Origin of the sequence: Enterobacter sp. 198 (genome assembly GCF_009025585.1) — a bacterium.
GTDB classification, from domain to species: domain Bacteria; phylum Pseudomonadota; class Gammaproteobacteria; order Enterobacterales; family Enterobacteriaceae; genus Enterobacter; species Enterobacter ludwigii.
In genome coordinates this window covers 403700-519042 of the sequence record NZ_WCIM01000030.1, presented here as the reverse complement: position 1 = coordinate 519042, position 115343 = coordinate 403700, and the positions used below count along the sequence as shown (strand labels likewise).

Here is a 115343-nt window from a genome sequence, read left to right as displayed (position 1 = left end):
TCAATTATTCAACGCAAAATCTCGGTCTGCCCCGCGAGCTGTTCCTGAACATTGGCCTGCTGGTCGGCGGGATCAGCTGCCTGACTATCCCCAGCTTCGCCTGGCTGGCGGACAGGTTTGGTCGCCGTCGCGTCTATATCACCGGGGCGCTGATTGGCACCCTCAGCGCCTGGCCGTTCTTCATGGCGCTGGAGGCACAGTCGATCTTCTGGATTGTCTTCTTTGCCATCATGCTCGCTAACATCGCCCACGATATGGTGGTCTGCGTGCAGCAGCCCATGTTTACCGAACTGTTCGGGGCGAGCTATCGCTACAGCGGCGCGGGCGTAGGCTATCAGGTGGCAAGCGTGGTCGGCGGCGGGTTTACGCCATTTATTGCCGCCGCGCTGGTGACCTTCTCCGGCGGCAACTGGCATAGTGTGGCACTTTATCTGCTGGCCGGTTGCCTGCTGTCAGCGGCGACGGCGCTCTTGATGAAAGAGACGAGCCACACCTGATCTCACTTTTGTTTCACAGGCGTGTGACATACTATCGGGTAGAGTCGCACACCTGTGGAACAAGGAGACAGAGATGAATAATAAGGGCTCCAGCCTGACCCCGGCTCAGGTACTGGAAAAACTCGATGCACTGTATGAACAGTCCGTCAACGCGCTGCGCAGCGCCATCAGTGAGTATATCGAAACAGGGAAACTCCCCGACGAAAAGGCCAGAAGTAAGGGCCTTTTTGTTTATCCATCGCTTTCCGTCACCTGGGACGGCAGCGCGACTAACACGCCGAAAACGCGCGCCTACGCACGCTTTACCCACTCCGGCTGCTACAGCACCACCGTCACCCGCCCTGCACTGTTCCGTCCTTATCTTGAAGAGCAACTCACGCTGTTGTATCAGGATTACGGTGCGCACATTGCCGTTGAACCTTCACAGCATGAGATCCCGTATCCGTATGTGATTGACGGTTCGGCATTAACCCTTGACCGCTCCATGAGCGCGGGACTGACGCGCCATTTCCCGACCACCGAGCTGTCGCAGATTGGCGATGAGACGGCGGATGGTATCTACCACCCGGCAGAATTTTCACCGCTGTCGCACTTTGATGCCCGCCGCGTGGATTTCTCTCTGGCGCGCCTGCGTCACTACACCGGGACGCCCGTCGACCATTTCCAGCCCTTTGTACTGTTTACCAACTACACCCGCTATGTCGACGAGTTTGTCCGTTGGGGCTGTAGCCAGATCCTCGACCCGGATAGCCCTTACATCGCGCTGTCCTGCGCCGGCGGGATCTGGATCACCGCGGAAACCGAGGCACCCGAGCAGGCCATCTCCGACCTGGCGTGGAAAAAACACCAGATGCCTGCCTGGCACCTGATCACCGCTGACGGCCAGGGGATCACCTTAATTAACATCGGGGTTGGTCCGTCAAATGCCAAAACCATCTGCGACCATCTGGCGGTATTGCGCCCGGACGTGTGGCTGATGATTGGACACTGCGGCGGCCTGCGTGAAAGCCAGCTGATTGGCGACTACGTGCTGGCCCACGCCTATCTGCGTGATGACCATGTGCTTGACGCTGTGCTTCCACCGGATATTCCTATCCCGAGCATCGCCGAAGTGCAGCGTGCGCTGTATGACGCCACCAAAGAGGTGAGCGGTATGCCGGGTGAAGAGGTTAAACAGCGTCTGCGTACCGGTACGGTAGTGACGACGGATGACCGCAACTGGGAGCTGCGCTACTCCGCCTCCGCGCTGCGTTTCAACCTCAGCCGTGCCGTCGCGATTGATATGGAAAGCGCCACCATCGCCGCACAGGGATATCGCTTCCGCGTCCCTTACGGCACGCTGCTGTGCGTCTCCGACAAACCGCTGCACGGCGAAATTAAGCTTCCGGGTCAGGCCAACCGTTTCTATGAAGGGGCAATCTCCGAACATCTGCAAATCGGCATTCGCGCCATTGATTTGCTGCGTGCGGAAGGTGACAGGCTGCATTCCCGTAAATTACGTACCTTCAACGAGCCGCCATTCCGCTAACCAGAACAAGGAATAACCATGCACACCCCATCACGCTTATCGGCCCTGCGCCGGTGGCTACAGGAAAACAATCTTGATGGCATGATCGTGCCGCGCGCGGATGCCTGGCAGAGTGAGTATTGCGCGCCGTACGATGAAAAGCTGGCTTGGCTGACGGGCTTTGATGGCTCCGCAGGTCTGGCGCTGATTCTGAAAAACACAGCCCTGCTGTTTGTCGATGGCCGCTATCAGGTTCAGGCTCGCCTTCAGGTCAATATGGATGAAATTGAAATCCACCATTTGCACAATGAACCGCTGGCCGAATGGCTCACAGCCAACGCCGGGGCCGGCATGCGTATTGGGTTTGAAGCACTGCTGATGACCAATACGGAGTTCGGGCAACTGTCTGCAACACCCTGTGAACTGGTTCCGCTCAGTCAGTCGCCGTTTGATACCTTATGGCACGATCGCCCTGCCGCGCCGGCGGGACGTATTCGAGAAATGCCGGTGGAGGTCAGTGGCGAAAGCAGCCTCGCCAAACGCCAGCGCGTTGCCGCCGTGCTGGCCGCACACGATGCCGATTATCTGGCCGTGACTCTGCCAGATAACATCGCCTGGCTGTTGAACGTGCGTGGCGCTGACATTCCATCCAGTCCTGTTCCCCTCTCCTTTGCCCTTCTTGATCGTGACGGTAGCGTGGAGTGGTTTGTTAACGACAATAAGCTCAGCGAGCTACCCGAGAGCGTGAGAAACGCGTTCAGGATTGCGCCACAGGATGCCTTTATCGAACGCTGCCAGCGCCTGTCACAAGGCAAGCGGGTGATGGTTGATGCCGATTCCGCACCGGTCGCCCTGCGCTTTGCCATTGAGCCAGAGGGCGAAATAGTCTGGCGAACCGATCCCATCACTCTGATGAAAGCCACTAAAAACCTGGTCGAACTTGCCGGGTATCGCGAGTGTCATCACCAGGACGGTGCTGCCTGGGTGAATTTCCTGGCCTGGCTAAGCCGTGAAGTCCCCCTGCGTGAGGCGGCGGGAAAACCGCTGACGGAGCTGGAAGCGCAGGCGCAGCAGCTCGCGTTCCGTAAACAGCAGCCTGGATTTATTGAGCAAAGTTTTGCCACCATCTCCGCCTCCTCCAGTAATGCGGCGATGTGCCACTATCACTCAAGCGAAGCCAGCAATAAGCCCATCGGTCATCATCATTTTTACCTTAATGATTCCGGCGGTCAGTACCATAACGGCACCACTGACGCCACGCGTACGCTGGCATGGGGTAGCGTGCCGCCACAGCAGAAGTTGCACTACACCGCCGTACTGAGAGGGTTCCTGTCGTTGATAACCTTACAGTTCCCCTCCGGCAGCCAGGGCCATCAGCTTGATGCCTTCGCGCGTCGCCCGCTGTGGGAAATGGGGCTGGATTACGATCACGGGACAGGGCATGGCGTAGGACATCAGTTGCTTATCCATGAGAACCCGCATCGTCTCGCCAAAAAGGTTAACCCGTGGCCCCTGGTGGCCGGCACCATCATGACTATTGAGCCTGGATATTATCTGGCGGACAGCCATGGGATCCGCATTGAAAACCAGGTGGAGATTGTCGAAAGCCGTCCGGGATTCTGCACGTTTTCCTCACTGACGCTGATCCCGATCGACCTGAGCCAGGTCGAGTTACAGCTGTTGAACGAACAGGAAAAACAGTGGCTGGATGAGTATCATCAGCAGGTGCGTGAGGCCCTGTTACCGTTGGTCGACAGCGACGCGCGGCAATGGTTGCTTGAGGCGACGATGCCGGTTCGGGTTAACCATTAGAAATAGCAGTGGATGCCGGGCGGCGGTTTCGCCTGACCCGGCTGTAAGCCCGTGGCATCGGACCTTTTCAGAACGCAGAAAAGCAAAAAGCCTGCTATAAAAGCAGGCTTTTTAAATTTGGCTCCTCTGACTGGACTCGAACCAGTGACATACGGATTAACAGTCCGCCGTTCTACCGACTGAACTACAGAGGAATCGTGTGAACGGGGCGCATATTATCGATGCTCCCCGATGATGTCAAAGGCAGAATGCATATTTCTGACTGTTTGCCGAATTATTCTCCACTTCGCGCATTTGTCAGGCATTCTGTTGATTCTGTGGTCGTCGGTTCCTGTTTTATTCGCGGGTATTTCCAGAGCCAGCGCCCACTGACCATACGCCAGTAGAACAACGCCCCACGCACCGCCCAGTCAAGGAACATCCCCAGCCAGACGCCGACTACCCCCATGCCAAGCATGACCCCGAGCGTGTAACCCACCACCACACGGCAACCCCACATGCCGAGCATCGACACCCACATCGCGAAGCGTGCATCGCGTGCCCCTTTCAGCCCGGCAGGCAGAACCCATGAAGCCGCCCAGATGGGCATAAAGGCCGCATTCAGCCAGATCAGGATCTTAACGACCTCTTTGACATCATCTTCGTGGGTATAAAAAGAGGCCATAAGCCCGGCAAAGGGGGCGCTTCCCCAGGCGATCAGCGTCAGGCCAATGGTTGACAGCCAGAAGACGTGCCGCAACTGCCGTTCCGCCTGCCCTATCTGCCCTTTTCCCAGCCGTTTACCGGTGATGATGGTCGACGCCGAACCGAGGGCGTTGCCCGGCAGGTTTATCAGGGAGGCAATGGAGAAGGCGATAAAGTTACCGGCGATAACGTCAGTCCCCATCCCGGCGACAAACATTTGCGTCAGCAGCTTGCCCCCGTTAAACAACACGGATTCAATACTGGCGGGAATACCAATTCCCATCACTTCCCAGATAATGGCGAAGTTAAAGGGGCGGAAATAGCTCTTCAGCGTAAGGCGCAGTGACGGCGTGATCCCCGCCATCAGCACCCCGAGAATGGCAGCAGCACCGATATAACGTGAAATCGTTAACCCCAGCCCGGCACCCACGAACCCAAGCCCGTCCCAGGAGAAGACGCCGTAGATCAGCACGCTGCTGATAATAATATTCAGGATGTTCATCCCGCCGTTTATCAGCAACGGAATTTTGGTGTTGCCCGCCCCGCGCAGCGCGCCGCTGCCAATCAGCGCGATGGCTGCAGCCGGATAACTCAGAACCGTCATTTCCAGGTAGGTCAGCGCCAGGTCTTTAACTTCATTTGTGGCCTCACCGGCGACAAAATCGATAATTTCCCTGCCGAAATAGTGGATCACCGCCGCCAGCACGATCGAGAAAATGGTCATGATCATCAGCGACTGTCGGGCAGCCTCGCGCGCACGTTTAGGATCGAGCTTGCCGAGGCTAAAGGCGACGACAACTGTCGTCCCGAGGTCAATGGCGGCAAAAAAAGAAATAACCACCATGTTAAAGCTGTCCGCCAGCCCGACACCGGCCATCGCCTCTTTACCCAGCCAGCTGACCAGGAAGGTACTCAGCACCCCCATCAACAGAACGCAGGTGTTTTCCAGGAAAATAGGCACGGCAAGGGGGGTGATTTCACGCCAGAACAGAACACGATAGCTTTTACGCTTTGCATACCATGGCGTGCGCATAATCGCCTGGCGTAGGGGGGCAGTGACGTTCAAAATGGACCTTAACGAGAAAGTTGAAACTCCATTTCAAATGATGGGGGAGAAATGCTAAACCTGCAAAGTATTTTCCATAAAAAGATGTGTGGATTTACAACAAACTGTCGACAGAATCATCAATCGATCGCTAATCGCTAAGATCAGGTTTGACAAAACTTTTTTCGCCGCTAAGATAAGCCTCCACAACGATTCCTCTGTAGTTCAGTCGGTAGAACGGCGGACTGTTAATCCGTATGTCACTGGTTCGAGTCCAGTCAGAGGAGCCAAATTTAAAAAGCCTGCTTTTATAGCAGGCTTTTTGCTTTGCTGGTGAGGGAAAATGAACGCTCTGTTTGTCTACGGCACGCTACGCCCGGGTCACGCGAATGCACATATTCTTGAAAACATCGGTGGCGAATGGCAGGCCGGTTTTGTCACCGGGACGTTTTACGAACGTGGCTGGGGCGCGGCGGCAGATTTTCCGGGAATAGTGCTGCACCCGGACGGCCCACGCGTGGAGGGCTTTCTGTTTATCTCTGATAGCCTGAGTGCACACTGGCCAATGCTGGACGAATTTGAAGACGGCTACGATCGGGTTGAGGTCAATGTGACCACGCCGGATGGAAAACAGGTCAACGCCTGGATTTATCAGCTACAGCCGCGTACTGCGTAATAAAAAAGGCTCTCTGTCACCAGAGAGCCTTTTTTGTATTCATCGGCGATTACTCGCTTTTGGCTTCACCGTTTTTGATTTCGCCCATTACTTTCAGTTTCTTGGAGATATCACGGCGTTCTTTAGACAGCTCAGCGTTTTTGATGATGTAGTCATCAACGCGGTCTTCGTAGTCACTCTTCATGCTGGCGATGATGCCCTGAATAGCCTCAACGCTCATGCCTGGCTTGATGTAGTCGCTCAGGTTATCGAGCAGCAGGACACGTTTTTGGTTGTCACGGATCTTCTTCTCAACGTCCTGGATTTCACGCTGCAGTTTGTTTTTGCGGCGGAACAGGCGGACGAATTCCAGAACATCCTGGAACGAAGGCTTGGTAGTTTCCATTTTTACACCCCTGATAATGTGAGATTCGGATTCGTTAAAGCAACCGTTGTAACAATAACCTTACTGACAGCGGCTGCGAATGACAATGAGTATATCGTTTAAAGCTATCATAACCCCAATTGATGCTGAATCGAAGCAGCAGGCGTCACATATGGAGATAGCTGCTCTTTATTTGCGCAGCGCCCGGCAAATGAGATGCGACAGTAGCTCCAGCTGCCGCGCCAGCTCCATGCTCAGCCAGACATAACCATGAATAGGCGTTTCCGCGACGTTATCGCTCTGACGCTCATTCATTAACTGCTTCAGCTCCGCAACGATCTCATTCAGACGTTCACTGTTCGCCAGGATGGGCTGCGGGTTACCTTCATAAAGCGCGTGGGCGATGGTCAACAGCGTTTGCTGCGTCATCTGCTGCGTCTCTTTTAAGGTATGGGCGTTGAGCATTAAAAGGTGGCTGGGACGAGAAGCCCAGTGCGCGTTGATTTGCAACTCAAGCATGCATACCAGATTGCGGCTTACCGTCTGAATGGCTTCGAAAATGGATTTCTGGATATGGGTTTCTTTGCTGGCCGGGGTAATCAGCCCGCGCATCCTGACCACATCGTTGAGGATCGTTTGCAGGTGTTTTTCCAGCCGGGGGCGCTCAACCAGGTTAGGGGAAAATCCGGCCTGATAGACGCGGTTGAACGCGGTGACATAGTTAGCCATCTGAATACGCCAGTGCAGAAAAGCACGCTGTGGCCAGATGCCGGTAAAAAGCATAGCCAGCAATGAGCCGAGGATCACGTCCCCGCTTCGCCACAGGGCGGTCGTCATATCCCCTGCCGGTGCACCGACCACCACCGACAGCGTGATACCAATCAGCAGCGCCTGATAGGGCCTTTTGCCTAATGCCAGCCAGCCGCAAAGGAACATCGCGACACCGCACCAGATCAACATAACCGGAAACGAGATAAGCTCAAGCTTCAGCGCGATAAGCCCCAGGGCAGAGCCTAAAACGGTACCGCCAATGCGCTCGAAGGCGCGTGGAACAACGTTCCCCCAGAACGAAATAGGCCCCATCACGACCACCAGCGTGATAAGCGGCCATGTTCCCTCAGGAACATCCAGCAAACGAACCAGCACAAACGTCAACACAAAGGCCAGCGCGATACGGCACCCATGTACCACGCGGTAGTGTTTGTACAGACGAATTTCAAAAGGGGTTAATGATTTGTCGGGACGCACACCCGCTCTCCAGCTACACGGCAAATCACAATTGTACTGTGTTTTCAGCCGGGCGGATCACACCCGGCTGAAAAACCCTGTAATAACCAGGCTTAACCGGCTTTGTGCTCTACACCAATATACATTTCGATGTCCCAGTAACCGTCCGCGTTACCATCATTAAGGTAGCGCTCGAAGCAGGGTTTAGGGGCCATCTGGTAGCTGTTGTCCTGCAAGAGGGAATTAAAGAACTGGTTCCAAGGGGTCGCGAAGTCATGGTTTTCAACGCGTGCCGTCGCCACCGCATACCCTCCAGCGGCGATTTCCGTCATCATGACGCCTTCGCTGTTTTCAGGAATGACAAAATCGTCCGGGACCGTTACGGCCGTGTCACAGCGCAATTTTTCTGCCGGGACCTCGTCCGGATTATCGTAATAAACCGCAACCCACTCCAGCGGCTGAATGTGACGTCCATCCACCCACATGACTAACTGTTCGAAGCCCTGTTTAACCGTTTTGTCCCACGGCCCGACCAGATGAAAGCCGGCGATTTTACGTTTCTGTTGCTGCTTGATGCTGTAGTCCATGCTGCCTCCTTTTATTACTGTATATTTATACACTATAAAGCAGGTTTTAACTGTTCAGCAAACGAGGAGTGTTTATTATGTGAGCAGACTCGCAACCGCGCCAGTCTGCTCATGTGCTTTAACGCAGGCCGTTACAGCGTGTGATGCAGATAATCGCTCAGACGGGAGAAGAGGCCGCCTTTATTTACCGCTTCGAGCGTCACCAGCGGCCAGTGCGCCACGACTTTGTCACGGTCGTAAAGCTGGATCTCCCCTACCCGCTGATGAGCCGCAATCGGCGCTTCCAGCTCTTTTTTATCCAGCACGTACTTGGCTTTGATGTTAGGAACTTCTGTTTTAGGCAAGGCCAGCCAGAAATCCTGGTCGGTGCCCAATTCCACCTGCTCTTTATCGCCGTACCAGATACGCTCTGTTCCCACTTTTTTGCCGTTATGCAGGATCTGCACCGTATCAAAGTTCTGCTGCCCCCAGTGCAGCAGCTTCCGGGCCTGTTCCTCACGCCCTTTCGGGCTGTCAGCGCCCATCACCACCGCGATTAAACGACGCTGACCGTCAACCGCTGACGCAATCAGGTTAAAGCCCGCTCCCGACGTGTGCCCTGTTTTCAGGCCATCAACGTTCATGGTTTTATCCCACAGCAGGCCGTTACGGTTTTGCTGGGTGATCCCGTTCCAGGTAAGGCTCTTTTCGCTGTACATGTGGTAGAACTCTGGCTCGCCGTGAATGATAGCCCGGGAGAGCACGGCCAGGTCATAGGCAGAGCTGTGCTGGCCCGGCGCGTCCAGACCGTGGACGGTTTCAAAGTGGGTATCGCGCAGGTTCAGCTTTTGTACATAGTCGTTCATCATCTTCACAAACTGCGGCTGACCACCCGCTACGTGATCCGCCAGCGCCACGCAGGCGTCGTTACCGGAATCCACAATCAGACCACGGCTCAGGTCGCGCACCGAGACACGATCGCCCTCTTTCAGGAACATCAGCGACGATCCTTCAAACACCGGGTTCCCTTTTGCCCACGCGTCGCGGCCAACGGTAACGATGTCATCCGGGGTAATGCGGTGGCTGTCGATGGCCCGATCGACAACGTAGCCCGTCATCAGCTTGGTCAGGCTCGCCGGATTACGTTGTTGATGTTCGTTGCCCGCCGTTAAGATCTGACCAGTCGTGTAATCCATTAGCACCCAGGAGCCCGCCTGAATGGCCGGAGGCTGCGGCGAAAAATCCAGCGGATCGGCCGCGAAGGCAGAAGAGACACTCGAAGCGAGTAAAGAAACAGCAATAAACAGACGGCGTTTCAACGGTATATCCTCAGGTCATTAAAAATCGATGACCTTTTTACGGGAGTTCTGTTGTCGTTACCTGGCTTAATTGCAAAAAAATGTGACAGAAAGCAGATTTTACGCTGAAGCGGCCTCGCAAATTTGCACGGTGATGGCGCTTTTTATTCGGACTGACCTGCACGATCGTTTACCATAGAGACGTCATTTTTTAACAGGATGGTATTACTGGTGTTTGATTCAGCCGCGCGCCCTACATTTTTGTTCCACGACTACGAAACCTTTGGCACCCACCCGGCGCTGGACAGACCAGCACAGTTTGCTGCCATCCGTACCGACGACGAATTCAACATCATTGGCGAGCCTGAGGTCTTTTACTGTAAGCCGGCCGATGACTACCTGCCCCAGCCCGGCGCGGTAATGGTCACCGGGATCACCCCACAGGAAGCCCGGGACAAAGGCGTGAACGAGGCCGCATTCGCCCGACGCATTCACGACCTCTTCACCGTCCCGAATACCTGCGTGGTCGGTTACAACAACATCCGTTTCGATGACGAAGTGACGCGCAATATCTTCTACCGCAACTTCTACGATCCTTATGCCTGGAGCTGGCAGAACCGCAACTCGCGCTGGGATTTGCTCGACATTATGCGTGCCTGCTATGCACTGCGCCCGGAAGGCATCAACTGGCCTGAGAATGATGAAGGGCTGCCGAGCTTCAGACTGGAACACCTGACGCGTACAAACGGTATTGAGCACAGCAATGCCCACGATGCGATGGCCGATGTCTACGCCACCATTGCTATGGCAAAGCGGGTGAAAACCGCTCAGCCACGGCTATTTGACTATCTGCTGAGCCACCGCGGCAAGCAGAAACTCACCACGCTGATTGATGTGCCGCAGATGAAACCGCTGGTACATATCTCCGGTATGTTTGGCGCCTGGCGTGGCAATACCAGTTGGGTCGCTCCGCTGGCCTGGCACCCGGATAACCGTAATGCCGTGATTATGGTGGATTTAGCCGGTGATATTACACCGCTGCTCGATCTCGACAGCGATACGCTGCGCGAACGCCTCTATACCCCGAAAGATGAACTCGGCGATCTGCCCGCGGTGCCGGTCAAACTGGTCCATATCAATAAATGTCCGGTCCTGGCCCAGGCCAATACTCTGCGCGCGGAGGATGCAGACAGGCTGGGGATTAACCGTCAGCGTTGCCTGGATAACCTCAAGGTGCTGCGTGAAAACCCGCAGGTACGTGAGAAAGTGGTGGCGATCTTTGCCGAAGCCGAACCCTTTGTTCCGTCAGACAACGTCGATGCACAATTGTACAACGGCTTTTTCAGCGACGCAGACCGTGCGGCAATGAATATTGTTCTGCAAACCGAACCGCGTAACTTACCCGCGCTGGATATTACCTTCGCGGACGCACGTATCGAAAAACTGATGTTTAATTACCGCGCGCGCAACTATCCGGGCACGCTGGATGAAACCGAACAGGCGCGCTGGCTTCAGCATCGTCGTCATGTGTTTACACCGGAGTTTCTGCAGAGCTACGCGCAGGAGCTGGAGATGCTGTATAGCCAGTATGAAGGAAATGCTGAAAAGCAGGCGCTGTTAAAAGCGCTGTATCAGTATGCACAGGAAATCGTCTGACAGATTTTGGGCGAAAAAAAAACCGGAGGCGATGGTCTCCGGTTTTTTTTACTTAGCTCTTACGCAACGTCTTCGTACTGAGGAACCGGGTTACGGAAGCTCTTCGTGACGCACGCCAGGTAAACCAGGCCGATACCCGCCCAAATCAGGCCAAGCACCATGGAACTCTCTTCCAGGTTAACCCACAGCGCACCCACGGTCAGCGCACCACACATCGGCAGGAACAGATACTGGAAGTGATCTTTCAGCGTTTTATTACGCTTTTCACGGATCCAGAACTGAGAAATAACCGACAGGTTAACAAAGGTGAACGCCACCAGCGCACCGAAGTTAATCAGCGCAGTTGCCATCACCAGGTCAAAGTTAATCGCCAGCAGAGCAATAGCGCCGACCAGGATGATGTTCATTGCCGGCGTACGCCAGGTTGGGTGAACGTAGCCGAAGAAGCTTTTCGGGAATACGCCGTCACGACCCATTACGTACATCAGACGTGCAACGCCTGCGTGCGCGGCCATGCCGGATGCCAGTACCGTGATGGTGGAGAAGATCAACGCGCCAACCTGGAACGCTTTACCCGCCACGTAGAGCATAATTTCTGGCTGAGAGGCATCCGGATCCTTAAAGCGAGAGATATCCGGGAAGTACAGCTGCAGGAAGTAGGTCGCAAAGATAAAGATCAGACCACCAATCAGCGCCGTCAGGAAGATAGCACGCGGGATAACACGCTCTGCGTCCTTGGTCTCTTCAGACAGGTTGCTGATGCCGTCAAAACCGGTAAAGGAGAAGCACAGAATGGTTGCCCCGGTAATCATCGGGATCACATGCGCATCACCAGACCAGAACGGCTTGCTGCTCGCCAGGGTACCTGCACCTTCACCGTGGAAGACACCAAAGATAACCATGCCCAGAATCACGGCAATCAGGATGACCTGAAGCACAACAATAACGGAGTTAAAGTTCGCAACGGACTTGATGCTGCGCAGGTTGAACGCCGTCATAAAGGCCACCAGCGCCACGACGAACATCCACGAAGGGATCGACGGCACCAGTGCTTCAAAATAAATTTTAGCCAGCAGAATGTTGATCATCGGCGCGAACAGATAGTCGAGCAGCGAAGACCAGCCCACCATAAAGCCAACGGTCGGGCTGATGGATTTCTGGGCATAGGTGTAGGCGGAACCGGCAGACGGATAGCGACGGACCAGTTTACCGTAGCTCAGCGCGGTAAAGAGGATCGCAATCAGTGCGAAGGCGTAAGCCGTCGGCACATGACCGTCTGTGAGGCCTGATACGATACCGAATGTATCGAACAGCGTCATTGGCTGCATATAGGCAAGGCCCATCATAACAACCGGAACTAACGTAAGGGTTTTACGTAATTCCACGCGAGAGGTGTTTGGAGTTGCGTTATGCGACATAGTTATTCTCCTTTACGGTGATAACCGCCACGTAAGCGAAAAATTGCCCCATTTCTGTATTCCTCAGCGACAACAACTGTCGGATTTTAGTAAATATCTATCCGGTACGAAGCCCGGCCTCTTGGTTTTTAGTTTCGTTTCATACGTGCAAAAAAAAATAACCGACGCCTTTTATATCGTCGATTATTCATTTGGTTGCAGCGGCGCATTTTGCCCCACATCGGATACAAAAGGCAATACTTTGCAACGCCCGGGGCGATTTTCTTTTTTCTAACTGGCTGATTTCTCGACGCTGCTTTGCGAGTAAACGGCAGCAATAGCACTATTTGCTAAAATTTCGTCCCGCCACCAGGCGCTTGCCAGCCCCGCAGTTTGTTCATTCCAGCCGACCCACACCGATTCATTGCTGCTTTGTGCAAGCACCTGTTTTTCAACAAGCGCACCGCTGTCTAAAAACCGCTGTGCCAGATAGCGGGGTAAATAGCCGCACCCCAGGCCACTGATTTGCAGCTCCAGCTTGGTTTTATAGTCGAACACCGTGATCGCCTCCTGCTCATAAAGCAACTGCGTGGAGGCCGCACAGTCGGGACGCGAGCTGTCACCGACCACAATGGCGCGGTAGCCTTTAATCGTGCGCCGGTTAAGGGGTTCCGGCTCCTGCGCGAGCGGATGGTGTGGCGCGACGGCGAAAACCTGCTCCAGCACACCCAGCCGGGCGAAACCGAAATCGCTTAACTGGGGCGGTTCATGCAGCGCACCGACAAAAATATCTGCCCTGCCCTGAGTTAAGGCATCCCATGAATCGCCCAGCACGCCATTAATGAAGATTAATCGGGTTACGCTGTGGTGCTGATAGAACGCCTCAATCAGCGGCGTCAGAAGAGAAAACGGAAAAGTATCATCAACGCCGATGACCAGTTCGTTCTCCCATCCCTGGTGCAGTTTGACGGCCTGTTTTTCCAGTTCGCGAACGGTATGCAGGACGTCGCGCCCCTTCTCCAGCAGCATCTGCCCGGTACGGGTAAAACGGGCGCGGTGACCAGAGCGATCGAGGATCTGGATATTAAGATCGCTTTCCAGTTTATGAACGGTATAGCTCAGCGCCGACGGGGTTTTGAAGAGCTTTGCCGAAGCAGCGGCAAAGCTCCCCTCTTTTTCCAGTGCATCCAGAATAATAAGAACATCCAGCAGCGGTTTCATGTTCGCCCCCTTCCGGTGTGCGATCGTTTCCGCTGAGAAACTTATTCCATCGGCATCACCAGCGGATCGGGATATTGATACTCAAACCCCAGCTCATGACAAATGCGATTGCCATCAACAATTTTGCCTTTACTTTCGTCCTTTGCTTCACCAAAAACAGGCGGAACCAGACCCAGCTGGCGTGCCATCAGCGGGTAAAACGTGCTACGCGCTGGATGAGAAGGCGCACATATATTATAGATGTGCCCACCTTTTGGAGCCTGTAAGAGTAGTTCTATTGCGGCAATTACGTCATCAAGATGCACAAGATTGACGCCATGTTGTCCGTCTGGCGCGGATTTTCCCGCGAAGAAGCGCCCTGGATGTCGTCCGGGGCCAACCAGACCTGCCAGCCGTACGATATCGACCTGGGTGCCGGGAAGATGATGCAGCCAGTCTTCCAGCTCTTTCAGCACTTTACCGCTCGCGGTAACGGGATGACGCTCAGAGGTCTCTTTCACCACGCCGTCAACATCGCCGTAGACCGAGGTTGAGCTGGTAAAAATAATGCGTGGGACGTGATGCGCCAGCGCGCTGTCGACAATCTCCTGCATCGCCTGCAGATAAAATGATTCGCCCGGGCCACTGCGCCGTGCCGGTAACGTAATCACCAGCGCATCAACGTTCATCAGCGTGTCCAGATCGTCAGCATCACACACCAGTTCGGGTTCCAGACGCAGCTCGACGCCGTCAATACCGCACATGCGCGCCGCTTCTACCCCATCCGCCGTGGTTTTGCTTCCGGTCACCTGCCAGCCTTTTGCGGCCAATGACATCGCCAGCGGCATTCCCAGCCAACCTAAACCGACAATCGCGACCTTTTTCATGCGAATTCTCCTGACTTTTACTCGTCTTTCTTAAGGCTACGCCAGCCCGACAGAACACACAATTCATAGCGTCAATATGAAATGAATTAATGATCAAAAAAAGCCCTTGCAATCAGTCATACAACTGGTTTAGGTTAAAAGACATCAAATGAATAAGCATTCATCGAGAATTTTATGACACGCGTTCAATTTAAACACCACCATCATCACCATCATCCTGACTAGTCTTTCAGGCGATGTGTGCTGGAAGACGTTTGGATCTTCCAGTGGTGCATGAACGCATGAAAAAGCCCCCGGAAGATCTTCTTCCGGGGGCTTTTTTTTGGACCAAATTCAGACAGGTTAAAACAGGTTAACGAGGAAAACAGAATGTTAGATAACTCACGTTTACGCATAGCTATTCAAAAATCAGGCCGTTTGAGTGATGATTCACGCGAACTGCTCGCCCGCTGCGGGATTAAAATCAACCTGCACACCCAGCGCCTGATTGCCCTGGCTGAAAATATGCCCATCGACATTCTGCGCGTGCGTGATGACGATATTCCCGGCCTCGTGATGGATGGCGTTGTTGACCTCGGCATCATCGGTGAAAACGTGCTGGAAGAAGAGCTCCTGACCCGCCGTGCCCAGGGTGAAGATCCACGCTATTTTACCCTGCGTCGTCTGGACTTCGGCGGCTGCCGCCTGTCGCTGGCCACGCCTGTCGATGAAGCCTGGGACGGCCCGGCCGCGCTGAACGGCAAGCGTATCGCCACCTCCTACCCTCACCTGTTAAAACGTTACCTGGATCAGAAAGGCGTGCAGTTTAAATCCTGCCTGCTGAACGGCTCTGTTGAGGTGGCGCCGCGCGCGGGTCTGGCTGACGCCATCTGTGACCTCGTCTCTACGGGCGCCACGCTGGAAGCGAACGGTCTGCGCGAAGTGGAAGTGATTTACCGCTCCAAAGCGTGCCTTATCCAGCGCGACGGCGAAATGGCCGATGCGAAACAGCAGCTGATCGACAAACTGCTGACCCGTATTCAGGGCGTGATTCAGGCCCGTGAATCGAAATACATCATGATGCACGCGCCAACCGAACGTCTTGATGAGGTCATTGCCCTGCTGCCAGGCGCAGAGCGCCCGACCATCCTGCCTCTGGCCGGTGACCAGCAGCGCGTCGCCATGCACATGGTCAGTAGCGAAACCCTGTTCTGGGAGACCATGGAAAAACTGAAGGCGCTGGGCGCAAGCTCAATTCTGGTGCTGCCAATTGAGAAGATGATGGAGTGATGGCCATGAGCTTTAACACAATCATCAACTGGAACGATTGTTCGCAAGAACAACAGCGCGCGCTGCTGATGCGTCCGGCGATTTCTGCCTCAGAAAGCATTACCCGCACCGTGGCCGAGATCCTTGATAACGTCAAAGCCCGTGGCGACGATGCGCTGCGGGAATACAGCGCAAAGTTTGATAAAACCGAGGTTGGCGCTTTAAAGGTAACCGAACAGGAAATCACGGACGCGGAAAGCCGCCTCGGTGACGAGATCAAACAGGCGATGGCCGTCGCAGTGAAAAACATTGATACCTTCCACACCGCGCAGATATTGCAGGCGGTCGATGTGGAAACCGTGCCCGGCGTACGCTGCCAGCAGGTCACGCGTCCGGTTGCGTCGGTGGGGCTTTACATCCCCGGCGGTTCCGCCCCGCTGTTCTCTACCGTATTAATGCTGGCAACCCCGGCACGCATCGCCGGTTGTCAGAAAGTTGTACTGTGCTCGCCGCCTCCGATTGCCGATGAAATTCTCTATGCGGCAAAACTGTGTGGCGTACAGGCGGTGTATAAAGTGGGTGGTGCACAGGCAATTTCCGCGCTGGCGTTTGGTACCGAATCCATTCCTAAAGTGGACAAAATTTTTGGCCCGGGCAACGCGTATGTGACCGAAGCAAAGCGTCAGGTCAGCCAGCGCCTGGACGGTGCCGCAATTGATATGCCTGCCGGTCCTTCTGAGGTGCTGGTGATTGCCGACAGCGGTGCAACGCCGGACTTCGTCGCCTCCGATCTGTTATCCCAGGCAGAACATGGCCCGGACTCACAGGTTATTTTGCTGACGCCGGATGCGGATATGGCAAAACGCGTGGGTGAAGCCGTTGAACGTCAGCTTGCCGACCTGCCGCGCGCCGACACGGCACGCCAGGCACTCTCAGCAAGCCGCCTGATTGTGGCGCGCGATCTGGCGCAGTGCATTGCCATCTCCAACCAGTACGGCCCGGAACACCTGATTATCCAGACCCGCAATGCGCGCGATCTGGTTGACAGCATTACCAGCGCAGGTTCGGTCTTCCTTGGCGACTGGTCACCGGAATCCGCCGGCGATTACGCTTCCGGCACCAACCACGTTTTGCCAACCTACGGCTATACATCAACCTGTTCGAGCCTCGGGCTGGCGGATTTCCAGAAACGCATGACCGTACAGGAGCTGTCCCGCGAGGGGTTTGCCTCTCTGGCCTCCACCATTGAGACCCTGGCCGCCGCCGAACGTCTGACCGCCCACAAAAACGCCGTTACGCTGCGCGTTGCAGCCCTGAAGGAGCAAGCATGAGCATTGAAGAATTAGCCCGCGAAAATGTCCGTCGCCTGACGCCTTATCAGTCTGCTCGTCGTCTGGGTGGCAACGGTGATGTCTGGCTGAACGCTAACGAATACCCGACGGCCGTACAGTTCGAGCTATCGCAGCAAACGCTGAACCGCTATCCGGAATGCCAGCCGAAAGCGGTTATCGAAAATTACGCCCGGTACGCAGGCGTAAAGCCTGAGCAGGTGCTGGTCAGCCGGGGTGCAGATGAAGGCATTGAACTGCTGATCCGAGCCTTCTGCGAACCGGGTAAAGACGCGGTGATGTACTGCCAGCCAACCTACGGAATGTACAGCGTCAGCGCAGAAACTTTTGGCGTGGCGTGCCGTAACGTGCTTTCGCTGGAAGACTGGCAGCTCGATCTGCAGGGGATTGCCGACAATCTTGACGGCGTGAAAGTGGTGTTCGTCTGCAGTCCAAATAACCCGACCGGGCAGATTATCAACCCGCAGGACATTCGAACCCTGCTGGAGATGACGCGCGGTAAAGCGCTGGTGGTGGCTGACGAAGCCTATATTGAGTTCTGCCCGCAGGCGACGCTGACAGGCTGGCTCGAGGAGTACCCGCACCTGGTTGTACTGCGTACGCTGTCAAAAGCTTTCGCTCTCGCTGGCCTGCGCTGCGGCTTTACGCTGGCCAATAAAGAAGTCATCGACCTGCTGATGAAAGTGATTGCGCCATATCCACTCTCTACGCCGGTTGCCGACATTGCGGCGCAGGCTTTGGCCCCTCAGGGGATCAAGGCGATGCGCGAACGCGTGGCACAAATCCTTGAAGAACGGCAGTATCTGGTCACTACCCTGAAAGATATTCCCTGCGTGGAGCAGGTATTCGACTCTGAAACCAACTACATCCTGGTACGCTTTACCGCGTCGAGTGCCGTATTTAAATCTTTATGGGATCAGGGCATTATCTTACGAGACCAAAATAAACAACCATCCTTAAGCGGCTGTTTGCGTATTACCGTAGGCACCCGTGCAGAGAGTCAGCGCGTGATTGACGCCCTGAAAGCGGAGAAAGTATGAGCCAGAAGACCCTCTTTATCGATCGTGACGGTACCCTTATTTCGGAGCCGCCAACCGATTTTCAGGTCGATCGTTTCGACAAACTGGCTTTTGAACCCGATGTAATCCCGGTGCTGCTCAAGCTGCAGAAAGCCGGCTATAAGCTGGTGATGATCACTAACCAGGACGGGCTAGGTACCGACAGTTTCCCGCAGGCGGATTTTGACGGCCCGCATAACCTGATGATGCAGGTGCTGACGTCTCAGGGCGTTGAATTTGATGAGGTGCTGATCTGCCCACACCTGCCTGCCGATGAATGTGACTGCCGCAAGCCGAAGGTAAAGCTGGTCGAACGCTACCTGACGGATGACGTGCTGGATAAAGCCAATAGCTATGTCATTGGCGATCGCATGACCGATATTACGCTGGCGGAGAACATGGGTATCTCCGGGCTGCGCTATGACCGTTCCACCCTTAACTGGGCAAAAATTGGTGAGCAGTTGACCCAGCGTGACCGCTACTCGCACGTTGAGCGCAACACCAAAGAGACGCAAATCGACGTTAAGGTCTGGTTGGATCGTGAAGGCGGCAGCAAGATCCACACCGGTGTGGGTTTCTTTGACCATATGCTGGACCAGATCGCGACCCACGGTGGTTTCCGCATGGAGATCGCCGTGAAAGGCGATTTGTATATCGACGATCACCACACCGTGGAAGATACCGGCCTGGCGCTGGGTGAAGCGCTGAAGCTGGCGCTCGGCGATAAGCGCGGTATTAACCGTTTTGGCTTCGTTTTGCCGATGGACGAATGTCTGGCGCGCTGCGCCATGGATATCTCCGGACGCCCGCACCTGGAATACAAAGCGGATTTCACCTACCAGCGCGTGGGCGATCTGAGCACCGAAATGGTGGAGCACTTCTTCCGCTCATTGTCCTACACCATGGGCCTGACGCTGCACCTGAAGACCAAGGGCAAGAACGACCACCACCGCGTGGAAAGCCTGTTCAAAGCCTTTGGCCGTACCCTTCGCCAGGCGATTCGTGTGGAAGGTGACGCCCTGCCCTCATCGAAAGGAGTGCTGTAATGAATGTGGTGATTCTGGATACCGGATGCGCCAACCTGAACTCCGTAAAATCGGCGATTGCCCGCCACGGTTATGCACCGGACGTGAGTCGCGACCCGGACGTTGTACTGCGCGCCGATAAGCTTTTTCTGCCCGGCGTAGGGACAGCGCAGGCGGCGATGGACCAGATCCACGCGCGTGAGCTGGTGAGTCTCATCAAAGCCTGTACTCAACCGGTGCTGGGAATTTGTCTCGGCATGCAGCTCTTGGGCCGACGCAGTGAAGAGAGTAACGGCGTTGATCTGCTCGGGATTATCGACGAAGACGTGCCGAAAATGACCGATCACGGTCTGCCTCTGCCGCACATGGGCTGGAACCGTGTTTATGCCAAAGCCGGTGACAGACTGTTTCGCGGCATTGAAGACGGGGCCTATTTTTACTTCGTGCACAGCTACGCCATGCCGATAAATCCGTACACCATTGCCCAGTGCAATTACGGCGAAGCATTTACCGCGGCGGTGCAGAAAGATAACTTCTTCGGCGTGCAGTTTCACCCGGAACGTTCGGGTGCCGCAGGCGCACAGTTGCTGAAAAACTTCCTGGAGATGTAATGATTATTCCCGCTTTAGATTTAATCGACGGCACGGTTGTCCGTCTCCATCAGGGCGATTACGGGCAGCAACGCGACTACGGTAACGACCCCTTGCCACGTCTGCAGGATTACGCCGCCCAGGGCGCGCAGGTGCTGCACCTGGTGGATTTGACTGGCGCAAAAGATCCGACAAAACGTCAAATCCAACTTCTTAAAAAACTGGTGGCCGGCGTGGATGTGCCCGTCCAGGTAGGCGGTGGCGTACGTACGGAAGATGACGTTGCGGCGCTGCTGGACGCTGGCGTGGCGCGTGTGGTCGTCGGCTCGACTGCCGTTAACGATCCTGAAAAGGTTAAAGCCTGGTTCCGCCGCTTTGGCGCTGACGCGCTGGTGCTGGCGCTGGATGTTCGTATCGACGAACAGGGTAACAAGCAGGTTGCAGTCAGCGGCTGGCAGGAAAATTCCGGGGTGACGCTGGAAGAGCTGGTCGAGAGGTATCTGCCCGTTGGCCTGAAGCACGTGCTGTGCACCGATATCTCCCGCGACGGCACGCTGGCAGGCTCTAACGTTTCTTTATACCAAGAAGTCTGTGCGCGTTATCCGCAGGTGGCCTTCCAGTCATCGGGGGGTATTGGTGATATCGCTGATATTGCCGCGCTGCGCGGAACGGGTGTACAGGGCGTGATTGTGGGCCGAGCCCTGCTGGAAGGTAAATTTACTGTGACGGAGGCGATTCAATGCTGGCAAAACGGATAATCCCTTGCCTGGACGTACGTGACGGCCAGGTAGTGAAAGGCGTGCAGTTCCGCAATCACGAAATCATTGGCGATATCGTCCCGCTGGCAAAACGCTACGCTGAAGAAGGCGCAGATGAACTGGTATTTTACGATATCACCGCCTCCAGCGATGGCCGCGTCGTGGATAAAAGCTGGGTGGCGCGCGTGGCAGAAGTGATTGATATTCCCTTCTGCGTGGCAGGTGGGATTAAATCTGCGGAAGACGCGGCAAAAATTCTCTCCTTTGGTGCCGATAAGATTTCCATTAACTCCCCTGCTTTGGCAGACCCGGAGCTGATTACCCGTCTGGCCGATCGCTTTGGCGTACAGTGTATTGTCGTGGGGATCGACACCTGGTATGACGCCGCAACGGGTAAATACCATGTCAACCAGTACACCGGCGATGAAAACCGGACCCGCGTCACCCAATGGGAGACGCTGGACTGGGTGCAGGAAGTCCAGAAACGTGGCGCTGGCGAAATTGTGCTGAACATGATGAACCAGGACGGCGTGCGTAACGGCTATGACCTGGAGCAGCTGAAAAAAGTCCGCGCGGTCTGCCACGTACCGCTGATTGCTTCCGGCGGTGCAGGCACCATGGAACACTTTCTGGAAGCCTTCCGCGATGCAAACGTTGACGGCGCGCTGGCGGCCTCCGTGTTCCACAAACAGATTATCAATATTGGTGAGTTAAAAACGTACCTGGCCGACCAGGGCGTGGAGATCAGGGTATGTTAACAGAGCAACAACAGGCACAGCTGGACTGGGAAAAAACTGACGGATTACTGCCGGTGGTTGTACAGCATGCCGTCTCAGGTGAAGTGCTGATGCTGGGATATATGAACCAGGACGCGCTGGCAAAAACGCTCCACAGCGGTAAGGTCACCTTTTTCTCGCGCACCAAACAGCGCCTGTGGACCAAAGGGGAAACCTCTGGCCATTTCCTGAATGTGGTCAGCATTACGCCGGACTGCGATAACGATACGCTTCTGGTACTGGCGAATCCGATCGGCCCAACCTGCCACAAGGGCACCAGCAGCTGCTTCGGCGACGCAAGCCACCAGTGGCTGTTCCTGTATCAGCTGGAACAGTTACTCGCTGAGCGTAAAACGGCGGATCCTGAAAGTTCGTATACGGCGAAACTCTACGCCAGCGGAACCAAACGTATCGCGCAAAAGGTGGGGGAAGAAGGCGTTGAGACAGCGCTGGCCGCGACCGTGCATGACCGCGAGGAGCTGACGAACGAGGCGTCGGATTTGATGTATCACCTGCTGGTACTGCTGCAGGATCAGGAGCTTGATTTAACGGCGGTGATTGAGAATTTACGTAAGAGACATAAATAAAAAAACCGGGGAATGTCCCCGGTTTTTTTATCTGATGAGAATTACGCTTTTGGTTTGTAGTTCCGCAATGCGTTGCGGCCCAGCACCACACCCGAACCGATAATCCCGCCAAGCAGGACAGCAAGGATCAGAGTGATGGCCTTTTTCGGACTGTCACGTTTGATCGGTAAATCTGGCTTCATCACATAACGGTAGACGTGGATAGTGTCAGGGTTAACGTTCAGCTTTTCGATATCCAGCAAGTTCTGCTTGGTCTGGTAGTACGCTCCTGAGAACACCAGCGGACGAGACGCTTCGTTTTCAATCATCGATTTTAACGCTTCGCTGCCCAGCAGGAACATAGTTTCCTGCGTCACGTCCTGAGTTTGCTGAATCTGTGGAGAAGTGATTTTAGCCGCTTCAGCGTTCTTCAGCGCTTCCGTAATCTGTTTAATGCGCAGATCTTTTTGCTCCTGAGAGACTTTCTCCTGGTTTTCCAGAGAGTCGTTAAGGGTTGTAATCTGTTGCTTGATGTTATCTCTGAGGTCAAGAGCCAGCTCTTTTGCTGTCTGCTCGTCGACCTGCTGGATGTATTGAGCTAATTGCTTTTGAGCAGCTTCAGCCGATTCACCTTGGTAGGTTACGGTTAATGGCAACGCCTGACCTTTAACAGTGGCATCGATGGTTAACTTCTCTGGCTCTTCTTGATTTTCAAGAGCTTGAGCTAAAGCAGAGAAAGATGAGTTGAAACGACCAATGGCTCGGCTCTGGATGTCCAGCATTGAGGGTGCAGCACCACCGTAAAGAATGTTCAACGCATTAGAATAGGTTGCAATTTGAGCGGCATCAGGCTGGGATATGATGGCAGATGAAGTCCATTTTTCTTTTGCAACAGAAATATAGACTATGGCGAGAACAATAAAAGCGGCGATAAAAGCTCCAATCACCCATTTACCACGCCACAGCTGTAGAACTAAACCAAGTAAATCAATTTGCTCCGGGTCATTGCTGCGATTGACCAGGTTATTGTTGTTTTGCGTCATACAATCCCTAACAGATGAAAAAGGGCAAAAATAAACATGTTCACATAGTGTATCTGTTGCTACGGATTTTTCTATAAGAATCCGATGAGTTAAATCGGAAAGATGGGTTATGTAACTGGCATCCGCCGCGCTATGATAGACGCAATGTGATGCGTTATGGCATCAGTAAGAACACATTTTTATGAGGGAAGGTATGAAATTTCTGGTAACGGGTGCAGCAGGCTTTATCGGCGCAAATGTCAGCAAACGACTCCTGGATGCCGGTCATCAGGTCGTCGGTATTGATAACCTGAATGACTACTATGATGTCAATCTTAAGCTGGCACGTCTGGATCTGCTGACATCTGATAATTTCGCCTTCCACAAGCTTGACCTGGCCGACCGTGAAGGCATGGCCGCACTGTTCGCCCGTGAGAAATTTGATCGCGCCATCCACCTGGCCGCTCAGGCAGGTGTACGCTACTCGCTTGAAAATCCTCATGCCTATGCAGATGCCAATCTGGTAGGGCACCTCAACGTGCTGGAAGGCTGTCGCCATCACAAGGTACAGCATCTTCTGTATGCGTCTTCCAGCTCCGTTTACGGTCTGAATCGTAAGATGCCTTTTTCGACTGACGATTCGGTCGATCACCCTGTCTCACTTTATGCCGCGACCAAAAAAGCCAATGAACTGATGTCGCATACCTATTCCCACCTGTACAACCTGCCCACGACGGGCCTGCGTTTCTTTACCGTGTACGGTCCGTGGGGTCGTCCGGATATGGCGCTGTTTAAGTTCACCAAAGCGATGATTGAAGGCAAAAGCATTGATGTCTACAACTACGGTAAGATGAAGCGTGACTTCACCTATATTGATGACATCGCCGAAGCCATTATCCGTCTGCAGGATGTTATTCCTCAGGCCGATGCAAACTGGACCGTTGAAACCGGTTCACCGGCAACCAGCTCTGCGCCTTATCGCGTCTATAACATCGGAAACAGCTCTCCGGTTGAACTGATGGATTACATTACGGCTCTTGAAGAGGCGCTCGGGAAAAAGGCAGAGAAGAATATGATGCCAATCCAGCCGGGTGACGTACTGGAAACCAGCGCAGATACTAAAGCGCTGTATGACGTTATTGGCTTCAAACCGCAGACTTCCGTTAAAGAAGGCGTGAAGAATTTCGTTGACTGGTATCGCGACTTCTACAAAGTATAAAAACATAAAAAAAACCGGCACTTGGCCGGTTTTTTATGCCCCTTAAGCAGCGACTCAGTCGCTACCAAACAGATCGCGGGTATACACTTTATCCGCCACGTCGGCCAGTTCTTCCGCCATACGGTTAGAGATAATCACATCCGCTTCCTGCTTGAACGCATCCAGGTCACGAATCACACGGGAATGGAAGAATTCATCCTCCTGCATCGCTGGCTCATAAATAATTACCTGAACGCCTTTGGCCTTAATACGCTTCATGATCCCCTGAATGGAAGAGGCGCGGAAGTTATCAGAACCGCTCTTCATGATCAGACGATAGACACCCACCACTTTTGGCTGACGCGCCAGAATGGAATCAGAAATGAAGTCTTTACGCGTGCGGTTGGCATCCACAATCGCGGAAATCAAATTGTTTGGCACAGCCTGATAGTTCGCCAGCAGCTGCTTGGTATCTTTTGGCAGGCAGTAACCACCGTAGCCAAACGACGGGTTGTTGTAATGGTTACCAATACGCGGGTCGAGGCACACGCCTTCGATGATCTGGCGGGTGTTCAGGCCCAGACTCTCTGCATAGCTGTCCAGCTCGTTGAAGTAGGCCACGCGCATTGCCAGATAGGTATTGGCGAAGAGCTTGATTGCCTCGGCTTCGGTGGAGTCAGTGAACAGGACCGGAATATCTTTCTTGATTGCTCCTTCCTGCAGCAGTGCGGCGAAGCGCTCCGCACGCTCAGAGCGCTCACCGATCACGATACGGGATGGATGCAGGTTATCGTATAACGCCCTGCCCTCGCGCAGAAACTCTGGCGAGAAGAAGACATTATCAATACCCAACTCTTCTTTAATCGATTTGGTGAAGCCTACTGGAATGGTCGATTTGATGATCATCACCGCTTTTGGGTTGATTGCGATAACATCTTTGATCACCGCTTCCACGGTTGAAGTGTTGAAGTAGTTGGTTTTAGGGTCGTAATCCGTTGGTGTGGCGATGATGACGAAATCTGCGTCGCGGTAGGCGTCTTCTTTGTCCGTCGTTGCACGGAAATTCAGCGGTTTGTTGGCGAGGTATTCCTGGATTTCTTTATCGACAATCGGGGATTGCTTTTGATTAAGCATATCCACTTTAGACTGAACGATATCCAACGCCACCACTTCATGGTTTTGTGCGATCAGAATGCCGTTTGATAGGCCTACATAGCCTGTTCCGGAGATAGTTATTTTCATTCGTTCAACTTCTTCAAGTTTAAGTTTCAGGAGGCGTAAGTACACCACCGCAATAAACAACTGTTGAGGTTTTTACCTCTTAAGTTGAGCGGCTGTCAAGGCGAATGCCTGGCTGCGAAAATGTGAAAATGCAGTGGTTTATACGGCGTTGAAAGACGCTCGCTGGACAAAGCAAGTCCAGATGGGCTTATTCGTGATAAAAAAAGCCCGGTGAGCATCACCGGGCTTAATTATCAGGCTGAGTTAAATCAGATTAATCCAGCCATTCGGTATGGAACACACCTTCTTTATCGGTACGTTTATAGGTATGCGCACCGAAGTAATCACGCTGCGCCTGAATCAGGTTCGCTGGCAGCACGGCAGCACGGTAGCTGTCATAGTACGCCACCGCAGCGGAGAAGGTCGGTACAGGGATACCGTTCTGCACAGCGTAAGCAACCACGTCACGCAGCGCCTGCTGGTATTCGTCCGCGATTTTCTTGAAGTACGGTGCCAGCAGCAGATTCGCGATACCGGCATTTTCAGCGTACGCATCAGTAATTTTCTGCAGGAACTGAGCGCGAATAATGCAACCCGCACGGAAGATCTTCGCGATTTCGCCGTAGTTCAGATCCCAGTTGTTTTCGTCTGAAGCGGCACGAAGCTGAGAGAAGCCCTGCGCGTAGGAGACAATTTTACCCAGGTACAGAGCACGGCGAACTTTCTCGACGAATTCAGCTTTGTCACCGGCTGGTTTAGCCTGTGGGCCAGACAGCACTTTGGATGCCGCTACACGCTGCTCTTTCAGAGAAGAGATATAACGTGCAAATACGGATTCGGTGATCAGAGACAGCGGTTCACCCAGATCCAGAGAGCTCTGGCTGGTCCATTTACCGGTACCTTTGTTCGCAGCTTCGTCCAGAATCACATCAACCAGGTATTTACCCTCTTCATCTTTCTTGGTGAAGATATCTTTGGTGATGTCAATCAGGTAGCTGTTCAGCTCACCTTTGTTCCACTCGGTGAAGGTCTCGGCGAGTTCTTCGTTAGAGAGGTTCAGGCCTCCTTTCAGCAGGGAATACGCTTCTGCAATCAGCTGCATATCGCCGTATTCGATGCCGTTATGAACCATTTTAACGTAGTGGCCAGCACCGTCAGGACCGATATAGGTAACGCACGGCTCACCATCTTCAGCAACGGCTGCAATTTTGGTCAGGATAGGCGCAACCAGTTCGTACGCTTCTTTCTGACCGCCAGGCATGATAGATGGACCTTTTAGTGCACCTTCTTCACCGCCGGATACGCCGGTACCGATAAAGTTAAAGCCTTCTTCAGAAAGTTCACGGTTACGACGAATGGTATCGTGGAAGAAGGTGTTACCGCCATCAATGATGATGTCGCCTTTGTCCAGGTAAGGTTTCAGGGAATCGATGGCTGCATCGGTACCTGCGCCCGCTTTCACCATTAACAGGATACGACGAGGCGTTTCCAGGGACTCAACAAACTCTTTAACCGTATAGAAAGGAACCAGTTTCTTACCTGGGTTCTCAGCGATGACTTCTTCGGTCTTATCACGGGAGCGGTTGAAAACGGAGACGGTATAACCACGGCTTTCGATGTTGAGCGCCAGGTTGCGCCCCATCACTGCCATACCGACAACGCCGATCTGTTGCTTGGACATTACTTACTCCTGTCAGGTGTGGTCACCGCGGCTAATGCGCGGCTTGATATGTTTAGTTGATATTAACCTAAAGTGTTCTTATTTTGGTAGTTACAAATTTATCATTTTGGGCTGAATTAAGGACAAATCTTGGCCACAATGCATAGTGATTTTTAGTAACAAGCCGTAAGCTAAAAAAGCTGAGAAAAGATTATTTGCGGAATACAGCACGCCAAGCATAAAAGCTAAAACAATAAGCACTGTGTACCAAGGACAACTTTTCAATTTTTCTGTATATACTCCATTGCCTTTGACTTTTTTTAATCTTATTGCGTGATATTGAGTTTGGCAAAATACGATAGCGAGTTAATATTTCATTTAGCAAGTAAGCTTTTTTGCCAGACTTCAATAACTTTAACCAAAGTGCATAATCTTGGCCAGTTCTAATTAATGGCATAAAGAAATCTGAAAAAGCTGCTCTTTTGAACATTACTGTCGAACATCCCAAAGTAGCCTTTTTTTTAAGCATATCGGAATAATCAACGCTAAAGTTGTCGCCTTGTAAATCCACCACCTTACCCAAAGGATTTCCATGAGCATCGACAAGGTCATATGCAGTGAATGTAAAATCTAAATCATTGGCAAACATAAAATTAAGTTGTTTTTCAAGTTTTGAAGTAAACCATAGGTCATCACTATCAATGAAAGATATATAATCCCCTGATGCGTTTGCCAGTGAGTTATTTCTTGTAACAGCTGCACCTGAGTTCACTGCATTTTTAAACAACTTAACCCTTGAGTCTTTTTCGCATATGGCATTCATGATACTGATTGTATTATCGCTTGAACAATCATCTGTAACAAGCCATTCCCAATTATGATGGGTTTGTTCCGAAATAGAATTATAAGTTTGTAATATTGTCGAGGCTGAGTTAAAGGTTGGAGTGATAATACTTATTTTAATATCATTAGTATTCATTAAAGTTCATGATCCTTGTGAAATAACATTTTCAACTTGTTTTCCATGCAATCGCTTAGATCACCTGAAAGCTCATGAGCTCCTATTGAATAATTCACTATTTCTTCAACGCTATTATAATATATATTTTGATCTGTCATATTGTTAGAGGTAATTTCCATTAATGATGAAAACCTACCAGCTTGTATAAAAATTGGTAAATTTTGAAGCAACGCCAAGGCATATCTTGTTGGATAGGTCAAATGCTCTCTAAGTTTCGACATAGGACCATATGCTACTAACACACCATCAAATTCCGAACAGAAATTAGATAATTTTCCTTCAATGATTTCTTCGAAGCTAAAAGGTTCAAACGTTTTGACGTTCGGATGTTCAATATTTGAATTGCGACTATTTTGTATATATACTTCAATGCCACAGTTTGCCAACTGCAAAACGTCAGAAGTTATATTATTGATAGATGATGCACCATCTAATGTACCAAGAAATATAATTTTTCTTGGATTAGTATTTTCTTTATATTCTTTTTTATTATAATAAGATGACTTAGGAAAAGAACAAATAAACCTTTGTATAATTCTCTCCTTAACAGACAATTCATTTACTAAAAATCGATCCATTATTTTTGAATGAGATAAGACTCTGTCAAAGGAATTGAAATAAAGCGAATCAAACCATAAAAGAAACTTAGGTGTTTTTTTCATGGCGTAATCTCTAATAGGATAAGTTGCCACATCTAAAATAAACTCTGGCAACTTATTTTTTTTATTGTATATTTTCTTTATATTGTAAAACTCTTTTCTTATAGATGTACCCCAGAAAAAGATAAAATGATCCAAATCTTTTCCTTCTAAAAAGGTTTCAATTCTTTTGTTTGAGGTAAATAAAGCATTAAAGAAAAGATAAAGTTCGTAAAAGTAACAAAAAAACTTATTGTCTTTTAGTTTTGATTTAGAATGCATACTTAATTTCGAACTTTCAGCTTTTTTCAGATTTAATACATCACAATTTTTATAATTATCATAATTAATTTTATTGGATGTATTTATAATTACAACATTAAAACCACTTGAAATAAGAGAGCAAATATAGCTATGTGTGAAAATACTGCTAAGTGAACCAACAATGCAAATATTTTTCATTTTAAAACCTAATTAGAGAGCTACATTGGAATAAATATCTACCATTTTACGAACACAAAAGTCCCATTCATATTTTGTTAATACATTTTCACGCCCAGCTTCCCCCATTTCGTGACGTAAAGCAGGGTTGATGAGTAATTTTTCAATTGCTTCACATAACAATTCAACATTATCAGGCTCAACAACGATTCCAGTTACCTCATTGATTACCACTTCTGGTAACCCACCGACGTTGGTCACGATTACAGGTAAATTACATGCTGATGCTTCAACGATTGCTACCCCAAAACTTTCGCTATCTAACGTACTTGGCGCCACATAAATATCAAAAGTATTTAACAAGGCTGGTACTTCGTTATTTTCAACCCATCCCAAGAACTGAACATTATCAGCAACTCCAAGCTCTGTCGTTAAAGCTTGCAAATTCTCAAGAAGATAGCCTTTACCTGCAATTTTTAATTCAATATTGTTATGCCCTTTATGGACCAGAATACTAAAGGCTCGAATTAGATTATCAATGCCATATTTAGGTCTTAAAGTCTTAACTGTTCCAATTGTAAGAGTATCAGTTTTGGATATTTGCTCATTTTTCCTAAACTTTGATACATCAACTCCAAAAGGTGTAATTTCTATCGATATATTTGGGCTAATATTAAAGTTATCTTTAACAAAACGCCCCATCACTTCACTAGTCGAACAAATTACGTTAGCTCTATTGAGATTATAATTAACTAATTTATAATGCAATTTTGATTTAAAAGGGAAATCATAGACATCAGAGCCCCACACTGAAAGAATAAAGTTCTTTAAGCCTGAAATAGCTGCTAATGTTCCATAACCAGAGGCATAATGCACGTTGATAACATCCGGATTGATATTTTTTATAGTTTTAATAAGTGCCCATCTGTTGAATATATACCCCTTTAACCCTGAATATGGTAATTTGTGAAAGACCACATTCTGGTTATAGCCGTCCATTGGTTCTTGCTGTGATACCAAGTGAACGTCTATACCTTTTTCAGCGAGACCATTACACCATTTTCTGGTATGGATGCAGCAAGCTGAAGATAGTAATAATGCTTTCATATTGATTGCCTACAATTATTCAAAAACCGTTTTTAAGAATTTGTTCAAATTTATTTTTGCCAACACTATTACATTTCAATGCATCTATAAAAATAGAGTATACAAAGGAAATGAATTCAGAGAACGATACCTTGTTCAATCTTATAATGTTCACCATGATTTTTAACATAGATGGAATCATCCATATCCACCATTTTAACCCTAAAAATGTTTTCATATTAACGAGACGGTTTAAATAGTGTATATATGCTTTGCGAAGAATTTTGACACGATCCCCTTTAATACTGGCACCTACTTTATGATATATCAGAGAATTTAGATCGCATTTAATAACTTTGTTCATCTTTAGTAATCGTAGTGACAATTCGATATCTTCTTCACCGAAGAAAAATCTTTCTGTAAACATGCCGATATCAATAAATTCTTTTGTTCTAAACAGAATGCAACATCCAGTTGCAAAACTAATTTCAAATAAATTTTCTTTATTTTTTATTTCTTGGGAGATTGAGTTTGCGTAATAGTACTTTCTATTACCATACTTAGATATTGTGCCGCCGCAATTCCATATGATATCTTTATTATAAAAATATCTTATTTGAGGAATCACTGTTAACAATATTGCATCTTTCTCTAGATCATTAATGAGTATATTCAAGAAGTCAGGCTCGACTTCTGTATCGTTATTTAAAAAAAGAACATATTTATATTTGAATAGGGCAGCCAAATACGCACCTGCATTGCAGCTTTTTGAAAAACCATAGTTAGTTTCAGCGCAAATTAGATAAATAACTTTATCATCTTTTTGGAATTTTTTTATGGACGTGAAAACAACATCATTTTCCATTGTCATGGCTGGAATTTCAGCACATAAATCATAATTTTCAAAATAATTCGAAAGGACATTAAACTGTTCTGGAGTAGAATCATTATCAATAACTACCAAATCAGTTGTTGTTCCTTCCAGGTTATTCATACTTTCAATACATGCTATAGTATCACTTGAACCATTCCAATTAAGAATAATTGTTGCGCAATTGTTTTCCACTTTTAGATCCTGAAAAGAGAACTGATAAAATAAATACGTATATTGGCGCTTCATAGGAGGCCAAATGGAAATAGTAATATTCAAACCATGAAAACATACCGAAACTTGTTATAAGCCAAAAAACATTGCACAGTATATAATTGCTACGATTTAAATATAAAAAAGCCTGCAAAAAAACTATAATCCCATAAAAGAAGAAGGATAAATAATTCAAATATATCCATAGGGTGCCAAACATTGTAAAAACATTGGATCCATTTGTAATATCATAATTTATGACAAAGTTTAATGGATTTATCGCTGACTCCATTGGATCGCCCGCGATGAAATTAATGATATTAACTAACGGGAGAATCAGAACATACCAATGAGAAGTATCAGTGCTAACATTCGAATTGAGATACTCAGAAAATGCCCCAACACCGCTAAAAAGGTAGAATAGGAAATGCTGATATATTTGACCAAGCAACTCTATACTGTTTGCATCAGGGTTAACAATTGTAGTTTTGAAAAAATACACAAGAAAGAAAAAAGTAAATAATAAGAATGAAGCGAGTGAAGCGTAAAATATAAACTTCTTCTTATTTACATTATTATAATAGAGATAAGTCAAGAATAAGAATACTGTAGGAATCATTATCCAAGATTTAACTTGCTTAAGAAACAAACAAGAGAAGACTAAAATCAAACAAAACATGAATGTCCATTTATTAATTTTTTTATTTGCATATGATAAATAAATAAACGGAGGTGTGATCATCAAAAACACTAGGGCATGCCCTACAAAACCTGAGGCCATTTTGGCCTCGAACTCTTCACTAATTATTCCATACTGTTTTGAATATAATGATGCAAAAAACAATATCGCCGAACTCAGAATGATCACAAAAAAACTAAAAATACCCGGCACAACTGGTGCTGAACGTTGAGGTAAAGAGTTGTTATAAATATTTCTCAAGCCAAAAACAGTAAATATTTCAATAAGCGAACCGAAAATCACAAAAATTGATAAGTATAAATAAACGTCGCCATTCAGTTCTTTAAATTTGAATGACGAACCAAATAGTTGATACAAAGAAATTATAATGAATATAGGAATATTTATAAGCGTATTGTATGTTAATCTTTTCCAAAAACGATACGTTATAGACGTAGAAAGAATAAAAGCCAAAGTATAAATGAAAAAAAACATGATTTACCTTACTTTGTTATTTAGCCATACTAATAACAAACAGTCAATGGTAGTTCTTATGGACCATGCTAATGCAGCGCCTATAATCCCATAGAAGTTGACGAGCATGAATAGAAGAGCAAAGTATGGCACAACTTCAGATAGGTGTAGAAATGCCGTAGTCTTAGATTTTCCTGCCGCTTGTATATCCGCAAATGGTATCTGCGCTATGCAGTTAAAAAAATAACCGACAATAAGAATTTTCAAAATCAATGATGGTGTACCAGAGAATTCAGAACCCATCCAAGTAACCATTATTTGTTCAGAAAAAATAAAACCCACCAAACAAAGAGGAAAGATAGCAGCAGCCATCAACGCATACGCTAATTTTTTTTGTTTATTTTTTTCTTTTTTTTCACTCAAACTGCTTAATTTTGGGAAAACAGCTCTCGATAGAGCTCCGGGAAATATAGATAACCGTTGGACGCCCTCAGATGGTGCAGTGTAGAAGGCAACATGAGCAGCACCGAGCACATTCGATATGAAGAAACGATCTAAATAAGCCATTAAAGGGCTAATTATATTACTTACAGTAATCCAACCACCATATTTCAATAACCTTGTAGATGTGTTACGGTCTAATTTTAATCCTGATGTTATTATATGATGCTTGCATGCTACAAATGTAATTATTATCGATAACAAACGAGCACCTAGCAAACCAATTACAGCATAAATTAATGAATTATTAAAAAAAACAAAAAATGCCGGCAACCCTACAATAAATGAGCTATTAAATGTCTTAATAAAATTAATCTTCTTAAACTGTTCATAGCCCTCCAATATTCCTAACCAAACTTGATTAAGTAAGAACAATGGTAGAGTTATACCAAGTATCTCAATTGCGTTTTTTGTTTCAACACGTAAACCATCCTTGATATTAAGGAAATTTACTATATTACCTGCTCCAAAGTAGATACATCCGCCCCCCAACAAACCAAGAACAGTAAGAATCAAGGTTGAATTAGATACTATTTTTTTCACTTCTTCCAAATTATCTCTATAAAACGAGATTTCTCTGATAACAGCTCTGGTAAGTCCTGCATCGAAAATACTCGCATACCCTACCAGAGCCGTAGCCAAAGTAAAAAGTCCAAATTTCTCTGGACCTAAATGTCTAGCAAGATAACCTAAAGATGGAATAGCTATCAAAGAAGGTATGATATAACCACTAAGATTCCAAAATGTGTTTTTTATTAAACTCACAAGAATTCTCTTAATTAAAGATTAGTTATCTTTTTTGCGTTTTTATCTTTTTCTGATAAGATTGGATACTCTTCAATTGGCCAATTTATTGAAAGCGTCTCATCATTCCATAACAATCCGCGGTCACTTTCTGGATGATAATAGTTTGTTGTTTTATAAACAAACTCAGCCATATCACTGATCACTAAAAAGCCATGAGCAAACCCTTCAGGGATCCACAACTGTCGTTTATTCTCAGCAGACAGATTCACACCGACCCATTTCCCAAAAGTAGGCGAAGATTTGCGAATATCAACCGCGACATCAAATACTTCCCCTGCAACACAGCGCACCAGTTTGCCCTGTGCATAGGGTTCCAGTTGATAATGCAAACCACGCAGAACTCCTTTGCAGGATTTTGAATGATTATCCTGCACAAACTCAACTTTACGACCTACCGCCTCATCAAAAATTTTCTGACTGAAACTTTCAAAGAAAAAACCACGATCGTCACCAAATACTTTTGGTTCAAAAATTAATACATCTGGTATATCAGTTTTAATTACGTTCATGTCTTAGTAACCTTTAATCATCTTCAACAGGTATTGGCCATATGCATTTTTCTTCAACGGCTCAGCCAGCTTCTTTACCTGCTCCGCATCAATAAACCCTTTGCGATACGCAATCTCTTCCGGACAGGAGACCTTCAGGCCCTGACGCTCTTCAATTGTTGCGATGAAGTTACTTGCTTCAATTAGGCTCTGGTGCGTACCGGTATCCAACCACGCATAACCACGTCCCATCATGGCAACAGACAGACGCCCCTGCTCAAGGTAAATACGGTTGATGTCCGTAATCTCCAGTTCACCGCGATCAGAAGGTTTCAGATTTTTTGCCATTTCTACAACATCATTATCGTAGAAGTAAAGCCCTGTTACGGCATAGTTGCTCTTCGGCTCCAGTGGCTTCTCTTCCAGGCTGATAGCAGTGCCATCTTTGTCAAATTCCACCACACCATAACGCTCAGGGTCATTAACATGATAAGCAAATACCGTAGCACCTTCGCCTTTATCAACTGCGGCTTCCAGCTGTTTTGGCAGGTCATGACCATAGAAAATATTATCGCCCAGCACCAGCGCACAGCTGTCGTCACCAATGAACTCTTCGCCAATAATAAAGGCCTGTGCCAGTCCATCAGGACTTGGCTGAACTTTATACTGAAGGTTTAATCCCCACTGGCTGCCGTCGCCCAGAAGTTGTTCAAAGCGCGGAGTATCCTGCGGCGTACTGATGATGAGAATATCTTTGATCCCCGCCAGCATCAGCGTTGACAGCGGATAGTAAATCATTGGTTTGTCATAAATTGGCAGCAATTGCTTGCTCACAGCCATAGTAACTGGGTAGAGACGAGTGCCAGATCCACCAGCAAGAATAATACCTTTACGCGTAGCCATTGTAATTTCTCTATAAATGCAAATTGCCCGAAGCTAGGCAATTATTTAATATTAGATTGATTCAGCGGAAAAAAGCTCGGCGAGCATTCGCTTAACGCCAACATCCCATGCTGGTAAAACCAGGCCAAAGTTGCGCTGGAATTTCTCTGTATTTAAACGCGAATTCTGAGGACGACGCGCAGGCGTAGGATACGCGGTGGTAGGAACGGCATTGAGCTTTTCAATTTCCAGTTCAATCCCCGCCTTTCTGGCTTCATCGAAGACTAACGCGGCATAGTCATACCAGGTGGTCGTGTCTGATGCAACGAGATGATAGAGGCCAGCCACTTCAGGTTTTACCATGGCCACACGGATAGCATGCGCGGTACAGTCAGCCAGTAACTCAGCGCCTGTTGGCGCACCAACCTGATCATTGATTACGGAGAGTTCTTTACGCGCTTTCGCCAGGCGAAGCATTGTTTTTGCAAAGTTATTGCCTTTGCCGGCGTAAACCCAACTTGTGCGGAAAATCAGGTGTTTAGCGCAATGTGCCTGGAGCGCTTTTTCACCGTCGAGCTTGGTCTGTCCATACACATTAAGAGGTGCGGTCGCATCCGTTTCGCGCCATGGCGTTTCGCCATCGCCTGGAAAGACGTAATCAGTAGAATAGTGGACAACCCAGGCACCGATTTTAGCCGCTTCTTTCGCAATTGCCTCGACGCTGGTTGCATTGAGCAGCTGTGCGAATTCCTGCTCTGATTCAGCTTTATCGACTGCGGTATGCGCCGCTGCGTTGACGATGACGTCAGGCTTAATTGCACGGACGGTTTCAGCGATGCCTTCAGGGTTGCTAAAATCACCACAGTACTCTTTGGACTTCAAATCCAGTGCAATCACGTTTCCTAACGGTGCGAGTGCGCGCTGTAGCTCCCAGCCCACTTGTCCTGTCTTGCCGAACAGAAGAATGTTCATTATTGACGTTCTCCGTAATTCTGTTCGATCCAGGTCTTGTAAGCACCGCTTTTAACGTTGTTAACCCAGTCCTGGTTGCTCAGATACCATTCCACGGTCTTACGGATACCGCTTTCGAACGTCTCTTCAGGCTTCCATCCCAGCTCAACGCCAATTTTATGCGCATCAATCGCGTAGCGGCGGTCATGCCCGGGGCGGTCAGCGACGTAAGTAATTTGATCGCGATAGGAACCTTCTTTCGGCACGATTTCATCCAGCAGATCGCAAATGGTGTGGACCACGTCCAGATTTTGCTTTTCGTTATGCCCGCCGATGTTGTATGTCTCACCCGGTTTACCCTGGGTTACGACGGTGTAGAGCGCACGTGCATGATCTTCAACATACAGCCAGTCACGGATCTGGTCGCCTTTACCGTAAATAGGCAGCGCTTTACCGTCCAGAGCATTCAAAATCACCAGCGGGATCAGCTTCTCAGGAAAGTGATACGGCCCATAGTTATTGGAGCAGTTGGTCACGATTGTTGGGAAACCGTAGGTACGCAGCCATGCGCGAACCAGATGGTCGCTGGAAGCTTTTGAGGCAGAATAAGGGCTACTTGGCGCATAGGCGGTGGTTTCAGTGAACATCGGCAAATCGATTGAGGCTGGATGCTCGTCAGGGTGCGGTAAATCACCGTACACTTCGTCCGTAGATATATGATGGAAACGGAACGCTTTCTTCGCGGTATCATCCAGTGTTGACCAATACGCGCGAGCCGCCTCGAGCAAGACATAAGTGCCAACGATATTGGTTTCAATAAATGCAGCCGGACCTGTGATGGAGCGATCAACGTGGCTTTCTGCCGCCAAGTGCATTACGGCATCCGGTTTATGCTCAGCGAAGATACGGTCCATAGCAGCTTTGTCACAAATGTCCGCATGCTCAAAGACATATCGACCGCTATCGCTAACGTCAGTAAGCGACTCAAGGTTACCAGCATAGGTGAGCTTATCCACATTGACGACGTCGTCCTGGGTATTTTTGATAATATGTCGTACCACCGCTGAGCCGATAAAACCTGCTCCACCCGTCACAAGAATTTTCACGTTATCTGTTCCGTCTATTGAATATGTCGAGATATTGATGCCCTGAAACCAGCCATATAACCGTGGATTCAGAAATTTTGCACGCTACCGCCCCTGGCTTAACAGCTACCAGTGCACTGAGCGAAAGTTAGATAAAGGATTTTGGGTCTGATTACAGACAAAAACTGGCGTTAATTGTCATCCTAAATGGTCTTAGAAACAAGCACAAATCGTTACAAATCAGTCCACATTTGAATCAGATAACCCCATGTTATCATTATAATTAATAACAAAAAACGGCAGTCACCATTTTGGTTATGTTTTACATAGCCAAATGATAACTGCCGCTTATTCAAAAGACAGAGAGGAATCAGTCGTTAGCCAGCAACTTCTCAATCCGGCTTCTGAACTTCTGACCTTCCTTCAGGTTACGCAGGCCATACTTCACAAATGCCTGCATATAGCCCAGTTTCTTACCGCAGTCGTAGCTGTCACCGGTCATCAGCATCGCATCAACAGACTGCTTCTTAGCCAGTTCAGCAATCGCATCGGTCAACTGGATACGGTCCCAGGCACCCGGCTCGGTTTTTTCCAGCTCGGCCCAGATATCCGCGTTGAGAACATAACGGCCGACGGCCATCAGGTCAGAATCCAGCGTCTGCGGCTGATCCGGTTTCTCGATAAACTCAACGATGCGGCTCACCTGTCCTTCCGTCTCCAGCGCTTCTTTAGTCTGGATAACAGAGTACTCGGAGAGATCGCCTTTCATGCGCTTAGCAAGTACCTGGCTACGGCCCGTTTCGTTGAAGCGCGCCACCATTGCCGCCAGGTTGTAACGCAGCGGATCGGCAGATGCGCTGTCGATAATGATATCCGGCAGAACAACGATGAACGGGTTGTCACCCACGACCGGGCGCGCGCAAAGAATGGAGTGGCCCAGACCCAGCGGCTGCGCCTGACGCACGTTCATGATGGTTACGCCAGGAGGGCAGATAGACTGCACTTCAGCCAGCAGCTGGCGTTTTACGCGCTGCTCAAGCAACGCTTCGAGTTCGTAAGAGGTGTCGAAGTGGTTTTCTACCGCATTCTTGGAGGAGTGCGTAACCAGGACGATTTCTTTGATCCCTGCAGCAACAATTTCATCGACAATGTATTGAATCATCGGTTTGTCGACAATCGGCAGCATCTCTTTAGGAATGGCTTTTGTGGCTGGCAACATATGCATGCCCAGGCCTGCTACCGGAATGACTGCTTTCAAATTAATCATTATTTCTTCCACCTTAAAATGGTTGACGAATTATAGCTCTTTAACCTGTTTTCGCCAGCATGATTTGCCGTGATTCTTATATGATGTTAGGGGACCACATCACAAAAAACAGTAGTTGTAATCTGAATAGATCGCGTTTCTGTGCCAGGAATAGTCGCAAAAAAAGACAATTGTCGATTATCTGTGCGGGAGCGCAAAATTCAGCCGCTCCGTATTCACCACCTGCTGGTCCACGCGGTCAATATCCACGGAGCTCTGCCCTTTCTCATTCACAGCCTTGATGTTCGCCAGCGACAGTAAGGTCTCATCTTTAGCCATAAACTTGCCTCGCACATCCTTACGCAGGTCGAAATTCATCTTCAGCGCCGGGCCGACGGCGGCTTCCTGCATCACGTTGATATTACGCAAGAAGAGGTGTTGCGGTTTGTTGTGCAACTCAAGCGTAGCCCGCTGCATCTCAACGTTGGTGATGGCCACAAAGGAGGTGGCGTTGCCGGAGGAAATTTGTATTCCGCGCAGTTTGTACGCAAGTTGGCGATTATCCAGGCGAATGTCGTTCAGCTTAAAGTTCTGAGGTATCGAGAGATAGTCGCCTTTTATTACACCGTAGCCGATCAGCATGCCGGCACTATTGACCATATCGACATTATCAATAATGAAATTATCACAGCCATAAATGGCTACCGTGGCGTTGTCTATTCCCGCCTTCTTGCTGAAGTCAGGAGTGATATTCTTGGCCTTAATATTGCGAATAATAAAGTGCTTACCGTTTTCGACGTGGACTAACTGACGACAGTTGCTGCCGGTGATATTTGCCACCACGAAGTTCTTCACGGTTTGCTTTTCCGGATAATCGTTGTCGTAGGTGCTGCCGGCGAGACCAATGCCGATGCCCCAGTTGATCTTGCCGTTCGTACAGTTAATGTTGTCAATCACATGATCGGAGATCAAGATGTTACGGTCATTAATGGCGACGTTCCACTCAATCGCGTCGCCCTGGAGATGGCTGAATTTACTGTTGGTGATGCGCGCGCCATCTATCTGATTATGGAATCCCTGGCGCAGGATGGCGTAGTTCGCCTGGCTTACGCTGATGTTATCAATCAGCAGGTTGCGCATGACGCGCGGCTTTTTGCCGCCAATGTAGATCTGCGTTACCGGTCCAAAGCCGCTCATTGCCAGCCCTTTGATCACACAGTCTGAACCGCGAATGTCCAGCGTAATGTTCTCCGTGCGGCCGTCACCTTCACCAATCACTTTACTGCCTTCCTGCAGTACAAAGCGTCCGCGACCATTTCCCGTTAACGCACCGCGGATCAACAGCGTTTTACCGTCAGGAATGAAAATGCCCGTATTGATGTTTTTACAGGTGAGCCCGGCAGGGACAACAACGGTGTCGCCTTCGTTAAACGCCTGCTTAAAGGCGGCGATCCAGTCGTTGTTATTGTACTGGTTAACAGAGACCGTCTTTCCGGTTGCCGCCCGCGCAATGCGGGACGACAGCAGCGGCGTAGCCGCCAGGACGGATAAAGAAGAGACAAAGGTGCGTCGGGTAATCTTTTTCAGCATACAACCTCGGCGTTACAACGTTTGCAGCAGGCTCGCTAACTGGCGATTAATCACCTGCTGGTTAAAATCTGCTTCAACTTTTTGTCGGGCGTTGTGGATAACGGGCTCCAGCGCCTGTTGGTCGATGCCGCTAAATTCGGCTAAACGATCCGCAAGGGCCATCGCATTATTCTCCGGTACCAGCCAGCCGGAGTAATCAGACTTGATTAACTCCGGGATCCCGCTGTGCAGGGTCGACACCACCGGAATACCGACGGCCATCGCCTCCATTAACGCAACCGGGATCCCCTCCATATCGCCATCGGCGCCGGTCACGGAAGGCAGCAGGAATACATCCGCCTCATCCAGCATGGCCTTCACCTCGTGGCTTGGCTTAAAACCTGGCATCTCCACGTAATCTTCCAGCTGATACTGTTCGATAAGCGTGCGAAGACGACGCTCCCACGGGCCAATACCGAGAATGCGATAGCGGAAATCCACGCCGCGCGCTCGCAGCTGGCGGCAGGCTTCGATGGCGACGTGCAGACCTTTTTTCTCCGTCAGACGCGCAACAGAGATTATCTGCAGCGGTTTTCCCGGCACCTTGACCGGGCGGCGGGTAAAGCGCTCTAAATCCACGCCCATACGCGAAACGGTGATTTTTTCCTGCGGACAGCCCATGTTTTTCAGACGCCCGGCCCACAGGTCGCTGATGGGCAGCATCATGTCGCCACGGCGGAAAAGCTGCTGATACTCCGGCGTGTAGTGGTTCAATACCTCGCGGCTGGAGATGTCGATACCGTGGAAGATGGTCGCAATCTTACCGTCAATCACCCCCAGCTCACGCAGTTTGGCGGCGGTCACGCCCGCCGGGCCAAAGTGAGCAATAAACACATCGGCGCGGTACGGCTGCGCCGTTTGACCACAAATGGCAGAAAGGATCAGGTTGCGCGATTCCGCGCCATAGCGGGAAACATTCAGCGCGCGCCAGGTCGACGCACGATGGATCCCGCGTAAGGTCTGGCTGGCCCGGTGGCGCAGCTTATTTACTCTTCCAGAGGGCTCGTCCTGCAGCCAGCGGGTTTTCGCCTCCAGTCCATACTGCGTATACGCCGCATGGGTATTTTGTGTATCGCCCTTTTGCAGGGCGATGATCTCCACGTCGTATCCCATATCGATAAACGCGGTGATTTGGTTCAGCACAAAGGTTTCAGACGACAGCGGAAATTTCAGTAAGAAGAAACCAACCTTCATTTCCCCTCCCGGACGCGGTCGAGCACCGATTTCACCATCCCAATTCCCTTCTCGCGCTCGGCTTTCACCGCGACGGCCAGGCGTTCATTGATGGCAGGCAATTGCCCCAGGGTATCGCCCACCATCGCGCCAAGCGAACCATCCAGTAGATGACGAATATCAACGGCCATTTCAGGCATGCCAAGCTGCTGCATAATACCGGCTGACTTGTGCTCGTAGTTAATCGCAATGGCCGGCGTGCCAAAGTTCATCGAAATGATCGCCGAGTGCAGACGCGTGCCCACGGTGAGGTCACAGGCTGAGAGCAATTTGCCCATCTCGAGGTCGTTCAGTTCGTCCATTACTACGTGATAACGGGACGGATCGTTTACCAGGTTGCGCAGGTTCAGCGCCACCATGCGGTCATCTTTGTTATAGCTGTCGATGCCGGTACAGGTTGAAAGCGCCAGCACCTGGTATCCGCTGTCCAGCACGCGGTTAACCACGTCAGCAAACGCTTTCTCATACGCCGCCTGGGTGGTGCCTAAACGTTTATCAAACGGTGCAAGTTCGCGCAGGGTGATGGCGACCGTTTTCTGTTTCGCCGCCACGTCCAGCCAGTGCTGCACTGCGTAGCTCGCCTGGAAACTGTCGTCCTGATGATCCACCAGCCAGGCGGTGTCCACCCCGTGTTCCACTTTCGAAGTGTCAATCTCGCTGCGTTTCATCATATCGAGGCTTACCGACTCACGCAGGATCAGGGCATCGCAGTGGCCGAAGACATAGTTTGCCAGCTGGTTAAACTGCGGATCCTGGAACGGCCCGACGCTGTGACCAATCATAAACAGCGGTTTTTTCGCCATGAATGTGCAAAGTGCGTGCTCAAACTGCGGCACACCGTAAAGATCGACGAAGAACGATCCGCCGACCTGAATAATGGCGTCGTAGCCCGACAGCAGTCGAACGAAATCCGTGAAGCCCTGAGCAATGGCGATGTTACGCAGCTTGCCGGTATCAGTTACACGGGACAGCAACACCTGGTGCTGATAGCGACGGCGCAGAACTTTCTTCACGCGTCCCATCACGCCGGCAGCGTTGTTGTGCTGCTTCATCTGGCTGTAGAGCGGGTCGCCCATTACCGGGCGGTTCAATAACCAGGAAGAGCTGACCGGATAACGGCTCATCACGTCCACTTCAGTCTCAGGCTTAAGGGTGTTAATCGCATCCAATAAACCGCGCAGAATGGCGCTGTCGCCACGGTTGCCGCAGGTATGGTTGCCAAGAATAAGTAATTTCATAATGGCCTCTTAAATAACTAGCCTGCGCGAAGCAGCGTTTTCATTTTTTCGTTACGGCAAAACTGGCGCTTCATCTCCACCACCAGCGCATTACGTGACAGCACAATCATCACGCCAAACGCCAGTGCACCTGCTGCGACCTGTATTGCCAGCATGGCCGCGAGCGGCAGATGGCCAGTGAGCACGATGCCCAGGCCATAGCTCACCGCAAGGGTAGGCAGTGACAGATAAAACGGCAGCCACAGGCTCAGAATGTACTGCCGGTAGCTGGAGCCCAGCACCGGCTTGATCATCACGAAGTAGCTCAGAACGGTGTTGATGATCTGCACCAGCAGAAAACCAAGCGTGACCCCAATGGCGCCGGCCATATGTCCACCGACGATAATCGCCGGAATAAACAGGAACGTTTTAAACACGTTGAATTTGAAGCTGATATCAACCCGCGCTTTAGCCATCAGCAATGAGCCAATCGGGTTGCCAACGGATCGCAGCAGCCCCACCACGCACAGCAGCTGCAGGACCGGGATAATGCTGTTCCACTTCTCGCCAAACACCAGCGGCACGAAGTTGCTCGAGACAACCATCAGCCCCAGCAAAACCGGGAAATTGATAATGCCCACCACAGAGAGCAGCTTGTAAAAATTGACGCGCAGCTTCTCGGTGTCGTCCTGAATTTTGGCGAACGCCGGGAACAGTACGCGGGTGATAATCGGGTTGAGCTTCATTGGTGGTACTACCGCGACGTTGTACGCCAGGTTGTACCCGCCCGCGACGCTCGCCCCGAGGATGCGTGCCAGCACCAGCGTGGAGAGGTTAGTGTTGACATAGTTGATGATGCTGTCGGCGGTGAGCCACGCGCCAAAACGCAGGTTGGATGACACCGAAGCGAGAGAGAAATGCAGCCCAGGACGGTAAATCTTGCGGCCAAAGTAGCCGAACAGCAGCGTACGCACGGCAGAGTTAACCAGATATCCGAGGATAGCGGTCATGGCCAGCGGCCAGAAATGGGCGCTGACCACGGTAAAGGTAAACCCTGCGAGAACGGCGCTGGTCTCGATCATCCCAATCTTGTTGAATTCCAGCTCTTTCTGCATCAACGCGCGGAACTGTTGCCCGTGCGGGATCACCACAAAAGCAAACGAGAGCGTACGCATCAGCGGTGCCAGATCGGGGTTGTGCAGCACGCTGGCGATGGTATCGCTCAACAGAAACACCAGCACGAAAACGAACACCCCCAGCCCAACGTTCAGCCAGTAGAGCGTGGTCAGTTCCAGAGGGCTGATCTCTTTGCGCTGGATAATCGAGTTAGCAATGCCGAAGTCAGACAACGTATCGGCCAGCGCGATAATCACCAGCGAGACGGTCAGCAGACCGAACTGGTGGTTATCGATAATGCGCGCCAGCACCGTCATCTGCACCAGACCGAGGCCAATGATGACAATGGTCGCCATCGCTGACCATTTGGCGCCGCTGATGGTTTTTTCACGTAAGCTCATCTTAGTACGCCGCTTTGTTCACGAAACCTTTGAAGATGGTCAGAAAGACGATCTTGATATCGAACCAGAGGCTCCATTCACGGATGTACTCCAGGTCGAATTCGATGCGTTTTTCCATTTTTTCCAGCGTGTCGGTCTCGCCGCGCCAGCCGTTGATCTGCGCCCAGCCAGTAATGCCTGGCTTCACTTTATGGCGCAACATGTAGCCTTCAATCAGCGAGCGGTACTGTTCGTTGTGAGCCACGGCATGGGGACGGGGTCCGACAATCGACATGCCACCGGTAAAGACGTTGATAAACTGCGGCAGCTCATCCAGCGAGGTACGGCGCAGGAAGTTCCCCACCCGCGTAACACGTGGATCGTTCTGCGTCGCCTGGGTTACGACCTTGTCGTTCTCCATCACCTTCATTGAGCGGAATTTCCACACCATGATAGGCTTACCGTCCATGCCGTAGCGGGTCTGACGGAAGATAACCGGGCCCGGGGAGCTCAGCTTCACCGCCAGGGCAATGCAGCACAGCACCGGGGAGATCAGCAGTAAGATCAGTGAAGAGAGCACGATATCTTCCAGGCGCTTGAGCACACGATTGATACCCGACAGCGGGGTGTCATACAGCGGTACGACCGGCACGCCGTTCACTTCTTCAATACGGGAGTGGAGGATGTTAAAGGTAAAGACGTCCGGGATCAGGATCACCGAACAGGTGGTATCGGCCAGTTCACGCATCAATTTCTTGATGCGGGATTCATCTTTCATCTGCATCGCGATGTAGACGTTATGAATTTTGCCGGCTTTCGCGTCCTCAATAAGCTGTTCGTAATTACCAGCCCAGTCTGAAGGCACGCCGCCAGGCTTCGCGTCGTGATAAATCCCGACCACTTCAAAACCTAACCATGGCTCTTTGCGGAAGCTATCGAGAAGCACCTTCCCTACCGGCAAATCCCCCGCCACGGCGACAAAGCGACGGTTATAACCGCGGTTACGCAGCCAGCCGGCACCAAAACGGATCAGGGTGCGGCATACCACCATGCCGACGCTGGTAATCAGGTACCAGCACAGATACGTCACCAGGCGATTATCAAAATCATGGCTGAATGCCACCAGCCCTGCGCTGAAGATCAGGCTTAATGTCCAGTTCTGCAGCAACAGCATCAGTTCGGTGGTCATTTTCACACCACGCCACGAACGGTAGAAGTCGGTCATCCCCCCGATCATCTGGAACACAACCAGCGCAATCAGCGCCATGAGCAGATGCATGTAGAAGAAGGATTGCCCGCTTACCCAACTCACCACCCATAATCCGCCGACCATGATGGTGATATCAGAAAAACGCTGCACCATGGAGATTAACGATGCATTCGTTCTCGCTCGTTCGCGTTTTTTTAGATTCGTCATCGTTGTTCCTTTAGTTCAACACCTGCCCCCTCACCCCACATCAGGGTGAGGGGGAAAGCTATTTACTGATTCAACAGCGCCAGAATGTCCTTCGTTCGCGCTTCCATCAGCGCGGTATCCGCGCGGGATTCCACGTTCAGGCGCACCACCGGCTCGGTATTTGAAGAGCGCAGGTTAAAACGCCACTGCGGGAACGCCATGCTGATGCCGTCGGTACGGTCAATTTCCAGCGCATGGAGGGCAAAATGCTGCTCCACGCGGGCAATGGCCTCGGCCGGCTGCGCCAGTTTGCTGTTGATTTCGCCACTTGCCGGGAAGGCCGCCATGCGGTCGCGTACCAGCTCGCCAAGGGTCTGCCCTTTCAGACACAGCAGCTCGGTCACCAGCAGCCACGGGATCATCCCGCTGTCGCAGTAGGCAAAATCACGGAAATAGTGGTGGGCGCTCATCTCGCCGCCATAAATGGCGTCTTCTTCGCGCATACGCTCTTTGATGAAGGCATGACCGGTTTTGGACATCACCGGCTGGCCGCCCGCGGCGTTCACCACATCCACGGTGTTCCAGGACAGACGCGGATCGTGAATGATCTTCGCGCCCGGGTTCTTCTCGAGGAACGCTTCCGCCAGCAGACCGACAATGTAGTAGCCTTCGATGAACTGGCCTTTTTCGTCGAACAGGAAACAGCGGTCGAAATCGCCGTCAAAGGCGATACCCATATCGGCACCGTGTTCGATGACCGCGTTACGGGTGTCGTCGCGGCACTCCGGCAGCAGCGGGTTCGGGATACCGTTCGGGAAGTTGCCGTCCGGGGTGTTATGGACCTTAACGAAGGTTACCGGCACGTTCAGGGCCTTAAAGCGGGCTTCGAGCGCATCCACCACCGGGCCGGCCGCGCCGTTACCGGAGTTGATCACCAGCTTCAGCGGTTTCAGGTTTGCAACGTTGATGTAGCCCAGCAGGTGGTCGATGTACGCTTTACGCAGGTCGATCTGCTTATAGCTGCCGCGTTTCGCTTCATTCACCGGCGGGAAATCGTTAGCTTCGGCGAGACGCTGCACGTCACGCAGACCGGTATCGCCGCTGATAGGACGCGCGCCCTTGCGCACCAGCTTCATACCGTTGTAGTCCATTGGGTTATGGCTGGCCGTCACTTCGATACCGCCATCCACGCCGAGGTGGAAGGTGGCAAAGTAAATCTCTTCGGTGCCGGACAAGCCGATATCCAGCACGTCCACGCCCGCATCCTGTAGCCCTTTTGCCAGCGCCAGCTTCAGGGACTCACTGGTCAGGCGCACATCGCCGCCCAGGACAATCGTTTGTGGCTTAAGATATTCGCCGTATGCGCGGCCAATGCGCCACGCAATGTCTTCATTCAGCTCTTCGCCCAGCTTGCCGCGAATATCGTAGGCTTTAAAACAGGTTAATTTTTCCATGATGACCCCTTTTTCAGGCAACAGTTGGCCCGCCCGATTAACAGGCAAATTTGTTTTTATTCATTCGCAGGCCGGATGCGCGAAACGCTATCCGGCTTTAGAGACGGCGCTATACCCGCCCGTAACGGTCCTGGAAACGGACAATATCGTCTTCTTCCAGGTACGAACCGGAGCGCACTTCAATTAAGTCGAGAGGAATTTTCCCCGGGTTTTCCAGACAGTGCGTGGCTCCCAGCGGAATATAGATTGACTCGTTTTCGCCCAGCAGTTTCACTTCGCCATCAATCGTGACTTTGGCGGTACCCGCCACCACGACCCAGTGCTCGGCACGGTGGTGGTGCATCTGTACCGACAGCCCCTCCCCCGGTTTAACGGTGATGCGTTTCACCTGGTAACGTTCACCGGCATCGATGGAGTCATATTTGCCCCACGGACGATACACTTCGCGGTGGATATGGTGTTCATGGCGACCATCGGCCTTGATCTTCTCCACCACTTTTTTAACGTCCTGCACGGCATTACGGTCAGCAATCAGCACGGCGTCTTTCGTCTGTACGACCACCAGATCCTTCACGCCAACTGTGGTCACCAGACCGGACTCGGCGTAGATATAGCTGTTTTCCGTTTTGTGGCTGATAACATCACCGTGATGGACGTTACCCTCCGGGGTATGAGCGCTGATCTCCCACAGGGAGGACCAGGAACCAACATCGCTCCAGCCCGCATCCATCGGTACCACAACGGCATCGGCCGTGCGTTCCATTACCGCATAGTCAATTGACTCTTCCGGGCAGGCGAGGAAAGACGCTTCGTCAACACGGATAAAATCGAGATCCGGATCCACTACCGCCATCGCTTTCTCGCAGGCGTCCAGAATATCCGGGCGATATTTGCGCAGCTCTTCCAGGTAGCGGCCAGCGCGGAACAGGAACATCCCGCTGTTCCAGTAATATTCACCGCTGGCCACATACGCCTGCGCGGTTTCCAGATTCGGTTTTTCGACAAACTGCGCCACGTCAAACGCTACGCTGTCGCCTTCGCCAGGGGTCACATTGCCACGACGAATATACCCGTAGCCGGTTTCCGGCAGGTCCGGCACGATGCCGAAAGTCACCAGTTTGCCGTTTTCGGCGTAAGGAATAGCCGCGCGTACCGCCTCGCGGAACGACTCTTCCTGTTGAATAACATGGTCTGCCGCCAGAACCAGCATCAGCGGATCGCAATCCGGGCTGCTGCGTTTGGCCGCCAGCGCCGCCAGCGCAATCGCGGGGGCGGTGTTACGTCCGGCAGGCTCCAGAATGATATTTTCTGTGAGTTTGTTCAGCTGGCGCAGCTGCTCGGCGACAATAAAGCGGTGTTGTTCGTTACAAATCACCACCGGGCTTTCACACTCCACACCCTGCAGGCGGTTAACCGTCGTCTGCAGCATGGTGAGCTCCCCTTTCAGGCAGAGGAACTGTTTTGGATAGAGCACGCGGGACAGCGGCCACAACCGGCTACCAGAGCCACCTGCCATCACAACCGGATACAAAGTGGTTTGACTCATGATTTATCCCCGTATATCTGCAATAAATTGGCTCAGCACGTTCTCTTTCTCGAGCGTGCGTTCGGCATATTCACGTGCCACCGTGTTCGTTTTTGGCATGGCAAGTGCCCGTTCAATGCCAGTGACCAGCGCCGGGACCGATTCCGGTTCCACGCAAACGGCGATCCCCGGATAGCTGTCGCACAGCTGGCCTAATTCTGTTTCGGCTTCCGCCGTGATCACCGCGTTACCGCCCACTGCCAGAATGTTGGTCAGCTTGGACGGCAGCACCGCGTCTGCCGCGCCGCGCTTTTGTACCACCAGATGGCAGTCGCCCATCTTCAGCAACGCAGGCAGTGCCTCGTAAGACTGAAGCGGGAAAAATTTCACGTTCGTCAGGCCGCGGTCGTTGGCCATTTTTTCCAGTCGCGCTTTTCCGCCGCCCTGCCCGACGATGACAAACATCCAGGGTTGATGGCTCAGTTGCTGTGCGGCGTCGATGACGCTCTCCAGCCCCTGCTTCTCACCGATGTTGCCTGAGTAAAGAATGATTTTTTGGTCGTCAGGCAAACCGAGCTGAGCGCGTAGCGCCTGAGCGTCACTGTCTGTCACGTCGCGAAAACGCGCCACTTCAGACCAGTTGGGGAAAAAGATCACTTTTTCCGCCGGTACGCCCTTCTCCTGCGCTTTGTTCATCATTGAGCGCGAGATGGTCGAGACATAATCCACGTTATGCAGGCCGCTGCGCTCGAAGGCGCTGGCGAGTTTCGCCACCTTCCCGCTCTTACCTTTACCTGCCATTCCCAGGCCGAGCATGGCGTCCACTTCATAATCCTGAATGTGAAGCAGCGTGCGCGCGCCGGAGAGTTTGCCCAGCAGGCGCATGCCTGGGGTGCAGAACAGCGTTGGCACCACACCGATAATGCGATCCGGCTTCCAGCGACGTTGCGCCATCAGCGGGAAGAAACTGCTCAGGGCAAAGCTGCCCAGATGAAGTAACCGCTTCAGCGTTGAGGGCTGTTTCGGCACGTACAGCGGGCAACGCCAGACGGTCGCGGCACCCTCTTCGCGACGGTAGCGCCAGCCTGAATAGCGCTCACCTACTTTCCATTCCGGGTAGTATGGCGGCGCGGTAATGACCCGCACGTCATGTCCCTGGCTCGCCATCCACTCGACCATTTCGCCGGTGTATTTACCGATGCCGGTTAACTCCGGCGAATAGTTGATTCCGTACACCAGAATTTTCATAAGCCCGGCACTCCGGACTGACGATCGGCCAGGAAATAGGCACGACTGTTGTCATGCACATTGTCACTGGCCAGCAACGCCTCTGGCGTCTGCCAGCGGTAGTCGTCATGCTGAGAATCAGGCAGACGCAGGTCTGCCTCACTCACCTTCAGGCGAAAACCGAGCACCACATAGTGCGTGGTGAAACCGGTGCCCGAAAAGTTATCGTCATAGAAGTGCTGCCAGACCCCGTAAAACTGGCCTGCCGCCATCGGCAGTTGCAGGCCCAGTTCCGCCAGAGTGAGACGCTCAAAAGCATTTTCCAGCGTCTCATCCTTCTGCACGCGCCCGCCGGGCACGAACCAAAAGCCCTGTGCAGGACGGTTGGTTCGTTTTCCCAGCAAGAACTCGCCGCGTTCGTTCTCCACCACCAAATCAATTGAGATGAGCGGAGTGGAACGCACTACCGTGGCAAAATCTTCCTGACTTAAAAACATCATTACCCCCGGAAGCGGTGCTGGTTTTCAAGGAACCACTGGTAGGTGCTTGCCAGCCCCTGCTCCAGTGATACCTCGTGATACCAGCCCAGCTGATGCAGACGGGTCACGTCCAGCAGTTTGCGCGGCGTGCCGTCCGGTTTGGTGGCGTCAAAGACCACGCGGCCTTTGTAACCCACCACCTGCGCGATGGTTTGCGCCAGCTCGCGAATGGTGCAATCCACGCCAGTACCGACGTTAATGTGCGACAGCATCGGTTCGGTGTTTTCCTGCCACACCTCACGATCCAGCTCCATTACGTGAATGCTGGCAGCCGCCATATCATCCACATGCAGGAATTCACGCATTGGCGTACCGCTGCCCCACACCACCACATCCGGTGCATTTTCGGCCGTTGCCTCGTGGAAACGACGCAGCAGCGCCGGGATCACGTGCGAATTGCTCGGGTGGAAGTTGTCATGCGGTCCGTACAGGTTGGTCGGCATCACCGAACGATAGTCGCGGTTATACTGACGGTTGTAGGATTCGCACAGCTTGATCCCGGCAATCTTGGCAATCGCATACGGCTCGTTGGTTGCTTCCAGCGTGCCCTGCAGCAGTTCGCTCTCAGCGATCGGCTGCTTCGCCATTTTCGGGTAGATACAGGATGAGCCGAGGAACAACAGCTTATTCACGTTGTGCAGATGCGCTGCGTGAATGATGTTGCTCTCAATCATCATGTTCTCGTAGATGAAATCCGCCGGATACGTGTTGTTGGCAACAATGCCGCCCACTTTCGCCGCCGCCAGATACACCTGGTCAATACGTTCACTGGCGAAGAAGTCCTGTACCGCTTTGCTGTCGAGCAGGTTCAGCTCGTCACGGGTACGGACAATCACATCGACATCACCGCGCTGTTCAAGCTGGCGAACAATCGCGGAACCCACCATTCCGCGATGACCCGCGACAAAAATACGTTGTTTTGTCATTCTCAGGACTCCAGCGCGATGGCAACCTCGTAGCCATGAGACTTGAGCAGGGAGTGTTTTTTCGCTGCTTCAAGATCTTTGGCAACCATCTCGGAAACCATCTCCTGCAGAGTCGTTTCTGGTTTCCAGCCCAGTGTTTCGTGTGCTTTGGTTGGGTCGCCCAGCAGGGTTTCCACTTCAGCAGGACGGAAGTAACGTGGGTCAACCTGTACAATCACGTCGCCCGGTTTCACGCCCGGTGCGTCATGGCCGGTTACGGAAACCACGATGCCTTTCTCTTCCACGCCGGTACCTTCGAAGCGCAGTTTGATACCCAGCTGAGCGGCAGCCATCTCAACGAACTGACGTACGGAGTACTGCACGCCGGTTGCGATAACGAAGTCTTCTGGTTTTTCCTGCTGCAGCATCATCCACTGCATTTTTACGTAGTCTTTGGCATGGCCCCAGTCACGCAGGGAATCCATGTTGCCGAGGTGCAGGCAAGATTCCAGACCCTGTGCGATGTTAGCGATAGCGCGGGTGATTTTACGGGTAACGAATGTTTCACCGCGACGTGGGGATTCGTGGTTGAACAGAATGCCGTTACAGGCATACATGCCGTAGGATTCACGGTAGTTCACGGTGATCCAGTACGCGTACAGTTTCGCCACGGCGTACGGAGAACGTGGGTAGAACGGGGTAGTCTCTTTCTGAGGAATTTCCTGCACCAGACCGTACAGCTCAGAGGTGGATGCCTGGTAGAAACGGGTTTTCTTCTCAAGGCCGAGGAAGCGAATCGCTTCCAGCAGACGCAGCGTACCCATTGCGTCAACGTCAGCGGTGTATTCCGGAGATTCGAAGGAGACTGCAACGTGGCTCATCGCGCCCAGGTTGTACACTTCATCCGGCTGCACTTCCTGCAGAATACGGGTCAGGTTGGAAGTATCGGTCAGGTCGCCGTAGTGCAGATGGAATTTCGGGTTCGCCGCATGAGGATCCTGATAAATGTGATCCACACGTTCGGTGTTGAATGAAGAAGCACGACGCTTAATACCGTGTACTTCATAACCTTTTTCCAGCAGCAGTTCTGCCAGGTAAGAACCATCCTGTCCGGTAACGCCGGTGATGAGAGCGACTTTAGACATGTTTATATTCCTCTACTTATGAATTTAATCAGTTTCAACGCGTTCGCGTATCACCACTGCGGGGTTGCCACGGCAAATTTTATTTGCCGGTAGCGATTTAAAAACGCTGCTGCGGGCACCGACTACCGTGCCATCGCCAACAGAAACACCAGGTGCAACAAAAACATCTGTCGCCAGCCAGCATTTTTCGCCAATCACAATCGGAGTGGCAGTAATATCAAAATGCTGACTCATAAAATCGTGACTGCCGGTGCACAAATAGCACTTCTGTGAAACCACCGAATTTGCACCAATCGTAATATCGCCAAGGGTATATAACACCGCGTCATCCCCTACCCACGCATAATCCCCAAGCGTTAATTTCCACGGGTAGGTAATTTTTACCGACGGGCGAATGACTACGTTTTTTCCGATTTTTGCGCCAAACAGACGCAATAAAAAAGCTCGCCAGCGGTAAAGTATTTGCGGTGACCAGGCAAATAAGGTGGCCTGTACTGCCCACCACAACTGCACTTTAATACCGCTCCCGCCCCGAAAGCCTTTCGGCACGGAGAAACCTTTAAGATCCTGCATTACGTTTCCTTATATTCAGGCTTTGTTATATAAGGTTTTCGTTTTACCCGTGGTACGCAGACGTAATAAATAAGATAATTCCGCCCAGAACCCCGGCACGCCTAATATTTTACGCTGCACATTTCTGGCATCCTGGCACAGTTCCAGATTATTAGACGTTGACACGCCGCCCATTGAAAATTCAGATACCAGCCCTTTAATTCGACGGAACGGGTAACCTGATTTATACAGGCTGGCGGTCAGCGCATAATCTGAAGAAACTTTATACTGCAGATCGTAAGGCTGTTTTTTCAGACCTTTTACCGGGAAGAAAATGGCCTGATGGCTGGCAGGCAAACTGTGGTAGATATACCAGCCGGGTTTCGCACTGCGGCAAACTTTATGGCCATCGCCAAAATCGAGCAGCGCGTCGCCAATGTACATCGCATCCTCTTTCTGGCGCGCCAGCTGACGGGCAAATAACGCCACATCCTCATGGAATACGTCACCGGAATTCAGGAAGATGGCATAACGGCCTTGCGCCATGTCGATGCCTTTATTCATCGCATCGTAGATGCCTTTATCTTTCTCGCTGATGAAACGTAAGTTGAACTCACCGTTGAGTTTTTCCAGAAACTCCGCCGTACCATCGTTCGAGCCGCCATCGACCACAATCCACTCAAAGGTGAGGCTTGGATCGCGCGCCAGGTTGCGCAGCGAGCGCCAGGTTTTTACCACCCCTTCGTAATTACGAAAAGCGACAGTAATGACGCTAAGAAACATAAATCACCTCATTTCGTCATACGTTCGTAATATTAAGCGCTTTGCGCAGAATAAACGGACAGACAATCAAGAAAGCATATTCCGGGCTAAATATTGACCCGGTAAAAAACAACGACACCGGTGTAAACAGATAAAGCTGCACGCGAAAGTTCTGGTTATCACCAAACGCGTTAATCATCATTTTGAAAACTTTAAACAGATACCACAGTGTCAACAGTACGGCGAACCACGAAAAATAGATAATTAACAGATACAGGCCATTGTCTATGGTTTTACCGACATCCGCACCGTTAAAGATTCCGAATGATGCAACATATTCGTAAAGTGAGCCGAATCTTACTACACCATCGATATGGGTTAAGGAATAACCCACCATCACCAGTGGACCAATGATACGATAATAGGATGACGAGCCTTCGGTTCCCAAATCTCCCAGGCGTTCTGAGATGTATGGGAAGGCAAATATCACGCCAACCATAAATACTGTCAGAGAGATAATCGCCAGCGGCAGTTTTTTCTTAATCGCATCTTTGTTCAGGTACTGGAACGCCCACTCCAGCAGGTAAAACAGGATAAATGTCATTACCCCTGAGAACGATCCTGACAGAACAATTCCTGCAAGAATCATAGCATCGGTCTTAGGGGTTTTGATACCAAACTGTTTGATGCTGAGCCAAATTGAGATTAGTGCCAGAGCAAAAAACGCCGGTTCAAAATAGAGGGCTGTCGTACGCTTTCCGCCAAACTTGATGAAGTTCAATACATAGCTGTTACTGTAAATGAGATATTTCGAAATTATCTCCATCAGGCTACTGCCACCGGTCAAAATAATTTGCGCCATTTCCAGTGCAGCAAGCATAACAATTAACGCAACGGCAATATAAAAGAACCTAAGGATTTTCCGATAATTGTGTGGCGAAATAACCTTGAAACGAATACTCCAGACCATGCCAATAATAATGACGATATAAACAAACAGCATGGTGGAGGTGACGTATTTACTGGCATCCAGAGACTGACCAAAGATGTAGTTAAATAGCGTCAGACCCACGCCCAGCCCTAAGGCCATCATCAGCTTCTTGAGGTTGATTTTGTCGACATACAGCAGAAGCAGAACGGGCAAGAAGGTCACTATGGTTATCGGGAAGCTTTCGCCAAGCTGGGCAATTTTGACGTTGACCAGCAGGTAAATCAGCGGCAGCAGCAGATAACTACAGACTCTGATAGAACGAGACATATTCCTCCAGCATCTGTTGTCCACTGTAGGCCTTGCGGCTGCGGTTGCGGAACGATTCCAGGTCGGTACCAAAAACGGCCTGCGCGATCTGCGCCTTCGGCAGTTGCACCAGAGGCAGCACCTCATGCTCCGCAAACGTGGTCCCGCCCGATTTTTCCAGCACTTCACGTGCCGCATCGCTGTGGGTGGCAATCACCGGCACACCGATGGAGAGCGCTTCGCACAGGATCAGCGGGTAGTTATCCACGCGCGAACTGAATACCAGCGCATCCATCCCATTGAGGGCGCTCATCAGTTTGCGCTTGTCTGTTTCAAACCCGTGATTCACCACGTTAGCCCCTTCGAACGGCGAGAACTTGCCGAAGGTGTGCAGTTCAATCTTGTCACCCAGCGCCATCATGTCGCGCACCAGCTGCTGATTGGTTTTGCCGTCGTAACGCAGGTCATGCGCAACGATAGCGATTTTTGGTTTACCCGGGGTTTCTGCAACCGGGGTAAGTTCGGCCAGAATCGCTTCCGTCGCCACGTCGATACCGTTATTGATGATCTGACAGCGCCCTGCCCCATACAGACTGTTAAAGGCATCGGCCACGTGCTGGCTTGGGGAGATGAACGTACAGCCGAGCGAGAGCATGTCGCGGAACAGCTGGCGCTTTCCGGCCACCAGCTGATGGGCACGATCCACTTTCACCGGCGGGTAGTTGCTCAGCGTCGGGCACTTCTGGCAGTTGCTTTTCCAGCCTTCACACCCGTCGGTAAAGGCGCAGCGACCGGTCACGCTCCAGTGATCGTGCAGCGTCCAGACGAAGCGGGTATCCGGTTTGTGGGCCTGCACCTTCTGGCAAAACGCCACCACCTCTTCCAGGTTCAGCCAGTAGCTGTGAAGCACATGGAAATGCAGTACAACCGGCCCCTGGGAGCGCGTCACGGTGCGATAAAGGGTATTAAGATTGCCAAACAGATCGCGGTTAAACAGGCGGAACAAGGCAATGTTGGCCACGGAAGTCAGGCGCGGCGTGTGCTTATGCACCTGCGGGTAGTTATCGTGGCTGACGCTTTTCTTACCGCCTTTGCCATAACCGTAAATAAAACGAGACTGAAGTCCTTTTTGCAGCGCGCGCTGATGAAGATCCAACGCCACACCGGCCGCCCCGCCCTCTGCGAGACGGACGTTAAATTGCAGAATGTTCATTTGATCACCTTCACGCGGGCTTTCTCACCCACCACCAGCGCGTTATCCGGAATACTGTCCAGCACCACGCTCCCTGCGCCTATCGTGACGTTGTTACCAATCGTGATGTCGCCAATGATGACCACGTTCGCGCCCAGCTCGACGTTATTGCCAATCACCGGGCAGGCCAGGCTGTCGGGCCCACGGTTACCGATGGTGACCGCGTGGCGAATAGTGAAATCATCACCGGCTACAACGAATTTGTTGATCACCACGGCATAACCGTGATGAATGGTAAAACGGCGACCAATGGTGGCAGCGGCCTGAATTTCATAACCAAAAAAACATTCAGTAATGATGCGGTACAGCACCAGCACCGGTGCTGCCCAGAGATTGTTTAAAACATTTTTCTTGCGCCACACCGAGCAAAAATGCGCGATGCGGTACGCCAGAACCATGCAGCACGGGCGCAGGCTCCAGCTGTTAGCGCGGCAATCTTCCAGAAACATTATTTCCCCCGAAGTCCATCAGCCAGACGCTTGCCGTTACGCACGGACAACAACGTGAGCAACGTGCGCCAGTTCATGCGCTTATTGCGGATCTGATAGAGGGTAAACAGCTGATACTTCCGGCTGGCACGGTCGAACTTGTCCTTGTGCTTGCGGTAAAAGTGGAAGTAACCAGAGAATTTCTTCGGCGACGAGGTGATTTGCATCTCCCCGTGATTGATATGCAGGATCTGCGTCGCCTCTTCCACCTTCCACGGCTCGCCATACTCCATCACCATGCGCAGGAAGATGTCGTAATCCTGCGCAGCCTTCAGCTCGGTATCGAACAGGCACTCCTTAAAGCGCCACGCCCAGGTAAAGACCTGATTACCAATGATGTTGCGTTTATAGAACAGGCGGCGTGAGTAAGGCGATTTCGGATACAACGGCAGGCTGGCAGGCTGCGAGTAAACTTCACCCTGACAGACATAGTCGTTGGCATACAAAAACGCATGCGTCACCAGCTGTGCTTTGTGCGACAGGAAGATCGACAGACGGTTCGGCGTCCATTCGTCATCGTCGTCGATGCCGGTCAGATACTGGCCTTTAGCCTGCATAATCGCCTGGTTACGCACCGCGCACGCACCGGAGTTAATCTCGTTGTGCGTGTAAACCACGCGCGGGTCGTTAAGGTCAGTCACAAACTTTTGCAGCTGTTCGTACGAGGAAGAACAGTCATCAACGATGATCAGTTCCCAGTTATCGTAATCCTGTCGCAGCACAGATTTTATTGCGCGGATCGCCAGCTGCTGACGATTCCATGTCGGCATATAAATAGAAACTAAAGGGCGTTGTGTAGTCATGGTCTTCCCCGAAAGCTAACGATTAGTGACTGTCAGACTTGTATTCGTACTCGTAGTAACCGTAGTCCTGGTAACCGGTCGCACGACGGAAGATGGAGTTCAGGATCACCCCTTTCACTTCAATTCCGTTTTGCTCGAAGCGGCTCAGGCTGGTTTCCACTTCCTTCAGCGTGTTCACCGCGTAACGCGCCACCATCAGCGTGGTGCCGGCATGGCGGCCCACAATGGCGGCATCGGTCACCGCCAGAATTGGTGGGGTATCAATCAACACCAGGTCATAGTTTTTGCTCGCCCACTCCACCAGCTCGCTAAAACGTTCACTCATCAGCAGCTCTGATGGATTCGGCGGCACCTGACCACGCGGAATAAGGTCAAACTTCGGCACCGTCGTCGGTTTTGCACTCTGGCTAATCTCACCTTTGCCCAGCAGGATTTCCGACAGCCCGTTGACGTTATTGGTACCCAGCAGTTCGTGGGTATAGCCCTTACGCATATCACAGTCGATCAGCAGCACCCGTTTATTGGTCTGGCTCACCACCGCCGCCAGGTTGGCACAGACAAAGGTCTTACCAATTGACGGGCTGACACCGGTCAGCATCAGAACATTGTTTTTGGCCTGCATCATGGCGAAGTGCAGACTGGTACGCAGACTACGAATCGCTTCGATGGCCAGATCGGTTGGGTTACCCACTGCCAGCAGCTGACTTTGTTTGTAACGCTTAACGCCTTTGGTGGTTTTGACGCTGTCACGCGATTTTTGCCACTCCGACAGCGGGATGCTGGCGTAGACGTTGATACCGCTCTCTTCCAGTGCCTGCGGGCTTTCGATTCCACGGTTGAACAGCGAGCGAAGCAGCACGCCAACGATGGAGAGGATAAGACCCAGAATAATGCTGCCGAGAATGATGAGGGCTTTCTTCGGCTTCAGCACCCCAGGCTGGGTGATGGCCGGGTCAACGATGCGCACATCACCAACGGTACTGGCTTCGGTGATTTTCAGCTCCTGCTGTTTATTCAGCAGCTGCATGTACACCTGCTGTCCGGATTCCACATCGCGGGTCAGACGTACGATTTCCTGCTGCGTTTTAGGCATCGCAGTGACGCGGTCGTTGAGTTTCGCTTTCTCTTCTTCCAGCGTGCGGCGTTTCTCGAGCAGCGTACGGTAAGCCGGGTGACGCTTGGTATAAAGCTTGGAAATTTCCGCCTCTTTGAAGGTCAGCTCGTTAAGCTGCGCATCAATGTTAACCATCGAGTCGAGAACGGATTTCGCTTCCAGCGGCAGGTCGACAGAGTCTTTATCCTGACGATAGGCGTTAAGCTTGTTCTCGGCATCATCCAGACGGGCGCGGACTTCCGGAAGCTGTTTAGCGAGGAATGCCAGGCTTTTCGCTGCTTCAGCCGATTTACGCTCAACGTTCTGCTCAAGATAGTTACGGGTGATGCTGTTGAGGATGTCGCGGATCTGATCCTTATCTTCACCGGTAAAGGTCATGCTCAGGACACCGGTGTCCTTGCCGTTTTCGGTGACGGTCAGGTTGTTCTGCAGATTGTTAATCATTCCCAGCGTGGAGAATTTGGTCACGGTAAATTCACCGCCCTCCTGGGCGTGGATCGCGCTGACCATCATGCTGACACCCTGTTTCGTCAGCATCTGCCCCACCTCACCGCGCGCGCTAAAGCCCGCATCGCTGGTTAACTGGTACTGTTTTGGGCCTAACACCGTCAGGGTAAAGGTCTGATCCGCGCTTCCTTTTGGCAGCACAAAGTCAGTCACTTTGACCGTGTCGTTGCTGCGTCCCATCAGACGGTCCCAGCCGGCACCAAAGATCGGGAAGGTATTTTTGGTGACGGAGATATCAAGGCCGAGGTCGTGAACGGTTTTACCCAGAACCAGGCGCGACTGGATCAGCTGAATTTCCGCATCGGAGGCCGGCGGTTTGTTCGCCAGTGCGGAGCCAATGTCCTGCACCAGCGAGTTACCGGTATTCTGCTCAATCTGCACCAGCGCATCGGCACTGTAGATGGGCGTCGCAAACAGCGTATAGACGACGGCCGCCGCGGCAAACACGGCGGTGATCCCAAGCACCCACCACTTTGCCTCTACGACGGTGCCGACCAGGCGACCAATATCGATTTCATCACTGCCCGAAGTCGGGGCGGCAGAAGGTTTTGTTTTTTCTGTCATTGTTATCCCTGCTGAGCTTTCAGTGCCTGCGCCCACTGACGGGCAGACTGGTCAAGTAAGGTGTATACCGCCTCGAAGGCCTCATGGCTTTTGCGATATGGATCGGGGATTTCGCGTTCATTGTCCCAGTGACCAAACAGCATCACCTTGCCGCGCATCTCCGGTGCGATATCACACAGCGCATGGATATGGCGTTTTTCCATCGTCAGGATCAGGTCATACTCCCGGCACATACGGCCGGTGACCTGACGGGCGATGTGCCCGTCGAGAGAAAGGTTATGATCGCGGGCCACGCTCGTTGCGCGCTCATCGGCACCTTTACCGACCAGCGCACCCAGCCCTGCGGATTCAACGGTCAGTTCGGGCTGGTAGAGTTTCAGCAGCCGTTCAGCCGTGGGGGAACGGCAAATGTTCCCCACGCATACCACCAGAATTTTGTTAAACATCGCGGATTACCAGGTATGAATGTCGCGCGCCGTATCCGTCATGTAGCGAACGCCACTGATGGTTGGCAGCAACTGGTTGATCAGACGGTTCCAGCGGGCAACCGGTGCGGTGGTGACATACACCACATCGTATGGCTGGAGACGGAACTCCGTTGCCATCACCAGAGACGTCGCATCGGACATATCCAGCTGGTAGATGTTGGCAATCTTGCCTTTCACACTGCCCTCACCTTTCAGCGGACGGATCACGAAGATACCGGTGGCGTTGGAGGTGGTCAGATCAATACCCTCTGCATTACCCAGCGCTTCGGTCAGGGTCATGCCGCTGAAGTCCATTTTGAGGGTGCTCTGTTTCTTAACTTCGCCCATCACGAACACTTTCAGATCGTCATTGCGCGGTACGTAGAGAATGTCGCCCGGATAGAGCAGACGGTTCTGAGTCAGGTCACCGTTTTGCATCAGCGCCTGCAGCGAAATGCGCTGCTCTTTGCCGTTGTGTGTCAGAACCACGTTGCGCCAGTCGGCACCGTCGGTTAAACCGCCGGCGGCGTTAATGGCATCCAGAACGGTCAGCGGTACGTTGGTGATGGCCTGTTGACCGGATTTATTCACCTGTCCGGAGATATAGGCTTTTTGCGAGCGGAATGCGGCGATATTAACGTCCACCTGCGGATCGGCGATGTACTGCGCTAAGCGGCCGGTAATATCACTGCGGATTTCGGCGAGCGTTTTCCCGGCAACGTGTACCTTGCCAATATAGGGATAGAACATGGTGCCGTCTGACTGTACCCAGTTACCGGTGTCGCTTGAGCTACGGTACTGGCCCGCTGGTGTGGTCAGTTCAGGGTGGTCCCAGACGGTGACGTTGATGACATCACCCGGCCCCACGCGGTACTGGTAGGAGGCAATCTCCTGATCCAGAGACATATTTGGCTGAGCAACATTCGGACGTGGACGTAATTGTTCGACCAGACGTGGCGTGAGTGGATAAACATTCACCATTTTGTCGAGATCAAAATCGGCATCCTGCTGCTTGATCACATCCTTACCCATTGTTGACATATTGCTGCCGGGAAAGACCGTACAACCACTCATCAAGGTCACAGACACCAATAATGGCATCAATTTCATTTTGGATTTCATCATTGATTATTTATCACTTTGGCAGAGTAATTATCCTGTGCAATTTAAAATAAGCCGGGTCGTATTGGGTTTCAGCATGCAGTTAATCAAATAGAAATATAACTGGCATCAGTCCTAAAAAAAGCTTATTCATCCATTGGCTATTGACAGAATAATCGAGGCTGATTCACACGCTTTCAGGCACGCTACCGCCCTTGGCTTTCAGTTACCAATCCACTGACTAAACAATGTGTTATGGATAGACACCCTCTTGAACAAGGTCTTCTGGAAATATATCAGCCGCAAAAACGCCCGACGGATAATCAATAACCATTCCTGAAGACCGAAACAATAATAGCAACAAGGAGATTTAACATTTGATGCTGGAGGAATTGTTGCAGCTAACCTAATAGCAGGCAAGGAGACAACTGTCCTAATAACTGTTTTTAAGATTAATATTAAGAGCAAAGTTTTGACCTTTTAGGATTTTCTTTATATTGACAAAGCAACAATAAAAACCATTAATTGCGATATATCCTAAAATGTACTGTGCGTAATAAAATATACGTAATTACCTTATTTACAGCGCCAGCGTAATGCTCTCTTTTTGTTCGGCCTTATTAAGAGAAATCTCAGCCCGGCATTGCAATTTCCCGCCGCTTTATCCATGATCGAAGTGTGACATTCGTCATATAACAGAAGGTATTGCTATTACTATGGAATGGATTGCCGATCCATCAATCTGGGCCGGACTGGTGACGCTGGTTGTCATCGAATTGGTGCTCGGTATTGATAATCTGGTCTTTATCGCCATCCTCGCCGAAAAACTGCCCCCTTCTCAGCGTGACCGCGCTCGCGTAACGGGCCTGCTTTTGGCGATGGTGATGCGGTTGCTGCTGCTGGCCTCTATCTCCTGGCTGGTCACGCTGACACAGCCTCTGTTCTCCGTTCACGGCCTGAGCTTCAGCGCCCGTGACCTGATCATGCTCTTCGGTGGGTTGTTCCTGCTGTTTAAAGCGACGGTTGAACTTAATGAGCGGCTCGAAGGCAAAGACAGTGAAAACCCGACCCAGCGACGCGGGGCAAAATTCTGGCCTGTGGTGGCGCAAATCGTGGTGCTGGACGCCGTCTTCTCACTGGACTCGGTGATCACCGCCGTCGGGATGGTTGACCACCTGGCCGTGATGATGGCCGCAGTGATCATTGCCATTACGCTGATGGTGATGGCAAGTAAAGCTCTGACCCGGTTCGTTAACAGCCACCCGACCATTGTTATTCTCTGCCTGAGTTTCCTGCTGATGATTGGCTTTAGCCTGGTGGCAGACGGGTTTGGATTCCACATTCCGAAAGGCTATCTGTATGCCGCCATTGGTTTCTCAGTAATGATTGAAGCGCTGAACCAGCTGGCGATATTCAACCGTCGCCGCTTCCTCTCAGCAAATCAGACGTTACGTCAACGCACGGCCGACACGGTCATGCGCCTGCTGAGCGGGAAAAAAGAGGATGCAGAACTGGATGCGGAATCCGCCGCGATGCTTGCCGATCACAGTGACGGGCTGATCTTTAATCCGCAGGAACGACTGATGATTGAGCGGGTGCTCAATCTGAATCAGCGGACGGTCAGCAGCATCATGACATCACGGCATGACATCGAGCATATCGACCTGACGGCACCGGAGGAGCACATTCGCGCCCTGCTGGATAAAAACCAGCACACCCGCGTGGTTGTCACCGGCGGTGAAGAGGAAGAGGAGTTGCTCGGCGTGGTGCACGTCATCGACCTGCTGCAACAGCAGCTGCACGGTGAAGCACTTAATCTGCGTGCCCTGGTACGCCAGCCGCTGGTCTTCCCTGAAGGACTGCAGCTGCTTTCTGCCCTTGAGCAGTTTCGTAACGCGCGCACTCACTTTGCCTTTGTGGTGGATGAATTCGGTTCCGTTGAAGGACTGGTCACGCTCAGCGACGTCATGGAAACCATCGCCGGTAATTTGCCCAACGAGGTGGATGAGATTGATGCGCGCCACGACATCCAGAAAAATGCCGACGGGTCGTGGACGGCGAACGGCCATATGCCGCTGGAAGACCTGGTGCAATATGTGCCGCTACCGCTTGATGAAAAACGCGAGTATCACACTATTGCCGGTCTGCTGATGGAATATTTGCAGCGTATCCCGCAACCGGGAGAAGAGGTTCAGGTGGGCGACTATCTGCTTAAAACGTTGCAGGTTGAGAGCCACCGTGTACAGAAGGTGCAGCTCATTCCACTGCGGGATGAAGAAGAACTGGACTATGAGGTTTAGTGAGTTGTTTTGCCCGGTAGCATGTGCGCTACCGGGCGCTCGGGCATCAAAGCTTATCTAACAGCTTCTTCACATCCTTCCCTGACTGAGAATCTTTATTCCGATCCGCCCAGTCGTTCAGACGACGTTTCGCTTCGTCCTGCAGATGTTTGCGCAGGATCTGATCCACCTGAAGGCTGTAATTCAGCGCCTGCCATTTGCCATAGACAGTGAGTGGAACCGGCGTCTCTTTAAGGAAGTCGATCAGTTTACTTTCACCCTGCCAGCCGGAAAGTACCCGCACGTTAAATCGGGTATCCGCCGTCTCTTTCACCAGATCCAGCTTACCTTCACCGGTTAACGACAGGAGTGAAGAGGTCCCCTGCATTCCGTCGAGAGTGAGCTGCCCGTTGTCCAGCGTCAGGTCAGTGGTAAAGCTGTCGAGGCGCGTTGCGCTGTCGTAGTTTTCCTGGGCTTTAACATCACTGCTGCGCTCCACCGCCTGCTGCACCAGCTGCTGGAAGTTAAGCCCTTCCATACGGGAATCTTTCAGGTCAAGATGAGCCTGCCCCTGCCATTCGCGGCGGAAAGCCTCAGCATCAATCTTCGTCCCCGAGAAGTCACCCGCCAGCGTCAATTGGCCCGTTAAGGAGATCGGGTAATTAAAGGCTTTAAGGATGGTACCAATCTCAACGTTGTCGAGACGCGGCTGGAATTCGGCGCTGGCCGTCTCTTTACGCACGTCCAGCGTGCCCGGCAGAGAAAGATGTCCGGCGCCCATTTTGCCGCTCAGTTCGGAGATCACCAGCAAACCGTTATGGTTAAACATCTGGCTGCTCACGTCGGTAAAATCGATACCGCGCCAGCGCAGGCTGTTAGCTTTCAGTAAGATATCAGCCGTGAATCCACGCAGACCGTTATAGTCTGGCTGATCAAGACTCGAGGAGATGACCGGACGCGGCTTGGACGGCTGGCTTTGCCCATTCTGAGCGGCGTTCCCGTCGGTTGCACCCGCTGGCTGAGGCGGAAGTAAGTTCTCCAGATTGAGCTTGTCAAACTGCAGATTCATTACCCACTTCGGCTTCTCCTCAAGCGTGACGCTCGCCTGCCCTGTCAGACTGCTGTCGTTCGCCTGCAGATTGAGGTTATCCAGCTCAAGCTGTTTTTGCTCTTCGCGCCACACGGCCTGCAGCGTTCCCTGACCGGTGATCCCCTGGGCAGGAAGATCGGCTCCCGTCAGTTGCCAGTTCAGCTGCTGAATATCCGCCGTGAGCTGATGGGGGTAATCTGAGGCATTCACGTTGGCGTTCAGCGACAGATTCAGATCGCGCTGATCGCGGTTCAGCCTTCCGCTAAACTCCAGCGAGGCAATATGGTGAGCGTCCTGCTCCATCTTCAGGTTGATGTTACGGACGGTTACCTGCTCGTCGGACTCATGCTGGAAAACCAGCACGCTGTCGGCGACTTTCAGTTTGGCTATATCAAATGACCAGCCCGTATCCGTCGGCTCGTCGGGCAGCGTATTTTCCCGCGGGGCGACCGGCGCATCCGAGTCACGCACGGCTTCAGTTTGCGGCGTCAGCTGAATCACCGCCCCTTTCAGCATCACCTGGTCGACCTGCAACTGGTGTGAAAAGAGCGGGATCAACGCCACATCAAGACGCATGTTATCGGCAGAGACCAGCGGCTGGGAGGCACCCGGCGCGGTTAACGACATGCGGCCTGAGAGAATGCTGAGTTGCGGCCAGACGTGCCAGCGCAGCGGCCCATCAAGCTTCAGTTGATAACCACTACGCGCTTCGACCTGCCGCACCATGTAAGCACGGAAATCATTAGGGTTAACAAGCAGGACTAACGCCGAAAGGCCAGCAACCAGAACCACCAGCAAAATCATCAGCGTTGTCAGAACTCTTCTCATAGCATCCTCAGTGGACTAACGATCAGTCTTTATCAATACGGCTCGCGACCGCACCCTGCTGGTCGCGATATTTAGCGTCCTGACGGCGGTTATAAGGACGATCTGCCGGACCGGTTAGCGGTTCAAAACTCAGCGCACCGATCATCATCCCCGGACGCAGTGCCAGAGGCAGTTTACCGGCATTGAAGAACTCGAGCACGATACGGCCCGACCAGCCTGGATCGATACGGTGCGCGGTCACGTGAACCATCAGCCCCAGTCGCGCCAGAGAAGAACGGCCATCGAGCCAGCCGACCAGGTCCGCAGGCAGCGTCACGGATTCATAGGTCACCGCCAGCGCCAGTTCACCCGGATGCAGATAAAAGGCTTCGCCCTCGTCAATAACGATTTCATCACTCATCACGCGATCAAGTGCGGCGCTGACTTCATCCTTCGGCCCGCTAAGGTCGATGAACGGTGCGGTATGGCCGCTAAAGGTGCGGAATTTATTTCCCAGACGCACATCAACAGTTACACCATTGATACGCTCCACGGGTGGACGTGGTGTAATAGACAGACGGCCTTCATCCAGCCAGGCTTCAATATCGCGATCACAAAGACGCATCGCACTTTCTCCTTTCATGCATCGTACCCTGAAGCCATAAAGACTCAGGGCAAAACCAGGTTATCCCTGAACGGTACACAATTCGCGCGGCTTATTCAAAAAACTGGCTGATTTTCGCTTTTAAGATATCAATGGCTATGCGGTTTTTACCGCCGCGAGGCACGATGATATCGGCGTATTGCTTGGATGGTTCAATGAATTGCAGGAACATCGGGCGGACAGTTTTCTGGTATTGCGCCATCACGGAGTCCATCGAACGTCCACGCTCATTGACGTCACGCTTAATGCGGCGCATCAGGCAGATATCCAGCGGCGTATCGACGAAAATCGAGAAGTTCATTGATTCACGCAGACGGGAGTCGGTCAGAAGCAAAATACCTTCAAGGATAATGACCTTCTTCGGTTCGATACGGATCGTTTCCTGCGTACGGGTATGTTCTACATAACTATAGACGGGAAGTTCAATTGCCTGGCCGCTTTTAAGTGCTTCTAAATGCTGGAACAGTAAGCTGTGATCCATCGCATTAGGATGGTCATAGTTAGTTTTTACGCGTTCTTCCATCGACAGATGGGATTGATCTTTGTAATAGCTGTCTTCGGGAATGACGCCGATATGCTCATCACCAACTTGTTCACGCAGTTCGCGGTAAAGCGTACTGGCAATAAGACTTTTACCTGAAGCCGATGCGCCGGCGATGCCTATAATGACGCACTGATGAGACTTATCAGTCATAAATTTAGCGACCTGATTAACCTGGATGTTAAGGAAGGACGACGCCGGAGCGTCAAACGCGGCAATTATAGGGATTTCGCGGGCATGATACCAGTCGAAAGCGCAGGTTCTGCGAGACAGGGTGAAAAGCGACGAAATGATCCCTTTGTGAAATTTAAACGCACGTTTTTTCAGCGTTTGCCGGGGATTTTTTACCGAGTAACTATTTAATAAGTCTATGATGTCAAATTATGAGCAGTCGCCATATGAATTGTAAATTGTTTGTACTAGCATAAACCAAATTATCAAATTCACTCGTCCGGACTTCTCTCCTGACGGCATGGCGTCTCTGGATAAAGCGGTAATGAATAAACAATACCAGCGGGTTTTGGTTACCACCCCACATCCTTTATTGCGACTTGTCTGTCTGGGCCTGGTCACCTTTATCTTTACCTTATTTTCGCTGGAGCTGACCCGCTTCGGCACCCTGCTCGCCCCGCTCTGGTTCCCTACCGCCATCATGATGGTGGCCTTCTACCGTCATGCGGGAAAGATGTGGCCGGGTATCGCTCTGGCCTGCTCGTTTGGCAATATCCTGGCCGCGTGGATGCTTTTCTCCTGGTCGTCGATCAACCCGACCTTTACCGCTATCAACGTGGTTGAAGCCGTGATTGGCGCGGTGTTACTGCGTAAACTGCTCCCGTGGTATAACCCCCTGCAGAATCTGAATGACTGGATCCGTCTGTCCATCGGCAGTGCGCTGGTGCCACCGCTGGTTGGCGGGGTGCTGGTGTATCTTCTGGTGCCGGGTCCGGAGCCGCTGCGTAATTTCCTCGTCTGGGTGTTATCAGAAGCCATTGGTGCGCTGGCGCTGGTGCCGTTAGGGTTACTGTTTAAACCACATTATCTGCTGCGTCACCGCAACCCAAAATTGCTGCTGGAAACGCTGGCCACCATGGCCGTGACGCTGGCTCTCAGTTGGATGGCGATTACCTGGCTGCCGTGGCCCTTCACCTGCGTTATCGTTCTGCTTATGTGGAGCGCCGTGCGCCTGCCGCGAATGGAGGCGTTTTTGGTATTTCTGGTCACCGTGATGATGGTCTCGCTGATCATGACGCGTAACCCTGCATCCATGACGCCGCAAAACCTGCAGGTAACGCTAAACGCGCCCTGGCTGCCCTTTTTGATGATGCTGTTGCCGGCCAATATTATGACCATGGTGATGTATGCCTTTCGCGCCGAACGCAAACATATCACCGAAAGTGAAGCGCGTTTTCGTAACGCGATGGAATATTCCGCCATCGGCATGGCGCTGGTCAGCATTGAGGGGCAGTGGCTTCAGGCAAATAAAGCCCTGTGTAACTTCCTGGGATACAGCCAGACGGAGCTTCAGGCCCTCACCTTCCAGCAGTTAACCTGGCCGGAAGATTTGAATACCGATCTCGAACAGCTGGAGCAGCTGGTCAACGGCGACATCAACACCTACACCCTTGAGAAGCGTTACTACACCCGCAACGGTGAAGTGGTCTGGGCCCTGCTTGCCGTCTCCGTGGTGCGCCACACCGACGGTTCACCGCTCTATTTTATCGCCCAGATTGAAGATATTAACGACCTGAAGCAGACCGAGTGGGTCAATAAACGCCTGATGGAGCGCATCACCCTCGCCAACGAAGCGGGCGGTATCGGCATCTGGGAGTGGGATCTGGAGCCGGACATTATCAGCTGGGATAAGCGGATGTTTGAGCTGTATGAGATCCCGCCGCACATCAAGCCCACCTGGCAGCTCTGGCACGAAACGATGCTCCCGGAAGACCGCGCTCACGCTGAAAAGGTGCTCCGGGATTCCCTCATTTCACGTTTGCCGTTTAAGCTTGAGTTCCGCATTCGTGTTAAAGAAGGCGTGCGCCATATACGCTCTCTGGCGAACCGGGTACTGAACAAACAGGGTGAAGTCGAACGCCTGCTCGGCATCAACATGGACATGACCGAGGTGAAGCAGCTCAACGAAGCGCTGTTCCAGGAAAAAGAGCGTTTGCACATTACCCTCGATTCCATCGGCGAAGCGGTGTTGTGTACCGATATCGACATGAATGTCACCTTTATGAACCCGGTTGCCGAGAAAATGAGCGGCTGGCTGCAGACCGAGGCTATCGGGCAGCCTGTCCTGAAAGTGTTGCACATCACCTTTGGTGAAAAGGGACCGCTGATGGAGAATATTCACAGCGGCGATATGTCCCGTTCCGATATAGACCAGGACGTGGTGCTGAACTGCCGTACCGGCGGCAACTATGATATCCACTACAGCATTACCCCGCTCAGTACGCTGGACGGGCAAAACATTGGCTCCGTGATCGTGATTCAGGACGTGACGGAATCGCGCAAAATGCTGCGTCAGCTCAGTTACAGTGCCTCGCACGATGCCCTCACCCACCTCGCAAACCGGGTCAGTTTCGAAAACCACCTCAAACGGCTCTTACAGACCGTACAGGAGACACGCCAGCGTCATGCGCTGGTGTTTATCGATCTCGATCGTTTTAAAGCCGTCAACGACACCGCAGGCCATGCGGCGGGTGATGCTCTGCTGCGGGAGCTTTCGTCATTAATGTTGACCATGCTCCGCTCCAGCGACGTGCTGGCTCGTCTCGGCGGGGACGAATTCGGGTTGTTGCTCCCGGACTGCAATATCGAAAGCGCGCGTTATATTACTGGCCGCCTGATTAACACCATCAATGACTATCACTTTATGTGGGAAGGACGTCTGCACCGGATCGGCGCCAGCGCGGGTATCACTCTGATTGATGAAAATAACCATCAGGCTTCAGAAATCATGTCGCAGGCGGATATCGCCTGTTACGCCTCGAAAAACAGCGGACGCGGTGTCGTCACGGTTTACGAACCCCAGCAGGAACGGGACCACGGCATGCGCAGCATGATGTCGCTTGATGAGCAGTGGCACATGATTAAAGACAATCACCTGATGATGATTGCCCGCAGCGTCGCGTCTCCACGGATACCGGAAAGCTGCAACTTCTGGCTGATTTCATTACGCCTGTGGACCAGCCAGGGCGAAGTGCAGGAAGAGCATGCGTTCCGCTCCGGACTTGCGGAGCCTGAACTGTTGCACGCCCTTGACAGACGTATCTTCAACGAGTTTTTCCGCACCTCCGCCGCACAGGTCGCCCACAAAGGCATGGGGGTCGCGCTTCCGCTGTCTGAAGCAGGTTTAGCAAGCGTCACGCTGGTTGATGAACTTGTCGACCTGCTGGAGAAGAGCCCCATGCCAGGCCGTCTGCTGCATCTGGTTATCGCTGCCGACGTGGTATGTAATCCGGATGAGAACCTGCAGCAGGGCCTGCAAAAGCTTCGCCATGCTGGCTGCCGCGTCGTGCTCAGCCAGGTGGGACGCGATATGAACGTCTTTAGCCACCTCAGCGCCAATATGGCCGATTATCTGATGCTTGATACGGAAATGGTGACGAATGTTTATGGCAACCTGATGGATGAGATGATGGTGACGATCGTTCAGGGGCACGCCCAGCGCCTGGGCATGAAAACCATCGCCGGTCCGTGTAACCAGCCTATCATGATGGACACGCTCTCCGGCATCGGCATTGATTTTATTTACGGCGACACCATCGCCGAGCCGCAGCCGTTGGATCTACTGCTTAATACCAGCTATTTCGCCATCAACTGATGGCGCCCAGCCGTCGGTATACCAGATGTGCAGCAACGCATACGAGCGCCAGGGCTGCCAGCGCTGAGCGTAGCACCGAATTTGCGCAGGCGTCATCCCGGCAAATCGTTGCTTAATCAGATAATCATCCGGCAGAAAAACGTCCTTCGCCTGCCAGCCGCGCAGGGCCAGGTAGTTTGCCGTCCAGCGTCCTATCCCGGGCCGCTGCTGTAAGGCCTTCATTCCCACCTCAATATCCGCAGGAGGGGAAAGCGGAAACGTCCCGTCCACCACAGACTGAGCCAGATGAACGATCGACTCCGCCCGCTTTACCGGCATTCCAAGCGCTTTCAACGCCAGCGGGTCCGCTGCGGCCAGCGCGTGCGGGGTCGGGAAGCAGAGATAACCCGGGGCGTCTTCAACCGGCTCCCCGCACAGGGCGACAACGCGGGAAGCCAATTTTGCCGCCATCGCCACGCTAACCAGTTGCCCGAGTATCGCCCGCACACCCTGCTCCCAGGCATCCATCGCCCCCGGCAACCGTAAGCCTGGCCGTGCGGCCCCCAGATCCCCCAGTGTCGAGCGGATCGCCTGAGGATCGCAGTCAAGATCGAAAAGTCGCCCGATACGCTCAAGACAGCTCTGCGCAACCGGAATCAAGCCCGGGCTGAGCGTCACGGTAAGCGTAGGGGTTTGGCTGTCAGGCGTAACGCGAAATATCCCCTGATGCCCCTTGCAAGCGAAACTGCGCTCGTAATAGTGGTCCGTGACGGTCTCTACGCCCGCTACCGCACGTGCGCCAAGGAAACCAAACATCCATTGCCAGTCGTAAGGGGGTTGCCAGGTCAGGGTATACATCATCGCTCCTTTTTTGTTCCCCTCAGCATAAACCGAAAGGCCTTGTTTCGCCTTGCTTTCATATTCCTGTTGTCGCCAGGCAGACATTTCGCTAAAGTCTCGCCCCTTCTCACTGGCATGGGGACTAATCGTGTTTATTGGATTTGACTACGGTACGGCAAACTGTTCGGTTGCCATTATGCAAAACGGGCAACCACAGCTCCTGAAGATGGAAAAAGAGAGCACGCTGCTGCCATCAATGCTCTGCGCACCCACTCGCGAAGCGGTCAGTGAATGGCTGTTCCGTCATCATCAGGTTCCCGCTACCGCGGCGGAAACCCAGGCGCTGCTGCGCCGGGCGGTCAGTTTTAACCGCGACGAAGATATCGACGTGACCCCTTCCAGCGTGCAGTTTGGCCTCTCATCGCTGGGCCATTATATTGACGATCCGGAAGAGGTTTACTTCGTTAAATCCCCGAAGTCGTTTCTGGGCGCCAGCGGATTAAAACCACAGCAGGTGGCGATGTTCGAAGACCTGGTGTGCGCCATGATGCTGCACATCCGTAACCAGGCGCAGACCCAGGTACCCGATCCCATCACGCAGGCCGTTATTGGTCGCCCGATCAACTTCCAGGGTCTGGGCGGTGAAGAGGCTAACCAGCAAGCGCAGGGGATCCTCGAGCGCGCCGCACACCGAGCCGGTTTCCGTGACGTGGTCTTCCAGTATGAGCCGGTAGCGGCAGGGCTGGATTTTGAAGCCACATTAACGCAAGAGCAACGCGTGCTCGTTGTGGATATTGGCGGGGGCACCACCGACTGCTCTTTACTGCTGATGGGGCCACAATGGCATCAGCGTCGTGACCGCGAAACCAGCCTGTTGGGCCACAGCGGCTGCCGCGTAGGCGGTAACGACCTGGACATTGCTCTGGCATTTAAAAGCCTGATGCCGCTGCTCGGCATGGGCGGACAAACCGAAAAAGGCATTGCCCTGCCAATTCTGCCCTGGTGGAACGCCATCGCCATCAACGACGTTCCGGCGCAGAGTGATTTTTACAGCACCGCGAACGGGCGCTTCCTGAACGATCTGGTACGCGACGCGCAGGACGCGGATAAAGTCGCCCTGCTCTATAAAGTGTGGCGTCAGCGTCTCAGCTATCGCGTAGTGCGTACCGCTGAAGAGAGCAAAATCGCCCTCTCTGACCGTGCTGAACACGCTGTCTCATTACCTTTTATCAGTGATGAGCTGGCGACCGCGATATCGCAGGAAGGGCTGGAAACGGCACTCGCCCAGCCGCTGCAGCGGATCCTCGAGCAGGTGCAACTGGCGCTGGAGAATGGCAAAGAGAAGCCGGATGTGATTTACCTGACCGGCGGTAGCGCCCGTTCACCGCTTATCAAGAAAGCGCTGGCGGAACAGCTTCCGGGTATTCCGATTGCCGGTGGCGATGACTTTGGCTCCGTAACGGCAGGTCTGGCCCGCTGGGCACAGGTGATGTTCCGTTAAGCCCCGACGGAAGCCCTCGAAATGCGCAGGGCTTCCGTCGTTTACAGCGCGTTAAAACGCAGATTTTCCTTTTTACCTGGCAGCACGCTGCCCTTTTTGCATGCCGCTTCTCTTGTCGTCGGCTGGCTTTGCTCGACAAATCGCCGGAAATCAGCGAACGGCACCGGGGGCAGGAAATGATACCCCTGCAGGTAATCCACCTGTTTGCTGATAAGCCACTCTCGCTGATAAGCGTACTCCACCCCTTCCGCCACGGTACGCAGCCCAAGAATCATCGCCAGATTAATAATCGATTCCAGCATCGGCAGCGGTTGGTTATCAGCCTGGATAGCGTTGATAAAGGTCTTATCAATTTTTATGACATCCAGTTCGAGTTCATTCAGATAGCATAAATTCGCGTATCCTGTACCAAAGTCATCCAGCGCAAACATCACCCCGCGATTACGCAGTGAACGTATCAGTTCTTTTATTGCAGGCGTCACGGCCAGCGTTTGATTTTCGGTGATCTCAATCATGAGCTTCACCGGTAACGATTCTGTCAGCTCTAAAAAATTGAGGCACTCCCAATAAAACACCGGGTTACTTAACGTGGTTGGACTGACATTAAACGCCACAAACAGCGGTGTATTTAACCCGTTATTCTTTTGCTTTAAGTCACTGGCAACTTTATGCATTAAATAGCTGGTGAGTTCGTTAATCAGGCCACAGCTTTCTGCCAGCGGAATAAATTCTCGCTGCGAAATCGTGTAATTATGCCCTAATGGCCAGCGGGCCAAAATCTCTATACCACACAGCTCACCACCTGCACCGACAACGGGTTGATAATAAGGTAAAATTTCATCATTTTTGAGTGCCAGACTCAGACGCCCCGCATCATTATTATCATAACTACGCCCGGTGGATTTGCGCATTAACGTACTGTTCTGCCCCACATCTCTTTCAGTCAGGAAACCATTGCGGATAAGAAAAATAATAGATTCAATAAAATTTTTAAAACCAAGCCTGTGCGTTATTTTATCCCGGTAGCGATACAGGGATTTTGTGGTCAATGAATTTGCCCGGCAGAATTCGGCCTGCCCCTCTTTCGTCATCATGGCATTAAGCATGTCTGCCTCAAATTCGGTTAACGCGAAAACGTCCAGCTCATCTGATTTTACGCGTGATTCCGGTTGCGGGGTGGTCATCAGTATACGCGTGAGTATATCGATGACGGTCGTATAATGCAGTGTTACATCAATTGAGGTACTGTATTCATAGCCTCGATTAATACACTCATTTTCGCTCAACCTGAGAACAACGCTGTTTACCATGATAAACTGGCTACTGTTACGATGTAGCCATTTCTTCACCAGGAAAAAGGGCATCCGGTTATCAACAATTAACAGACAGGAGTTGTATTGCTGAAAAGAAAGGTCTGACTCTGATATAAATGTCTGACTGTCGACCAGTACCAGATTAGGCAAAAAAGCCCTAAGCCCGGCGAAAAGATAAATGTCATAACTGAGCAGGAAGACCTTTTTCTTATTCATAATAATCACCATCACGTTTTCATTGTAAAACGCAGCCTTCCCGAACAGGAAAGTGTATTCACAATTGACCTGGTATTCACATAGACTTAAGGTAAAACAAATAAAATGCCTTTAGATTGCATAGTGTGTAGTAGCTCATCCCCCTTGCAATAAAACTGAGCGCAGGGGAAATGATAAGAATATTCTTGCTGTATCGGTAGCGAATTCTGAGGTCCGAAATGAGTACAAACTTATGCGCTTATATTCACATTCGGACAAACTTTAGTGATAATAAACACTATTTTAACAGAATAAAAAACCATAAATGATGCGACACATAGGTTATTATTTCAGAATAAGACGATACCCTATTCTGAGGATTACGCTGCCCGACACACCAACAGGGTGCGTCGCAAATCGCGTATACCGTACACATTGTGCGCAATATGCATTATTTTATAATAGAAGTTGTGTTGCTTAGACATAATTAATCCCGTGATCTCATCAGGCAAATCATCATTATCATTTTTGATCACAGAAACCCGTTGGGTACGTATGTAGCCGTCACTATCATTACCTAAAAATTTAAGCATCGTGGAACGGTTAATGGCGTAGCTTTTCCCATTAACATTAATCACGCCCACTTGTGACAATACCCCCTCTTCAGCAGATGATATCCTGAAAACCAGCAATACCTCCCCTTCGATGTGCATACCTGTTTTTTGCGTATTGAGCACAAGATGGTTCTTCGCTGAGCATACCAGCGCTGCCGGAACCTCATGACGTTTAAATAAAAACAAAAAAATGATAACAAGCGCTACGGCAAGACTAAAATACATAATTTTCGCACGCATGTGCAACTCCCCGGGAGCCTAACGTACAAATACTGAAAAATGATTCCTTTAGTTTATTACCTGCAGACAATCCATTGTCATCATAAAACACAATGACCTTATTTCTTCCCTTACAGATAGATTTGAATTGCTGCCATCGGGATGAATTCAAAAAAGTGGATATTTTCTCAACTGAATTATCATCTGTCGTAAATATTTCACAGGAACCGGATTTTTGTACATGCACGACACCATCGGTATCTCGTAATAATTTTGGCAGAAGGACAAAGCCAGATATCACCAGGCTGATGCCTAACATTCCACCAACGATCGTTTTACCGTATCGCCTTAACCCGGGTTTGGTGGCGGAGGTTAATGCAGTGATGCTATGCGGCAACGCATCTTCTTTTACGTTTTCGATCTGCGCCTGAAAAACAAATCCTTCTCGGGGGATAGTTGCGATCAGATTATCCATTCCCAGTTCTGCTAACGTTTTGCGCAAAATACTGACATTTTTATTCAGACTGTGACCTGATGGGATCAACCCATACCTTCCCCACACTTCTTCTATAATCAGATCCCGATGTAATTGTTTGCGGTTATTCGCAATAAAGAGCTCCAGTAATCTTGCCGTTGCAGCGGACAAAACCACTCTTTCTCCCTGTACACTTAGCGCTCTGGTCTCTGAATCGTATACAATATGATCATTGATTATCTTTTTCATCCGGGAACTCTTTTATTATCGGCGGCAATGCCAGCACGCAGTACAGAATATATTCCCAGAGTTCAGTTAGCAATATAAGAACTGTTTCTTTAAACTTTAACTGTTATTTTTAAAACAACCATCGCCTATCGGTATATATTTTTTCAACGCAACGATGAATTTTTTATTTTTAGTGTTTAACGCGCTGCTTCGGTAGGTCTCTCCAGGCAGCAGATAGCGCATCGTCGCCTCGTCATCGGTTGACTGGCATCCCTTGTGTACGATGATCCTGAAAAACGTATTGCCGGTATTTGTCAGCGCCCCTTTTTGCTCATCCAGAGTATAACCTAGCGTCAGCTTTCTGGGCCTGACCACCAGTATCGTATCCAATGCAATAGCGGGCACAGCTTCACTTGCTTTGCCTGAATGACGTTCAGCAAACAGCGTTACCGGCATCTCGCGAAACTGAATCCGGTAGTAACGCTCTTTGTCATCCTCGGGCCCGCGATAGAAGATCTTAAAATACTCCCCGGCGTCCGGGGCGAGCGAAAACGTGAGCGGTGTAAACAGCAACTCCCCGTCCTCTATTGGCAGACGCTTTTCCCCACCCGGGCCTGGACGGTCGATTTTAATCGCCGAAATGCTGTACACATTCTGTTTGTGGCTGTCGTTGTAAATACGTTTGCTAATGAACGACCGCTCTGCGGGGATATCATAGATCGTGGAGTCCAGATACAGCGCGTGGGCAGAAAGCGTGTAAAGCGCAATGCAGAGTCCCACCACACCCTCCGCGACCTTCCGCCAGCGCATCATTTTGTTACTCCCAGCCAGTTCGCGGTGACTTTGATTTCACCACTGGCGCTGACCACGCCTTCCCAGTCAGCGCCAGCCACCGTCAGTGCTGAGCGGGAATCATTCATCGGGAACAGCAGCGTTAAGTTGGTGCTGAAAAAGCTGCCATCATCCGTGTTGTTGGCATCCCATGGCACCTGTTGCCATAACGCATCGTTCAGACTAATGGCATTTTCACTGCAGCTGTTCCTCACCTGAGTAGGGCTTCCCGACGCGGTGTTGTATTGCAGATAGGCAGGGACAGGCACGTTTATCCCCCCCTGGGCCGACGTAAACAGGCAGTAAGGGGTATCGTTGATTGTCGTGCTGTCCCCGATAACCTGGGCCGTAATACTGTCAGCCTGACGGGGTCCCGATACGGTGACGACGTAATCCATCTCGATCGGCGCGTCATCTCCGATGGTGCCGCTTCCACTGGCAGAGGCCGTATTATTCGATGAGACAATGCTAATCCCATACTCCTTCGGCACAATATTGAGCTGCAAAGAGGGGGTAAACTGGTAATAGCCTGACTCCGGGGTTAATGCATTCGTAAACGCAAACGTAAAGGGCTGGCTGTTGGTAATACTGACGCCTGCATCCACCAGATTCTTAAGGAATGTTTTCGACAAAAAGACATAGATATACTGGCCAGATGTCGAAAAGACGTTGTAATACGCCGTCGAGGCGCTGAAGTTATACCATGTCGAGCCATTTCCTGAATATTTCACGGTGGTTGCGGAAGGGGTAAAACCCAACGCAGCAGAATCGATATACGCTCTAAACGTCAACGATGCCGTCAAATTTTGTGTCTGCTCAAGGTTGTATTTGACCATTTTACAAATTACGCCATCAACGTTACTGACAACACCCAGCTCACAGGATCCGGAATCATTTGTGATGCTTGGGGTTCCATCACTGGCGATCCACAGCTCCTGAAAGGCACTTGTTGATTCCAGCGCCAGATGTCCCCGCTTGTTTAACGTGTAATTGATGTAATTCCAGCGACCAGTTGTCTGATCCTTACAGCGTTGTCCTGAGGCGTAATCATAGTTAACCGAGGTATAGCAGCGGTTAAAAACATAGGTTTCGCTGCCACCCGTCGGCATATTACGAAAATACTCATAGGCTGAGTTGCTCAGCGAAGCAAAGCCATACGCTCCGCCAATAACCCCCGCCACGGATCCAACCTGCGCGTGGTAAAAACCATTGTTATCCACCCCCTGCCCGGCAATGTAGCCCGTCGTCGGACACTGCGAACCTCGGTAGCAGCGTATTCCTGTGAAAGGAGCATCAATGGGCGAATTATCAATCCACATATCCTGATAATTATTGGCCGGCGCAGTCCAAATGACATAACCCAGATAACCGAGGCTGACCTGGGATGTGCCGTATTTAACCCAGGTATTTGACCCGCTGAAACGGGGATCTAACGCGGACGGCGTAATGAAATACTCACCGTCAATGTCGTTCTCGATAAATAAAAACGTGTTGTTGATCGCCCCTGACGATGAGGCAGTCAGTGCCCTTGCGGAGAAGGGAATTAACCCCGCCAAAAACAGGAGCGAAATAAAAACGGAAGCACTTTTTTTCATAGCATTATCTCTGCGCCATCGTGGTTTGCGGTGCACATTTAACATCCCCTACCCACGCAGCGCCCCTGGCTTTTTCCAGATCTAAATCCGCTTCGCAGATATTACCGTTGGCGGACACCAGGGTAATAACGGGATACTTCTTATCAATATCAATGGCGAACTCACCTTTCGCGTCGGTGCGCGTTTTGCCGATGTGGTTATGAATGTCCGTATTTGACGCCAGTTCACCATTCGGATATCGCACCCGGCCAAACACGGTCACCATGCTTTTCACCTCAGGTGACACCACGCCGACGTTACCGGGATAAAGGTTAAGCGCCTGTTTACGGCCCGAGACAATGTCAAAACTGTCTTCAGAGTTTTTATCATTCATAATTTCCAGCTTGTATTGCGCATAAGGCGGGAGTGCAATAAAGCTCGATTTGCCGCTAAGAATATAATTTCGGTTATTTATTTTTGCGGCCAGCTTTCCGTCACCCACAAGATCGGTTTTCACAATAATGCCCGAGCGCTGTCGCTCTTTGCTCAGACCAAAATCCCCACCCGCCCAGGCAACGGAACCCTGAGAGGAGAAGTTCATATTGGTCGAGTTGTCCGCTGAACGGGTCACCGAAACCGTACCGCCGTTATAGCGGGTGTCATAACTCAGGTTGCCATTTACAGCGTAATTGTTGTCGTAGTTCTGCTCTCCACTCAGGCGAGTCGAGGCGGAAATGCCTGCAGACGTAATGACGCTATCCTCAAATTGTTTACGCGCGCTGATATTGCCCTGTGTTGCGCCGTAACGATCGCGTGAAACCCCGACACTCATCCACGAGGCCAGCGGCAGCGATAAATCCAGGCTGACATAGCGTTCCTGACGTCCGTCATCATTCGTATTGTTGTAGTAATAGCGCTGTACCCCGGCCCGTAACCCCACTGTGGCGTACCGTCCCGCATAGAGGGTGGTACTGTAATCCAGGTTTCGGTATGTATTACCGGAATAGCGGTTTTCGGTCTGGCTGACCGTTAACGTGCCACCGTGCGGAATAAACCGGCTCAGGTTCAATGTTGCGCCAACCGAATAGTTATCCCGCTCCTGCACCGGCAGACGGTTACCGATTTTGCTGTCTTCCCGCGACGCCCACAGCGATCCAAACCCGCCTGGAGCATTAAGACTGGCGCTGCTGACGTTGCGCCATGTTCCGTCGTTCGCCACCAGCGTTTGTGTCCCGACGCTGGCATATTCGTTGACGTTAAGAGTAATGTCCGTTTCATTGACGGCATTGTCATCAAACCCATAGCCTGTCGTTTTCAGGGTGAGCCCGGAGAGCATTGCCAGGGTTAACGAGGCCGCACCACCCGCAATCCAGGTCTGTTCACTGCCGGCATCACGGTAATGATTGCGCTTATAACTCACGCGGTCGTAATCAAGTGAACCGCCAAAAATTTGCCATGCGACTTCATGCAGGCCTGCGGCCTGCTGGCGGGCAAAAATTTTATTCACCCGACTGACGCGGGTGTTCACCGTCCGGCCATTTACCACGACATCCACCGTGACGTCATACACACCGTAAGGGAACCGGCTGGTGTCAATTTCGTAGCTGCCCATGTTGAAGTTCTGAACGCTTAACAAGCGCCCATCACGAAACACATGCACTTCACCGGCAGACGGTAAAAATATGGTTATTGGGATCAAGGACAGGGAGGTGTTTTCAACCACCGTACTGCCTTTATTGCCGTAGCTGACGCCGTAGATCTTGCCGCCATTCAGCGCATTGAGGCTGGCGATCGACTGAACGTTCCAGGTGTCGAGCATGCCCAACGCCAGACGATAACCCTCATAATCGCGCTCATACATGGCACGATACAGTTTGCTGGAGCGGTTACTCTCGCCAATACCATAGACCGAGCCATTGATATTGAGGTGGTGCTCTCTCAACGAGGTGGTGTTATCGAGTGTTAAATAACTGCGAGAGCTGCTGCCATTGCGGTAGTCATTGTAATAGGTACCAAAGTTGTAATTCAGCACAGTAGACAGTCGGTCAACGCTGGACGGTCCCAGCAATGAACTGCGGGCGACCACCGCTTCAGTCAGGGCATCCCGGCTGACAATCATCTCCAGATGAAAAGAGGAGACGTTTAATTTCAGGCGTGCGTCTCGCGAAAGAGCAAGAGAGGTATTGTCGATAAATTTCGCATCGCCTATTTTTTCCACCATCTCGCGCGTTTTCTCTGAAAGCACCGCGTTATTGGGCAGATCGGCAACCATAATGGATTTTACAACGATATTTCCCTCAACCAGCGAGATGACCGCATCAGCAATTTTTTGTTGGCTTTTTGTATCCGTCTCCTGGTAGCGGATATAAACGGGGACCGTCATCCCCTGTTCAAGAGAACGCGCGAATGCCCCTGGAATAACATAATTACCAATCTTAACCGGTGCAGAATGCGCAACCCCTGATGTTAGCGCATAAGAGAGTAATAAACTCCCTCCTATAAGATATTTAAAAGACATACGCATCCTTACTTTTCGGTATTTTTATTACTGGTACCGGAAATGACGCCGTGTATTACTTCACTGTAATAAATTGCTTGCCATGCCAAATCCCAATGCGGGTGCGACTGTTTGACACATCGCTTTTCTGCAATCTTATTTTTGTACCTGGCATGGCGTAATAACGCTCGCGACACCCGCGTCCCCGATCCTGTGACGCCTCTTTGCAGGCTCCGTAAGCAATGACCCGAAACGAGACGTTGCCTTTGTTGGTGATGACATCCCCGTCACGACCGTATTCAAATCGTTCCTTGCGTGGCGCCACGACCAGAATTGTCCCGATTTCTGCCGACGCCGTCGCAATCGCGGCTTTGCCAGCCTTAGTCGATGCGCTTTCGCTTACGGGTTCGTCAACCCACTGCAGCCGGTAATAACGTTCTTTATCATCTTCTGGCCCTTTATAGAAAAAGCGAAAAACATCTTTTGCATCACCGGGTAAAATAAGGCTCGCCGGTGTAGAAAGTAATTCTCCCGACGTTTCAAATTGCATTTCTGTTCCGTCAGGCAGCGGTGAAGAGAGCCTTTTTACGGTAACGCTCACATAGCGGGCGGAATCAGTGGTGTTAATAATTTCTTTTGATAACGCGTTTTGATCGGCCGTCATTATTGACGTGATATCACCCACATTAATCGCCAGACTGGAAAAGGATATAGCCATCCCTGCCAGCGCTGCGAGTGGCAAATATTTCTTCATCAGTGCATTCCTGAGAAATTCGGGAGAGAGCCTCTCCCGAATTAATATTCATTACGCTGGAGTGGTCCAGGTTGCATTGAACTGAACTTTTACGTCACCCGTCCAGTAACCATCCGGCAGCGCAGAATAGTCAGTTACAGCAGTCGAACCGTCAGAAGTCGCTGAAGCGATGGAGAATTTGAAGCTGGACTGATCGCTTACACGCTCAGCGCCGTTATAGGCGCCATCGGCCAGCAGGCTTTCCAGACCTGAAGTGGAAGCCGCATTCACCAGAACGGTTTCGGCAGAGTTAGACAGCGCCTGACCATTCCATGCCACGCCCACATTCAGGGTAGATGCATCACCGCTTGCATTGGTCAGCGTATTGCTGATGACCTGAGCAGTCAGTTCAAAATCGGTTGCACTTTCCTGTCCCTGAATCGTCACATCAAAAGCGCCATCCTGAGTGTTAAACCCATTCAGGCCCTCTGCATACTGGAACGTCAGCGAGTTCAATGGGGTCACGACCAGCAGGCTGGTTGTATCTTTCGTTGCCGTTGCATCCCATGATGCGGTGGCAGATGCCGTAACATCAGCCATAGCATTTGCAGCAGCAAATACAGAAACCAGAGAGGCCACCAGTAATAATTTTTTCATTTTCATCTCCTGAGAACAAACGTACTGCCAGGTGCCATTTAATAAATAACCTGGAAGCTCCATTTAAATGCGAACGGGATTTACCGCGCCGAAAAAGTATTATTTGAATTATGTTTCAGGACAACCAATCGAATGACGAAAAAACCCTCCGTCGTTAGGATTTTTCTCATAATCATTCATGACGAGATCGCTTAAATAAAAACATAAAACCATTTAAATAACATTTTTGAAATAAAAATCTATAATTATCGCAATTTTAGGTAATTTAAACTGTTTTAGCTTTTTGATACAAATCAAAAGTGGTGCATTGAAGGGAATAACAAAAACATATTTCAAATCAAATAAATACGTCACATTGCAAAAAATCATTAGTTTGTTAATGATTTGATAACAAGATGAAAAATATTGGTATATCAGAGAATATTCCGATCCTTACATGATGAATAATGAAATTTTCCTAAAGACAAATTAAATAATAAAACCAATTGTTATCTTTCTCCGTTTCTCACCCGGCAGATAAATAATAAGAATATTTCAGGTGGCAGGGAATATTCCTGGTAAATTATGCACTGGCAATTGATCCGATTTGAAGGCCGTCTCACGCCGCGCCCCTCCCCCTGCCAATCAGACAAATCCAGACAGTCTTCCATATTTCCTCCATTTTTCTGCCGTGTTGCCTGACTAAACTAGTATCATTCCCCGAAGTATTCAGGATGAGAACGTATAACGATGAAAGGCAGTAACAAATCCCGCTGGGCAATCGCCGCTGGCATCATTGTGGTGGCTCTTGCCGCCGCCTGGTTCTGGCACAATGACTCTTCTGACACTTCCGCAGGTGCCAGCAGCCCATCACAGCGTCCCGCGAGTGGCGGACGTCACGGCATGCGCGGCGGTGCGCTGGCTCCCGTTCAGGCGGCTACTGCGGTAAATAAAGCGGTGCCCCGTTATCTCTCCGGGCTGGGAACCATTACCGCCGCCAACACCGTTACGGTTCGCAGCCGTGTGGACGGGCAGCTGATGGCGCTTCACTTCCAGGAAGGCCAGCAGGTTAAAGCCGGGGACTTACTGGCAGAAATTGACCCAAGCCAGTTTAAAGTCACCCTCGCGCAGGCGCAGGGCCAGCTCGCGAAAGACAAGGCCACGCTCGCGAACGCCCAACGCGATTTGGCACGCTACCAGCAACTGGTGAAAACCAACCTGGTATCGCGTCAGGAACTGGATACGCAGCAGTCTCTGGTCAGCGAAGCGCTGGGCACCCTTAAAGCTGACGAAGCCGCCGTGGCCAGCGCACAGTTACAGCTCGACTGGAGCCGCATCACCGCCCCGATTGACGGCCGCGTCGGTCTGAAGCAGGTTGATATTGGCAACCAGATTTCCAGCGGCGATACCACCGGTATCGTGGTCATCACCCAGACGCATCCTGTCGATTTAGTCTTTACCCTGCCGGAGAGCGACATCGCAACCGTGGTTCAGGCGCAAAAAGCCGGCAAAGGGCTGGTTGTGGAAGCCTGGGATCGCACCAACAAGCAAAAATTGAGCGAAGGCACCCTGCTCAGTCTGGATAACCAGATTGACACCACCACCGGCACCATCAAGTTAAAAGCCCGCTTTAACAATCAGGATGATGCACTTTTCCCAAATCAGTTCGTGAATGCGCGGATGCTGGTCGCGACACAAGAAAATGCGGTCGTTATCCCGACGGCGGCGCTGCAGATGGGCAACGAAGGGAATTTTGTCTGGGTGCTTAACAGCGAGAATAACGTCAGCAAGCATCTGGTGAAAACCGGCATTCAGGACAGCCAGACGGTGGTGATCAGCGCCGGCCTTTCCGCAGGTGACCGCGTGGTTACCGACGGCATTGATCGTCTCACCGAGGGGGCGAAAGTCGAAGTGGTTGAAGGCCAGCAACAGCCTGCTAAGCAGGGAGCGACGTCCTGATGCAGGTTATGCCCCCGAGCTCTACAGGTGGGCCTTCACGCCTGTTTATTCTGCGCCCTGTTGCCACCACGCTGTTAATGGTGGCAATTCTGCTGGCCGGGATTATTGGCTATCGCTTCCTGCCCGTCTCGGCGCTGCCGGAAGTGGATTATCCCACCATCCAGGTGGTCACCCTTTATCCGGGTGCGAGCCCGGATGTGGTGACGTCGGCCATCACCGCGCCGCTGGAGCGCCAGTTTGGTCAGATGTCTGGCCTGAAGCAAATGTCCTCGCAAAGCTCCGGCGGAGCATCCGTGGTGACGCTGCAGTTCCAGCTTACACTCTCACTCGACGTTGCCGAACAGGAAGTACAGGCCGCGATTAACGCAGCCACCAACCTGCTGCCATCGGACCTGCCCAACCCACCGGTCTACAGCAAAGTAAACCCGGCGGATCCGCCGATCATGACGCTCGCTGTCACCTCCTCCGCTATGCCGATGACTCAGGTCGAAGACATGGTCGAAACGCGCGTGGCGCAGAAAATTTCACAGGTCTCTGGCGTGGGGCTGGTTACGCTTGCCGGCGGTCAACGTCCGGCGGTGCGCGTGAAGCTCAATGCCCAGGCCATTGCCGCGCTGGGCCTCACCAGCGAAACCATCCGCAGCGCCATCAGTAACGCCAACGTCAACTCGGCGAAAGGCTCGCTTGATGGCCCAACCCGGGCCGTCACCCTCTCGGCGAACGATCAAATGCAGTCCGCGGATGAATATCGACAGCTGATCGTCGCGTACCAGAACGGTGCGCCGGTGCGTCTGGGCGATGTGGCAACCGTTGAGCAAGGTGCGGAAAACAGCTGGCTCGGCGCCTGGGCCAACAAACAGCAGGCGATCGTGATGAACGTCCAGCGCCAGCCGGGTGCCAATATCATTGAAACCGCAGACAGCATTCGCACTATGCTGCCGCAGCTGATTGAAAGCCTGCCCAGGTCAGTTAGCGTGAAAGTACTGTCTGACCGGACCACCAATATTCGCGCGTCCGTGACTGACACCCAGTTTGAACTGATGCTGGCGATTGCGCTGGTGGTGATGATCATCTATCTGTTCCTGCGTAACGTCCCGGCGACCCTCATTCCTGCCGTCGCCGTGCCGCTCTCACTGGTGGGAACATTTGCCGTCATGGTGTTCCTCGATTTTTCGATAAATAACCTGACGCTGATGGCCCTTACCATTGCCACCGGCTTTGTGGTCGATGACGCTATCGTTGTTATCGAGAACATCTCGCGCTATATCGAAAAAGGTGAAAAACCGTTAGCCGCGGCGCTGAAAGGGGCGGGCGAGATCGGCTTTACCATTATCTCCCTCACCTTCTCACTGATTGCGGTACTGATCCCGCTGCTGTTTATGGGCGATATCGTCGGGCGTTTGTTCCGCGAATTTGCCGTGACGCTGGCCGTCGCCATTCTGATTTCCGCCGTGGTGTCACTGACCCTCACGCCGATGATGTGCGCCCGTATGCTGAGCCACGCCTCCCTGCGCAAGCAAAACCGCTTCTCGCGCGCCTCTGAGCGGATGTTCGAACGCATTATTGCCGCTTACGGACGGGTGCTGGCGAAAGTGCTTAACCATCCATGGGCAACCCTTGGCGTGGCGCTTGGTACGCTGGCGCTCAGCGTTATGCTGTGGATTTTCATCCCGAAAGGCTTCTTCCCGATTCAGGACAACGGCATTATCCAGGGCACGCTTCAGGCACCGCAGACGGTCTCCTTCGCTAACATGGCGCAGCGTCAGCAGCAGGTGTCAGAGATCATCATGAAAGATCCGGCAGTAGAGAGCCTGACCTCGTATGTCGGTGTCGATGGCACCAACCCGTCGCTAAACAGTGCCCGCCTGCAGATCAACCTTAAACCGCTTGACGATCGCGACGACCGCGTGCAGACGGTAATCGACCGCCTGCAAACTGCCGTGGCGCGCGTCCCGGGTATTGAGCTGTACCTCCAGCCGATTCAGGATTTAACCATCGATACCCAGGTGAGCCGTACCCAGTACCAGTTCACGCTGCAGGCCACCACCCTTGATGCACTCAGCACCTGGGTACCGCAACTGGTGGATAAACTCAACGCCCTGCCGCAGCTCTCTGACGTCAGCAGCGACTGGCAGGACAAAGGGCTGGCGGCGTATGTGAACGTCAACCGTGATACCGCCAGTCGGCTTGGGATCACCATGGCCGACGTGGATAACGCGCTGTATAACGCATTCGGTCAGCGTCTGATCTCCACCATCTATACCCAGGCGAATCAGTATCGCGTGGTGCTGGAACACAACACGGAAAACACGCCCGGCCTGGCCGCGCTCGATTCGGTGCGCCTGACCAGCAAAGACGGGGGCATCGTGCCCCTCAGCGCCATCGCGACGGTGGAAGAGCGCTACACACCGCTGTCGATTAACCATCTGGATCAGTTCCCGTCCACCACCATCTCGTTTAACGTACCGGACGGTTATTCGCTGGGCGAAGCGGTGGAGTCCATTCTGGCCGCAGAGAAGACGCTGAACTTCCCGTCCGATATTCAGACCCAGTTCCAGGGCAGCACGCTGGCGTTCCAGGCCGCGCTGGGCAACACCATCTGGCTGATTGTCGCGGCCGTGGTGGCGATGTATATCGTGCTCGGTGTGCTGTATGAAAGCTTTATTCACCCTATTACCATCCTCTCCACCCTGCCAACGGCGGGCGTGGGGGCGCTGCTGGCATTGATGCTGGCGGGGAGCGAGCTGGACGTGATTGCCATCATTGGGATCATCCTGCTTATCGGGATCGTGAAGAAAAACGCCATCATGATGATCGACTTTGCCCTTGCCGCCGAGCGCGAGCAGGGGATGTCGCCGCGCGAGGCAATTTTCCAGGCCTGCCTGCTGCGTTTTCGCCCGATCCTGATGACCACGCTCGCCGCCCTGCTAGGTGCCCTGCCGCTGATGCTCAGTACCGGCGTCGGGGCCGAGCTGCGTCGTCCGCTGGGGATTGGTATGGTCGGTGGCCTGCTGGTAAGCCAGGTCCTGACCCTGTTCACCACGCCGGTCATTTATCTGCTGTTTGACCGTCTGGCGCTGTGGACGAAAAGCCGCTTCCCGAAACGTGAAGAGGAGGCGTAAATGAAGTTTTTCGCCCTCTTCATTTATCGCCCGGTGGCGACGATTTTACTCTCACTCGCCATCACCCTGTGCGGCGTCCTGGGCTTCCGGCTGCTGCCGGTGGCCCCGCTGCCGCAGGTGGATTTCCCGGTGATCATGGTCAGCGCCTCGCTGCCCGGTGCATCACCGGAAACCATGGCCTCGTCGGTTGCCACACCGCTGGAACGTTCACTCGGGCGAATTGCCGGGGTCAACGAGATGACCTCCAGCAGCTCGCTTGGCAGCACGCGCATCATTCTGGAATTCAGCTTCGACCGGGATATTAACGGCGCCGCGCGCGATGTGCAGGCGGCGATCAACGCCGCGCAGAACCTGCTACCGAGCGGGATGCCGGGCCGTCCGACATACCGTAAAGCGAACCCGTCCGATGCGCCGATCATGATCCTGACGCTTACCTCGGACACCTATTCGCAGGGGCAGCTGTACGATTTCGCCTCCACCCAACTGGCGCAGACTCTTGCCCAGATTAACGGCGTGGGTGATGTCAGCGTTGGCGGAAGCTCTCTGCCCGCCGTGCGCGTGGGCTTAAACCCGCAGGCGCTGTTTAACCAGGGTGTTTCACTGGACGATGTGCGCTCCGCCATCAGCAATGCAAACGTGCGCAAACCGCAGGGGGCCATTGAGGACAGTAGCCACCGCTGGCAGATCCAGACTAACGATGAGCTGAAAACCGCTGCGGAATACCAGCCGCTGATCATTCACTACAACAACGGTGCGGCGGTGCGCCTGAGCGATGTCGCGAGCGTCACCGACTCGGTGCAGGACGTGCGCAACGCAGGGATGACCAACGCCAAACCGGCCATTTTGCTGATGATCCGCAAGCTGCCGGAAGCCAATATTATTGAGACGGTGAGCGGTATCCGCGCGAGATTGCCGGAACTCCAGCAGACCATCCCGGCGGCGATCGATCTGCAGATTGCCCAGGATCGCTCCCCCACCATTCGCGCCTCGCTTGAAGAGGTAGAGCAGACGCTTGTGATCTCCGTTGCGCTGGTGATTCTGGTGGTCTTCCTGTTTCTGCGTTCAGGCCGGGCCACGCTGATCCCTGCGGTGGCAGTGCCTGTCTCGCTGATCGGGACCTTCGCGGCGATGTACCTGTGCGGATTTAGCCTTAACAACCTGTCGCTGATGGCGCTGACGATTGCCACCGGCTTCGTGGTGGATGACGCCATTGTGGTGCTGGAGAACATCTCGCGCCATCTGGAGGCGGGGATGAAACCGCTGCAGGCCGCGCTGCAGGGAACGCGAGAAGTGGGCTTTACGGTACTGTCGATGAGCCTGTCGCTGGTGGCGGTGTTCATGCCGTTACTGCTGATGGGCGGCCTGCCTGGCCGGCTGTTACGGGAATTTGCCGTCACGCTCTCGGTCGCCATCGGTATTTCATTGATTGTTTCCCTCACGCTCACGCCGATGATGTGCGGCTGGATGTTAAAACGCAGCAAGCCCCACTCTCAGCCGCGCCGTAAGGGATTTGGTCGCTTCCTGCTGGCGATGCAGGAGAGCTATGGCAAGTCCCTGAAGTGGGTGCTGAGACATACGCGCATTGTCGGCCTGGTGCTGATTGGCACCATCGTGCTCAACGTCTGGATGTACATTACTATCCCGAAAACCTTCTTCCCGGAGCAGGACACCGGGGTGCTGATGGGCGGGATCCAGGCAGACCAGAGTATTTCGTTTCAGGCCATGCGCGGCAAGCTGCAGGACTTTATGAAGATCATCCGCGAAGATAAAGCGGTAGATAACGTAACCGGCTTTACCGGCGGTTCGCGGGTGAACAGCGGGATGATGTTTATCACCCTGAAGCCGCGTGACGAGCGCAATGAAACCGCCCAGCAGGTTATCGACCGCCTGCGCGTGAAGCTCGCCAAAGAGCCGGGCGCTAATCTGTTTTTGATGGCCGTTCAGGATATCCGCGTCGGCGGGCGTCAGGCTAACGCCAGCTATCAGTACACGTTACTCTCTGACGATTTAGCCGCCCTGCGCGAGTGGGAGCCTAAGATCCGCAAGGCGCTGGCCGCCCTGCCACAGCTGGCGGACGTTAACTCCGATCAGCAGGACAACGGCGCAGAAATGGCGCTAACCTACAATCGTGAAACCATGTCACGTCTGGGGATTAACGTCGATGCCGCCAACAGCCTGCTGAACAATGCCTTCGGCCAGCGTGAGATTTCCACCATCTACCAGCCCATGAACCAATACAAGGTGGTGATGGAGGTGGACCCACGTTACACCCAGGACATCAGCGCGCTGGACAAAATGTTTGTGATTAATAACGACGGTAAGGCGATCCCGCTCTCTTACTTTGCCAGTTGGCAGCCGGCGAACGCGCCGTTGTCGGTGAACCACCAGGGCCTTTCGGCGGCGTCGACCATCTCCTTTAACCTGCCAGCCGGTTCGTCCCTCTCTGAGGCCAGCGATGCGATCAACCGTGCGATGACCCAGCTTGGCGTGCCGTCCACGGTACGCGGCAGTTTTGCCGGTACCGCGCAGGTGTTCCAGGAGACGATGAATTCGCAGGTGATTTTGATTCTGGCCGCCATTGCGACGGTCTATATCGTGCTGGGCGTGCTTTATGAAAGCTACGTCCATCCGCTGACCATTCTCTCCACGCTGCCGTCGGCGGGCGTCGGGGCGCTGCTGGCGCTGGAGCTGTTCGGCGCGCCCTTCAGCCTGATTGCGCTGATTGGTATCATGCTGTTAATTGGCATCGTGAAGAAAAACGCCATCATGATGGTGGACTTCGCGCTGGACGCCCAGCGAAATGGCAACCTGACGCCAGAAGAGGCCATATTCCAGGCCTGTCTGCTGCGTTTTCGTCCGATCATGATGACCACGCTGGCGGCGCTGTTTGGCGCGCTGCCGCTGGTGATTTCCAGCGGTGACGGCTCAGAATTGCGCCAGCCGCTGGGGATCACCATTGTCGGGGGGCTGGTGATGAGCCAGCTGCTGACGCTCTACACCACGCCGGTGGTCTATCTGTTCTTTGACCGTCTGCGGGTGCGTTTTTCGCGTAAAAACAGAACGACGGTAACCGAATAAATGACCGACCTCCCACGTCACGTGCGCTGGCAGCTGTGGATTGTCGCCTTCGGCTTCTTTATGCAGTCGCTGGATACAACCATCGTCAATACCGCCCTCCCCTCGATGGCAAAAAGCCTGGGGGAGAGTCCGCTGCATATGCATATGGTGATTGTCTCCTATGTATTAACGGTGGCCGTTATGCTTCCGGCCAGCGGCTGGCTGGCGGACAAAGTGGGCGTGCGGAATATCTTTTTCACCGCCATCGTGCTGTTTACCACAGGCTCGCTGTTTTGCGCCCAAGCGAATACGCTGGATCAACTGGTGATGGCCCGCGCGTTACAGGGCATTGGCGGGGCGATGATGGTGCCTGTCGGGCGGCTGACGGTGATGAAGATTGTGCCCCGCGAGCAATACATGGCCGCAATGACCTTCGTCACCCTGCCCGGCCAGGTCGGCCCGCTGCTTGGCCCGGCGCTGGGCGGAGTGCTGGTGGAGTATGCCTCCTGGCACTGGATCTTCTTAATCAACCTGCCGGTGGGCATCATCGGCGCGATTGCCACCCTGATGCTGATGCCTAACTACACCATGCAGACCCGGCGCTTTGATTTCCTGGGTTTTATCCTGCTGGCGGCGGGGATGGCGATGCTCACCCTCGCGCTTGATGGCCAAAAAGGCCTCGGGATTTCCGCCCTGACGCTTGGCCTTCTGGTGGCGCTCGGCATTACCGCTATCCTGTGGTATCTCTGGCATGCCAGAGGTAACGAGAGCGCGTTGTTTACGCTCGATCTGTTTAAAAACCCCACCTATCGTCTGGGCCTGTTCGGGAGCTTTGCCGGGCGCGTCGGCAGCGGCATGTTGCCCTTTATGACGCCGGTCTTTTTGCAGATTGGAATGGGATTTTCACCGTTTCACGCCGGCTTGATGATGATCCCGATGGTACTTGGCAGCATGGGAATGAAACGCATCGTGGTGCAGGTGGTTAACCGTTTCGGTTATCGCCACGTTCTGGTTGCCGCGACGCTTGGGCTGGCCCTGGTGAGCCTGCTGTTTATGGCCGTGGCGCTGCTGGGCTGGTACTACGCGCTGCCGCTGGTGTTGTTCTGCCAGGGCATAATTAACTCTGTGCGCTTTTCATCAATGAATACCCTGACGTTAAAAGCACTCCCGGATGACCTGGCGAGCAGCGGAAACAGCCTGCTGTCGATGATCATGCAGCTCTCCATGAGCGTAGGGGTGACCCTTGCCGGTTTACTGCTCGGCATGTACGGACAGCATCATCTTAGCGTCGACACGCCGGTCGCCCATCAGGTCTTTTTGTATACCTATCTCAGCATGGCGGTGATTATCGCCCTGCCCGCGTTCATCTTCGCCAGAGTGCCGGATGATACCCGTAAGAACGTCGTTATCCGACACGGCAAAAGGAGTGCACCATGAAATTCTGGCGTCCGGGCATTACCGGTAAACTCTTTGTGGCGATATTTGCCACCTGTATCGTGCTGCTGGTCACCATGCACTGGGCCGTGCGGGTCAGTTTCGAACGGGGTTTTATTGATTACATCAAGCATGGAAATGAACAGCGTTTACAGGGGCTAAGCGATGCGCTGAGCGATCAGTATGCCCTGCACGGTAACTGGCGTTTTCTGCGCAATAACGACCGCTTCGTATTCCAGATCCTGCGCTCGCTTGAGCATGATACCGGTGACGATCGCCCGGGCCCCGGGATGCCGCCGCACGGCTGGCGCACCCAGTTCTGGGTGATAGACCAGGATATGCGCGTACTGGTTGGCCCGCGCGCGCCCATTCCACCGGATGGCACAAAGCGGGCGATCACAGTGAATAACGCCACCGTAGGCTGGGTGATCGCCTCGCCGGTTGAACGCCTGACGCGCAACACCGATATCAACTTTGATCGCCAGCAGCGCCGCACCAGCTGGTTGATTGTCGCGCTCTCCACCCTGCTGGCCGCGCTCGCGACCTTCCCGCTGGCCCGCGGTCTGCTCGCGCCGGTTAAACGGCTGGTGGAAGGGACCCATAAGCTGGCCGCCGGGGATTTCTCCACCCGCGTCGATACCCGTAGCCAGGACGAACTCGGCAAGCTGGCGCAGGACTTTAACCAGCTCGCCAGCACCCTGGAAAAAAACCAGCAGATGCGACGCGATTTTATGGCCGATATTTCCCATGAACTCCGCACGCCGCTGGCGGTGCTGCGCGGCGAACTGGAGGCTATCCAGGACGGCGTGCGTCAGTTCACTCCCGAATCGGTGGCCTCGCTGCAGGCGGAAGTGGGCACGCTGACCAAACTGGTCGATGACCTCCACCAGCTCTCCATGTCGGACGAAGGCGCGCTGGCCTATCAGAAAGCGCCCGTCGATGTGATAAACGTGCTGGAGGTGGTAAGCGGTGCCTTCCGCGAACGTTTCGCCAGCCGCAACCTGAAAATCGATCTCTCACTGCCTGACAGCGCCGTGGTGTTTGGCGACAAAGACCGCCTGATGCAGCTGTTCAACAATCTGCTGGAAAATAGCCTGCGCTACACCGACAGCGGCGGTGGCCTGCATATTTCCGGCAAACAAGAAAACGTGCATTTTGCCCTGACCTTTGCCGATTCCGCCCCCGGCGTGCAGGATGCACAGCTGGAAAAACTGTTTGAGCGATTTTATCGCACCGAAGGCTCCCGCAATCGCGCCAGCGGCGGGTCCGGTCTGGGACTGGCGATTTGCGTAAACATCGTCGAGGCCCATAATGGCACGATCCGCGCCGCCCATTCGCCTTTTGGCGGGGTAAGCATTACAGTAGAGTTACCTCTGGAACGGGATTTATCGAGAGAAGCATGACCGAGTTACCGATTGACGAAAACACGCCACGCATTTTGATTGTCGAAGACGAGCCGAAGCTCGGGCAGTTACTGATCGACTATTTACGCGCGGCAAGCTATGCCCCCACGCTTATCAGCCATGGCGATCAGGTGCTGCCTTATGTGCGCCAGACGCCGCCGGACCTGATCCTGCTGGATCTGATGCTCCCCGGAACCGATGGCCTGACCCTGTGCCGGGAAATTCGTCGCTTCTCGGACGTGCCGGTGGTGATGGTGACGGCGAAAATCGAAGAGATCGACCGCCTGCTGGGCCTCGAAATTGGCGCGGATGATTACATCTGCAAGCCATACAGCCCACGTGAAGTGGTCGCGCGCGTAAAAACCATTCTGCGCCGCTGTAAGCCCCATCGTGAACTGCAGGTACTGGACGCGGAAAGCCCACTTATCGTCGATGAAAGCCGCTTCCAGGCGAGCTGGCGCGGCAAGCTGCTGGATCTCACCCCCGCCGAATTCCGCCTGTTGAAAACCCTCTCCCACGAGCCGGGGAAGGTCTTCTCCCGCGAGCAACTGCTGAACCGTCTGTATGATGATTACCGCGTCGTGACTGACCGTACCATCGACAGCCATATTAAAAACCTGCGCCGCAAGCTGGAAGCGCTCGACGCGGAGCAGTCATTTATCCGCGCGGTGTATGGCGTGGGCTACCGATGGGAAGCGGATGCGTGCAGGATAGCCTGAGCATTTAGCTTACCGAACCCGCCTGCTGGCGGGTTTTTCATTTCTGGAAAGCAACGAAGAATCAACCATACTCACATTACCGGTTCGCTTATTGATAACTGGTGCAGATAATTCCACTTCGTTCAAGGAGTTCCTATGTCTGGTTGGTTCGAGTTAAACAAAAGCAGTGATGGGCAGTTCAGGTTTGTTCTCAAAGCAGGAAACGGAGAAACGATCCTGACCAGTGAGCTTTACACCACCAAAAATTCCGCCGAAAACGGTATCGCCTCCGTTCGCACCAATAGCCCTTCTGATGAACGTTATGAGAAGAAAGTGGCCACCAACGGTAAATTCCACTTCAATCTGAAGGCCGGGAATCATCAGGTTATTGGCAGCAGCCAGATGTATGCCTCGGAACAGTCGCGAGATAAAGGCATCGCGTCGGTCAAAACTAACGGTTCAAGCCAGACGGTAAAAGACAATACCTGACGACACGCCTCCGGCCGGGTTAGCGATGGTACGACCCGGCGCTTTACCTCCCTGTCCCGCAGCGCTACAATGCCCGCCCTTAAAGTGGGGGATCTCCCCTTACCGCTGCACCTGGTGCATGCGGATCTGACCTGTCATCAGAACGAGAACAAACATGTCTAAACCGGAACTCCTTTCCCCGGCGGGAACGCTGCAAAATATGCGTTACGCTTTCGCCTATGGCGCTGACGCCGTCTATGCTGGCCAGCCGCGCTACTCACTGCGCGTGCGTAACAATGAATTCAACCATGAGAACCTGCAACTCGGCATTAACGAAGCACATGCCCTGGGCAAAAAATTCTACGTGGTGGTCAACATTGCGCCGCATAACGCCAAGTTGAAAACGTTCATCCGCGATCTGAAGCCGGTGGTTGATATGGGACCGGACGCGCTGATCATGTCGGACCCGGGTTTAATCATGCTGGTTCGGGAGAACTTCCCGGAGATGGATATTCACCTCTCCGTTCAGGCCAACGCCGTTAACTGGGCAACGGTGAAATTCTGGAAACAGATGGGGCTGACCCGCGTCATTCTGTCTCGTGAACTTTCGCTGGAAGAGATTGAAGAGATCCGCACGCAGGTGCCGGATATGGAAATCGAAATCTTCGTTCACGGCGCGCTGTGCATGGCCTACTCCGGTCGCTGCCTGCTCTCGGGGTACATCAACAAGCGTGACCCGAACCAGGGTACCTGCACCAACGCCTGCCGCTGGGAATATAACGTTCAGGAAGGCAAAGAAGACGACATTGGCAATATCGTCCACAAACATGAGCCGATCCCGGTGACCAACGTGGAGCCAACCTTAGGCATCGGCGCGCCAACTGACAGCGTGTTCATGATTGAAGAAGCCAAACGTCCGGGTGAGTACATGACCGCCTTTGAAGACGAGCATGGCACTTACATCATGAACTCCAAAGACCTGCGTGCGATTGCGCACGTTGAGCGTCTGACGCAGATGGGCGTGCATTCCCTGAAAATTGAAGGCCGTACCAAGTCCTACTACTACTGCGCGCGTACTGCTCAGGTGTACCGTAAAGCCATCGACGATGCCGCTGCCGGCAAACCGTTCGATACCAGCCTGCTGGAAACCCTGGAAGGCCTGGCGCATCGCGGTTATACCGAAGGCTTCCTGCGTCGTCACACCCATGACGATTACCAGAACTACGAACACGGCTATTCCGTTTCCGAGCGCCAGCAGTTTGTCGGTGATTTTACCGGTGAGCGCAAAGGTGCGCTGGCCGCCGTGGCGGTGAAGAACAAATTCACCAAAGGCGACAGCCTGGAGTTGATGACCCCGCAGGGCAACATGAACTTCACCCTGGAACATCTGGAAAACGGTAAAGGCGAAGCAATTGACGTGGCGCCAGGCAACGGCCATACCGTCTGGCTGCCGGTACCCGAAGAAGTGGAGCTGGAGTTTGCGCTGCTGATGCGTAATTTCAACGGTGAAAGTACCCGTAACCCGCACAGTAAATAGTCAAGCAGGGAAATTTTTTCGCGCTGGGATAATTCTTAGAATCGGATCACATACCGCTTCGTTCAATACGGGTATTATCCCCCCGCTGAAAAACATAACCCATAAATGCTAGCTGTACCAGGAACCACCTCCTTAGCCTGCGTAATCTCCCTTACGCGGGCTTATTTTTTCCCTTTCATCCTGTTCTTACCCGCTTTTTTCCTCCCTGCTATACACTCTTACTAACGCTAAAAAAGGGAGCAGCGCGGATGGCAATCTATCCAGACAGTTTATTGATTCTCAATGGCAAAAGTGCGGGCAACGATTTGTTGCGCCAGGCAGTGACGGATTTGCGTGAAGACGGTGCGCGTCTACACGTGCGAGTGACGTGGGAAAAAGGTGATGCGGCACGCTATATCGACGAAGGTCTGAAGCTCGGGGTCGAAACCATTATTTCTGGCGGGGGCGATGGCACCATTAATGAAATTGCCGGCGCTCTGATAGATCTCCCCGCAACCGACCGCCCGGTGATGGGCATTTTGCCGCTCGGTACGGCCAACGATTTCGCCACCAGCGCCGGAATCCCCGAAGAACTTGGAAAAGCCCTGCAGCTGGCTATCCTTGGCAAAGCCACCGCCGTGGATATTGCTCAGGTGAATGAAAAAACCTGTTTTATCAATATGGCGACCGGTGGATTCGGGACGCGCATTACCAGCGAAACCCCTGAAAAGCTGAAGGCAGCGTTGGGCGGCGTCTCGTATCTGATCCATGGCCTGATGCGCATGGATACCCTGAAGCCGGACCGCTGTGAGATTCACGGCGAGAACTTTCAGTGGCAGGGTGATGCGCTGGTGATTGGTATCGGCAATGGCCGTCAGGCCGGTGGCGGACAGCAGTTATGCCCGGAGGCGCTGATCAATGATGGTCAGTTACAGCTGCGTATTTTCACGGGTGATGGCCTGCTGCCTGCGCTATTTACCACCCTGACCCAGCCAGAGGAGAGCCCGAATATTATTGCCGGTAAATCCGCGTGGTTTGAAGTGAATGCCCCACACGGCATGACGTTTAATCTTGACGGAGAGCCGCTGAGCGGAAAGCAGTTCCGCATTGAGGTGTTACCGGGCGCGCTACAGTGCCGGCTGCCACCGGACTGCCAGCTTCTGCGTTGACAGTGTGGCCGGGCGGCGGTAATGCCTGACCCGGCCAGCGTTTTACAAAAAGTCTTAAGCGATAGTCACTTTGCTGTCCAGGTACACATCCTGCACGGCATTGATCAGCTTCACGCCGTCCGCCATCGATTTTTTAAACGCCTTACGTCCCAGGATCAGCCCCATACCGCCCGCGCGCTTATTGATAACCGCCGTGCGCACCGCGTCGGAGAGATCGGTGTCGCCACCCGCCGCACCACCGGAGTTAATTAACCCGGCACGTCCCATATAGCAGTTCGCCAGCTGATAACGCACCAGGTCGATAGGGTTTTCACTGGTCAGTTTGCTGTAGACCCGGTCATCGGTGTAACCGAAGTTTACCGCTTTATAACCGCCGTTATTTTCCGCCATCTTCTGCTTCACAATATCCGCGCCAATGGTTGCCGCCAGATGGTTCGCCTGGCCGGTCAGGTCGGCAGAAACGTGGTAGTCCACTCCGTCTTTCTTGAATGCGGAGTTACGCAGATACGCCCACAGAACGGTGACCATACCCAGCTCATGCGCGCGTTCGAAGGCAGCAGAAATTTCTTCAATCTGGCGACGCGACTGCTCAGAACCAAAGTAGATCGTCGCCCCAACCGCGACCGCACCCATATTGAACGCCTGCTCTACGCTGGCGTAAAGCGTCTGATCGTATTCGGTCGGGTAACTCAGGGTTTCGTTGTGATTCAGTTTGACGAGGAATGGAATGCGGTGGGCATAGCGACGCGATACGGAGGCCAGTACGCCATAGGTGGATGCCACGCAGTTACAGCCCGCTTCTATCGCCAGTTCGACGATGTTCTTCGGATCGAAATACAGCGGGTTCGCCGCAAAGGAGGCGCCCGCGGAGTGCTCAACGCCCTGGTCAACCGGCAGAATAGAAAGATACCCGGTTCCCCCCAGTCGGCCGGTATTATAGAGGGTCTGCATATTTCGCAGTACCGCAGGCGGACGGTTGTTATCAACCATCACGCGGTCGACGTAATCATGGCCAGGCAGATAAAGCTGGTCGGCTGGAATGGTCATACAACGATGCTGTAAAAGGCTGTCGGCGTCTTTGCCAAGCAACTGCGCAATATCAGTCATGTGATGCTCCCGTAAGCCCGACGTGATGTCGGTGAGTGTTTATCCAGGCCCATAGCGTTATGGGCAGACTAAGCCTGGTACCGACTTAACAGATTTTCCACCATTTGCATTTTTTTTCAGCACAATCTGCTGGCTCGATTCGTGTACAACAAAACTGTTACATTGATCAAACAATCACCGCAAAGGTATTTAAAAGGTATTATTAAGTGGTATGTTAAAGGCGTACCCTCTCTGACATGCAGGATTAAACAATGAAAACGAAAGTCCAACTGTCATTCATGATGTTTGTTGAATGGTTTATCTGGGGCGCGTGGTTTGTACCGCTGTGGTTATGGCTGAGCAAAAGCGGTTTTACCGCCGGGGAAATTGGCTGGTCTTATGCCTGTACCGCGATTGCCGCGATCCTCTCCCCCATTCTGGTGGGTTCATTGACCGACCGCTTTTTCGCTGCGCAGAAAGTACTGGCCGTACTGATGTTCGCCGGTGCCATCGTGATGTACTTCGCCGCACAGCAAACCCAGTTCAGCACCTTTTTCCCGCTGCTGCTGATTTACTCCCTGACCTATATGCCGACCATTGCGCTGACCAACAGTATTGCCTTCGCCAATGTGGATGATGTGGAGGCTGATTTCCCGCGTATCCGCGTGATGGGCACCCTCGGCTGGATCGCCTCGGGACTGGCATGCGGTTTCCTCCCGCAGATGATGGGCTATAACGACATTTCCGATACCAATATTCCGCTGCTGATGACGGCGGGCAGCTCCGCCCTGCTCGGTGTCTTTGCGCTGTTCCTGCCGAACACCCCGCCGAAGAGTACCGGCAAGATGGATTTCAAAGTCATGCTGGGGCTGGATGCGCTGATCCTGCTGCGCGATAAAAACTTCCTGGTGTTCTTCTTCTGCTCATTCCTGTTCGCGATGCCGCTGGCCTTTTATTACATCTTTGCCAACGGCTATCTCACCGAAGTGGGGATGAAAAACGCCACCGGCTGGATGACGCTCGGCCAGTTCTCCGAAATCTTCTTTATGCTGGCGCTGCCGTTCTTCACCAAACGCTTTGGTATTAAGAAGGTCTTGCTGCTGGGCCTGCTCACCGCCGCCATCCGCTATGGCTTCTTTGTTTACGGTGGTGCCGACCAGTACTTCACCTATGCCCTGCTGTTCCTCGGCATTTTGCTGCATGGCGTGAGTTACGACTTCTACTATGTGACCGCGTATATCTACGTGGATAAAAAAGCGCCGGTGCATATGCGCACCGCCGCACAAGGCCTGATTACGCTGTGCTGTCAGGGGTTTGGTAGCCTGTTAGGTTACCGCCTGGGCGGCGTGATGATGGAAAAAATGTTCGCATACAAAGAGCCGGTGAATGGGTTGACCTTCAACTGGGCCGGAATGTGGGCATTCGGAGGGATCATGATTGCCGTGATCGCCGTGCTGTTTATGCTGTTTTTCCGCGAATCGGACAAAGAGATCACCGCAATTGAGGTGGTTGAAAGCGATACCGCGCTGACACGAGGGGAAGTTAAATGAAACAAGAACGTGTTCTCGGTGCCCTTTACGGGCAAGCGTTAGGGGATGCGATGGGCATGCCGTCGGAGCTTTGGCCGAGAAAGCGCGTCAAAGCGCACTTCGGCTGGATCGACCGTTTTTTACCCGGACCGGCTGAAAATAACGCCGCCTGCTATTTTAAGCAGGCAGAATTCACCGACGATACGTCAATGGCGTTATGCCTGGCGGATGCGATTATCGAATGCGACGGGCAGATCAACGCAGATGTTATCGGCAAACATATTCTGCACTGGGCTGAATCGTTCGATGCGTTTAACAAGAATGTGTTAGGTCCGACATCGAAGATTGCGCTTAACGCTATTCGTGACGGCAAGCCGGTCAGTGAACTGGAAAACAACGGCGTCACCAACGGTGCGGCGATGCGCGCCTCTCCGCTGGGCTGCCTGCTGCCGGCCACGCGTCTGGAGCACTTTGTCGCAGAGGTGGCGCTGGCCTCCAGCCCGACCCATAAATCCGACCTCGCGATTGCCGGCGCGGTGGTGATAGCCTGGGCAGTGTCGCGTGCCATTGACGGTGAACGCTGGCAGAACATCGTCGATGCCCTGCCAGGCATTGCCCGCTACGCACAGGAAGCGAAAACAACCACCTTCAGCGCATCGCTGGCGGCACGGATTGAGCTCGCCCTTAAGACCGTGCGTGAAGCCAACGGCATCGATTCCGCCAGCGAGCAGGTTTACCAGCTTATTGGCGCGGGCACCAGCACGCTTGAGTCGGTTCCAGCGGCGATTGCGATGGTCGAACTGGCAGGCACCGACCCGAACCGCTGCGCCATTTTGTGCGCCAACCTCGGCGGTGATACGGACACCATCGGCGCGATGGCGACGGCAATCTGCGGTGCGCTTCACGGCGTACAGGCGATTGACCCGGCGTACAAGGAGGAACTCGACGCCGTAAACCGCCTCGACTTTAACCACTACTGTGAAAAACTGCTGCACTTCCGGGAGCAAAGGGAGGGCGTATGAGTGCTTTTGCTGCACGCCTTGAAACACTGCACGCCACTCGCCCGGTCACGGTGTTGGGTGCCGCGGTCATCGACGTGATCGCCGACGCCTATGCCCTGCCCTGGCGCGGGTGTGATATCGAACTTAAACAACAGGGTGTCAATATCGGCGGCTGTGCGCTGAATATTGCTATTGCGCTGAAACGGCTCGGGATCGCGGCGCAAAACGCGCTCCCTGTCGGTCACGGAGTGTGGGCAGACATCATCCGTAACGCCATGGCCAAACAGGATCTGCACAGCGTCGTCGAAGTAGAAACGGGCGACAACGGCTGGTGTCTGGCGCTGGTCGAACCGGACGGTGAGCGGACCTTTATGTCGTTTAGCGGCGTGGAGAACCAGTGGCAACAGCGCTGGCTGGATGCGCTGCACGTACCGCCTGAAAGCCTGGTCTACCTCTCAGGCTATCAGCTGGCGTCACCGTGCGGAGAGCGTCTGACGGCCTGGCTGGAGGGCCTGGAAAACGTTACCGCGTTTATCGACTTTGGGCCGCGCATTGCCGATATTCCTGATGCGCTGATGGCGCGGATCATGGCCTGTAAGCCGATGGTATCGCTTAATCGCCAGGAAGCGGAGATGGCAGCGGGACGATTTGGCATGGAAGCTGAAACACTCGGTCCGCAGTGGCTACAGCGTTTTGGTTCGGCGCTGATTATTCGCCACGATAAAGACGGTGCCGCCTGGTTTGAGGGTGATAAATCGGGCTACGTTCCGGCGTTTCCCGCAACCGTCGTCGACACGATCGGTGCGGGCGACAGCCACGCCGGTGGCACGCTTGCCGGGCTGGCGGCAGGATGGTCGCTGGCTGATGCCGTTACGCTTGGCAATGCAGTGGCGGCCTGGGTCGTTAGCCACCGCGGCGGCGACTGTGCGCCAGGGCGCGAGGCGTTACTCCTCGCACACAAAGACGTATAAATCGCTACGGCAGTAGCTGATGCTGAACTCAATGGGCCGGTTCTGCTGATCAAGTGCAACCTGCTTGATCACCAGCACCGGGATTTTGTCATCCATGCGGATATGCGTCTGAAACTCGCTGTCCGGCATGCGGGCACTGACGCGTGAACGGGTGCGCTGCGGGAAGATATTCTGGCTACGGAAGTACTCATACAGGGAAATCCCAATTGCATCCGGATCGTGAATCAACCCTACCGGCACCCAGGACTCCTCAATCGATACGGCGTCATCATCCACATAGCGGATGCGCTTAAGCAAAAAGACCTCGCTCTCCGGCGGCACTGACAGCTGGCTGGCCACCTCTTCCGGGCATTTCACCACCCGTTTATTCACCCACAGCGTGTTGGGCTTTTTGCCGCGCAGCACCACCTGCTGAGAAAAACCGCGCGCTTCCTTGAGCGAGTATTCAAAGATGTTATTGATTTGCGTCCCGTAGCCGCGGGCACGCGTCACTACGCCCTCGGCTTCCAGAGCCTGCATCGCTTTGCGCACGGTAATGCGCGACACGCCGGTTAACTGACTGAGATCGCGCTCGCCGGGCAGTATATTCCCATGCTCCAGCACCCCGTTGCGTACCGCGTTTTTTACCGTTTCGGCAAATTTCAGATACAGCGGCGTGTTGTCCGGGGCGGCAATGCGTTCATTCAGTTGGTCGATTAACCGGGTATGCGCTTGTTCCATCTCTGTTTTTCTCAGGCCTGGTGTGTGTTGCCAGTATACGGCTTACCACCAGGCATGAAAATGGTGTACCGGACCAATACCGTGACCAACCTCGAGAGTATCGGCTTTTGCCAGCGCTTCGGAGAGCCAGATTTTAGCGTCGCGGACCGTATCCCCCCAGTTGTCACGACGGGGGCGCAAAGCCGCCAGCGCGGCAGAGAGCGTGCAGCCGGTCCCGTGGGTGTTTTTGGTCTGTACCCGCGGGGCCGTGAAACGCAGCGCACCGTCGTGGGTAAACAACCAGTCAGGGCTTTCTTCATCATCAAGATGACCGCCTTTCATCAGCACGGCGCCGCAGCCCATCGCCAGGAGCGTATTCCCCTGCTCTTTCATTTCGCGCTCATTCTGCGCGTGCGGCGCATCCAGCAGCGCAGCGGCTTCAGGCAGATTAGGCGTGATAAGCGCAACCTGCGGCAGCAGCTTATTTCGCAGCGTCTCGACGGCGGAGGCGGACAGCAGCGGGTCACCGCTTTTTGCCAGCATCACGGTATCCAGCACCACGTTTTGCACCTGGTAACGTTTAAGCCGTTCTGCCACCGCTTCAACAATGTCGGTCTCGGCCAGCATCCCAATCTTGGTGGTATCGATTCGCACATCGCTGAAAACCGAATCCAGCTGTGCGGCGACAAAGTCCGGCTCAATGCGGTAAACCGACTGCACGCCACGCGTATTTTGCGCCACCAGCGCGGTAATCACCGAGCAGCCGTATGCGCCGAGTGCGGAGAATGTTTTCAAATCAGCCTGAATGCCCGCGCCGCCGCTTGGGTCGGTACCGGCAATGGTAAGTGCGTTAATCCGTTTCATGCCCGTTCCTCCAGAGTGTAGAGCGCGTCGAGGAACGCGCTGGCAAAACTGCCGGGACCACCGGACCGGGCGACGGCTGCCGATCCGGCACGTTTCATCCATCCGCAAGCGGCGGCGATGTTATCCAGCCGGTCACCGGGAAGCGAGCAGCTCGCCGCCACGACTGCCGAGAGCGCGCATCCCGTTCCCACCACGCGGGTCATTATCGGGTCACCGCCCACGACCGTGCGGGTGCGCTGCCCGTCGGTGACGTAATCCCGTTCACCGGTGACCACCACAATGGCATTCGTCTGGCGAGCCAGCGCCTGCGCGGCAGGCAGCGCAGTTGCCGCCGTGTCGGTGGTATCGACGCCGCGCCCGCCCGCACTCATCCCGGCAAGGGCGAGAATTTCCGAGGCATTGCCGCGAATGGCCGCCGGTTTCAGGGCGAGGATTTGGTGGCAAAAACGGGTGCGGAACGTCAGCGCCCCTACGGCAACCGGGTCAAGCGTCCAGGGTTTCCCTGCTGCCACTGCACGCTTAATCGCCCGGCGCATCGACTGGGCGCGCGGCGCCGTCAGCGTCCCGACGTTAATCAGCAGGGCATCTGCGAGCGCGGAAAACTGCTCGGCCTCTTCAGCTTCAATCACCATAGCCGGAGAAGCGCCAAGCGCCAGTAATACATTGGCCGTAAAGGTCTGTACCACATCGTTGGTCATACAGTGGGTAAGCGGGGAACGGGTTCGAAACTGATGTAAAACGTGTAAATCGAGCAGGTCAGGCTGCATGGTATCGCTCCTGCCGTGCGTGAAGAAGCGATGACCGGGAAGGCATCTGACTTCCCTACGCTGGCATTATCCAGATCAGGTAATACGGGTATTTCTCAGCCTTCACAAAGAAGGGCACCCCGAGTCATTTGAATCAAAATCAAAAGCTTGCGATTAATGCTCCTCATTAATCCCTGATCAGGATAGTAATGCCAGCGGGAAGTCTTGTAAACGGCAAAAGCGGCCCTTTTGGTCTATGTGTGACAGGTTGAGTGACACAATGTGTGCCATGTAGAATGCTCTTAAGTCGTCAACTACCGCATAAAAAAAGAGGTCATGATGGATTTACAAGTATGGGATAATGCTATTTCTATCGCTTCAAATGGCGTAACGGCAGTCGGAGTGATTATTGGTTTATTGTACGGTAGACGTAAAGTTAATGAGTTAATCAGTGCGAAGTTACACGAGGCATCATTTTCCTCTGCATTATCTTTATATAATGAAATATTAGATCTCCGTGATAAATATGCAAAAATAAGATTATTGCTAAATTTCACTTTAAGTACGGTTAATAATTTAAACAGAGATAATCGACTGATCGACTTGGAAACCCATTTAAATCTTCAACGCTCCGGAATTGAAGCCTTTGAAGTCTCGATGATACTATCAAAATGTTTCACACGTGTTTATAACCATAACGTTACAATCAAAAAAGATGCAATGCAAATAATCCAAAAAGCACTGGATGTGGCTAACCAACTTACAAATGAGATTAATGTATTCTTCAGTTACGCCACAAAAATAAATGATGACAAAATACCTACCCTTCAGGATGTTGAATCGATGAGATTACATTACGAGAACATTACAAAGCTCCAACTCTCCTATATACAGGCAAGCTCAGAATTTCAAAAAATATCATTTAAAAATACTTTTATTTTTGAATGACTATATAACACTAAATAATTAAGGCTGGGTCACCCAGCCTTAATGTTTCAGTTTGGTCTTTCGCTGCTGCTCATAATGAGCTAATGCTGACTCCCAGCCATAATCATTCACCCGCTGCAAAAAAGTGCTGCGTGGGACGTCGAAATATCTCGCAATAGCTGACAGGTTCAACCAATTATCGGAACGGTTATCCAGGCTCATTGCCAGAAGTGGCAGACCTTTAGAATTGAACAGTTTCATGTGCATGTGTAAATCTCCTTTCCTTTGACTCGCCTAGCAGCAGGAGCAATGCGCTCCCGCAAACCGCTTTTATGCTGTTGGTAATAGCGTCATCTTACAGACCAGATCCGGCCTGAAGTTGTATGCCATAAGGCTGTATTCACTATATAAATTACGGTTTCGTAACTCGTCGAAAGCCCTGTATGCGTACCAGTCTTCAACATCCCCAGAAGCGGAGATTTCAAGATGGCGAGCACATGGACCAACGAAGCGGCCCATAGGCAAACTTTGCTCAACCGGAGCATTGCCAAAGACCGGAACAAGGAAAGCCTCGTTTGACTTGATACCACTGAATGCTGAATCGCTGACTTCGATCAGACGCACAGAACCCAGCATAAACGAACTAAAGCCTGGCAGAACATCAGACGGGAACAGCACATCAGAACCAACCAGACCGTTTGAATAGACTAGGAGTTCGCGGATTTGTGGATGATATCTCACAGCACGGTAGGCATCAGATCCACACAGCAGAACCCAGCCACGCAGGTATTGAGTTAGACCACCCATCAGTGCTTTTGTGGCACTAACCTGATCATCAATGTCGCGCATCGGATCATCACTAACCCCCTGATGAAGGTCAGAGGTTTGCTGGTTCAGTGAGAACTCTACAGACCAGTTTATTTCTGGTTGCTGAGTGCCGAATGCATCGACCTTGTTAAAAATCAGCGCCTGCCAGTAAGCATATTCGCGAGAGCGTTCGAATTTAGCACGCATCTGAAGAAACTTGTTGGCCTCAATCTCATCAAGAGACTGCTCCAACGTACTCCCGGCACGTCTGAATCCTTTGATGTCTGCTGAGGTCACTCGGTCAGTGACACCCGCCCAAGGCAACTCATACAGATACGATCCTGCTGTCGGCTTCTCGATCGTCCCCCACTGTCGGCTCTGCGATATTTCTGAAAGAAGATAAGAAATTATTGAGGGATCGTCTGTCACGCCAGGCACATGGTCCAGAGAGTCGTAGGATATTTTCAGCATGAGCATGTAAGCTGGATCGTCAAATAGCAGGGACCCCCACGAGGTGGGGTGGATGAGTTGCCGGGAATTTTACCCGGCAGACCGTATGACAGATTAGTTAAAGGTGCAGTCACCGCCAGACGGTGCACCGATGAAAAACTGCATCTTTTCGCAAGTTGCGGTGATCTTTTGGCCTTTTTTCAATTTCGACGCCTGCGCTTTCTCTGAATCCGACATACTCAGGCTGACAGGCATGAAGCGATTACCGCTTTCAAGTTTAAGAACTACATCATTCGCGAAATTTTTTGTTGTGTCCTGAACAGTTCCGGTTACTTCCACCTTACGACCACCAATTTTGTCATCGGCTGCAACTTCGTTAGCTTTATACAGTTCTGCTAGGTCTTTCGCCGTAGTCCGATACACGCTTTCGTCAGAAGATGCCGCCTTTGGTTTTACGGCACCAGCTTGAGATTGCTCTGATGTTGTCATCTCATCAACTACAATTTTCATAAAATCTTTTTGCATCGAGATATAGGCTGCGACCCCACCACAGCTATCAATGGCGATCTTATCTTTCGTTATTAACCTCCCTTTTGCTTTAAGCGCAGTACCAGCACCAACGCCCTCAACGACAGAATTGTAAACAGCGTAGTAGCTAGGCGTATCTTTCTTCATACCTTTTGTTGCCTGCTTTATCAGTGCATCCTCAGAACCGCCTTTCAGCGCCTGTTCACACCCGGCAGTAACAAGCGTTTTGACATAGGCCGCTAGGTACTCAGGATAAGGCTGTACATCTGTAGACGGAACGCCTTCAGAGAAGGACGAGAAGGAAAAGAACATAAGAGGTAATGCAAGAATCTTTTTCAAAACAGCCTCCTTAGCTGAATAGATTAAGTACACCATCGGCAGGTGCCTTAACATCTATAATTACTTTAATCGATCGAAATTGTAAAATCAATCGGTAAAATTGATCAAAATTGTTACTATAATGGCTAGAGGATGCTTACCAAGATTGCAACTTAGCATTGAGGGAGCCTGATCATTCAAGGGGAGATATGAGAGGTATTCTATTGATTTGCAGTACATTGCTGGTTTTTAATGCTACGGCAGGCAAAATCACCATGAACAACCCCGACGAAAAGGAGTTGCAGGGCGGGAAACGGCTTTGCACTTACGAAAACAGCATTTACTTGTTCACGTTGGTGACTGGCTCGCAATCCTGCCCTTTCTCAAAAACGTTCGATACAAATGATAATGAAATGTGAAACGTAATTTTAACACTTCACTGACTGGTTACAGTAAGGATGTGTCAACTGTACATTGTCAGAGCTACCATCTCCACCTTCACGGACACGTACGATATGATCATAAGAAACTGATTTTTCAGTATCAAGGTAACCTTGGCAAATCGGACATTTCAAAGCGTTACGCAGAGCCACGTCAATGAACACCTTACTTTTTTGTTCATCGCTGATTTTTGCAGATGTTCTCTTAAAATCCCCAGAGAGTATTCTCCCCTCCAATTCGGCCAGCTCGATGAGCTTACTCTCATCAATATTCTCTCCCTGCTTTAGTGATTTGATCACCGCATTTAAAAAATCACAGTAGCGAGTCACTCGGACATTACTGCCTGGCTTTTGTACTATCATTGCGATCAAGTCCTTAAATTCGATCATTATTTTCTCAAGCCTAGACCTGATTGTTATGAAGTCTTTAAAGAATTGACCGTTATTGTTGGAGAGTTGTTTTGCTACCAGTAGCACGGTTCCTAAAAACATTGGCGTTGAGTGGATTCCAGTCGGACCATAAAAATAAATCGCTGGATGAAGCCCCAGGCTACCATCCCCATTGCCTGTGATTCTATTGCTCAATGTTGTGGCTTTGGAAAGGATTCTTAATGTATCGGTACCCGACACATCATCAGGGTAATCTTCGATTTTTTTCAAAACACCATTCTGGTTGCAATCAGTGATCAGTAAGAAATCTTTCAAAACTTGGATTGCTGTCCTGACCCCTCGAGAACCGCCTAATGGAAGATCAAGAGTTTTAATCGGGCGATCAACCTCAGGTTCGAAGAGCAAACGATGCAGCTTCGCAGATTTATCTTCAAGTTGAAGGGCAATGCCCTGATCAAACTCCGACCAGTAGCGATGACCTTTACCAGCACGAATAATTGCTCGGGTTGCTATTGGAATACTTTTCTTGCGATTCTTTAGAAGCATCTCTTCGATAGCATCAAGAGGAGTACCCTTCATATTGATGTTAAAAAAAGAGGTTTCAGCCTTATCTACATCACCGACAACCCATTGGACTGAGATTCCACGGGATGTTAGTACACTGATTCTTCTCTGTTGTTCCTCGGTCAATGAAGCATCATCGGCAAGCAGCTTCTGATAATATTCCCAACTGCCGACTCTGTCCTTCACAAGCTTTCTCGTTCTATCAGCAGCGCGGCGTTGCTCACGAGGAATATCATGCCCAAAAAGTTGATGAGATATATGACCGTCTCCATAATCATCTTCAACCCAGGCACGTAACGCACTTAAACGGTGGCCACCATCGATCACAAAAAGATTGGTTGATGATCGCCAAAGAATAACGGAAGGTATCAAATCACCATTTATGTAGCATTCGAGCAGCGATACAACCTGCTCAGGCCCCCAATGATTTGTTTCACGCTGGAAATCTGGTTTCCTCAGAAGCGCAGCAATTCCATTACCTGATTTCAATTCTCTTGCAGGAATACTGTTTAGAGTTTCAAATGAAGAATTATCTTGGATCTTTAAACCTAAATCAGCACGCTTAATCAGTGCATCTAAATTTACAAGGTTAGAACGAGCAGCCATGCTTATGTTCCTCAAGATGACAATATGGTCATTATATCTCCAGACAATGAGGTAACAACATGATTTTCTCTATTTGTTCAACTCTCTCACGAATATCATCTCAATTTAACCAGCCCAAACCGTCAATAACGTAACAAACTGAATGTAAAGGAAAAGTGTGCAAATAGCGTCTGGTAATCCCTGAGCCACTTTTCTCATGTCCTACCACCTGTTGCAAGTGCGCCAAGTTACCAACTCAGCCAGCTAAACAGGTTGAAATCATGGTATGCCGGAAACTGTGAACTAGCCGCCGCTGCCCATAATCGTCAAGGTACGGAATACCAAGCTGATCACGGACATCAGCCAAGACCTTGCCGATTTTTGGCATGTTCTTACCTGACACAGGCGAGAAAATCTTCTCTTTCCATTGTCGGTTTACAAAATCGAGGAACCCCCACTCGATCAGTTTGGGGTGGATCGCTACCTGCCTTGTAGCGTTCTCGGTTTAAGAAGAGCACCCCGAGTCATTGGTAAGAATTCACTTACATTTGGCAGATTAGGGGAAGAGTACCAGTGATGCAAGACCTGTTGATTTCTCGCTTTCACGATTTTGTTATACCAATCAGATGTAATGAGTAGCCTGTAACCGCTATGTCCGGGAATAAAAACAACCTGTCGTGACCCCGGTATTTTGCAGGTAATGTCGAGATAATGCGCTTAAAGGGGCTATCTGCCCCCCTTAACGTCCCTCAATGGCACGATTTGTCACACACTTTTCTCTCTTTTTACAGTCCTGTCAAAATACGCGTAACCGGCTGTTTTTGTTTGGCATAAAGCGCAATTTTTATTCTTAAAATGAGGATATTCCCTCCCCCGTACCGCATGTCATAAAACAGTAAACAAATTAACCATTGAGCCTCGTGACAAAAGGCTCTATATTGGCGGCGTTTTTTTCAGGCCCCCATCTGTTTTTTAACTTTTTATTCAATCGTTGCTCATAACGAAGCGGCGGTTGTAGGAGTGATATGATGACGGATAAAGTCCGTATTGACACCGTAGATGCCCACAAAAGCAACGAAACCTATCTGGCCCGTCAGGCCGAGTTTGAATCTAACGTCAGGAGTTATCCGCGCAAACTGCCTTTAGCAATCACTAAAGCAGAAGGCGTGTGGATCACCGATGCAGACAATAAAGAATACCTTGACTGTTTAGCAGGCGCAGGGACCCTTGCGCTTGGACATAACCATCCTGATGTGCTGAAAAGCATCCAAAATGTCATTACCAGCGGCTTGCCGTTACATACTCTGGATCTGACTACGCCTCTGAAAGACGCGTTCTCAGAATATCTGCTCTCTCTGTTGCCTGGTCAGGGCAAAGAGTACTGCCTGCAGTTCACCGGTCCATCCGGTGCTGATGCCGTTGAAGCAGCGCTGAAACTGGCGAAAAAAGTGACCGGTCGTAGCGGTATCATCAGCTTCTCTGGTGGTTACCACGGTATGACTCACGGCGCACTGGCCGTTACCGGCAACCTGTCTCCGAAAGAAGCGGTTAACGGTATGATGCCAGAAGTGCAGTTCATGCCTTACCCACACCAGTACCGTTGCCCACTGGGTATCGGCGGTGAGGCGGGTGTGAAAGCGCTGACCTACTATTTCGAAAACCTGATCAACGACGTTGAAAGCGGCGTGCGTAAACCTGCGGCAGTGATCCTTGAAGCCGTTCAGGGTGAAGGCGGCGTGAACCCGGCTCCGGTTGAGTGGCTGCAGCGCATCCGTAAAGTGACTCAGGAACACGGCATTCTGCTGATCCTCGACGAAGTTCAGGCTGGCTTTGCCCGTACCGGTAAATTCTTCGCCTTCGAACACGCGGGCATTGAGCCAGACATCATCGTGATGTCTAAAGCGGTTGGCGGCGGTCTGCCACTGGCGGTACTCGGCATCAAAAAACAGTTTGACGCGTGGGCACCAGGCCACCACACCGGTACCTTCCGCGGCAACCAGCTGGCAATGGCAACCGGTCTGACAACGCTGAAAATCCTGAAAGACCAGAACATCGCGGGCAAAGTGGCCGCACAGGGCGAATGGCTGAAAGGCCAGCTGAACGAGATGGCGAAACGCTATCCGGTTATCGGTCACGTTCGCGGCCTGGGCATGATGATCGGGATTGAGATCGTTAAGCCACACGAAGCGGCAGACCACATGGGTTGCTACCCGGGTGATGGCGAGCTGTCTGCACTGATTCAGAAGAAGTGCTTCGAAGCCGGCCTGATTCTGGAGCGCGGTGGTCGCAACGGTATTGTTCTGCGTCTGCTGCCTTCCCTGCTGATCAGCGATGATGAGCTGAAAGTCTTCCTGGATAAATTCGAGCAGGCGCTGCTTGCTGCGGGCGTTCGCCCGGCGTAACCGGAGTTGTTGAACACGATGTCAGATTCAAACCCAATTTTGTTCTCCTCTGCACAGAGCATTGAAGCTTACCAGCAGGCGATTGAACAAAGCACTCAGGCTGTGATGCAGTGGCTGAAACAGCCTGAGATGTATCAGGGCAAAACGGTCGCGGAATTGCGCGACCGTATTAAGCTGGATTTCAACCCGAAAGGGCTGGGCAACGAAGCGGCGATTGAACGCGCCGTGGAGTTCTTCCTGAAAGACAGCCTGTCCGTTCATCACCCGCAGTGTGTGGCGCACCTGCACTGCCCAAGCCTGGTGGTTAGCCAGGCGGCGGAAGTGCTGATTAACGCCACTAACCAGAGCATGGACTCCTGGGATCAAAGCCCGTCCGCAACCATCATTGAGATCAAGCTGATCGAATGGCTGCGTACCCGCGTGGGTTATCAGGCTGGCGACGCTGGTGTGTTCACCAGCGGCGGCACGCAGAGCAACCTGATGGGTCTGATGCTGGCCCGTGATGCGTTCTTCGCGCGTCAGGGTCATTCCGTTCAGCAGGACGGCCTGGTTGGCGATCTGCGTAAAATCCGCGTGCTGTGCTCTGAAAACGCACACTTCTCCGTGCAGAAGAACATGGCGCTGATGGGTCTGGGCTACCAGTCCGTCGTGCAGGTGAAAACGGATGAATTCTCGCGCATGGATCTCAACGATCTGGCAGCGAAAATTGAGCAGTGCAATGCTAACGGCGAGCAGATCCTGGCGATTGTTGCCACTGCCGGTACTACCGATGCAGGTGCAATCGATCCGCTGCGTGCCATTGCTGAACTGGCGGCGAAACAGAATATCTGGGTACACGTTGATGCGGCCTGGGGCGGCGCGCTGCTGATGTCTGAGCAGTATCGTCACTACCTGGACGGTATCGAGCTGGTGGATTCCGTTACTCTGGACTTCCACAAGCAGTTCTTCCAGACCATCAGCTGCGGTGCGTTCCTGCTCAAAGAAGCGCGCCACTATGAGCTGATGCGCTATCAGGCGGCCTATCTGAACTCTGAGTTCGATGAAGAAGCTGGCGTGCCTAATCTGGTGTCCAAATCTCTGCAGACGACCCGTCGTTTCGACGCGCTGAAGCTGTGGATGAGCCTGGAAGCGCTGGGTCAGGAACAATACGCGGCGATCATCGATCACGGTGTTACGCTGGCACAGCAGGTTGCGGCTTACGTGAAAGAGCAGCCTGCTCTGGAACTGGTTATGCAGCCGCAGCTGGCAAGCGTACTGTTCCGCTTCCGTGGACAGGTACAGATGGACGACGCGGGTATCGCCCTGCTGAACCAGAAAATTGGTGATGCGCTGCTGGAATCCGGCCGTGCTAACGTCGGCGTGACCGAGCATAACGGCGTCACCTGCCTGAAGCTGACTCTGCTGAACCCAACCGTGACCCTGGAGGACATTAAAGTCCTGCTGTCGCTGGTTGAGCGTACCGCACAGGAAGTTCTGGCGAAGTAATATCCAGCCCCTCTTCCGCCGGAAGAGGGGCTCTCTTTACAGCCCTGCCCACCACAGTCTGAGCTTCATTCCCCAGTAACTTGTCCACCCCGTAGTAGTACTGACCACTTTCCCCTTCGACACGATCACCAGCGTCGGTGTTACGCTCACCTGCCACGCCTGTGACAGCGCACCGTTGGTATCGTTGACCACCGGCATGACCAGCTGTTTCTTGTCGACCCAGCGCGCCAGCTTTGCATCGTCGCCGGAACGCATGGCGATACTCACGACGTTGCCACCCTGTTCTGCCAGCGTATTGACCGAGGGCGTCGTAAACCGGCAGATGCTGCACCAGGTTGCCCATACGTATATCAGCAGCGGGCGTTCCTGGCTGAGTGCCGTTATATCGTGGCTCTTTCCGTCGATGCTGTGCATCGGTGCAGCGCTAAAGCTGGCGGGGAGTGTGGGCTTGCGGTATTGATCCACGCCCCACATGACGGCCAGCGCGAGCAGAAAGAAGATGATCCCTTCCCGCGCCCAGCGGCGCAGTCGCCTGAATTTGCGGTTTTCCATTGTGACCTCTTGATGAATCGACGGTCATCTTAGCGAGCAATGCGCCCTCACGCTGTAAAGAAGTGTCGGGTCATTTCGTTCGCAACGTGTCGGCCATCAGCGTAAAGCAGGTTTCGATAAGCGGAGGAAGCGGCTGCGGGGCGCGCATTAACGCCACCGTGCGGGCCAGGGCCGGTTGTTGAAGATGTACCACCCTGAGCTGCGGGTCCTGCAGGTGCGTGGTATAGAGCTGCGGTAAAATCGCCACGGCGAGTTTCGAGCGCACCAGACCGTACAAAGTTTCGATGTAGTCCACCTGATAACGTGTCGGCAACGACAAACGGTGGCTTTCCGCGAGCGCCGCAACCAGACGCTGAATATTACCTTTTGAGAACACGGCGATATCCCGCCCTGCCAGTTGCTTCCAGGGCAGGTGCGCCGACGCGGCCAGCGGATCGTCGCTGTGAATGACCGCGACAAACGGGTCATCCTGTAAGGGAAACACGTTCAGCTGGTCGGGAACAGAGTTATCGAGCGCACCAATGCCGAAATCAATCTGCCCTTTCAGCAGCTGGGCCACCAGCGCATCGTTGGTTTGATCGTGAAATTCCACCCTGAGGCGGGGAAAAGCCTGCGCGAGCGTCCGGGGCAACAAGGGGAACAGCAGCGAACTCACAGAAGGGATCAGCCCGATACGCACCGTACCTTCTCCGCCCGCCTGAACAATGTGCTGCATGTCGTCAAACGCAAGCTGCGCCACGCTGAGCACCCGCTGCGCGTGCGGCAGGATGGCATTGCCAAGCTCCGTCAACGTCACGGCCGAGGCGGTCCGGTTAACCAGTTTGCCCCCAAGCACCGTCTCGATTTGCCGCAACGCACTGCTGAGGGCCGGCTGGCTGATAGCCAGTTTGCTGGCGGTATCAGTAAAATGACGCAGCTGCGCCAGAGTGACAAAATACTGTAGCTGTCGAAGAGAGAGCGCGGGCAAGCGCTGCCAGGGTTCCGTCATGATTATCCATTACACGCGTCACAGAATAACCCGGGGTTATCGGGCGATAAATTTTATCAGCTGGGCAAACGTTTGCCGTGTGCATAGAGTAGCGTCATTATTTTGATGCTGGAACTGTTAATTGCATGACTGCTGAAACCCGACGCCGCGCCGTTCAGGCTGCACGAGGCGAAATGCCCTTTGACCTGCTGCTCACCGATACCCGTATTGTGGATATGGTCACCGGTGAGATCCGCGAAGCGGATGTTGGTATCGTGGGATCACTGATTGCCAGTGTCCATCCGCGCGGCAGCCGCAACGACGCACATGAGACCCACGCGCTGAACAACCAGTTTCTGTCGCCAGGGCTGATGGATACCCACGTCCACCTTGAAAGCTCCCATCTTATGCCCGCCCGCTACGCGGAGATTGTGCTTGCACAGGGCACCACGGCGGTCTTCTGGGATCCGCATGAACTGGCCAACGTGCTGGGCATTGACGGCGTCCGTTTTGCCATTGAGGCCAGCCGCAATCTGCCGCTGCAGGTGATGGTCGCCGCGCCTTCAAGCGTGCCCTCAACGCCCGGCCTGGAAATGTCCGGGGCGGATTTTGCCGGAGACGAGATGAACACCCTGCTCGGCTGGCCGGAAGTGCGCGGTGTGGCTGAAGTGATGGACATGCACGGGGTGCTTAATGGCAGCCAGCGTATGCTTGAAATTATGCAGGCCGGGCTCGACAGCGGAAAGCTGATTGAAGGCCATGCCCGCGGTCTCAGCGGTGCGGATTTACAGGCTTATCTGGCAGCAGGCGTGACTTCTGACCATGAGTTAACGTCAGCTGACGATGCGCTGGAAAAACTGCGTGCCGGGCTGACGCTGGAGATCCGCGGTTCGCATCCTTATCTGCTGCCCGATATTGTCAGCGCCCTGAAAACGCTCCCCCATCTTTCGTCTCACATCACGGTTTGTACCGATGATGTTCCGCCAGACATCCTCATGGAAAAAGGCGGGATCATCGCGCTGCTGAACCTGCTGATTGAACATGGATTAGCGGCCACCGACGCACTGCGTTTTGCAACGCT

99 protein-coding genes, 2 tRNA genes, 1 pseudogene, 1 riboswitch and 1 other annotated feature (2 of these 104 running past the window's edge) are annotated in these 115343 nt (G+C 52.3%); of the genes and pseudogenes, 35 read left to right on the top strand and 67 right to left on the bottom strand.

The genetic code is table 11. From position 1 onward, the window contains the following. The 3 genes from shiA to F8561_RS20595 form a co-directional block, all read left to right on the top strand. Positions 1-497, top strand: the 3' end of a protein-coding gene (shiA, locus tag F8561_RS20605; protein WP_151887851.1) for a shikimate transporter. The gene continues 820 nt to the left of window position 1, outside the view; 497 of the gene's 1317 nt are visible here — the last part of the coding sequence; the start codon falls outside the window, past its left edge; its stop codon occupies positions 495-497. Between the two features lie 73 nt (positions 498-570). Beyond that, complete coding sequence (locus F8561_RS20600; protein WP_151887850.1) at positions 571-2025, top strand: AMP nucleosidase; 1455 nt, start codon at positions 571-573, stop codon at positions 2023-2025. 18 nt (positions 2026-2043) lie between these two features. Next, a complete protein-coding gene (locus F8561_RS20595) occupies positions 2044-3816 on the top strand; it encodes an aminopeptidase P family protein (RefSeq protein WP_151887849.1) in 1773 nt (590 codons plus the stop codon). A gap of 118 nt (positions 3817-3934) precedes the next feature. Here F8561_RS20595 and F8561_RS20590 read toward each other — a convergent pair. Beyond that, a tRNA-Asn gene (locus F8561_RS20590) sits at positions 3935-4010 on the bottom strand. Between the two features lie 80 nt (positions 4011-4090). Next, a complete protein-coding gene (gene emmdR / locus F8561_RS20585; RefSeq protein ID WP_071605454.1) occupies positions 4091-5566 on the bottom strand; it encodes a multidrug efflux MATE transporter EmmdR in 1476 nt (491 codons plus the stop codon). A 193-nt stretch (positions 5567-5759) separates the two neighbouring features. Here emmdR and F8561_RS20580 point away from each other — a divergent pair. Continuing rightward, positions 5760-5835: transfer RNA gene (locus F8561_RS20580), tRNA-Asn, on the top strand. A gap of 53 nt (positions 5836-5888) precedes the next feature. Continuing rightward, entirely contained in the window at positions 5889-6221 is a 333-nt protein-coding gene (locus tag F8561_RS20575) for a gamma-glutamylcyclotransferase family protein (RefSeq protein WP_032680657.1), read from the top strand. 49 nt (positions 6222-6270) lie between these two features. On the opposite strand, the gene F8561_RS20570 is transcribed toward F8561_RS20575, so the two are convergent. From F8561_RS20570 to dacD, 4 genes are all read right to left on the bottom strand, one after another. Continuing rightward, entirely contained in the window at positions 6271-6606 is a 336-nt protein-coding gene (locus tag F8561_RS20570; RefSeq protein WP_008499467.1) for a DUF496 family protein, read from the bottom strand. Between the two features lie 168 nt (positions 6607-6774). Next, a complete protein-coding gene (locus F8561_RS20565; protein ID WP_032678500.1) occupies positions 6775-7833 on the bottom strand; it encodes an FUSC family protein in 1059 nt (352 codons plus the stop codon). A gap of 92 nt (positions 7834-7925) precedes the next feature. Continuing rightward, positions 7926-8399, bottom strand: coding sequence for a DNA gyrase inhibitor SbmC (sbmC, locus tag F8561_RS20560; RefSeq protein WP_068794777.1), 474 nt, complete (start codon positions 8397-8399; stop codon positions 7926-7928). A 131-nt stretch (positions 8400-8530) separates the two neighbouring features. Continuing rightward, positions 8531-9697, bottom strand: coding sequence for a serine-type D-Ala-D-Ala carboxypeptidase DacD (dacD, locus tag F8561_RS20555; protein ID WP_014170783.1), 1167 nt, complete (start codon positions 9695-9697; stop codon positions 8531-8533). Positions 9698-9907: 210 nt separating this feature from the next. Between dacD and sbcB the strand changes: the two genes are divergently transcribed. Continuing rightward, positions 9908-11332, top strand: coding sequence for an exodeoxyribonuclease I (sbcB, locus tag F8561_RS20550; RefSeq protein ID WP_151887848.1), 1425 nt, complete (start codon positions 9908-9910; stop codon positions 11330-11332). 59 nt (positions 11333-11391) lie between these two features. On the opposite strand, the gene plaP is transcribed toward sbcB, so the two are convergent. The 4 genes from plaP to F8561_RS20530 all read right to left on the bottom strand — a co-directional run bounded on the left by plaP (position 11392) and on the right by F8561_RS20530 (position 14816). After that, positions 11392-12750 (bottom strand): putrescine/proton symporter PlaP, encoded by a 1359-nt coding sequence (plaP, locus tag F8561_RS20545; RefSeq protein ID WP_014170786.1) that lies wholly within the window; start codon positions 12748-12750, stop codon positions 11392-11394. Beyond that, positions 12740-12802 carry a membrane protein YoeI gene (gene yoeI, locus F8561_RS20540; RefSeq protein WP_099458931.1) on the bottom strand — a complete coding sequence of 21 codons (63 nt, stop codon included), beginning with the start codon at positions 12800-12802 and terminating at the stop codon, positions 12740-12742. The genes plaP and yoeI overlap by 11 nt, the downstream gene beginning before the upstream one ends. Positions 12803-13020: 218 nt before the next feature. Continuing rightward, a complete protein-coding gene (locus tag F8561_RS20535; protein WP_151887847.1) occupies positions 13021-13950 on the bottom strand; it encodes a LysR substrate-binding domain-containing protein in 930 nt (309 codons plus the stop codon). Between the two features lie 41 nt (positions 13951-13991). Continuing rightward, the gene (locus tag F8561_RS20530; protein WP_014170788.1) at positions 13992-14816 is read right to left on the bottom strand and encodes an SDR family oxidoreductase; all 825 of its coding nucleotides are present in this window, start codon (positions 14814-14816) and stop codon (positions 13992-13994) included. Positions 14817-14990: 174 nt separating this feature from the next. On the opposite strand from F8561_RS20530, the gene hisL reads away from it, so the two are divergent. From hisL to hisIE, 9 genes are all read left to right on the top strand, one after another. Further along, the gene (gene hisL / locus F8561_RS20525; RefSeq protein WP_001364200.1) at positions 14991-15041 is read left to right on the top strand and encodes a his operon leader peptide; all 51 of its coding nucleotides are present in this window, start codon (positions 14991-14993) and stop codon (positions 15039-15041) included. Beyond that, positions 15017-15140, top strand: a sequence feature (His leader region). (Overlaps the previous gene by 25 nt.) Positions 15141-15185: 45 nt before the next feature. Next, positions 15186-16085, top strand: a complete 900-nt coding sequence (gene hisG, locus F8561_RS20520; RefSeq protein WP_000886595.1) for an ATP phosphoribosyltransferase — start codon at positions 15186-15188, stop codon at positions 16083-16085. 5 nt (positions 16086-16090) lie between these two features. Beyond that, complete coding sequence (hisD, locus tag F8561_RS20515; protein ID WP_079232036.1) at positions 16091-17395, top strand: histidinol dehydrogenase; 1305 nt, start codon at positions 16091-16093, stop codon at positions 17393-17395. Next, the gene (hisC, locus tag F8561_RS20510; RefSeq protein ID WP_151887846.1) at positions 17392-18453 is read left to right on the top strand and encodes a histidinol-phosphate transaminase; all 1062 of its coding nucleotides are present in this window, start codon (positions 17392-17394) and stop codon (positions 18451-18453) included. The genes hisD and hisC overlap by 4 nt, the downstream gene beginning before the upstream one ends. Next, on the top strand, positions 18450-19517 hold the full coding sequence (hisB, locus tag F8561_RS20505; protein WP_040017933.1) for a bifunctional histidinol-phosphatase/imidazoleglycerol-phosphate dehydratase HisB: 1068 nt from the start codon (positions 18450-18452) through the stop codon (positions 19515-19517). The genes hisC and hisB overlap by 4 nt, the downstream gene beginning before the upstream one ends. After that, positions 19517-20107: an imidazole glycerol phosphate synthase subunit HisH gene (gene hisH / locus F8561_RS20500; protein ID WP_151887845.1), complete on the top strand. Its 591-nt coding sequence runs from the start codon at positions 19517-19519 to the stop codon at positions 20105-20107. The genes hisB and hisH overlap by 1 nt, the downstream gene beginning before the upstream one ends. After that, positions 20107-20844, top strand: a complete 738-nt coding sequence (gene hisA, locus F8561_RS20495) for a 1-(5-phosphoribosyl)-5-[(5-phosphoribosylamino)methylideneamino]imidazole-4-carboxamide isomerase (RefSeq protein WP_151887844.1) — start codon at positions 20107-20109, stop codon at positions 20842-20844. The genes hisH and hisA overlap by 1 nt, the downstream gene beginning before the upstream one ends. Next, positions 20826-21602, top strand: coding sequence for an imidazole glycerol phosphate synthase subunit HisF (gene hisF, locus F8561_RS20490; protein WP_032680652.1), 777 nt, complete (start codon positions 20826-20828; stop codon positions 21600-21602). The genes hisA and hisF overlap by 19 nt, the downstream gene beginning before the upstream one ends. After that, a complete protein-coding gene (hisIE, locus tag F8561_RS20485; RefSeq protein ID WP_044859102.1) occupies positions 21596-22207 on the top strand; it encodes a bifunctional phosphoribosyl-AMP cyclohydrolase/phosphoribosyl-ATP diphosphatase HisIE in 612 nt (203 codons plus the stop codon). The genes hisF and hisIE overlap by 7 nt, the downstream gene beginning before the upstream one ends. 41 nt (positions 22208-22248) lie before the next feature. On the opposite strand, the gene wzzB is transcribed toward hisIE, so the two are convergent. After that, positions 22249-23229: an LPS O-antigen chain length determinant protein WzzB gene (wzzB, locus tag F8561_RS20480; RefSeq protein ID WP_047366473.1), complete on the bottom strand. Its 981-nt coding sequence runs from the start codon at positions 23227-23229 to the stop codon at positions 22249-22251. Between the two features lie 193 nt (positions 23230-23422). On the opposite strand from wzzB, the gene F8561_RS20475 reads away from it, so the two are divergent. Next, entirely contained in the window at positions 23423-24427 is a 1005-nt protein-coding gene (locus F8561_RS20475; protein ID WP_149376692.1) for an NAD-dependent epimerase, read from the top strand. 54 nt (positions 24428-24481) lie between these two features. Here the strand turns inward: F8561_RS20475 and ugd are convergent, their stop codons facing one another. From ugd to F8561_RS20315, 33 genes are all read right to left on the bottom strand, one after another. After that, complete coding sequence (ugd, locus tag F8561_RS20470) at positions 24482-25648, bottom strand: UDP-glucose 6-dehydrogenase (RefSeq protein WP_041162985.1); 1167 nt, start codon at positions 25646-25648, stop codon at positions 24482-24484. Positions 25649-25901: 253 nt separating this feature from the next. Further along, on the bottom strand, positions 25902-27308 hold the full coding sequence (gene gndA / locus F8561_RS20465) for an NADP-dependent phosphogluconate dehydrogenase (RefSeq protein ID WP_047366475.1): 1407 nt from the start codon (positions 27306-27308) through the stop codon (positions 25902-25904). A gap of 190 nt (positions 27309-27498) precedes the next feature. Continuing rightward, positions 27499-28266 (bottom strand): glycosyltransferase family 2 protein, encoded by a 768-nt coding sequence (locus F8561_RS20460; RefSeq protein ID WP_149376691.1) that lies wholly within the window; start codon positions 28264-28266, stop codon positions 27499-27501. After that, entirely contained in the window at positions 28266-29408 is a 1143-nt protein-coding gene (locus F8561_RS20455) for a hypothetical protein (RefSeq protein WP_151887843.1), read from the bottom strand. Before F8561_RS20455 ends, F8561_RS20460 begins: the two co-directional genes overlap by 1 nt. A gap of 12 nt (positions 29409-29420) precedes the next feature. Then, positions 29421-30494, bottom strand: coding sequence for a glycosyltransferase family 4 protein (locus tag F8561_RS20450; protein WP_151887842.1), 1074 nt, complete (start codon positions 30492-30494; stop codon positions 29421-29423). A gap of 19 nt (positions 30495-30513) precedes the next feature. Then, on the bottom strand, positions 30514-31539 hold the full coding sequence (locus F8561_RS20445; RefSeq protein WP_226778089.1) for a glycosyltransferase: 1026 nt from the start codon (positions 31537-31539) through the stop codon (positions 30514-30516). Beyond that, complete coding sequence (locus F8561_RS24240; RefSeq protein WP_192938273.1) at positions 31508-32731, bottom strand: DUF6337 family protein; 1224 nt, start codon at positions 32729-32731, stop codon at positions 31508-31510. The genes F8561_RS20445 and F8561_RS24240 overlap by 32 nt, the downstream gene beginning before the upstream one ends. A gap of 3 nt (positions 32732-32734) precedes the next feature. After that, complete coding sequence (locus F8561_RS20440) at positions 32735-33976, bottom strand: flippase (protein WP_047366477.1); 1242 nt, start codon at positions 33974-33976, stop codon at positions 32735-32737. A 14-nt stretch (positions 33977-33990) separates the two neighbouring features. Next, positions 33991-34527, bottom strand: coding sequence for a dTDP-4-dehydrorhamnose 3,5-epimerase (rfbC, locus tag F8561_RS20435; protein WP_151887840.1), 537 nt, complete (start codon positions 34525-34527; stop codon positions 33991-33993). 3 nt (positions 34528-34530) lie between these two features. Next, positions 34531-35409 (bottom strand): glucose-1-phosphate thymidylyltransferase RfbA, encoded by an 879-nt coding sequence (rfbA, locus tag F8561_RS20430; RefSeq protein WP_047955853.1) that lies wholly within the window; start codon positions 35407-35409, stop codon positions 34531-34533. 51 nt (positions 35410-35460) lie between these two features. Continuing rightward, entirely contained in the window at positions 35461-36360 is a 900-nt protein-coding gene (gene rfbD / locus F8561_RS20425; RefSeq protein WP_151887839.1) for a dTDP-4-dehydrorhamnose reductase, read from the bottom strand. Then, positions 36360-37445, bottom strand: a complete 1086-nt coding sequence (gene rfbB, locus F8561_RS20420) for a dTDP-glucose 4,6-dehydratase (RefSeq protein ID WP_151887838.1) — start codon at positions 37443-37445, stop codon at positions 36360-36362. Before rfbB ends, rfbD begins: the two co-directional genes overlap by 1 nt. A gap of 349 nt (positions 37446-37794) precedes the next feature. Then, a complete protein-coding gene (gene galF / locus F8561_RS20415) occupies positions 37795-38691 on the bottom strand; it encodes a GalU regulator GalF (RefSeq protein ID WP_020883269.1) in 897 nt (298 codons plus the stop codon). A gap of 177 nt (positions 38692-38868) precedes the next feature. Beyond that, positions 38869-40260: a colanic acid biosynthesis protein WcaM gene (gene wcaM, locus F8561_RS20410; protein WP_025203690.1), complete on the bottom strand. Its 1392-nt coding sequence runs from the start codon at positions 40258-40260 to the stop codon at positions 38869-38871. A 12-nt stretch (positions 40261-40272) separates the two neighbouring features. Continuing rightward, a complete protein-coding gene (gene wcaL, locus F8561_RS20405; RefSeq protein ID WP_014170810.1) occupies positions 40273-41493 on the bottom strand; it encodes a colanic acid biosynthesis glycosyltransferase WcaL in 1221 nt (406 codons plus the stop codon). Then, positions 41490-42770: a colanic acid biosynthesis pyruvyl transferase WcaK gene (gene wcaK, locus F8561_RS20400; protein ID WP_024908095.1), complete on the bottom strand. Its 1281-nt coding sequence runs from the start codon at positions 42768-42770 to the stop codon at positions 41490-41492. Before wcaK ends, wcaL begins: the two co-directional genes overlap by 4 nt. Before the next feature lie 17 nt (positions 42771-42787). Continuing rightward, positions 42788-44266: a colanic acid undecaprenyl disphosphate flippase WzxC gene (wzxC, locus tag F8561_RS20395; RefSeq protein ID WP_151887837.1), complete on the bottom strand. Its 1479-nt coding sequence runs from the start codon at positions 44264-44266 to the stop codon at positions 42788-42790. A 1-nt stretch (position 44267) separates the two neighbouring features. Then, a complete protein-coding gene (gene wcaJ, locus F8561_RS20390) occupies positions 44268-45662 on the bottom strand; it encodes an undecaprenyl-phosphate glucose phosphotransferase (protein ID WP_014170813.1) in 1395 nt (464 codons plus the stop codon). Between the two features lie 62 nt (positions 45663-45724). Continuing rightward, positions 45725-47095, bottom strand: a complete 1371-nt coding sequence (cpsG, locus tag F8561_RS20385; protein ID WP_032680630.1) for a colanic acid biosynthesis phosphomannomutase CpsG — start codon at positions 47093-47095, stop codon at positions 45725-45727. A gap of 109 nt (positions 47096-47204) precedes the next feature. Continuing rightward, on the bottom strand, positions 47205-48641 hold the full coding sequence (gene cpsB, locus F8561_RS20380; RefSeq protein ID WP_113656053.1) for a mannose-1-phosphate guanyltransferase: 1437 nt from the start codon (positions 48639-48641) through the stop codon (positions 47205-47207). Between the two features lie 3 nt (positions 48642-48644). Continuing rightward, positions 48645-49868: a colanic acid biosynthesis fucosyltransferase WcaI gene (wcaI, locus tag F8561_RS20375; RefSeq protein WP_032678531.1), complete on the bottom strand. Its 1224-nt coding sequence runs from the start codon at positions 49866-49868 to the stop codon at positions 48645-48647. Then, positions 49865-50344: a GDP-mannose mannosyl hydrolase gene (locus tag F8561_RS20370; protein WP_072126435.1), complete on the bottom strand. Its 480-nt coding sequence runs from the start codon at positions 50342-50344 to the stop codon at positions 49865-49867. The genes wcaI and F8561_RS20370 overlap by 4 nt, the downstream gene beginning before the upstream one ends. 2 nt (positions 50345-50346) lie before the next feature. Beyond that, the gene (gene fcl / locus F8561_RS20365; RefSeq protein ID WP_014170818.1) at positions 50347-51312 is read right to left on the bottom strand and encodes a GDP-L-fucose synthase; all 966 of its coding nucleotides are present in this window, start codon (positions 51310-51312) and stop codon (positions 50347-50349) included. A 2-nt stretch (positions 51313-51314) separates the two neighbouring features. Further along, entirely contained in the window at positions 51315-52436 is a 1122-nt protein-coding gene (gene gmd / locus F8561_RS20360) for a GDP-mannose 4,6-dehydratase (RefSeq protein WP_014170819.1), read from the bottom strand. Positions 52437-52460: 24 nt separating this feature from the next. Next, on the bottom strand, positions 52461-53009 hold the full coding sequence (gene wcaF / locus F8561_RS20355; RefSeq protein WP_020883264.1) for a colanic acid biosynthesis acetyltransferase WcaF: 549 nt from the start codon (positions 53007-53009) through the stop codon (positions 52461-52463). Between the two features lie 15 nt (positions 53010-53024). Beyond that, positions 53025-53771, bottom strand: coding sequence for a colanic acid biosynthesis glycosyltransferase WcaE (wcaE, locus tag F8561_RS20350; protein ID WP_014170821.1), 747 nt, complete (start codon positions 53769-53771; stop codon positions 53025-53027). Between the two features lie 16 nt (positions 53772-53787). Then, positions 53788-55008, bottom strand: coding sequence for a colanic acid polymerase WcaD (wcaD, locus tag F8561_RS20345; RefSeq protein ID WP_020883262.1), 1221 nt, complete (start codon positions 55006-55008; stop codon positions 53788-53790). After that, complete coding sequence (gene wcaC / locus F8561_RS20340; protein WP_014170823.1) at positions 54983-56200, bottom strand: colanic acid biosynthesis glycosyltransferase WcaC; 1218 nt, start codon at positions 56198-56200, stop codon at positions 54983-54985. The genes wcaD and wcaC overlap by 26 nt, the downstream gene beginning before the upstream one ends. Further along, positions 56197-56688 carry a colanic acid biosynthesis acetyltransferase WcaB gene (gene wcaB, locus F8561_RS20335; protein ID WP_014170825.1) on the bottom strand — a complete coding sequence of 164 codons (492 nt, stop codon included), beginning with the start codon at positions 56686-56688 and terminating at the stop codon, positions 56197-56199. The genes wcaC and wcaB overlap by 4 nt, the downstream gene beginning before the upstream one ends. Further along, positions 56688-57530, bottom strand: a complete 843-nt coding sequence (wcaA, locus tag F8561_RS20330) for a colanic acid biosynthesis glycosyltransferase WcaA (RefSeq protein ID WP_014170826.1) — start codon at positions 57528-57530, stop codon at positions 56688-56690. The genes wcaB and wcaA overlap by 1 nt, the downstream gene beginning before the upstream one ends. A 22-nt stretch (positions 57531-57552) precedes the next feature. Beyond that, on the bottom strand, positions 57553-59715 hold the full coding sequence (wzc, locus tag F8561_RS20325; RefSeq protein ID WP_020883260.1) for a tyrosine-protein kinase Wzc: 2163 nt from the start codon (positions 59713-59715) through the stop codon (positions 57553-57555). 2 nt (positions 59716-59717) lie between these two features. Then, positions 59718-60161: a low molecular weight protein-tyrosine-phosphatase Wzb gene (gene wzb / locus F8561_RS20320; RefSeq protein WP_014170828.1), complete on the bottom strand. Its 444-nt coding sequence runs from the start codon at positions 60159-60161 to the stop codon at positions 59718-59720. 6 nt (positions 60162-60167) lie between these two features. Further along, positions 60168-61307 carry a polysaccharide export protein gene (locus F8561_RS20315; protein WP_151887836.1) on the bottom strand — a complete coding sequence of 380 codons (1140 nt, stop codon included), beginning with the start codon at positions 61305-61307 and terminating at the stop codon, positions 60168-60170. A 692-nt stretch (positions 61308-61999) separates the two neighbouring features. Between F8561_RS20315 and F8561_RS20310 the strand changes: the two genes are divergently transcribed. Next, positions 62000-63583, top strand: coding sequence for a TerC family protein (locus F8561_RS20310; RefSeq protein WP_020883259.1), 1584 nt, complete (start codon positions 62000-62002; stop codon positions 63581-63583). A 46-nt stretch (positions 63584-63629) separates the two neighbouring features. On the opposite strand, the gene asmA is transcribed toward F8561_RS20310, so the two are convergent. The 3 genes from asmA to udk all read right to left on the bottom strand — a co-directional run bounded on the left by asmA (position 63630) and on the right by udk (position 66817). Then, positions 63630-65480 carry an outer membrane assembly protein AsmA gene (gene asmA, locus F8561_RS20305; protein ID WP_032680627.1) on the bottom strand — a complete coding sequence of 617 codons (1851 nt, stop codon included), beginning with the start codon at positions 65478-65480 and terminating at the stop codon, positions 63630-63632. 22 nt (positions 65481-65502) lie between these two features. Next, positions 65503-66084, bottom strand: coding sequence for a dCTP deaminase (gene dcd, locus F8561_RS20300; RefSeq protein ID WP_020883257.1), 582 nt, complete (start codon positions 66082-66084; stop codon positions 65503-65505). Between the two features lie 91 nt (positions 66085-66175). Next, positions 66176-66817 carry a uridine kinase gene (gene udk / locus F8561_RS20295; protein WP_020883256.1) on the bottom strand — a complete coding sequence of 214 codons (642 nt, stop codon included), beginning with the start codon at positions 66815-66817 and terminating at the stop codon, positions 66176-66178. Between the two features lie 343 nt (positions 66818-67160). Here udk and F8561_RS20290 point away from each other — a divergent pair, with 343 nt between their 5' ends. Continuing rightward, positions 67161-70490: a diguanylate cyclase gene (locus tag F8561_RS20290; protein WP_151887835.1), complete on the top strand. Its 3330-nt coding sequence runs from the start codon at positions 67161-67163 to the stop codon at positions 70488-70490. Here F8561_RS20290 and alkA read toward each other — a convergent pair. Then, on the bottom strand, positions 70455-71327 hold the full coding sequence (alkA, locus tag F8561_RS20285) for a DNA-3-methyladenine glycosylase 2 (RefSeq protein ID WP_151887957.1): 873 nt from the start codon (positions 71325-71327) through the stop codon (positions 70455-70457). The genes F8561_RS20290 and alkA overlap by 36 nt on opposite strands. Before the next feature lie 130 nt (positions 71328-71457). On the opposite strand from alkA, the gene yegD reads away from it, so the two are divergent. Beyond that, positions 71458-72810 (top strand): molecular chaperone, encoded by a 1353-nt coding sequence (gene yegD, locus F8561_RS20280; RefSeq protein WP_020883253.1) that lies wholly within the window; start codon positions 71458-71460, stop codon positions 72808-72810. Positions 72811-72851: 41 nt separating this feature from the next. On the opposite strand, the gene F8561_RS20275 is transcribed toward yegD, so the two are convergent. From F8561_RS20275 to ecpA, 8 genes are all read right to left on the bottom strand, one after another. Next, complete coding sequence (locus F8561_RS20275; RefSeq protein ID WP_226778087.1) at positions 72852-74339, bottom strand: EAL domain-containing protein; 1488 nt, start codon at positions 74337-74339, stop codon at positions 72852-72854. A gap of 359 nt (positions 74340-74698) precedes the next feature. After that, entirely contained in the window at positions 74699-75172 is a 474-nt protein-coding gene (locus F8561_RS20270; protein ID WP_020883251.1) for a hypothetical protein, read from the bottom strand. Continuing rightward, a complete protein-coding gene (locus F8561_RS20265; protein ID WP_014170839.1) occupies positions 75147-75875 on the bottom strand; it encodes a winged helix-turn-helix domain-containing protein in 729 nt (242 codons plus the stop codon). Before F8561_RS20265 ends, F8561_RS20270 begins: the two co-directional genes overlap by 26 nt. A gap of 96 nt (positions 75876-75971) precedes the next feature. Beyond that, complete coding sequence (locus F8561_RS20260) at positions 75972-76667, bottom strand: fimbrial protein (protein WP_032680624.1); 696 nt, start codon at positions 76665-76667, stop codon at positions 75972-75974. Further along, on the bottom strand, positions 76664-78280 hold the full coding sequence (locus F8561_RS20255) for a fimbrial protein (protein ID WP_072255707.1): 1617 nt from the start codon (positions 78278-78280) through the stop codon (positions 76664-76666). The genes F8561_RS20260 and F8561_RS20255 overlap by 4 nt, the downstream gene beginning before the upstream one ends. 4 nt (positions 78281-78284) lie before the next feature. Next, positions 78285-80777: a TcfC E-set like domain-containing protein gene (locus F8561_RS20250; RefSeq protein ID WP_050737050.1), complete on the bottom strand. Its 2493-nt coding sequence runs from the start codon at positions 80775-80777 to the stop codon at positions 78285-78287. Between the two features lie 55 nt (positions 80778-80832). After that, positions 80833-81510, bottom strand: coding sequence for a hypothetical protein (locus F8561_RS20245; RefSeq protein WP_151887833.1), 678 nt, complete (start codon positions 81508-81510; stop codon positions 80833-80835). 51 nt (positions 81511-81561) lie between these two features. Next, complete coding sequence (gene ecpA, locus F8561_RS20240; protein ID WP_020883247.1) at positions 81562-82146, bottom strand: common pilus major fimbrillin subunit EcpA; 585 nt, start codon at positions 82144-82146, stop codon at positions 81562-81564. A gap of 729 nt (positions 82147-82875) precedes the next feature. Here ecpA and F8561_RS20235 point away from each other — a divergent pair. The 9 genes from F8561_RS20235 (at position 82876) to yegS (ending at position 96951) form a co-directional block, all read left to right on the top strand. Further along, positions 82876-84084 carry an MdtA/MuxA family multidrug efflux RND transporter periplasmic adaptor subunit gene (locus tag F8561_RS20235; RefSeq protein ID WP_151887832.1) on the top strand — a complete coding sequence of 403 codons (1209 nt, stop codon included), beginning with the start codon at positions 82876-82878 and terminating at the stop codon, positions 84082-84084. Next, positions 84084-87206: an MdtB/MuxB family multidrug efflux RND transporter permease subunit gene (locus tag F8561_RS20230; protein WP_014170848.1), complete on the top strand. Its 3123-nt coding sequence runs from the start codon at positions 84084-84086 to the stop codon at positions 87204-87206. Before F8561_RS20235 ends, F8561_RS20230 begins: the two co-directional genes overlap by 1 nt. Beyond that, positions 87207-90284 carry a multidrug efflux RND transporter permease subunit MdtC gene (gene mdtC, locus F8561_RS20225; RefSeq protein WP_151887831.1) on the top strand — a complete coding sequence of 1026 codons (3078 nt, stop codon included), beginning with the start codon at positions 87207-87209 and terminating at the stop codon, positions 90282-90284. Beyond that, complete coding sequence (locus F8561_RS20220) at positions 90285-91700, top strand: MFS transporter (protein WP_014170850.1); 1416 nt, start codon at positions 90285-90287, stop codon at positions 91698-91700. Continuing rightward, entirely contained in the window at positions 91697-93100 is a 1404-nt protein-coding gene (baeS, locus tag F8561_RS20215; RefSeq protein ID WP_032680619.1) for a two-component system sensor histidine kinase BaeS, read from the top strand. The genes F8561_RS20220 and baeS overlap by 4 nt, the downstream gene beginning before the upstream one ends. Then, on the top strand, positions 93097-93819 hold the full coding sequence (gene baeR, locus F8561_RS20210) for a two-component system response regulator BaeR (protein WP_014170852.1): 723 nt from the start codon (positions 93097-93099) through the stop codon (positions 93817-93819). The genes baeS and baeR overlap by 4 nt, the downstream gene beginning before the upstream one ends. 135 nt (positions 93820-93954) lie before the next feature. Then, positions 93955-94287: a YegP family protein gene (locus tag F8561_RS20205; protein ID WP_014170853.1), complete on the top strand. Its 333-nt coding sequence runs from the start codon at positions 93955-93957 to the stop codon at positions 94285-94287. Between the two features lie 154 nt (positions 94288-94441). Then, positions 94442-95803 (top strand): tRNA 5-hydroxyuridine modification protein YegQ, encoded by a 1362-nt coding sequence (gene yegQ / locus F8561_RS20200; RefSeq protein WP_151887830.1) that lies wholly within the window; start codon positions 94442-94444, stop codon positions 95801-95803. A 248-nt stretch (positions 95804-96051) separates the two neighbouring features. Next, positions 96052-96951 carry a lipid kinase YegS gene (yegS, locus tag F8561_RS20195; protein WP_151887829.1) on the top strand — a complete coding sequence of 300 codons (900 nt, stop codon included), beginning with the start codon at positions 96052-96054 and terminating at the stop codon, positions 96949-96951. Positions 96952-97005: 54 nt separating this feature from the next. Here the strand turns inward: yegS and fbaB are convergent, their stop codons facing one another. Then, positions 97006-98058 (bottom strand): class I fructose-bisphosphate aldolase, encoded by a 1053-nt coding sequence (gene fbaB / locus F8561_RS20190; RefSeq protein WP_014170857.1) that lies wholly within the window; start codon positions 98056-98058, stop codon positions 97006-97008. 251 nt (positions 98059-98309) lie between these two features. Here fbaB and F8561_RS20185 point away from each other — a divergent pair, with 251 nt between their 5' ends. Genes F8561_RS20185 through F8561_RS20175 form a run of 3 tightly spaced genes read left to right on the top strand, consistent with a single transcriptional unit; the run spans position 98310 to position 101538 of the window. Then, positions 98310-99587 carry a nucleoside permease gene (locus F8561_RS20185; protein WP_148576220.1) on the top strand — a complete coding sequence of 426 codons (1278 nt, stop codon included), beginning with the start codon at positions 98310-98312 and terminating at the stop codon, positions 99585-99587. Continuing rightward, positions 99584-100588: an ADP-ribosylglycohydrolase family protein gene (locus F8561_RS20180; RefSeq protein ID WP_020883237.1), complete on the top strand. Its 1005-nt coding sequence runs from the start codon at positions 99584-99586 to the stop codon at positions 100586-100588. The genes F8561_RS20185 and F8561_RS20180 overlap by 4 nt, the downstream gene beginning before the upstream one ends. Next, positions 100585-101538 (top strand): PfkB family carbohydrate kinase, encoded by a 954-nt coding sequence (locus F8561_RS20175; RefSeq protein WP_121339299.1) that lies wholly within the window; start codon positions 100585-100587, stop codon positions 101536-101538. The genes F8561_RS20180 and F8561_RS20175 overlap by 4 nt, the downstream gene beginning before the upstream one ends. Here the strand turns inward: F8561_RS20175 and F8561_RS20170 are convergent. From F8561_RS20170 to thiM, 3 genes are read right to left on the bottom strand one after another with little or no spacing between them, the layout of a single operon-like run. Then, the gene (locus tag F8561_RS20170; protein WP_151887828.1) at positions 101512-102258 is read right to left on the bottom strand and encodes a GntR family transcriptional regulator; all 747 of its coding nucleotides are present in this window, start codon (positions 102256-102258) and stop codon (positions 101512-101514) included. The two genes, F8561_RS20175 and F8561_RS20170, sit on opposite strands and share 27 nt — an antisense overlap. Before the next feature lie 42 nt (positions 102259-102300). Beyond that, complete coding sequence (gene thiD, locus F8561_RS20165) at positions 102301-103101, bottom strand: bifunctional hydroxymethylpyrimidine kinase/phosphomethylpyrimidine kinase (protein ID WP_151887827.1); 801 nt, start codon at positions 103099-103101, stop codon at positions 102301-102303. Continuing rightward, complete coding sequence (thiM, locus tag F8561_RS20160; RefSeq protein ID WP_151887826.1) at positions 103098-103868, bottom strand: hydroxyethylthiazole kinase; 771 nt, start codon at positions 103866-103868, stop codon at positions 103098-103100. The genes thiD and thiM overlap by 4 nt, the downstream gene beginning before the upstream one ends. A gap of 35 nt (positions 103869-103903) precedes the next feature. Further along, a riboswitch (TPP riboswitch) is annotated at positions 103904-104000 on the bottom strand. Positions 104001-104183: 183 nt separating this feature from the next. On the opposite strand from thiM, the gene F8561_RS20155 reads away from it, so the two are divergent. Beyond that, positions 104184-104795 (top strand): hypothetical protein, encoded by a 612-nt coding sequence (locus tag F8561_RS20155; RefSeq protein WP_151887825.1) that lies wholly within the window; start codon positions 104184-104186, stop codon positions 104793-104795. Between the two features lie 39 nt (positions 104796-104834). On the opposite strand, the gene F8561_RS20150 is transcribed toward F8561_RS20155, so the two are convergent. The 5 genes and pseudogenes from F8561_RS20150 to F8561_RS24450 all read right to left on the bottom strand — a co-directional run. Further along, positions 104835-105041, bottom strand: a complete 207-nt coding sequence (locus tag F8561_RS20150; RefSeq protein WP_151887824.1) for a hypothetical protein — start codon at positions 105039-105041, stop codon at positions 104835-104837. Positions 105042-105104: 63 nt separating this feature from the next. Beyond that, positions 105105-106058 (bottom strand): major capsid protein, encoded by a 954-nt coding sequence (locus tag F8561_RS20145; protein ID WP_151887823.1) that lies wholly within the window; start codon positions 106056-106058, stop codon positions 105105-105107. 87 nt (positions 106059-106145) lie between these two features. Then, entirely contained in the window at positions 106146-106898 is a 753-nt protein-coding gene (locus F8561_RS20140; protein WP_151887822.1) for an OB-fold protein, read from the bottom strand. A 407-nt stretch (positions 106899-107305) separates the two neighbouring features. Further along, positions 107306-108877: a DUF262 domain-containing protein gene (locus tag F8561_RS20130; RefSeq protein ID WP_151887820.1), complete on the bottom strand. Its 1572-nt coding sequence runs from the start codon at positions 108875-108877 to the stop codon at positions 107306-107308. A gap of 100 nt (positions 108878-108977) precedes the next feature. Beyond that, positions 108978-109361: pseudogene (locus F8561_RS24450) on the bottom strand (integrase); the annotation flags it as partial. Between the two features lie 520 nt (positions 109362-109881). On the opposite strand from F8561_RS24450, the gene F8561_RS20120 reads away from it, so the two are divergent. Both F8561_RS20120 and F8561_RS20115 read left to right on the top strand, forming a co-directional pair. Further along, complete coding sequence (locus F8561_RS20120; RefSeq protein WP_014170865.1) at positions 109882-111258, top strand: diaminobutyrate--2-oxoglutarate transaminase; 1377 nt, start codon at positions 109882-109884, stop codon at positions 111256-111258. Between the two features lie 18 nt (positions 111259-111276). Continuing rightward, positions 111277-112743, top strand: coding sequence for a pyridoxal phosphate-dependent decarboxylase family protein (locus tag F8561_RS20115; RefSeq protein ID WP_025203662.1), 1467 nt, complete (start codon positions 111277-111279; stop codon positions 112741-112743). A gap of 36 nt (positions 112744-112779) precedes the next feature. Here F8561_RS20115 and F8561_RS20110 read toward each other — a convergent pair whose 3' ends face one another. Then, positions 112780-113295 (bottom strand): protein disulfide oxidoreductase, encoded by a 516-nt coding sequence (locus tag F8561_RS20110; RefSeq protein WP_047742885.1) that lies wholly within the window; start codon positions 113293-113295, stop codon positions 112780-112782. 70 nt (positions 113296-113365) lie between these two features. Further along, entirely contained in the window at positions 113366-114286 is a 921-nt protein-coding gene (locus F8561_RS20105; protein ID WP_165602347.1) for a LysR family transcriptional regulator, read from the bottom strand. Positions 114287-114408: 122 nt separating this feature from the next. On the opposite strand from F8561_RS20105, the gene F8561_RS20100 reads away from it, so the two are divergent. Continuing rightward, positions 114409-115343, top strand: the 5' portion of a protein-coding gene (locus F8561_RS20100; protein ID WP_151887819.1) for an adenine deaminase. Its footprint extends 844 nt past the window's final position; the window shows 935 of its 1779 coding nt (coding positions 1-935); its start codon is at positions 114409-114411; the stop codon falls past the right edge of the window.

What these genes read in the sequence shown, in the direction of transcription:
- F8561_RS20600 (WP_151887850.1), top strand. Translation starts at nt 571, where the DNA reads ATGAATAATAAGGGCTCCAGCCTGACCCCGGCTCAGGTACTGGAAAAA.
- F8561_RS20595 (WP_151887849.1), top strand. Translation starts at nt 2,044, where the DNA reads ATGCACACCCCATCACGCTTATCGGCCCTGCGCCGGTGGCTACAGGAA.
- F8561_RS20575 (WP_032680657.1), top strand. Translation starts at nt 5,889, where the DNA reads ATGAACGCTCTGTTTGTCTACGGCACGCTACGCCCGGGTCACGCGAAT.
- F8561_RS20570 (WP_008499467.1), bottom strand. Translation starts at nt 6,606, where the DNA reads ATGGAAACTACCAAGCCTTCGTTCCAGGATGTTCTGGAATTCGTCCGC.
- sbmC (WP_068794777.1), bottom strand. Translation starts at nt 8,399, where the DNA reads ATGGACTACAGCATCAAGCAGCAACAGAAACGTAAAATCGCCGGCTTT.
- plaP (WP_014170786.1), bottom strand. Translation starts at nt 12,750, where the DNA reads ATGTCGCATAACGCAACTCCAAACACCTCTCGCGTGGAATTACGTAAA.
- F8561_RS20535 (WP_151887847.1), bottom strand. Translation starts at nt 13,950, where the DNA reads ATGAAACCGCTGCTGGATGTTCTTATTATTCTGGATGCACTGGAAAAA.
- F8561_RS20530 (WP_014170788.1), bottom strand. Translation starts at nt 14,816, where the DNA reads ATGAAAAAGGTCGCGATTGTCGGTTTAGGTTGGCTGGGAATGCCGCTG.
- hisG (WP_000886595.1), top strand. Translation starts at nt 15,186, where the DNA reads ATGTTAGATAACTCACGTTTACGCATAGCTATTCAAAAATCAGGCCGT.
- hisD (WP_079232036.1), top strand. Translation starts at nt 16,091, where the DNA reads ATGAGCTTTAACACAATCATCAACTGGAACGATTGTTCGCAAGAACAA.
- hisC (WP_151887846.1), top strand. Translation starts at nt 17,392, where the DNA reads ATGAGCATTGAAGAATTAGCCCGCGAAAATGTCCGTCGCCTGACGCCT.
- hisB (WP_040017933.1), top strand. Translation starts at nt 18,450, where the DNA reads ATGAGCCAGAAGACCCTCTTTATCGATCGTGACGGTACCCTTATTTCG.
- hisH (WP_151887845.1), top strand. Translation starts at nt 19,517, where the DNA reads ATGAATGTGGTGATTCTGGATACCGGATGCGCCAACCTGAACTCCGTA.
- hisA (WP_151887844.1), top strand. Translation starts at nt 20,107, where the DNA reads ATGATTATTCCCGCTTTAGATTTAATCGACGGCACGGTTGTCCGTCTC.
- hisF (WP_032680652.1), top strand. Translation starts at nt 20,826, where the DNA reads ATGCTGGCAAAACGGATAATCCCTTGCCTGGACGTACGTGACGGCCAG.
- hisIE (WP_044859102.1), top strand. Translation starts at nt 21,596, where the DNA reads ATGTTAACAGAGCAACAACAGGCACAGCTGGACTGGGAAAAAACTGAC.
- wzzB (WP_047366473.1), bottom strand. Translation starts at nt 23,229, where the DNA reads ATGACGCAAAACAACAATAACCTGGTCAATCGCAGCAATGACCCGGAG.
- F8561_RS20475 (WP_149376692.1), top strand. Translation starts at nt 23,423, where the DNA reads ATGAAATTTCTGGTAACGGGTGCAGCAGGCTTTATCGGCGCAAATGTC.
- ugd (WP_041162985.1), bottom strand. Translation starts at nt 25,648, where the DNA reads ATGAAAATAACTATCTCCGGAACAGGCTATGTAGGCCTATCAAACGGC.
- gndA (WP_047366475.1), bottom strand. Translation starts at nt 27,308, where the DNA reads ATGTCCAAGCAACAGATCGGCGTTGTCGGTATGGCAGTGATGGGGCGC.
- F8561_RS20460 (WP_149376691.1), bottom strand. Translation starts at nt 28,266, where the DNA reads ATGAATACTAATGATATTAAAATAAGTATTATCACTCCAACCTTTAAC.
- F8561_RS20455 (WP_151887843.1), bottom strand. Translation starts at nt 29,408, where the DNA reads ATGAAAAATATTTGCATTGTTGGTTCACTTAGCAGTATTTTCACACAT.
- F8561_RS20450 (WP_151887842.1), bottom strand. Translation starts at nt 30,494, where the DNA reads ATGAAAGCATTATTACTATCTTCAGCTTGCTGCATCCATACCAGAAAA.
- F8561_RS24240 (WP_192938273.1), bottom strand. Translation starts at nt 32,731, where the DNA reads ATGTTTTTTTTCATTTATACTTTGGCTTTTATTCTTTCTACGTCTATA.
- rfbC (WP_151887840.1), bottom strand. Translation starts at nt 34,527, where the DNA reads ATGAACGTAATTAAAACTGATATACCAGATGTATTAATTTTTGAACCA.
- rfbA (WP_047955853.1), bottom strand. Translation starts at nt 35,409, where the DNA reads ATGGCTACGCGTAAAGGTATTATTCTTGCTGGTGGATCTGGCACTCGT.
- rfbD (WP_151887839.1), bottom strand. Translation starts at nt 36,360, where the DNA reads ATGAACATTCTTCTGTTCGGCAAGACAGGACAAGTGGGCTGGGAGCTA.
- galF (WP_020883269.1), bottom strand. Translation starts at nt 38,691, where the DNA reads ATGATTAATTTGAAAGCAGTCATTCCGGTAGCAGGCCTGGGCATGCAT.
- wcaM (WP_025203690.1), bottom strand. Translation starts at nt 40,260, where the DNA reads ATGCTGAAAAAGATTACCCGACGCACCTTTGTCTCTTCTTTATCCGTC.
- wcaL (WP_014170810.1), bottom strand. Translation starts at nt 41,493, where the DNA reads ATGAAGGTTGGTTTCTTCTTACTGAAATTTCCGCTGTCGTCTGAAACC.
- wcaK (WP_024908095.1), bottom strand. Translation starts at nt 42,770, where the DNA reads ATGAAATTACTTATTCTTGGCAACCATACCTGCGGCAACCGTGGCGAC.
- wzxC (WP_151887837.1), bottom strand. Translation starts at nt 44,266, where the DNA reads ATGAGCTTACGTGAAAAAACCATCAGCGGCGCCAAATGGTCAGCGATG.
- wcaJ (WP_014170813.1), bottom strand. Translation starts at nt 45,662, where the DNA reads ATGACGAATCTAAAAAAACGCGAACGAGCGAGAACGAATGCATCGTTA.
- cpsG (WP_032680630.1), bottom strand. Translation starts at nt 47,095, where the DNA reads ATGGAAAAATTAACCTGTTTTAAAGCCTACGATATTCGCGGCAAGCTG.
- cpsB (WP_113656053.1), bottom strand. Translation starts at nt 48,641, where the DNA reads ATGAGTCAAACCACTTTGTATCCGGTTGTGATGGCAGGTGGCTCTGGT.
- wcaI (WP_032678531.1), bottom strand. Translation starts at nt 49,868, where the DNA reads ATGAAAATTCTGGTGTACGGAATCAACTATTCGCCGGAGTTAACCGGC.
- F8561_RS20370 (WP_072126435.1), bottom strand. Translation starts at nt 50,344, where the DNA reads ATGTTTTTAAGTCAGGAAGATTTTGCCACGGTAGTGCGTTCCACTCCG.
- fcl (WP_014170818.1), bottom strand. Translation starts at nt 51,312, where the DNA reads ATGACAAAACAACGTATTTTTGTCGCGGGTCATCGCGGAATGGTGGGT.
- gmd (WP_014170819.1), bottom strand. Translation starts at nt 52,436, where the DNA reads ATGTCTAAAGTCGCTCTCATCACCGGCGTTACCGGACAGGATGGTTCT.
- wcaF (WP_020883264.1), bottom strand. Translation starts at nt 53,009, where the DNA reads ATGCAGGATCTTAAAGGTTTCTCCGTGCCGAAAGGCTTTCGGGGCGGG.
- wcaE (WP_014170821.1), bottom strand. Translation starts at nt 53,771, where the DNA reads ATGTTTCTTAGCGTCATTACTGTCGCTTTTCGTAATTACGAAGGGGTG.
- wcaD (WP_020883262.1), bottom strand. Translation starts at nt 55,008, where the DNA reads ATGTCTCGTTCTATCAGAGTCTGTAGTTATCTGCTGCTGCCGCTGATT.
- wcaC (WP_014170823.1), bottom strand. Translation starts at nt 56,200, where the DNA reads ATGAACATTCTGCAATTTAACGTCCGTCTCGCAGAGGGCGGGGCGGCC.
- wcaB (WP_014170825.1), bottom strand. Translation starts at nt 56,688, where the DNA reads ATGTTTCTGGAAGATTGCCGCGCTAACAGCTGGAGCCTGCGCCCGTGC.
- wcaA (WP_014170826.1), bottom strand. Translation starts at nt 57,530, where the DNA reads ATGACTACACAACGCCCTTTAGTTTCTATTTATATGCCGACATGGAAT.
- wzc (WP_020883260.1), bottom strand. Translation starts at nt 59,715, where the DNA reads ATGACAGAAAAAACAAAACCTTCTGCCGCCCCGACTTCGGGCAGTGAT.
- wzb (WP_014170828.1), bottom strand. Translation starts at nt 60,161, where the DNA reads ATGTTTAACAAAATTCTGGTGGTATGCGTGGGGAACATTTGCCGTTCC.
- F8561_RS20315 (WP_151887836.1), bottom strand. Translation starts at nt 61,307, where the DNA reads ATGATGAAATCCAAAATGAAATTGATGCCATTATTGGTGTCTGTGACC.
- F8561_RS20310 (WP_020883259.1), top strand. Translation starts at nt 62,000, where the DNA reads ATGGAATGGATTGCCGATCCATCAATCTGGGCCGGACTGGTGACGCTG.
- asmA (WP_032680627.1), bottom strand. Translation starts at nt 65,480, where the DNA reads ATGAGAAGAGTTCTGACAACGCTGATGATTTTGCTGGTGGTTCTGGTT.
- dcd (WP_020883257.1), bottom strand. Translation starts at nt 66,084, where the DNA reads ATGCGTCTTTGTGATCGCGATATTGAAGCCTGGCTGGATGAAGGCCGT.
- udk (WP_020883256.1), bottom strand. Translation starts at nt 66,817, where the DNA reads ATGACTGATAAGTCTCATCAGTGCGTCATTATAGGCATCGCCGGCGCA.
- F8561_RS20290 (WP_151887835.1), top strand. Translation starts at nt 67,161, where the DNA reads ATGAATAAACAATACCAGCGGGTTTTGGTTACCACCCCACATCCTTTA.
- alkA (WP_151887957.1), bottom strand. Translation starts at nt 71,327, where the DNA reads ATGTATACCCTGACCTGGCAACCCCCTTACGACTGGCAATGGATGTTT.
- F8561_RS20275 (WP_226778087.1), bottom strand. Translation starts at nt 74,339, where the DNA reads ATGAATAAGAAAAAGGTCTTCCTGCTCAGTTATGACATTTATCTTTTC.
- F8561_RS20270 (WP_020883251.1), bottom strand. Translation starts at nt 75,172, where the DNA reads ATGCGTGCGAAAATTATGTATTTTAGTCTTGCCGTAGCGCTTGTTATC.
- F8561_RS20265 (WP_014170839.1), bottom strand. Translation starts at nt 75,875, where the DNA reads ATGAAAAAGATAATCAATGATCATATTGTATACGATTCAGAGACCAGA.
- F8561_RS20260 (WP_032680624.1), bottom strand. Translation starts at nt 76,667, where the DNA reads ATGATGCGCTGGCGGAAGGTCGCGGAGGGTGTGGTGGGACTCTGCATT.
- F8561_RS20255 (WP_072255707.1), bottom strand. Translation starts at nt 78,280, where the DNA reads ATGAAAAAAAGTGCTTCCGTTTTTATTTCGCTCCTGTTTTTGGCGGGG.
- F8561_RS20250 (WP_050737050.1), bottom strand. Translation starts at nt 80,777, where the DNA reads ATGTCTTTTAAATATCTTATAGGAGGGAGTTTATTACTCTCTTATGCG.
- F8561_RS20245 (WP_151887833.1), bottom strand. Translation starts at nt 81,510, where the DNA reads ATGAAGAAATATTTGCCACTCGCAGCGCTGGCAGGGATGGCTATATCC.
- ecpA (WP_020883247.1), bottom strand. Translation starts at nt 82,146, where the DNA reads ATGAAAAAATTATTACTGGTGGCCTCTCTGGTTTCTGTATTTGCTGCT.
- F8561_RS20235 (WP_151887832.1), top strand. Translation starts at nt 82,876, where the DNA reads ATGAAAGGCAGTAACAAATCCCGCTGGGCAATCGCCGCTGGCATCATT.
- F8561_RS20230 (WP_014170848.1), top strand. Translation starts at nt 84,084, where the DNA reads ATGCAGGTTATGCCCCCGAGCTCTACAGGTGGGCCTTCACGCCTGTTT.
- mdtC (WP_151887831.1), top strand. Translation starts at nt 87,207, where the DNA reads ATGAAGTTTTTCGCCCTCTTCATTTATCGCCCGGTGGCGACGATTTTA.
- F8561_RS20220 (WP_014170850.1), top strand. Translation starts at nt 90,285, where the DNA reads ATGACCGACCTCCCACGTCACGTGCGCTGGCAGCTGTGGATTGTCGCC.
- baeS (WP_032680619.1), top strand. Translation starts at nt 91,697, where the DNA reads ATGAAATTCTGGCGTCCGGGCATTACCGGTAAACTCTTTGTGGCGATA.
- baeR (WP_014170852.1), top strand. Translation starts at nt 93,097, where the DNA reads ATGACCGAGTTACCGATTGACGAAAACACGCCACGCATTTTGATTGTC.
- F8561_RS20205 (WP_014170853.1), top strand. Translation starts at nt 93,955, where the DNA reads ATGTCTGGTTGGTTCGAGTTAAACAAAAGCAGTGATGGGCAGTTCAGG.
- yegQ (WP_151887830.1), top strand. Translation starts at nt 94,442, where the DNA reads ATGTCTAAACCGGAACTCCTTTCCCCGGCGGGAACGCTGCAAAATATG.
- yegS (WP_151887829.1), top strand. Translation starts at nt 96,052, where the DNA reads ATGGCAATCTATCCAGACAGTTTATTGATTCTCAATGGCAAAAGTGCG.
- fbaB (WP_014170857.1), bottom strand. Translation starts at nt 98,058, where the DNA reads ATGACTGATATTGCGCAGTTGCTTGGCAAAGACGCCGACAGCCTTTTA.
- F8561_RS20185 (WP_148576220.1), top strand. Translation starts at nt 98,310, where the DNA reads ATGAAAACGAAAGTCCAACTGTCATTCATGATGTTTGTTGAATGGTTT.
- F8561_RS20180 (WP_020883237.1), top strand. Translation starts at nt 99,584, where the DNA reads ATGAAACAAGAACGTGTTCTCGGTGCCCTTTACGGGCAAGCGTTAGGG.
- F8561_RS20175 (WP_121339299.1), top strand. Translation starts at nt 100,585, where the DNA reads ATGAGTGCTTTTGCTGCACGCCTTGAAACACTGCACGCCACTCGCCCG.
- F8561_RS20170 (WP_151887828.1), bottom strand. Translation starts at nt 102,258, where the DNA reads ATGGAACAAGCGCATACCCGGTTAATCGACCAACTGAATGAACGCATT.
- thiD (WP_151887827.1), bottom strand. Translation starts at nt 103,101, where the DNA reads ATGAAACGGATTAACGCACTTACCATTGCCGGTACCGACCCAAGCGGC.
- thiM (WP_151887826.1), bottom strand. Translation starts at nt 103,868, where the DNA reads ATGCAGCCTGACCTGCTCGATTTACACGTTTTACATCAGTTTCGAACC.
- F8561_RS20155 (WP_151887825.1), top strand. Translation starts at nt 104,184, where the DNA reads ATGATGGATTTACAAGTATGGGATAATGCTATTTCTATCGCTTCAAAT.
- F8561_RS20150 (WP_151887824.1), bottom strand. Translation starts at nt 105,041, where the DNA reads ATGCACATGAAACTGTTCAATTCTAAAGGTCTGCCACTTCTGGCAATG.
- F8561_RS20145 (WP_151887823.1), bottom strand. Translation starts at nt 106,058, where the DNA reads ATGCTCATGCTGAAAATATCCTACGACTCTCTGGACCATGTGCCTGGC.
- F8561_RS20130 (WP_151887820.1), bottom strand. Translation starts at nt 108,877, where the DNA reads ATGGCTGCTCGTTCTAACCTTGTAAATTTAGATGCACTGATTAAGCGT.
- F8561_RS20120 (WP_014170865.1), top strand. Translation starts at nt 109,882, where the DNA reads ATGATGACGGATAAAGTCCGTATTGACACCGTAGATGCCCACAAAAGC.
- F8561_RS20115 (WP_025203662.1), top strand. Translation starts at nt 111,277, where the DNA reads ATGTCAGATTCAAACCCAATTTTGTTCTCCTCTGCACAGAGCATTGAA.
- F8561_RS20110 (WP_047742885.1), bottom strand. Translation starts at nt 113,295, where the DNA reads ATGGAAAACCGCAAATTCAGGCGACTGCGCCGCTGGGCGCGGGAAGGG.